The 115,343-nt window shown below is 71.3% G+C and carries 101 protein-coding genes, 2 rRNA genes, 2 pseudogenes, 1 CRISPR repeat array and 1 riboswitch (2 of these 107 only partly in view); of the genes and pseudogenes, 27 read left to right on the plus strand and 78 right to left on the minus strand.

The annotated features are described in order from the left end of the window. From O7629_RS18315 to O7629_RS18390, 16 genes and pseudogenes are all read right to left on the minus strand, one after another. Positions 1-672, minus strand: the 5' portion of a protein-coding gene (locus O7629_RS18315; protein ID WP_278170596.1) for an EboA domain-containing protein. Its footprint begins 15 nt before the window's first position; 672 of the gene's 687 nt are visible here — the first part of the coding sequence; its start codon is at positions 670-672; its stop codon lies beyond the left edge, outside the window. Continuing rightward, positions 669-1,640 carry a sugar phosphate isomerase/epimerase family protein gene (locus tag O7629_RS18320; RefSeq protein ID WP_278170597.1) on the minus strand — a complete coding sequence of 324 codons (972 nt, stop codon included), beginning with the start codon at positions 1,638-1,640 and terminating at the stop codon, positions 669-671. The genes O7629_RS18315 and O7629_RS18320 overlap by 4 nt, the downstream gene beginning before the upstream one ends. After that, entirely contained in the window at positions 1,637-2,608 is a 972-nt protein-coding gene (locus tag O7629_RS18325; RefSeq protein WP_278170598.1) for an SCO3242 family prenyltransferase, read from the minus strand. Before O7629_RS18325 ends, O7629_RS18320 begins: the two co-directional genes overlap by 4 nt. Then, complete coding sequence (locus tag O7629_RS18330; protein WP_278170599.1) at positions 2,605-3,777, minus strand: inositol-3-phosphate synthase; 1,173 nt, start codon at positions 3,775-3,777, stop codon at positions 2,605-2,607. Before O7629_RS18330 ends, O7629_RS18325 begins: the two co-directional genes overlap by 4 nt. Before the next feature lie 356 nt (positions 3,778-4,133). After that, positions 4,134-7,388: a ThuA domain-containing protein gene (locus tag O7629_RS18335; RefSeq protein WP_278170600.1), complete on the minus strand. Its 3,255-nt coding sequence runs from the start codon at positions 7,386-7,388 to the stop codon at positions 4,134-4,136. A 294-nt stretch (positions 7,389-7,682) separates the two neighbouring features. Continuing rightward, on the minus strand, positions 7,683-8,903 hold the full coding sequence (locus O7629_RS18340) for a Gfo/Idh/MocA family oxidoreductase (protein WP_278170601.1): 1,221 nt from the start codon (positions 8,901-8,903) through the stop codon (positions 7,683-7,685). Between the two features lie 20 nt (positions 8,904-8,923). Then, positions 8,924-10,015 (minus strand): substrate-binding domain-containing protein, encoded by a 1,092-nt coding sequence (locus O7629_RS18345; RefSeq protein ID WP_278170602.1) that lies wholly within the window; start codon positions 10,013-10,015, stop codon positions 8,924-8,926. 106 nt (positions 10,016-10,121) lie between these two features. Next, entirely contained in the window at positions 10,122-11,201 is a 1,080-nt protein-coding gene (locus O7629_RS18350) for an ABC transporter permease (protein WP_278170603.1), read from the minus strand. A 55-nt stretch (positions 11,202-11,256) separates the two neighbouring features. Further along, the gene (locus O7629_RS18355) at positions 11,257-12,765 is read right to left on the minus strand and encodes a sugar ABC transporter ATP-binding protein (protein ID WP_278174579.1); all 1,509 of its coding nucleotides are present in this window, start codon (positions 12,763-12,765) and stop codon (positions 11,257-11,259) included. 74 nt (positions 12,766-12,839) lie between these two features. After that, positions 12,840-14,018, minus strand: coding sequence for an ROK family protein (locus O7629_RS18360; protein WP_278170604.1), 1,179 nt, complete (start codon positions 14,016-14,018; stop codon positions 12,840-12,842). 343 nt (positions 14,019-14,361) lie between these two features. Continuing rightward, positions 14,362-15,477, minus strand: a complete 1,116-nt coding sequence (locus O7629_RS18365; protein WP_278170605.1) for a sugar phosphate isomerase/epimerase — start codon at positions 15,475-15,477, stop codon at positions 14,362-14,364. A 420-nt stretch (positions 15,478-15,897) separates the two neighbouring features. Then, positions 15,898-16,709 (minus strand): annotated as a pseudogene (locus tag O7629_RS18370) (ABC transporter permease). A 30-nt stretch (positions 16,710-16,739) separates the two neighbouring features. Beyond that, entirely contained in the window at positions 16,740-17,576 is an 837-nt protein-coding gene (locus tag O7629_RS18375; protein WP_278170606.1) for an ABC transporter permease, read from the minus strand. A gap of 114 nt (positions 17,577-17,690) precedes the next feature. Next, complete coding sequence (locus O7629_RS18380; RefSeq protein WP_278170607.1) at positions 17,691-18,830, minus strand: nitroreductase family protein; 1,140 nt, start codon at positions 18,828-18,830, stop codon at positions 17,691-17,693. Between the two features lie 120 nt (positions 18,831-18,950). Further along, complete coding sequence (locus O7629_RS18385) at positions 18,951-19,631, minus strand: GNAT family N-acetyltransferase (protein ID WP_278170608.1); 681 nt, start codon at positions 19,629-19,631, stop codon at positions 18,951-18,953. A 12-nt stretch (positions 19,632-19,643) separates the two neighbouring features. Then, positions 19,644-20,582 carry an ABC transporter ATP-binding protein gene (locus tag O7629_RS18390; RefSeq protein ID WP_278170609.1) on the minus strand — a complete coding sequence of 313 codons (939 nt, stop codon included), beginning with the start codon at positions 20,580-20,582 and terminating at the stop codon, positions 19,644-19,646. Between the two features lie 268 nt (positions 20,583-20,850). Between O7629_RS18390 and O7629_RS18395 the strand changes: the two genes are divergently transcribed. After that, positions 20,851-22,041: an ROK family transcriptional regulator gene (locus O7629_RS18395; RefSeq protein ID WP_278170610.1), complete on the plus strand. Its 1,191-nt coding sequence runs from the start codon at positions 20,851-20,853 to the stop codon at positions 22,039-22,041. A gap of 73 nt (positions 22,042-22,114) precedes the next feature. Here O7629_RS18395 and O7629_RS18400 read toward each other — a convergent pair whose 3' ends face one another. Continuing rightward, positions 22,115-22,642 carry a hypothetical protein gene (locus O7629_RS18400; RefSeq protein WP_278170611.1) on the minus strand — a complete coding sequence of 176 codons (528 nt, stop codon included), beginning with the start codon at positions 22,640-22,642 and terminating at the stop codon, positions 22,115-22,117. Then, entirely contained in the window at positions 22,642-24,543 is a 1,902-nt protein-coding gene (dnaG, locus tag O7629_RS18405; protein ID WP_278170612.1) for a DNA primase, read from the minus strand. The genes O7629_RS18400 and dnaG overlap by 1 nt, the downstream gene beginning before the upstream one ends. A 286-nt stretch (positions 24,544-24,829) precedes the next feature. Here dnaG and O7629_RS18410 point away from each other — a divergent pair, with 286 nt between their 5' ends. Continuing rightward, positions 24,830-25,126 (plus strand): hypothetical protein, encoded by a 297-nt coding sequence (locus O7629_RS18410; protein ID WP_278170613.1) that lies wholly within the window; start codon positions 24,830-24,832, stop codon positions 25,124-25,126. Between the two features lie 24 nt (positions 25,127-25,150). On the opposite strand, the gene O7629_RS18415 is transcribed toward O7629_RS18410, so the two are convergent. Next, positions 25,151-26,446 carry a deoxyguanosinetriphosphate triphosphohydrolase gene (locus O7629_RS18415; RefSeq protein WP_278170614.1) on the minus strand — a complete coding sequence of 432 codons (1,296 nt, stop codon included), beginning with the start codon at positions 26,444-26,446 and terminating at the stop codon, positions 25,151-25,153. A gap of 620 nt (positions 26,447-27,066) precedes the next feature. After that, positions 27,067-27,417, minus strand: coding sequence for a VOC family protein (locus O7629_RS18420; RefSeq protein WP_278170616.1), 351 nt, complete (start codon positions 27,415-27,417; stop codon positions 27,067-27,069). 462 nt (positions 27,418-27,879) lie between these two features. Here O7629_RS18420 and O7629_RS18425 point away from each other — a divergent pair, with 462 nt between their 5' ends. Next, positions 27,880-28,368 (plus strand): roadblock/LC7 domain-containing protein, encoded by a 489-nt coding sequence (locus O7629_RS18425; protein WP_278170617.1) that lies wholly within the window; start codon positions 27,880-27,882, stop codon positions 28,366-28,368. A 140-nt stretch (positions 28,369-28,508) separates the two neighbouring features. Here O7629_RS18425 and ppdK read toward each other — a convergent pair whose 3' ends face one another. From ppdK to O7629_RS18450, 5 genes are all read right to left on the minus strand, one after another. Then, positions 28,509-31,244 carry a pyruvate, phosphate dikinase gene (gene ppdK, locus O7629_RS18430; RefSeq protein WP_278170618.1) on the minus strand — a complete coding sequence of 912 codons (2,736 nt, stop codon included), beginning with the start codon at positions 31,242-31,244 and terminating at the stop codon, positions 28,509-28,511. 241 nt (positions 31,245-31,485) lie between these two features. Beyond that, positions 31,486-32,634 (minus strand): tRNA dihydrouridine synthase DusB, encoded by a 1,149-nt coding sequence (gene dusB / locus O7629_RS18435; protein WP_278174580.1) that lies wholly within the window; start codon positions 32,632-32,634, stop codon positions 31,486-31,488. 131 nt (positions 32,635-32,765) lie between these two features. Beyond that, on the minus strand, positions 32,766-34,145 hold the full coding sequence (locus O7629_RS18440) for a glycine--tRNA ligase (RefSeq protein WP_278170619.1): 1,380 nt from the start codon (positions 34,143-34,145) through the stop codon (positions 32,766-32,768). 71 nt (positions 34,146-34,216) lie between these two features. Then, complete coding sequence (locus O7629_RS18445; RefSeq protein ID WP_278174581.1) at positions 34,217-34,687, minus strand: hypothetical protein; 471 nt, start codon at positions 34,685-34,687, stop codon at positions 34,217-34,219. A 286-nt stretch (positions 34,688-34,973) separates the two neighbouring features. Then, positions 34,974-35,315, minus strand: a complete 342-nt coding sequence (locus O7629_RS18450) for an antibiotic biosynthesis monooxygenase (RefSeq protein WP_278170620.1) — start codon at positions 35,313-35,315, stop codon at positions 34,974-34,976. A 31-nt stretch (positions 35,316-35,346) separates the two neighbouring features. On the opposite strand from O7629_RS18450, the gene O7629_RS18455 reads away from it, so the two are divergent. The 7 genes from O7629_RS18455 (at position 35,347) to O7629_RS18485 (ending at position 40,031) form a co-directional block, all read left to right on the plus strand. Beyond that, positions 35,347-35,604: a DUF6703 family protein gene (locus O7629_RS18455; RefSeq protein WP_278170621.1), complete on the plus strand. Its 258-nt coding sequence runs from the start codon at positions 35,347-35,349 to the stop codon at positions 35,602-35,604. A 90-nt stretch (positions 35,605-35,694) separates the two neighbouring features. Further along, positions 35,695-36,774 (plus strand): metal ABC transporter substrate-binding protein, encoded by a 1,080-nt coding sequence (locus O7629_RS18460; RefSeq protein ID WP_278170622.1) that lies wholly within the window; start codon positions 35,695-35,697, stop codon positions 36,772-36,774. Then, positions 36,771-37,532, plus strand: coding sequence for a metal ABC transporter ATP-binding protein (locus O7629_RS18465; RefSeq protein WP_278170624.1), 762 nt, complete (start codon positions 36,771-36,773; stop codon positions 37,530-37,532). Before O7629_RS18460 ends, O7629_RS18465 begins: the two co-directional genes overlap by 4 nt. Further along, entirely contained in the window at positions 37,529-38,446 is a 918-nt protein-coding gene (locus O7629_RS18470; RefSeq protein WP_278170626.1) for a metal ABC transporter permease, read from the plus strand. The genes O7629_RS18465 and O7629_RS18470 overlap by 4 nt, the downstream gene beginning before the upstream one ends. Positions 38,447-38,547: 101 nt before the next feature. Continuing rightward, entirely contained in the window at positions 38,548-38,847 is a 300-nt protein-coding gene (locus O7629_RS18475; RefSeq protein WP_123602948.1) for a metalloregulator ArsR/SmtB family transcription factor, read from the plus strand. Between the two features lie 46 nt (positions 38,848-38,893). Continuing rightward, on the plus strand, positions 38,894-39,334 hold the full coding sequence (locus O7629_RS18480; protein ID WP_278170627.1) for a Fur family transcriptional regulator: 441 nt from the start codon (positions 38,894-38,896) through the stop codon (positions 39,332-39,334). A 91-nt stretch (positions 39,335-39,425) separates the two neighbouring features. Continuing rightward, the gene (locus tag O7629_RS18485) at positions 39,426-40,031 is read left to right on the plus strand and encodes a hypothetical protein (RefSeq protein WP_278170628.1); all 606 of its coding nucleotides are present in this window, start codon (positions 39,426-39,428) and stop codon (positions 40,029-40,031) included. Here O7629_RS18485 and O7629_RS18490 read toward each other — a convergent pair. The 3 genes from O7629_RS18490 to O7629_RS18500 all read right to left on the minus strand — a co-directional run bounded on the left by O7629_RS18490 (position 40,014) and on the right by O7629_RS18500 (position 42,368). After that, entirely contained in the window at positions 40,014-40,556 is a 543-nt protein-coding gene (locus tag O7629_RS18490) for a DUF6328 family protein (RefSeq protein WP_278170630.1), read from the minus strand. The genes O7629_RS18485 and O7629_RS18490 overlap by 18 nt on opposite strands. A gap of 79 nt (positions 40,557-40,635) precedes the next feature. After that, positions 40,636-41,415, minus strand: a complete 780-nt coding sequence (locus O7629_RS18495; protein ID WP_278170632.1) for a TIGR03943 family protein — start codon at positions 41,413-41,415, stop codon at positions 40,636-40,638. Beyond that, the gene (locus O7629_RS18500) at positions 41,412-42,368 is read right to left on the minus strand and encodes a permease (protein WP_278174582.1); all 957 of its coding nucleotides are present in this window, start codon (positions 42,366-42,368) and stop codon (positions 41,412-41,414) included. Before O7629_RS18500 ends, O7629_RS18495 begins: the two co-directional genes overlap by 4 nt. Before the next feature lie 272 nt (positions 42,369-42,640). Then, positions 42,641-42,746: riboswitch (TPP riboswitch) on the plus strand. Here O7629_RS18500 and O7629_RS18505 point away from each other — a divergent pair. The 5 genes from O7629_RS18505 to O7629_RS18525 all read left to right on the plus strand — a co-directional run bounded on the left by O7629_RS18505 (position 42,743) and on the right by O7629_RS18525 (position 48,049). Then, the gene (locus O7629_RS18505) at positions 42,743-43,342 is read left to right on the plus strand and encodes an ECF transporter S component (protein ID WP_278170634.1); all 600 of its coding nucleotides are present in this window, start codon (positions 42,743-42,745) and stop codon (positions 43,340-43,342) included. It overlaps the preceding riboswitch by 4 nt. A 79-nt stretch (positions 43,343-43,421) precedes the next feature. Then, the gene (locus O7629_RS18510) at positions 43,422-44,846 is read left to right on the plus strand and encodes an ABC transporter ATP-binding protein (protein WP_278170636.1); all 1,425 of its coding nucleotides are present in this window, start codon (positions 43,422-43,424) and stop codon (positions 44,844-44,846) included. Between the two features lie 20 nt (positions 44,847-44,866). Next, complete coding sequence (locus O7629_RS18515) at positions 44,867-45,643, plus strand: energy-coupling factor transporter transmembrane component T (protein ID WP_278170638.1); 777 nt, start codon at positions 44,867-44,869, stop codon at positions 45,641-45,643. Between the two features lie 163 nt (positions 45,644-45,806). Then, entirely contained in the window at positions 45,807-47,522 is a 1,716-nt protein-coding gene (locus O7629_RS18520) for a PHP domain-containing protein (protein WP_278170639.1), read from the plus strand. A 17-nt stretch (positions 47,523-47,539) separates the two neighbouring features. Continuing rightward, a complete protein-coding gene (locus O7629_RS18525; protein WP_278170640.1) occupies positions 47,540-48,049 on the plus strand; it encodes a hypothetical protein in 510 nt (169 codons plus the stop codon). A gap of 304 nt (positions 48,050-48,353) precedes the next feature. Here O7629_RS18525 and O7629_RS18530 read toward each other — a convergent pair whose 3' ends face one another. Then, a complete protein-coding gene (locus tag O7629_RS18530) occupies positions 48,354-48,629 on the minus strand; it encodes a hypothetical protein (RefSeq protein WP_278170642.1) in 276 nt (91 codons plus the stop codon). Then, entirely contained in the window at positions 48,629-49,102 is a 474-nt protein-coding gene (locus O7629_RS18535; protein ID WP_278170644.1) for a hypothetical protein, read from the minus strand. Before O7629_RS18535 ends, O7629_RS18530 begins: the two co-directional genes overlap by 1 nt. A gap of 246 nt (positions 49,103-49,348) precedes the next feature. Between O7629_RS18535 and O7629_RS18540 the strand changes: the two genes are divergently transcribed. Continuing rightward, positions 49,349-50,986 (plus strand): helix-turn-helix transcriptional regulator, encoded by a 1,638-nt coding sequence (locus tag O7629_RS18540; protein WP_278170645.1) that lies wholly within the window; start codon positions 49,349-49,351, stop codon positions 50,984-50,986. On the opposite strand, the gene O7629_RS18545 is transcribed toward O7629_RS18540, so the two are convergent. From O7629_RS18545 to recO, 8 genes are all read right to left on the minus strand, one after another. Continuing rightward, complete coding sequence (locus O7629_RS18545) at positions 50,969-51,535, minus strand: GNAT family N-acetyltransferase (RefSeq protein WP_278170646.1); 567 nt, start codon at positions 51,533-51,535, stop codon at positions 50,969-50,971. The genes O7629_RS18540 and O7629_RS18545 overlap by 18 nt on opposite strands. Positions 51,536-51,960: 425 nt before the next feature. Continuing rightward, positions 51,961-52,655: direct repeats of the CRISPR family, unit length 36 nt; unit sequence GTCCCCGAGCACACGAAAACCGCGCCGGATTGAAAC. 325 nt (positions 52,656-52,980) lie between these two features. After that, positions 52,981-53,679 carry a methyltransferase domain-containing protein gene (locus tag O7629_RS18550; protein WP_278170648.1) on the minus strand — a complete coding sequence of 233 codons (699 nt, stop codon included), beginning with the start codon at positions 53,677-53,679 and terminating at the stop codon, positions 52,981-52,983. Further along, entirely contained in the window at positions 53,676-54,500 is an 825-nt protein-coding gene (locus tag O7629_RS18555; RefSeq protein WP_278170650.1) for an ABC transporter ATP-binding protein, read from the minus strand. Before O7629_RS18555 ends, O7629_RS18550 begins: the two co-directional genes overlap by 4 nt. Next, a complete protein-coding gene (locus O7629_RS18560) occupies positions 54,497-55,486 on the minus strand; it encodes an ABC transporter substrate-binding protein (protein WP_278170651.1) in 990 nt (329 codons plus the stop codon). Before O7629_RS18560 ends, O7629_RS18555 begins: the two co-directional genes overlap by 4 nt. Before the next feature lie 67 nt (positions 55,487-55,553). After that, on the minus strand, positions 55,554-56,642 hold the full coding sequence (locus O7629_RS18565; protein ID WP_278170653.1) for an iron ABC transporter permease: 1,089 nt from the start codon (positions 56,640-56,642) through the stop codon (positions 55,554-55,556). Between the two features lie 109 nt (positions 56,643-56,751). Then, the gene (locus O7629_RS18570; RefSeq protein WP_278170654.1) at positions 56,752-57,012 is read right to left on the minus strand and encodes a hypothetical protein; all 261 of its coding nucleotides are present in this window, start codon (positions 57,010-57,012) and stop codon (positions 56,752-56,754) included. 313 nt (positions 57,013-57,325) lie between these two features. After that, the gene (locus tag O7629_RS18575; protein ID WP_278170656.1) at positions 57,326-58,132 is read right to left on the minus strand and encodes an isoprenyl transferase; all 807 of its coding nucleotides are present in this window, start codon (positions 58,130-58,132) and stop codon (positions 57,326-57,328) included. Positions 58,133-58,134: 2 nt separating this feature from the next. Beyond that, positions 58,135-58,905, minus strand: coding sequence for a DNA repair protein RecO (gene recO, locus O7629_RS18580; RefSeq protein WP_278170657.1), 771 nt, complete (start codon positions 58,903-58,905; stop codon positions 58,135-58,137). 129 nt (positions 58,906-59,034) lie between these two features. Here recO and O7629_RS18585 point away from each other — a divergent pair, with 129 nt between their 5' ends. Beyond that, positions 59,035-59,844 carry a DUF4097 family beta strand repeat-containing protein gene (locus O7629_RS18585; protein WP_278170658.1) on the plus strand — a complete coding sequence of 270 codons (810 nt, stop codon included), beginning with the start codon at positions 59,035-59,037 and terminating at the stop codon, positions 59,842-59,844. 18 nt (positions 59,845-59,862) lie between these two features. On the opposite strand, the gene era is transcribed toward O7629_RS18585, so the two are convergent. The 9 genes from era to hrcA form a co-directional block, all read right to left on the minus strand. Continuing rightward, a complete protein-coding gene (gene era, locus O7629_RS18590; protein ID WP_278170660.1) occupies positions 59,863-60,768 on the minus strand; it encodes a GTPase Era in 906 nt (301 codons plus the stop codon). Positions 60,769-60,785: 17 nt separating this feature from the next. Beyond that, positions 60,786-61,166, minus strand: a complete 381-nt coding sequence (locus tag O7629_RS18595) for a cytidine deaminase (RefSeq protein ID WP_278170662.1) — start codon at positions 61,164-61,166, stop codon at positions 60,786-60,788. After that, positions 61,159-62,565: a hemolysin family protein gene (locus O7629_RS18600; RefSeq protein ID WP_347403679.1), complete on the minus strand. Its 1,407-nt coding sequence runs from the start codon at positions 62,563-62,565 to the stop codon at positions 61,159-61,161. The genes O7629_RS18595 and O7629_RS18600 overlap by 8 nt, the downstream gene beginning before the upstream one ends. Then, entirely contained in the window at positions 62,562-63,029 is a 468-nt protein-coding gene (gene ybeY / locus O7629_RS18605; RefSeq protein ID WP_278170664.1) for an rRNA maturation RNase YbeY, read from the minus strand. The genes O7629_RS18600 and ybeY overlap by 4 nt, the downstream gene beginning before the upstream one ends. A 17-nt stretch (positions 63,030-63,046) precedes the next feature. After that, positions 63,047-64,105 carry a PhoH family protein gene (locus O7629_RS18610; RefSeq protein ID WP_278170666.1) on the minus strand — a complete coding sequence of 353 codons (1,059 nt, stop codon included), beginning with the start codon at positions 64,103-64,105 and terminating at the stop codon, positions 63,047-63,049. 128 nt (positions 64,106-64,233) lie between these two features. Beyond that, positions 64,234-64,584, minus strand: a complete 351-nt coding sequence (locus O7629_RS18615; RefSeq protein ID WP_278170668.1) for a histidine triad nucleotide-binding protein — start codon at positions 64,582-64,584, stop codon at positions 64,234-64,236. Between the two features lie 93 nt (positions 64,585-64,677). Next, entirely contained in the window at positions 64,678-65,421 is a 744-nt protein-coding gene (locus O7629_RS18620) for a 16S rRNA (uracil(1498)-N(3))-methyltransferase (protein ID WP_278170670.1), read from the minus strand. Between the two features lie 48 nt (positions 65,422-65,469). Further along, entirely contained in the window at positions 65,470-66,603 is a 1,134-nt protein-coding gene (dnaJ, locus tag O7629_RS18625; RefSeq protein ID WP_278174583.1) for a molecular chaperone DnaJ, read from the minus strand. Positions 66,604-66,671: 68 nt separating this feature from the next. Beyond that, complete coding sequence (gene hrcA, locus O7629_RS18630) at positions 66,672-67,694, minus strand: heat-inducible transcriptional repressor HrcA (protein WP_123604906.1); 1,023 nt, start codon at positions 67,692-67,694, stop codon at positions 66,672-66,674. Positions 67,695-68,074: 380 nt separating this feature from the next. Here hrcA and O7629_RS18635 point away from each other — a divergent pair, with 380 nt between their 5' ends. Next, complete coding sequence (locus tag O7629_RS18635) at positions 68,075-68,632, plus strand: DUF4870 domain-containing protein (RefSeq protein ID WP_278170671.1); 558 nt, start codon at positions 68,075-68,077, stop codon at positions 68,630-68,632. Positions 68,633-68,725: 93 nt separating this feature from the next. Here the strand turns inward: O7629_RS18635 and hemW are convergent, their stop codons facing one another. Continuing rightward, the gene (hemW, locus tag O7629_RS18640) at positions 68,726-69,949 is read right to left on the minus strand and encodes a radical SAM family heme chaperone HemW (protein ID WP_278170672.1); all 1,224 of its coding nucleotides are present in this window, start codon (positions 69,947-69,949) and stop codon (positions 68,726-68,728) included. 17 nt (positions 69,950-69,966) lie between these two features. Here hemW and O7629_RS18645 point away from each other — a divergent pair, with 17 nt between their 5' ends. From O7629_RS18645 to O7629_RS18655, 3 genes are all read left to right on the plus strand, one after another. Next, positions 69,967-70,767 carry an enoyl-CoA hydratase-related protein gene (locus tag O7629_RS18645; protein ID WP_278170673.1) on the plus strand — a complete coding sequence of 267 codons (801 nt, stop codon included), beginning with the start codon at positions 69,967-69,969 and terminating at the stop codon, positions 70,765-70,767. A gap of 253 nt (positions 70,768-71,020) precedes the next feature. Beyond that, on the plus strand, positions 71,021-71,809 hold the full coding sequence (locus O7629_RS18650; protein WP_278174584.1) for a hypothetical protein: 789 nt from the start codon (positions 71,021-71,023) through the stop codon (positions 71,807-71,809). A 257-nt stretch (positions 71,810-72,066) separates the two neighbouring features. After that, complete coding sequence (locus O7629_RS18655; protein WP_278170674.1) at positions 72,067-72,969, plus strand: phytanoyl-CoA dioxygenase family protein; 903 nt, start codon at positions 72,067-72,069, stop codon at positions 72,967-72,969. A 134-nt stretch (positions 72,970-73,103) separates the two neighbouring features. On the opposite strand, the gene O7629_RS18660 is transcribed toward O7629_RS18655, so the two are convergent. From O7629_RS18660 to lepA, 3 genes are all read right to left on the minus strand, one after another. Continuing rightward, complete coding sequence (locus O7629_RS18660; RefSeq protein ID WP_278170675.1) at positions 73,104-73,382, minus strand: GlsB/YeaQ/YmgE family stress response membrane protein; 279 nt, start codon at positions 73,380-73,382, stop codon at positions 73,104-73,106. Positions 73,383-73,487: 105 nt separating this feature from the next. After that, on the minus strand, positions 73,488-74,009 hold the full coding sequence (locus O7629_RS18665; RefSeq protein WP_278170676.1) for an NUDIX hydrolase: 522 nt from the start codon (positions 74,007-74,009) through the stop codon (positions 73,488-73,490). Further along, positions 74,006-75,892 carry a translation elongation factor 4 gene (gene lepA / locus O7629_RS18670; protein WP_278170677.1) on the minus strand — a complete coding sequence of 629 codons (1,887 nt, stop codon included), beginning with the start codon at positions 75,890-75,892 and terminating at the stop codon, positions 74,006-74,008. The genes O7629_RS18665 and lepA overlap by 4 nt, the downstream gene beginning before the upstream one ends. A 191-nt stretch (positions 75,893-76,083) precedes the next feature. Between lepA and O7629_RS18675 the strand changes: the two genes are divergently transcribed. Both O7629_RS18675 and rpsT read left to right on the plus strand, forming a co-directional pair. Next, complete coding sequence (locus O7629_RS18675; RefSeq protein ID WP_278170678.1) at positions 76,084-77,109, plus strand: phosphotransferase; 1,026 nt, start codon at positions 76,084-76,086, stop codon at positions 77,107-77,109. 211 nt (positions 77,110-77,320) lie between these two features. Beyond that, entirely contained in the window at positions 77,321-77,587 is a 267-nt protein-coding gene (gene rpsT / locus O7629_RS18680; RefSeq protein WP_278170679.1) for a 30S ribosomal protein S20, read from the plus strand. A 137-nt stretch (positions 77,588-77,724) separates the two neighbouring features. Here the strand turns inward: rpsT and O7629_RS33645 are convergent, their stop codons facing one another. The 9 genes from O7629_RS33645 to pepN form a co-directional block, all read right to left on the minus strand. Continuing rightward, positions 77,725-78,420, minus strand: coding sequence for a hypothetical protein (locus O7629_RS33645; RefSeq protein WP_347403680.1), 696 nt, complete (start codon positions 78,418-78,420; stop codon positions 77,725-77,727). Beyond that, the gene (holA, locus tag O7629_RS18690) at positions 78,417-79,403 is read right to left on the minus strand and encodes a DNA polymerase III subunit delta (RefSeq protein WP_278170680.1); all 987 of its coding nucleotides are present in this window, start codon (positions 79,401-79,403) and stop codon (positions 78,417-78,419) included. The genes O7629_RS33645 and holA overlap by 4 nt, the downstream gene beginning before the upstream one ends. A 150-nt stretch (positions 79,404-79,553) precedes the next feature. Continuing rightward, the gene (locus O7629_RS18695) at positions 79,554-82,013 is read right to left on the minus strand and encodes a ComEC/Rec2 family competence protein (protein WP_278170681.1); all 2,460 of its coding nucleotides are present in this window, start codon (positions 82,011-82,013) and stop codon (positions 79,554-79,556) included. After that, positions 82,010-82,915, minus strand: coding sequence for a helix-hairpin-helix domain-containing protein (locus tag O7629_RS18700; protein WP_347403681.1), 906 nt, complete (start codon positions 82,913-82,915; stop codon positions 82,010-82,012). The genes O7629_RS18695 and O7629_RS18700 overlap by 4 nt, the downstream gene beginning before the upstream one ends. Positions 82,916-83,033: 118 nt before the next feature. Further along, the gene (locus O7629_RS18705; RefSeq protein ID WP_278170682.1) at positions 83,034-83,894 is read right to left on the minus strand and encodes a DegV family protein; all 861 of its coding nucleotides are present in this window, start codon (positions 83,892-83,894) and stop codon (positions 83,034-83,036) included. Between the two features lie 71 nt (positions 83,895-83,965). After that, complete coding sequence (locus tag O7629_RS18710) at positions 83,966-84,595, minus strand: histidine phosphatase family protein (protein ID WP_278170683.1); 630 nt, start codon at positions 84,593-84,595, stop codon at positions 83,966-83,968. Then, positions 84,592-84,990 (minus strand): ribosome silencing factor, encoded by a 399-nt coding sequence (gene rsfS / locus O7629_RS18715; protein ID WP_123602988.1) that lies wholly within the window; start codon positions 84,988-84,990, stop codon positions 84,592-84,594. The genes O7629_RS18710 and rsfS overlap by 4 nt, the downstream gene beginning before the upstream one ends. A gap of 110 nt (positions 84,991-85,100) precedes the next feature. Next, complete coding sequence (gene nadD, locus O7629_RS18720; protein WP_278170684.1) at positions 85,101-85,712, minus strand: nicotinate-nucleotide adenylyltransferase; 612 nt, start codon at positions 85,710-85,712, stop codon at positions 85,101-85,103. Between the two features lie 117 nt (positions 85,713-85,829). Next, positions 85,830-88,382, minus strand: coding sequence for an aminopeptidase N (gene pepN, locus O7629_RS18725; RefSeq protein WP_278170685.1), 2,553 nt, complete (start codon positions 88,380-88,382; stop codon positions 85,830-85,832). 125 nt (positions 88,383-88,507) lie between these two features. Here pepN and O7629_RS18730 point away from each other — a divergent pair, with 125 nt between their 5' ends. Next, positions 88,508-88,726, plus strand: coding sequence for a DUF397 domain-containing protein (locus tag O7629_RS18730; RefSeq protein ID WP_278170686.1), 219 nt, complete (start codon positions 88,508-88,510; stop codon positions 88,724-88,726). An 869-nt stretch (positions 88,727-89,595) separates the two neighbouring features. On the opposite strand, the gene O7629_RS18735 is transcribed toward O7629_RS18730, so the two are convergent. From O7629_RS18735 to O7629_RS18775, 9 genes and pseudogenes are all read right to left on the minus strand, one after another. Further along, entirely contained in the window at positions 89,596-89,850 is a 255-nt protein-coding gene (locus O7629_RS18735) for a hypothetical protein (protein WP_278170688.1), read from the minus strand. Between the two features lie 76 nt (positions 89,851-89,926). Beyond that, positions 89,927-90,331, minus strand: coding sequence for a hypothetical protein (locus O7629_RS18740; protein ID WP_278170690.1), 405 nt, complete (start codon positions 90,329-90,331; stop codon positions 89,927-89,929). A 74-nt stretch (positions 90,332-90,405) separates the two neighbouring features. Then, the gene (locus O7629_RS18745; RefSeq protein WP_278170691.1) at positions 90,406-90,867 is read right to left on the minus strand and encodes a GNAT family N-acetyltransferase; all 462 of its coding nucleotides are present in this window, start codon (positions 90,865-90,867) and stop codon (positions 90,406-90,408) included. A 114-nt stretch (positions 90,868-90,981) separates the two neighbouring features. Next, positions 90,982-92,415 carry a GTPase ObgE gene (gene obgE, locus O7629_RS18750; RefSeq protein WP_278170693.1) on the minus strand — a complete coding sequence of 478 codons (1,434 nt, stop codon included), beginning with the start codon at positions 92,413-92,415 and terminating at the stop codon, positions 90,982-90,984. 151 nt (positions 92,416-92,566) lie between these two features. After that, complete coding sequence (rpmA, locus tag O7629_RS18755; protein WP_278114042.1) at positions 92,567-92,824, minus strand: 50S ribosomal protein L27; 258 nt, start codon at positions 92,822-92,824, stop codon at positions 92,567-92,569. A 9-nt stretch (positions 92,825-92,833) separates the two neighbouring features. After that, the gene (gene rplU, locus O7629_RS18760) at positions 92,834-93,148 is read right to left on the minus strand and encodes a 50S ribosomal protein L21 (protein ID WP_278170695.1); all 315 of its coding nucleotides are present in this window, start codon (positions 93,146-93,148) and stop codon (positions 92,834-92,836) included. Between the two features lie 696 nt (positions 93,149-93,844). Continuing rightward, positions 93,845-96,634, minus strand: a pseudogene (locus tag O7629_RS18765) (Rne/Rng family ribonuclease); the annotation flags it as partial. Positions 96,635-96,777: 143 nt separating this feature from the next. After that, positions 96,778-97,572, minus strand: coding sequence for a TIGR03936 family radical SAM-associated protein (locus O7629_RS18770; RefSeq protein ID WP_278170698.1), 795 nt, complete (start codon positions 97,570-97,572; stop codon positions 96,778-96,780). A gap of 108 nt (positions 97,573-97,680) precedes the next feature. Continuing rightward, positions 97,681-99,678, minus strand: a complete 1,998-nt coding sequence (locus O7629_RS18775; protein ID WP_278170699.1) for a TIGR03960 family B12-binding radical SAM protein — start codon at positions 99,676-99,678, stop codon at positions 97,681-97,683. Positions 99,679-99,796: 118 nt separating this feature from the next. Between O7629_RS18775 and O7629_RS18780 the strand changes: the two genes are divergently transcribed. After that, positions 99,797-100,894 carry a hypothetical protein gene (locus tag O7629_RS18780; protein WP_278170701.1) on the plus strand — a complete coding sequence of 366 codons (1,098 nt, stop codon included), beginning with the start codon at positions 99,797-99,799 and terminating at the stop codon, positions 100,892-100,894. Between the two features lie 12 nt (positions 100,895-100,906). Here the strand turns inward: O7629_RS18780 and O7629_RS18785 are convergent, their stop codons facing one another. From O7629_RS18785 to ndk, 4 genes are all read right to left on the minus strand, one after another. Further along, a complete protein-coding gene (locus O7629_RS18785) occupies positions 100,907-101,638 on the minus strand; it encodes a lysophospholipid acyltransferase family protein (RefSeq protein ID WP_278170703.1) in 732 nt (243 codons plus the stop codon). A 74-nt stretch (positions 101,639-101,712) separates the two neighbouring features. Beyond that, positions 101,713-104,871 carry an isoleucine--tRNA ligase gene (ileS, locus tag O7629_RS18790; RefSeq protein ID WP_278170704.1) on the minus strand — a complete coding sequence of 1,053 codons (3,159 nt, stop codon included), beginning with the start codon at positions 104,869-104,871 and terminating at the stop codon, positions 101,713-101,715. A 328-nt stretch (positions 104,872-105,199) separates the two neighbouring features. Further along, on the minus strand, positions 105,200-106,837 hold the full coding sequence (locus tag O7629_RS18795) for an alkaline phosphatase D family protein (RefSeq protein ID WP_278170705.1): 1,638 nt from the start codon (positions 106,835-106,837) through the stop codon (positions 105,200-105,202). Positions 106,838-106,962: 125 nt separating this feature from the next. Continuing rightward, complete coding sequence (ndk, locus tag O7629_RS18800) at positions 106,963-107,388, minus strand: nucleoside-diphosphate kinase (protein ID WP_278170707.1); 426 nt, start codon at positions 107,386-107,388, stop codon at positions 106,963-106,965. A 212-nt stretch (positions 107,389-107,600) separates the two neighbouring features. Between ndk and O7629_RS18805 the strand changes: the two genes are divergently transcribed. Continuing rightward, positions 107,601-109,142, plus strand: a complete 1,542-nt coding sequence (locus O7629_RS18805) for a VOC family protein (protein WP_278170708.1) — start codon at positions 107,601-107,603, stop codon at positions 109,140-109,142. 3 nt (positions 109,143-109,145) lie between these two features. Here the strand turns inward: O7629_RS18805 and O7629_RS18810 are convergent, their stop codons facing one another. From O7629_RS18810 to O7629_RS18820, 3 genes are all read right to left on the minus strand, one after another. Further along, positions 109,146-109,544 (minus strand): DUF4233 domain-containing protein, encoded by a 399-nt coding sequence (locus O7629_RS18810; RefSeq protein WP_278170709.1) that lies wholly within the window; start codon positions 109,542-109,544, stop codon positions 109,146-109,148. Continuing rightward, positions 109,541-110,812, minus strand: coding sequence for a folylpolyglutamate synthase/dihydrofolate synthase family protein (locus O7629_RS18815; RefSeq protein WP_278174586.1), 1,272 nt, complete (start codon positions 110,810-110,812; stop codon positions 109,541-109,543). Before O7629_RS18815 ends, O7629_RS18810 begins: the two co-directional genes overlap by 4 nt. 98 nt (positions 110,813-110,910) lie before the next feature. Next, complete coding sequence (locus tag O7629_RS18820) at positions 110,911-113,532, minus strand: valine--tRNA ligase (protein WP_278174587.1); 2,622 nt, start codon at positions 113,530-113,532, stop codon at positions 110,911-110,913. A 187-nt stretch (positions 113,533-113,719) separates the two neighbouring features. Here O7629_RS18820 and O7629_RS18825 point away from each other — a divergent pair, with 187 nt between their 5' ends. Next, a complete protein-coding gene (locus tag O7629_RS18825; protein ID WP_278170710.1) occupies positions 113,720-114,415 on the plus strand; it encodes a hypothetical protein in 696 nt (231 codons plus the stop codon). Between the two features lie 121 nt (positions 114,416-114,536). Here O7629_RS18825 and rrf read toward each other — a convergent pair. Continuing rightward, a 5S ribosomal RNA gene (rrf, locus tag O7629_RS18830) occupies positions 114,537-114,653 on the minus strand. Between the two features lie 70 nt (positions 114,654-114,723). Next, positions 114,724-115,343: ribosomal RNA gene (locus tag O7629_RS18835) — 23S ribosomal RNA — on the minus strand; it runs 2,486 nt beyond the window's last position.

Here is a 115,343-nt window from a genome sequence, read left to right on the forward strand (position 1 = left end):
GGTGGTGGTGTCCGCTGCGGCGGAGCGCAGCCGCTGCAGCAGGGCGAGCGCGTCGTCCGGCAGGGTCCGGCCGGCGGCGACCCGCTCGTCGTGCAGCCCAGCGAGCATGATCAGCAGTTCGGCGTCGGCGCGGGCGTCGAGGTCGTGCACGGCGGCCAGCGGTACGCCGGTGAAGACGCACTTGAGCACCGCCTGACGCCACGCCGGCTGGTCGAGGTGGCGGGCGTACCGGCCGAGCGCGGCGGCCAGCAGCCGGGTGTCGTTGGTCCGGATCGCGTCGTCGAGCAGCGGCACCGCCCGGTCGCCGACCGGCAGCAGCGGCAGCGCCTTGAGCACCGCCCGACGCTCCGCGGCGTCGCCGTGGTGGTAGCAGTCGGCGACCGCGGCGGCCAACTCCGCTTCGGTGGTGACGGTGGCCAGGTCGACGAGGAGCAGCACCCGGGCGGCCTCGTCGGCCGACCATCCCGGTACGGCAGCCAGCTCGGCCCGGCCGCAGCGGCGGCCCGCGCTGGCGAACAGCATCGGCAGGCTGGCCGGGTCGGTGACGATCCGGCTCCGCGCCTGCGCGAGCCAGTCCGGATCGGGTACGCCGGACAGCGCGGCGGCGAGTCGGCCGGCGACGTCGGCGGGGTCCTCGTGGGGGTCGTCGGCGGGCTGGGCGGGTCGGTTCACGGCTGGCCTCCTTCAGCGACGGTGCGGGCCGAATCCGTACCGGCTGATGCCGTACCGGCCGGTCCCGTGCGGGCCTGGAGTTCGGCGGACCGAAGGAACTCGATGGACCGGGCGGCGACCGCCGGGGCGGCATGCGAATGCCGGGGCAGCTCGACGGCGACCAGGCCCCGGTAACCGGCGGCGTCGAGGGCGGCCAGCACCGGCGGGAAGTCGATCTCCCCGGTGCCGAACTCGAGGTGCTCGTGCACGCCCCGGCGCATGTCGTCGATCTGGACGTTGACCAGGTGCGCGGCCACGTCGGTCACGCACTGCGGCACCGGCACCGGCTCCAGGCAGCGGCAGTGTCCGATGTCGAGAGTGATGCCGAACCGGTCCGGTCGGCCCAGCGCGTCGCGCAGCCGCCACCAGCCGGCGATGTCGGCCACCAGCATCCCGGGCTCGGGTTCGAAGCCGAGGGTGACGCCGGCGGCGTCGGCCGCCTCGACGACCGTCGCGCAGCCGGCGACCAGCCGGTCCCAGGCGATGGCGTCGTCGACGTCGGCCGGGCGCACCCCGGACCAGAAGGAGACCGCCTCCGCGCCCAGGTCGGCGCCGATCGCCACCGCCCGGCGCAGGAAGTCGACCCGACGGGACGCGGTGTCGTGCAGCAGGGTCGGGGCGTGTTTGTGCCACGGGTCGAGCAGGTACCGGGCGCCGGTCTCGACCACGACCGCGAGGTCGAGGTCCCGCAACTGGTCGGCGACCCGGGCCACCTTGCCGGGCAGACCGGCGGCGTACGGGTCGAGGTGATCGTGGTCGAGGGTGAGCGCGACACCCTGGTAGCCGAGGTCGGCGAGCAGCGCCAGCGCGTCACCGAGCCGATGGTTGGCGAAGCCGTTGGTGCCGTACCCGAACCGCAGCCCGGCTGCTGCGGCCGGGCCGGACCCGCCGGTTGCCGGTTCCCGCTCGCCGGCCGGGTCGGCGTTCATGTCGGGGACACCTTGCGGGCCAGCCGCCGACCGATCGGCGCGGCGGCGGAGACGGCGAGCCCGACGGCGGTGGCCAGGCCGGTGCCGGTCGCCGCCGCCCGGGCGGTGAGCGCGCCCTGCAGGGCGGGCAGACCGACGATGCCGGCGCCGACCGCCGCGCGTACCTGCTCGGGCCGGGGGTCGCGGGCGACCGCGGTCTGCGCGGCACCGTATCGGGCGGCGTACCAGCCGGCGAGTCCGGCGGTGACCCCGGCCCGCCACCAGCGGGCGGAGGTGGCCTGGCGGGTCGTCGTGGCACGGACCGCCGTAGCCCGGCCGGTCGGCGTCGCCGCGCGGACCGACATGGCCCGGCCGGCCGCCGGCGCGACGCTGGCCAGTGCGATGGCGGCGGTCCCGGCCAAGGTGGCCGCCGGCAGCCGGGGATCGGCGCCGCTGACCTCGCTGCGGGACAGTTCGGTCACGGTGTAGGTGTGCGCGGCGACGGCCAGCGCGGCAGGCAGCGCGGCCCGGGTCCGGCCGGTGCCGGCCGAGCCGAGCAGGACGTCGAGCCCTCGGCAGGCGGCCATCACCGCCGGGCCGGCCGGGGTGTTCTTGGCCCACAGGTCGTACGCCCAGATGGCGGCGGTCAGCGGCACGCCGACGGCGAGCGCCCGGCGGCCGCCGGTCACGGCGGTGAGCGCCAGGCCGGCGGTGGTCAGCCCGGCGGCGACAGCGAGCGCGGCACCGGGGGTGACCCGGCCGGACGGGATGGGTCGCTGTGGCCGCTCGACCGCGTCGAGCTCCCGGTCGGCCCAGTCGTTGGCGGCCATCCCGGCCCAGTAGAGGCAGACCGACGCGCCGGCCAGTCCGGCGGTACGCGGGCCGAGCCCGCCGGCGGCAGCCGCCCCGGCGACCACGTCACCTGGTACGGACAGCGCTGCCGGTGCCCGGACCAGCTCGGCCAGGTCCGACAGCCGTGGCGGTGTCATGCGGCACCGCCCGGCTCGGCCGTCTGACCGTGCAGGTACCCGGCGAACTCGACCAGGGCGCGCCACTGGTCGCCGAGGGCGTGCGGGCCCGACCCGATCGGGTCCTTGAAGAAGAACGCCAGTTCCGGCAGCGGCCCGGAGCGACCGGCGCGGGCGGCGGCGGCGGTCAGTCGGGCCAGGTCCAGCACCAACGGGGCGGCCAGTGCCGAGTCGCACCCGTGCCAGGTGAACTCCATCCGCATCCCGGTGCCGAGGAAGCCGGAGAAGGTGATCAGATCCCAGGCGGTCTTGAAGTCGCCGATGTCGTCGACGTACTCGATCCGGGTGTGTCCCTGCGGCTGGTAACCGAGGATCTCACCGAGCACCCGCTGTTTGCTGGCCGCCTTGGCCGCGTTGGCCGCCGGCTCGGCCAGGTTGGCCCCGTCGCCGCCACCCAGCAGGTTGCTGCCGGACCAGCTGCGGACCCGCAGGTTACGCAGCGCGAACATGGGGGCCAGCACCGCTTTCACCAGCGTCTCGCCGGTCTTGCCGTCGTGCCCCGCGTACGGTGCCCCCCGCTGCCGGGCGAGCTCGTCGAGGGCCGGCAACCGGGCCCCCACCGACGGGGTGAAATCGACGTAGCCGCAGCCGGCGCCGAGCGCGGCGTACGCCACCAACGCGCTCGGCGGCAGCACCGGCGCGCCGCTGGGCGCCTCGGTGAGCGCGGCTGCGAGCGCGGCGAGGTCGTCGTGTGCCGGATGCGGCGGCGGCGCCGGTTCAGTGGTCGAGACGTTGACCACCACCACCTGGTCGAGGTCGTGCCGGCGGCGGAAAGCGACCAGGTCCGCCGCGATCGCCGCCGCGGTCTCGGCCTGGGTGGCCCCGGCCGGCAGCGGACGCAACTGCGGTTCCAGGCCGGCCAGCTCGGTGTGCAGCGCGGCGACCAGCCGCCCCGGGACCACACCGGCGCTGGCCAACGCGTCGGCCTTCTTCACCAGGGGCGTCGCGGCGATGTCGTGTCCGCCGAAAACGAGATCGGCGAAGCTGGGCAGGGCCGGGCCGCGCAGCGGCGGTAGTTCGGTGACGCAGCCGGTGGTGTCGGCCAGGCCGGCGCGCACGGCCAGCGCGCCGACGATGCTGGTGACCGCGACCGAGCCACGCGCCCCGATCAGCCAGACTCCGGTACGCATTCGTGCCTCCAAACGCCCGCCGCTGGCGGTGGTCGTACTGCTGCCGGTTGTCGCCTTGCCGGTCTGGCAAGGCCCCGTCCGTCCGGGCGCGCCAGGGTGGCACCACCGTCGACGGCGCCGAGGTCGGCGTCAACGACGCCGTCGTTGGGCCCGGTCGACCGGACGGACGGGGCTGTGGCAGGCAGGGACGTTCGGCGTTCGGCCCTGCCTCCCCCGATTCGGTTGTCCCCGGCCGGGTCACCCCGGCCGTGGTCCTGCTGGTCGGTCCCGCCGGGGCGGACGGTACGCCCGCCCCGGCGGTCACCGGTTGTCGTCCGTGGGCCGGTGGCCGGCCGGCCACCGGCCCACGGACCGGGTCAGCTCGCCGGAACGAACTGCACCCAGTTGAGGTTGAACAGGTTGAACGTTGCTCCGCCTTCGACGGTTCGGAAGACCAGGTACAGCTGGTGGGTGCCGGCCGGGTGGTCGACCGCCACGTCGGTGCTGGCCCAGTCGTTGGAGCCGGTGGTGGCGGTCAGCGTGGTGCTGGCCACCAGCGGTCCGTCCGGCGCGTCGACCCGCAGCTCCACGGCGGCCCGCGGGGTGCCCGCGGTCGACGAGGAGCCACCGGCGTGGCGCAGTGTCACCGTGTCGATCCCGCCGAGGTTGATCGGGTCGAACGCGATGTAGTCGCCCTCGTTGATGCCGGAGACGTGCTGGCCGCCGCCGGTGTCCGAGGTGTTGGAGATCGACACGCCCTGCTGGATCGGGGCGAACTCGGCCTGCTGCTGGTAGAGCTGGATGGTGGCCTGGCCGATCGTGGTCAGCGCCGGCTGGCCGCCGCCGCCCAGGTCGGTGTAGCTGGCGCTGATCCCGCCGAACAGGTAGCTGCCGGCGTGGTCGGCCCCGTCGGCCGGGGTCGGCAGGTTACCGGTGCACCCGGTGGTGGTGGTCTGCGGATGGCCGTGCTCGTCGTGGCCGAGCACGAAGCTGACCTCTACCCGCTCACAGTCGATGGCGCCGTCCTCGGGGTCGGTGACGGTGACGGTGTACGGCACCGAGTCGCCCCAGTTGAAGAAGGAACCGGACAGCGGGGCGGTGACCTCCACCGTCGGTGCGGTGTTGCCGACCGTGATGGTCCGACTCAACGTCGCCTGCTTGCCGTTGGAGTCGGTCACCGTCAGCTGGGCGTAGTAGACGCCGTTGCTGGTGTAGGTGTACGACGGGTTGGCCTCGGTGGAGTCGGTTGTGCCGTCCCCGTCGAAGTCCCAGGCGATGTCGATGCTGGCGCCCGGCTCCGGGGTGTTGGTGCCCTCGCTGGAGAACTGCACGGTCAGCGGGGCCTGGCCGGAGGTGGGCGACGCGTCGAGTTCGGCGACCGGTCCACGGGTGCCCTTGACGTACCGGATCTGGTAAAGCGACGCGTCCGGGTTTGGCCGGAAGAAGCCGTCACCGTAGTCCAGCACGTAGAGGGTGCCGTCCGGGCCGATCTCCATGTCCATCGGGTTGTCGAAGGTGAAGGTGGACAGGAACCGCTCGACGCCGAACAGCTTGCCGCTGCCGTTGGTCCGCATGGTGAACATCCGGTCCCGGCTGAACTCACCGAAGAAGACGGCGTCGTGGAAGTACTGCGGCAGCTTGTAGTCCGACTCCAGCGACTCGTCGAACTTGTAGATCGGCCCGCCCATCGGGCCGACGCCACCGGTGCCGACGACCGGCCACTGGAAGTCGCAGGTGCCGGCCGGGTCGACCAGGTAGCTGTCCCGGCAGGTGGTGGTGGCGTTGAACGTGTACCAGAACTGCGGCTGCTCGACCGGCGGCAACAGGCTGCGACCGGTGTTGCGGGGCGAGTCGTTGATCGGCGCCGCGCAGTTGAACGGCTCACCCGAGGTCTGCGTCTCGAAGTCGTAGTCGATGTACGGCAGGGTCGGCGAGTAGCAGTACGGCCAGCCGTAGTTGCCGGCCCGCTTGGCGGCGAACCACCGTCCGGTGCCCTCCGGCCCGCGGGTCGCGCTCGGGTTGCGCGAGTCCGGCGAGTAGTCGCCGATGTAGACCCAGCCGCGCTCGTCGACGTCGAACCGGAAGGGGTTACGCAGACCCATCAGGAAGATCTCCGGGCGGGTCTGGTCGTCGAGGTCCTGCGACTCGGGGAACAGGTTGCCGGCCGGGATGGCGTAGCTGCCGTCCGGCTTGACCCGGATGCGCAGCACCTTGCCGCGCAGGTCGTTGGTGTTGGCCGAGGAACGGGCGGCGTCGTAGGCCGGGCCACGGGTCAGCGAGCGGTTGATCGGCGTGTAACCGTCCGAGCCGCTGGCGTTGGTGTCGTCGCCGGTGACCAGGTAGAGCAGGCCCTTGCCGTCGAACTTGACTTCACCGGCGACGTGGCAGCAGGCACCCCGGTCGGTGCCGACCTTGAGGATCTCCTGCTCGGTCGACAGGTCCAGGTGCGGGGTCGGCTCCTCGACGAACTTGACCCGGGACAGCAGGTTATAGCCCTTGAACGCCTCCCAGACGCTGGGGTCCTCGCTGTTGGCCGGCGCGTCGCCCTCGTTGACGCCCGGGGTGGCCGGGTCGTCGACCGGGGTGTCCAGCGGCGGCGCGTAGTAGAGGTAGACCCACTTGTTCTCGGCGAAGTTAGGGTCGAGGGTGACCGACTGCAGGCCGTCCTCGTCGTGCTGGTAGACGTCGATGTTGCTGATGACCGGGCTGGCGCCGCTGGCCGGGTCGTAGAGCCGGACCTCTCCGCTGCGGGTGTTGTGCAGCACCCGGCCGTCGGGCAGCACGGCGAGGCTCATCGGTTCACCGGGCTGGTCGTTGAGGACCACCCGCTCGTAGTTGGACTCGACGGTCGCGCCGCAGTCGCCCTCGGCGACGCCGGCGGCCCACTGGATGCCGCCGAGCAGGTGCTTGCGGAACGCGCCGATGGTGAACGTCTCCGGGGCGGAGCCGAGACCGGTGTACCAGGAGCGGCCGCCCTGGTAGTCCTGGCACCAGGAGACCGGGTGGTCGTAGCCCATGCTGCTGTCGCTGACCGTGTCGGTGTCGACGGTGGCCAGCACGTGCTGGATGCCGCGGACGTTCTCCGCGAAGTTGAGGTAGTTCTCGTCGATGGTCAGCTGGCGGGGGACGGTGCTGGTCGACGGGTGGTAGCGGTCCGCGACGTCGATCACGCCCGCGCCGCTGGCGGTGGTGCCGGTCGAGGTGGTGCCGACCAGGTCACGGTAGAACGCCCAGTCCGGTTCGGCGTCGACGGCGGCGTGCACGCCGATGTACCCGTTGCCGGCCTTGACGTAGTTCTCGAACGCCTCCTGCTGCGCGTCGTCGAGCACGTCGCCGTTGTTGTTCAGGAAGACCACGGCGGCGTAGTTCGCCAGGTTCTCCTCGGTGAACACGGTTCCGTTGCGGGACACGTCGACGGTGAACCCGTTGTTCCTGCCGAGGCTGCGGACCGCGTTGACACCCTTGGCGGTCGAGGGGTGGGCTACTCCCTCGGTGCTGGTGAAGACCAGCACCTGGTAGTTCTCGTCGTGTTCGTGGCCATCGTGGGCGACCGCTGGCGCGGTGGTGATCATGGGTGCGGCGAGTGCCGCGCCCGCGGCGACGGCAAGCCATCGCCGGGCGGATCTGCTCATCAGTCGTTCCTCCGGGGGTTGGGGAGGCTAGCGCCTCACCGTGGGCACTGATTCCGTTGTGTACGGCCAGTTACGGTTGGTGCCTCACCCCTGGCGCGGTGCCACGTCCGCCAGAGTCTCTTCTGGTACGCCCTGCTGGCCGTCCGGCGTGACCGGGGAATCCCGATCCGGTCACGCCGGACGAGCCGTCCTCGTACCCGCGGATCACCCGGCGCGGGGCGCAACCGCGCCGGGCGACCCTCGCCCACGGGACGAGGAGTCTCGGTTCCAGGCGTCTCGACGAGGTCGAGCCGCTCAGGCCGGTGCCGTGGGCTTCGCCGAGTCCACGGTGACCCATTCGCCGAGCTCGGCCGACTGCTCCACCGCGGCCAGCGCCTGCTGGACCTGGAGGGCGTCGTCGAAGGACGGTGTCGGGTCGTCTCCGGCCGCCAGCGCCGCGACGAAGTCACGTGCCTGGTGGGTGAAGGAGTGCTCGTACCCGATGCCGTGGCCGGGCGGCCACCAGGCGGACAGGTACGGGTGCTCCGGTTCGGTCACGATGATGCGGGTGAAGCCCTGCTCGGCCGCGGGCCGGGTGGCGTCGAAGAACTCCAGCTCGTTCATCCGCTCGAAGTCGAACGCGACCGACCCGAGCGAGCCGTTGATCTCGATCCGCAACCCGTTCTTGCGTCCGGTGGCGAAGCGGGTCGCCTCGTAGTTGGCCACCGCCCCGCCGTCGAGCCGGGCCATGAACAGCGCGGCGTCGTCGACGGTGACCTCGCCGGTGGCTGGTTCGGCGCCGTCTGCGGACCCGCCGCCGGCCGCAGCGGTCAACCCGCTGGAACCGGCCGGCAGCGGCCGCCGCTTGACGAACGTCTCGGTCAGCCCGCTCACCTGGGCGATCCGTTGGCCCGTGACGAACTGGGTGGCGTCGATGATGTGCGCACCGATGTCACCCAGCGCCCCGGAACCCGCCTTGTCCTTTTGCAACCGCCAGACCAGTGGAAAGTCCGGATCGAGGATCCAGTCCTGCAGGTACACCGCCCGCACGTGCCGGATCGTTCCGATCCGGCCGTCGGCGACGAGTTGACGCATCAACGTCACCGCCGGCACCCGCCGGTAGTTGAACCCGCACATCGACCGGACGCCGCTGGCCCGGGCGGCCCGGGCCGCGTCGGCCATCTGCTGCGCCTCGGCCACGGTGTTGGCCAGTGGCTTTTCGCACAGCACGTGCTTGCCGGCTGCGAGTGCCGCGATGGCGATCTCGGCGTGGCTGTCACCCGGCGTACAGATGTCGACCACGTCGATGTCATCCCGAGCGATCAGCGCCCGCCAGTCGGTGGTGTGCGACTCCCAGCCGAGTCGGTCGGCGGCCTCGGCCACCTTGGACTCGTCCCGGCCGCACACTGCGGTCATCCGGACCCGCGCCGGCAGATCGTAGACCCGGTTCACGGTTCGCCAGGCCTGCGAGTGCGCGGCGCCCATGAACGCGTAGCCGACCATGCCGACCCGCAGTTCGTTGTGTTCAGCGGACAAGGTAAGCCTCCCCGAAAAGGTCAGAACCCGAGCGGCAGGTACTCGCTCGCGTTCTCCTTGGTGATGGTCTCCGAGGCCAGGATGATCTCCTTGGGCACCTGCAGCTCGACCAGATCGGACATGCCCCGGCCCTGCGCGATCAGGCGGGCGAGCGAGATCGCCGAGGAGGCCATCGACGGGCTGTAGGTGACGGTCGCCTTCAGCACGCTGTCGTCGGCCTGGATCGCCTCCATCGCCGCCCGCGAACCGGCGCCACCGACCATGATGAACTCCGACCGGTTGGCCTGGCTGATCGCGGCCAGTACCCCGATGCCCTGGTCGTCATCGTGGTTCCAGATGGCGTCGATCTTCGGCAGGGCCTGCAGCAGGTTGGCCGCCTCGCGCTGGCCGGAGTCCGCGGTGAACTCGGCCGCCCGCCGGTTGGCGATGGTGAAGCCGTGCACCTCGAGGGCGTCCTTGAAACCGGCGGACCGCTCCTGGGTCAGCTCCAACGCGTCGATCCCGGCGATCTCGGCGATCACCGGGTTGGCGATGCCCTTCTCCTGCATCTGGGCGGCGATGAAGTTGCCCGCCGACACGCCCATGCCGTAGTTGTCGCCCTTGATCTGGGTACGGTAGGCGAGCGCCTGGGTGAACGCCCGGTCCAGGTTGACCACCGGGATGCCGGCCTCCATGGCCTGCAGGCCGCTGGCGGTCAGCTCGGCTCCGTCGTGCGGCAGCATCACGATGACGTCCGGGCTCTGCGAGATCAGGGTGTCCAGCGCGGCCCGTTGAGCGGCGGCGTCGGCGCCCGCCTCGACGGTGAGGAACTCCACGTCCGAGTACGCCTCGGCCTGGGCCCGGGCGTTGTTGGTGATCGCCGCGAGCCAGCCGTGGTCGGCCGCCGGGGCGGAGAAGCCGATGGTGACGGTCTCACCGGGCTCGGAGTTGGGGTTGCCCTGGTTGGCGGCCTGCGTCTGGGTGTTGGTCGGGGCGGCTTCGTTGCTGGTGCACGCGCTCAGCAGTACACCGGCACCGACTGCGGCACCACCGGCGAGCAGCCGACGGCGGGACATGTCACCGGCGGCGGCGCCGCGCGCGCCGAACAGTGTCCGACGGGAGAAAGCGGTCATGACGACCTCCTGGATCGCAATGGCGAGGGGTTATCGGGGTGTGCGGGGCCTGGCGACCGTCGGAGTCGACGGCCACCGGGCGGTGGATGGGTGTGTCAGGTGGGACTCAGGCGGTTCTTCGGTTGAAGAGCTGGCTGAGGGAGTTGAACCGGAACTGCTGGATGAGAACGGCCACCACGATGATCCCGCCCTTGATCATGTTCTGGGATTCGGTGGAGAGTCCGTTGATGGCGAACAGGTTGGTGATGGTGGAGAAGACCAGCACCCCGAACAGGGCGCCGATGATGGTGCCGCGACCGCCGGTGAGCAGCGTGCCGCCGATGATCGCCGCGGCGATCGCGTCAAGCTCGTACAGGTTTGCCATGGCTGCCTGGGCCGAGTTGGCCTGCGCGGTCAGCATGATCGCGCCGATGCCGCAGCACAGCCCGGACAGGCCGTAGATGAGCAGCGTGTGCCACCGGACGTTGATCCCGGCGAGTCGGGCCGCTTCGGCGTTGCCGCCGATGGCGACGGTGCGTCGGCCGAAGGTGGTGCGGTTGAGCAGCACCCAGCCGGCGGCGACCACCGCGGCGAGGATGACGACCAGCAACGGGATTCCGAGGATCCGCTGGGTGGCCATTCCGTTGATCACCGACGAGGTGGAGACCTGGGTCTGCTTGCCGGAGATGAGCGCGGCCAACCCTCGCGCGGCCACCATCATCGCCAGGGTGGCGATGAACGGCACCAGCCGGCCGTACGAGATCAGCACTCCGTTGACCAGCCCGACGCACATCCCGACCACGACGGCGGTGAAGATCATGCCGCCGGGGCCGAAACTCTGGGTCGCCACCGTGGTGGCCCATACCCCGGCCAGCGCCATGATCGCGCCGACCGACAGGTCGATGCCGCCGGCGATGATCACGAATGTCATGCCGACGGTGACCACGCCGATCGCGGAGGCCTGCTGCAAGATGGTGAAGATGTTGTTGCGGACCCAGGTCGGGTCGCTGTATAGGTCGGGCCGGGTGGCGGCACCGATGATGACCAGAATGACGAGGACGCCGACCAGCCACAGGTTGCGTCGGGCATACTCGCTGGCGTCGGAACGCCACCAGCTCTGCCGGGGTGGTTCGTCCGCGCCGTGCGCCGGCGGCGCTGCCGGCTTCTCCTTACCGGGTACGGTCGCCGTGGCCTCTTCCGCGGTCACAGTCCTACTCCTTCGTTTACCGGCTGGCCGCTGGCCAACCGGTCGGGTCGCCCGGTCACGCCGCGGCACTTTCCTTCGCCGACCCCGACATGACGAGGTCGAGCACGGTCTCCTCATCGATCTCACCGGCCGGGGCCTGGTGGACGACGCGTCCTTCCCGCATCACCAGCACCCGGTCGGCCAGCCCCAGTACCTCGGGCACCTCGCTGGAGACCAGCAGGACGCCCACGCCCTGCGCGGCGAGGTCGTGGATCACCTGGTACAGCTCGGCCCGGGCACCGACGTCGACGCCCCGGGTCGGCTCGTCGAGCAGCAGCAGCCGGGTGTCACCGAGCAGCCACCGGCCGACCACCACCTTCTGCTGGTTGCCGCCGGAGAGCTGGCGCACCGGACGGTGCACACCCCGGGGACGCAGCTCCAGCGAGCCGGCCACCCGTTCGGCGGCGCTGACCTCTCGGCCGGCGTCGGTGAACCCGGCCCGGGCGAGGCGACCGAAGGTGGCCAGCGTGATGTTCCGGAAGATCGGTTCACCCAGCAGCAGCGCCTGGCTCTTGCGTTCCTCCGGCGCCATGCCCATGCCGGCCCGCACTGCGGCACCGACGCTGCCGGCCCGTACCGGTTTGCCGGCCATCGTGACCCTGCCGGTGTCGGCGGTCCGGGCTCCGAAGATCGTCTCCAGCAGTTCCGAACGACCGGCACCGACCAGACCGGCGATGCCGACGATCTCCCCCCGCGCGACGGTAAGTGAGACGTCGCTGAACTCCCCCGCGCGGCTGAGCCGGGACACCTCCAGTAGCTGCTCCCCGTGCGGGTTGGGCTCCCGCTGTGGGAACACGTACTCGATCGACCGGCCGGTCATCCGGCTGACCAGTTCCTTGGTCGGGGTGGTCTGCGCCGACAGGTTCTGCGCGGTGGTCCGGCCGTCCTTGAGTACGGTGACCCGGTCACCGATCTCGCGGATCTCCTCCAACCGGTGCGAAATGTAGATGACCGCGATGCCCTGAGCGGTCAGTTCGCGAATGATCCGGAACAGGTTCTCGACCTCGTCGTGGGCGAGCACCGCGCTCGGCTCGTCCATGATGATCAGCTTGGCCTGGTGGGACAGTGCCCGGGCCATGCTGACCACCTGCTTGCCGGCCGCCGGCAGCGACCGGACCAGCCCGCGGGGTCGGATCTCGGCGTGGCCGAGTCGGCCCAGGATGTCGCGGGTGCGCCGGGCCATCGCCGCCCGACGGACGAAGCCCGCGGTCCGCGGCTCGTGGCCGAGGAAGGCGTTCTCCGCCACGGAGAGGTCGTCGACCAGGTCGAGTTCCTGGTAGATGGTGGCGATGCCGGCCCTCATCGCGGCCTGCGGATTGGCGAACCGGACCGGTCGGCCCTGCCATTCGACCCGCCCGGAGTCGGGGCGGTGCACGCCGGCCAGCACCTTGATCAGGGTCGACTTGCCGGCCCCGTTCTGGCCGAGCAGGCAGTGCACCTCCCCGGCGCGCACCTCGAGCTGCACCCCGTCCAGCGCGCGTACCCCGGGGAAGGTCTTCACGACGTCGGTCAGCCGCAGCACCACGTCGCCGCCGGCAGCCACGGCCGGGGTGCCGCCGGGCTCGTCGACCGGCGCGGCGCCGGTGGCCTCGGGGGCGCTCACGACGCCTGCTCGAAGGCGACGTCGCTGGCCAGCACGGAGGCACCGGTCACGCCGGCCCGCGAGCCCAGCTCGGAGAGCACGACCGGCAGGTTGCCGGTGGCCAGCGGCAGCGACCGCCGGTAGACCACGCTGCGGATCTCGGCCAGCAGGATGTGCCCGAGGTGGGCCAGACCACCGCCGATCACGATCATCGACGGGTTGGCGAAGCTGACCAGACCGGCGAGGACGCCGCCGAGCCGTCGGCCGCCGTCGCGGATCAGCCGGATGCAGGTGACGTCGCCTTCCATGGCGCACTCGGCGACGTCGCGCGCGGTGAGCTCGGCCCGCTGGGTGAGCCGCTCGGCCAGCGCCGGAGAGGTGCCGGCCCGGGCGGTGGCGGCCGCCTCCTTGGCCAGCGCCGCACCGCTGAACAGCGCCTCCAGGCATCCCGCGTTGCCGCAGGAGCACATCGGACCGTGCGAGTCGACCTGGATGTGGCCGATGTCGCCGGCGCAGCCGTCGATCCCCCGGTAGACCTGGCCCGCGAGGTAGATGCCGCAGCCGACGCCGGTGCCGAGCTTGACGAACAGGAAGTCGTCGACCGAGTGGGCCACGCCGCCGTGCCGTTCCCCGATGGCCATGATGTTCACGTCGTTGTCCACCACCGCCGGGCAGCCGTGCTCCCGGGCGAGCAGCTCACGGACCGGGAACCGGTCCCAGCCCGGCATGATCGGCGGGGAGACCGGCACTCCGTCGCGGTAGCTGACCGGCCCGGGCACCCCGATACCGATACCGTCGAGGCGCTCGTGCACCCCTTCGACCCGGGCCTTGGCGAGCAGCTCGTTGATCCGGTGCAGGATGACCTTCGGCCCCTGCCGGATGTCGGCGGGCTCGGTGTACGCGGCCACCGGCTCCAGCCGGCCGTTGGTGATCTCCACGTCGACCGAGCTGGCACCCAGGTCGATCGCGGCGAACCGCAGGTCCGGGTTGAGCTCAACCAGGGTCGAGCGGCGGCCGCCCCGTGAGGCGGCCATTCCTGCTTCGGTCACGAAGCCGGAGGCGACCAGCCGCTCCAACTCGGACAGCAGGCGAGGGCGGGGAATCTCCAGCTGGTCGGCGAGCTCGGCCCGGGAGACCGGTCCGTTGTCCCGCAGCAGTCGCAGCAGCTGGAGGTGCAGAGGATCCGCCGTACGCATGGGTCCACCTCCGACCGTGAGTTAACACCGAGGCGACCTCGGCGTGTCGTGACCGAAACACTAAGAGTCTTCTCAGCCTCGTGTCCAGAGTTTCGGTCTGCTGAAGCAAAACTTTTTCTGTTCGTGACAGAAGTTGGGGAAGCATGCTCGAACAGGGGTTGACCTGGCCCGATGAATCTGGTTCAGGGCACGAGGGATCGACAGACCGGCCCGCTACGACGAGGGCGGAACGGGCACGCGGAACCGGGGTGTCGACCGCCGCCGTGACGGCGGTCGGCACCCCGGACGGGCACCCGCGGTTGGATCAGTGGCCGCCGCGCCGGGTGGCTCGGCGGCCAGTGGATCACTCGCTCTGGCTGTAGACGGTCAGCTCCGACATGTGCTGGTAGCTGCGCTCGGCGAACTCCAGCGACTGGCCCGGGTTCGCCGAGCCACCGGGAGCGGTGTCCTGCTCCCAGTTGGCGTGGTGGAAGTCGTAGTGCCCGATGGTCTGGAAGAACTGCTGGAAGTTGATGTCGCCGTCGCCCATCGGCGTCATCTCGTAGCCGTTGCTCAGCTCGGGGTTCTTGTCGCCGTCCTTGGCATGGAACAGCGGGAACCGCCGGGGCCGACGGGCCACGGTCAGCAGCGGGTCGAACACCCGGGTCCGCTCCTGACCGGCCGAGTTGACGAAGGTGTGGTGCTTGTGCCGGGCGACGTAGCCCCAGTAGATGTCCATCTCGAAGTAGACGTACTTCGCGTCGGTCTTGGCCATGAAGTACTCGAGCTTGCGGACGCCGGACGACCGGGTCGGCCGTCCCTGGTCGTCCAGCGGACCGGCGTCAAGCAGGAAGTTGTACGCCGCGTCGTGGTTGTGCGTGTAGAGCCGCATCTTGCGGTCCCGGGCCTGACGGCCGAGCTCGTTCCACAGGTCAGCAGCCGCGTCCCAGTCCGACTGATAGTCGCTGCGGGTCGGGTCGCTGCCGGTGCCGATGTTCTTCATGCCGAGTTCTTCGGCGATGTCCAGTTGCTCCTGGAAGGTGTCCGGCCGGATCGACACGTGGCAGCCGTTGGCGACCAGCCCGTTGTCGTCCAGGATCTTGCGGATCTCGGTCGGCGTGATCTGCCGGCCGAGGATGTCGGGGTGCTGGTTGTAGCCGGCGAACTCGATCTCCTTGTAGCCCATCTCGGCGAGGCGGGCCAGGACCCGCTCGAAGCCGTACGGCACGCCGCTGTCGTCCGGGGCCGCACCGATCCGGTCGCGGACCGAGTAGAGGATGATGCCCCGGTTCTGCTCGGGGATCAGCGGGTCCACGGACCAGCCGCCGCCGGCCCGGGCCGGCCGGCTGGTCTGCAGCACCGGCAGCCCGGCCGCGCCGAGTACGGCGGCGGCGCCGGCCGACGCGGCGAGGATGTTGCGGCGGGTGAGCGCGGGGTTGGGCGGAGTGAGCTGACCGTTGCGGCGTAGCACCTCGTCCATTCTTGTCCACCTTTCTGCAGCGGCTCGCAGAGCCGCCGATGACGAGTGAGGAGGGTCGGGGTGTACGGAGTCGCACGCCGCCGAAACGCACGACCCCGGGGGCGGAGGGGGTTCGGATGGGTGGGGGTTCGGGTCGGTGCCGCGGTGGCGGCACCGACCCGAACCGCGGCTGTCTCCGCCACGCCCCTGGCGGGAGACAGCTCGGGCCTGGTGGCCCTGGTCGCGACCGGCGTTTACGACGCTGTGTCGCTGGTGTTACGTCTGGGGCAGACATTAACCCCAGAGACCAGGGGAAAGAAAGACCCCGACGAACCAAACTTTCAGGTGAACTACCGATGGCTTTGTCTTCTACCAGCCAGAAGTCTCTACCACAAGACCCAGATAGATCGATGGCTGTCGCAGAAGGGTGCTCCTAGGACGTCAGTTGCAGAGCAGCCGACCGACCCGACGCCCGGCGACGGTCAGCCCGAGCACCGTCACCGCGACGAGATAGCCGACGTCGACCAACTGCATCCACCCGACAGTGTCCACGGCGATCGCCCGGATCAGATGGACCGACCGGTACAGCGGGGTCAGCTCAACCAGCCAGCGCAGCACCGACGGGTACGCCTCGGCCGGCACGAACGTCCCGGAGAACAGGAAGACCGCGAACTGGGCCGAGCCCATCAGGTCGAAGTCCTGCCAGCTGCGCATGTAGGTGGACAGCGCCATGCCGAGCCCGCCGAAGGCGAACCCGACCAGGATCGCGGCCGGGAACGCCAGCAGCGCCCGGGGACCGTCGTCAGCCCCATCACGACCATCACCAGCAGGAAGGTCGCCGAATAGATACTGCCCCGCGCCATCGCCCAGCCGAGTTCACCGAAGGCCAGCTCGGTCGGGCGGACCGGGGTGGCCAGGATCCCGTCGTAGAGCTTGACGAACTTCATCTTGGCGAAGAAGTTGAACGTCGTCTCCGACAACGCGCCGGTCATCGCCGAGGCGGCGAGCATCGCCGGCGCGACGAACGCGGCGTACCCGATGACGGCCCCACTGCCCGGCAGGGTGATGTCCCCGATCAGCCGGCCCACGCCGACACCGATCGAGAACAGGTAGAGCAACGGCTCGACCACCCCGGAGATCATCACCACCCAGTACGCGGACTTCAGGGCGGCCGCGTTGCGCTCCATCACCGACCCGGCCCGCCGCACTGCCGCGCCGACCCCGAGCATCTGCGGCAGGACGAGGGTCACCACTGTTGCCTCCTCTAGTGGATCAGACGCTCTCTAGTGGATCAGACGCTTGCGGAACCGGGTAACGGCCAGCCACCACCCGGCCGCCACCCAGAGGCTCAGGTAGCCGAGATGCCCGGGGACGGACCAGGCGGGCGTGGTGCCGAGCGAGGCCGCCCGACACAGGTCGACCCCGTGCCAGAGCGGCGACAGGTACGCCAGCCAGCGCACTGTCACCGGCAGCGACTCCACCGGAAAGAACACTCCGGCGAACAGGGTCATCGGGATGACCGCGAACCGGAACACGATGACCATGTAGCTGTCGCTACGGATGGTGGCCGCGAAGGCGGCCACCGGCAGGGCGACGGCCGCTGCCAGCAGCACGGCCACCGGCAGGGTCAGCACCGCCCAACCCGAATGCAGCGCACCGAACGCGGCGGCCACCGCGAGGAAGGCCACGGCGCTGGCCAGCACCCGCAGCAGGACGAAGGCGAGCAGCCCACCGACGATGTCGGCGATCCGTAACGGAGCGGCTATCTGTGAGTAGTAGATCCGTTGCCAGGTGAACCCGCCCAGCACTGGCCAGGAGGACTCCCCGATGGCCACCTGCAACGCGGTGGAAGCGATCAGACCGGGGACGATCCAGTCGAGATAGCTGAACCCACCGACCCCCTGGTCGACGTAGGCTCCCACCCCCACACCGAAGCTGAGCACCGTCAACAGCGGCAGCAGGAACGACGAGAAGACCGACGACCGCCAGGTCCGCCGGTAGGCGGTCAGGTTGGCTTCCAGGACGCTCGACGCCGGCCCGAACCAGCTCCGGGCCCGCGCCCCGGTCGATCGCGCGGTTGTCGTGGCCGTCGGCGTCGCGCCAGTGTCTGTCCCGGACATCCGTCGTCGCCCTCCCCCGTACCCGGTCCCCGGCCGATGTTGTACCGCCCGGGTACGACATCGTGGAAACGACGCCCCGGAACGATCGCCCGGGATCCGCCGGCCCGGCGTACTCTACGGCGACGACGGGACATCCTCACCGGGATTTCCGTCTCCCGGGTCCGCCGACCGGGCTACGGTGCAGAGCACCTCGGCCAGCGGGCGTCGCGGCGTGGCCGGGGCGGGCTGACCGTAGCCGACCCGGACGACCATCTGCGCCACGGTCCCCCGCCGCTGGCTGGCCAGCAGTTGCCGGATCCCGGGTATCTCCAACGGCTGACTGATCGGGGTGGTCGCCAGGTTCTCGACGGTGGCCAGCAACAGCACCCGTTGCAGCGCCTGCCCGGCGGCCAACCACTGCCGCTCGGTGTCGCCCGTGGTGGACAGCACGAGGATGGTGGGGTACGGCTCGAAGCGTTCGGTGGACCGGGTCAGACGCGGCGCCACCAGGCCGAAGTCACGGATCGGCAGGGTTTCCAGGGCGTCCCACGGACCGATCGCCGAGCGGGGAATCCCCTCCCGCCGCCCGTGCCTGGGCATCGTCCATCGGGACAGTTCCGCGCGGTAGGCGCCGTCGGCCCGCTGCCGCTGTTCGGCGCTGCGGGCGAGGGTGAGAATCGCCCCTCGGGCGACGGCACCGGCGACGGCGAGCTCTGCTCCCTCTCGACGTGCCGCGACGACCAGACCCTCGATCACGTCGGCCGGAACGACCGCCGGAGTGAACGGCCAGCGGTTGGTGTGTCGCCGGGGGATGGCATCGGCCAGCGCCGCGAGCTGTGGGTACGGTGCGGCGGTGCGCCCGGGGACGACCCGGGCCACCAGGTCCGGTTCGGCCGGGTCGGGAAACGGATGGACCTCGGGCAGCCAGCCCTGCTGCCGCAGGGCCACCCGCAGGTTGAACAGGGCCGCCCCGACACTGATCAGCAGTTCCCGGCCCGCAGGATCGATGACGTCCAGCTGACGGTGCCGATCGGCGAGGACCTCGATGGCCGGCGCGGGCACGCCGTCGGGTCCGTCCGTCGCCGGGTGGGTGCCGCCCTCGCCAGGGCCGGCCCGGCCACCGGGCCGGATCCGGAACCGCCACGGCTGGCTGTTGTGCAGTGACGGCGCGGCGACGGCAGCCCGTACGCAGGCGACGGGATCGTACGAGGAGCCAGCCCCGCCGGGCACGGCGGCGGTGTCGGGCGCGGGTGCTGGTACGCGTTCCTCGGTCACAACCCCAGCCTGATCCGCCGATGCCCGGCCGGCCCAGAGGCTTCCGCCCGTCCGGGCAGGGTCCAACGGGCCTGGTCGAAGACCGCCGGGCGAGGGCCCGCCCGGATGGCGACCCAGCTGTCAGTGCGGACGGTTGCCCTCGATCGCCGGCGGCATCCGGGCTACCGACATCGTCCGGGTGCCGCTGGCCGCCGCAGCGTGCGCCGCCCAGTCGACCCGGCGCACCTCGTATTCGACCTCGCCGTGCTCGACGCCCTCGATCGGATCGTCCCACTGCAGGTGGAAGCAGCGGGCCAGGCGTAATCCGGCCGCCTCCATCACCCGCCGCGAGGCGACGTTGACCGCCATCGTCTCGGCGAAGACCCGGTCGACGGTCGGGTGGTCGAACGCCATCCGCAGCAGCGCTCGGGCACCCTCCGAGGCGTACCCCCGGCCCCAGGAGGCGCGCCGCAGTCGGTACCCGAGCTCCACCTCGGTGATCGCCAGCCGACCACCCCGGCCGTTGACCACACCGCTGGCGGGACCGACACCGGCCGGCCCGGCGGCGGCCGGCTTCAGCGCGAACCAGCCGATGAAGGCACCGCTGGAGCGCTCGATGGCGGCCCACTTGCCGAAGCCCGGAAAGCGCAGATAGTCACGCAGGATCGCGGGCAGGACCTCGCGGCGTACGGTTTCGGCCGGGGTCGGTCTGCCCCCGGTGAGGTACCGCATCACCTCGGGGTCACTGTCCAGCTCGACGAGCAGTGGCAGGTCGTCGATGGTGAAGCGGCGTAGTGACAGCCGGTCGGTCTGCGCGATCATGCCCGGCCGATTCTAGTCGATCAGGGTCCGGCCGGTGAGATGCAGGAAGACGTCCTCCAGACCGCTGCGCCGGATCAACGCGCTGGTCGGCGCCAGCCCACGGCGGTGCACCTCGTTGAGCGCCCCGTCGCCGTCGCCGGTGTAGAGCAGGATCCGGTCCGGCAGCACCTCGGTCCGTTCGGCGATTCCGTCCAGTTTGCCGGCGAAGCTGTACTGGTCGTCGGTCGGGAACCGGAGTTCGACCACCTCCCGGGTGGAGTAGCGGGTGATCAGGTCCCGTGGCGAGCCCTCGGCCACGATCCGACCGCCGTCCATCACCACCAGTCGGTCGCAGAGCTGCTCGGCCTCGTCCATGTAGTGCGTGGTCAGCACCAGGGTGACACCCCGTTGCTTGAGCCGGAACAGCCGCTCCCACACCAGGTGCCGGGCCTGCGGGTCCAGCCCGGTGGTCGGCTCGTCGAGCAGCACGATGTCCGGCTCGTTGACCAGGGCACGGGCGATGGTGAGCCGGCGTTTCATGCCGCCGGACAGCGGCTCCACCTTGCTGCCCGCCCGGTCGCGCAACTGCACGAAATCGAGCAGTTCGTCGGCGCGTCGCCGGGCGACCGGTCGCGAGATCTGAAAGTAGCGGGCGTAACTGACCAGGTTCTCCCGTACCGTCAGTTCCTGGTCGAGGTTGTCCAGCTGCGGGCAGACGCCGAGCCGGGCCCGGATCGCCGGGCCGTCCCGCTGCGGATCCATCCCGAGGATGCGCAGGGTGCCGCCGCTGGGCGGGGAGACGCAGCCCACCATCCGCATGGTGGAGCTCTTGCCGGCGCCGTTCGGCCCCAGGAAGCCGAACGCCTCACCGGGCGCGACATCGACGTCGATGCCGGCGACCGCGGTGAACGCCCCGAACCGCTTGACCAGACCGCGTGCGTGGATGAGTGGCCCGCTACCCCGTTCAGTCACGGCCACGACGCTACCGCGCGGCCCCGACAGGGACGCCAGCGAGTTTCGCGAGCAGGCGTCTTTCGTCAGATCGAGGACAAAGTACGGTACGAACATCTTGAAGTTTTAGCTTCAATGCACTAAGTTTGCCATCCTGACTCGCTACTCCCGGGTCGGCGGGCGAGTTCGTCACCTCGCCCGGTCCCTGCCCACGCCGGTCCGCTTCGCCCGCGTGTCCACCGGCCCTCCACGTCGGACGACGCCACGTGCCGGACCCAGGTAAAGGACAATGACCAACGTGTTGGGAGTGTGGCCGGAGAACACGCATCAGGCGCAGATTCTGCGCCTGCTCCGCGACGGCCCGTGCTCGCGCGCCGAACTCGGCGACGCGGTCGGCCTCTCCAGGTCGAAGGTGGCCACCGAGCTCGACCGGATGATCGACCGGGGTCTGGTGGAGACCGCCGGTCCGGCCGCGTCCCGGGGCGGTCGTCCGTCGTCGATCGTCCGGATCGCCGCCGCCACCCGCTTCCTCAGCATCGACATCGGCGCGAGCACCCTGGACGTGGCGCTCACCGACGGCGAGCTGCAGGTCGTGGCCCGGCTGACCGAGCGCACCGAGCTACGTCAGGGTCCGACAGCGGTGATCGCGCAGGCCCTCGAACTGGTCACCAAACTGGCCGCCGACTCGGGAACCACGCGGTTCACCGGCGCCGGCATCGGGGTGCCCGGTCCGGTCAGTTTCCACGAAGGCGTGCCGGTCTCGCCGCCGTTCATGCCGGGTTGGCACCGCTTTCCGGTACGGGAGATGTTCAGCACCGAACTCGGCTGCCCGGTGCTGGTCGACAACGACGTCAACATCATGGCGCTCGGTGAGAAACACGCCGGCATCGCCCGTTCGTTCGACGATTTCCTGTTCGTCAAGATCGGCGCCGGGATCGGCGCCGGGATAGTGGTCGGCGGGGACGTCTACCGGGGAGCCAACGGTTGCGCCGGCGACATCGGCCACACCGCTGTCGACGAGAACGGGCCGCAGTGCCTCTGCGGCAACGTCGGCTGCCTGGAGGCGTACTTCGGCGGTGCGGCGCTGACCCGCGACGCGGTCGCCGCCGCCCGAGCCGGGCGTTCCGACCAGCTCGCCGAACAACTCGCCCGGATCGGCACGCTCACCGCGCTGGACGTCACCCGGGCGGCCGCCGCCGGCGACCCGGTCGCGGTCGGCATGGTTCGCGACGGCGGACGACGCGTCGGCCAGGTGCTGGCCCGGCTGGTGAGCTTCTTCAACCCGGGGATGGTGGTGATCGGCGGCGGGCTCGCCGGGATGGGGCACGCGTTACTGGCCGAGATCCGAGGCGTCGTCTACCGCAGCTCACTGCCGCTGGCCACCGGCGACATGCCGATCGTCCTGTCCGAGCTGGGTGACCAGACCGGTCTGATCGGCGCTACCCGGATGATCAGCGACCACGTCTTCACCGCCAGCTGAGCCGACCTGCCCGGCCCGGGCGCATCCGCTACCGGGCGCATCCGCTACCGGACGGCTCCACCACGGCGGCTGGTCACGGCTGTTGCTCGACCGACGCCCGGGCCGCGGCCACCAGTTCGGCGGTACGCTCGGGCAGCCAGGCCGCGTCGGTGTCGACGCCGGCGTCGTAGCGCACCGTCCAGCTCAGGCCGTCGATGCCGGACACCCTCCGGCCCACCACCCGAGCCCCGCCACCGTCCAGCTGGTGGTGCATGCTGTAGCCGACCGACCGGGTCACCCTGGTCCGGACCTGGTCCGGGACGTCTCCCGGGTCCGAGAGGTCGAACGAGATTGCCGGTCCGTCGGCGACCACGGTGTAGCCGTCGTGCTCCGACACCGTCTCGGCCGGCGTGACGACCAGCGTCTCGCCCGACCAGACCGCCTTGTGCACCTGGTGCCAGCCGAGCCGGGTGTCCCGGCCCGGCAACCACAGGCCCCGGTTGGTGACGACCAGCGCGCCGGTCGCGGTCCCACTCCAGGCCAGCACCCGCTCGTCACGGTCCAGCGGCGGCCGCTGGGCGGCCGGCAGCCGGGCGCTGGGCCGAAACAATCTCCACACCATCACAACCCTCCCACGGCTTGTTCGCGCAACGCACGCGCATGCTGTTCCAGGGAGAACAGCTCTCCGGCCAGGGTCAGATACTCGTCCTGGTTGGTCACCGGATTGATCCGCTGCACCTTCGACTTCAGCTCCCGGATCCGGGTGGTGACCGCTCCCCACTGCAGGCGGGCCAGGGTCACCGAGACGTAGTACGGGTCCGCGTCCCGGTCGACGTGCAGCGGTTCGACCGCCAGCTCGGCGACCAACGCCCGGGCCGCGAGGTCGGCGCAGTTGTCCCGGACCCGCTCGATCCACACCGCTCCGGTGGTGGCGGCCGCGGCCCCACCGGCCTGCGCCATCGCGTCCCGCAGCACGGCGTGTACCGGATGCTGGTAGACCTCCGCGCCGAGGTTGTCGAACATCGGACCGGCGAGCACCGGCACCTGGAGTCCGAGCTTCAACGCCTCCCGTTCGACCAGCGCCTGAGGATCGTCCGGCTCGTTGCGCGGCTTCGGCGCCGCCGGCTCGGGCACCGCCGCCCGGCCGCCAGCGGTCCGCTGCGGCCCGGCCGCCGCCGCGAGCACCGCCCGCTGCACCGGTTCGATCTCCATTCCGAGATCACCGGCGAGCTTGCGCACGTACTCCGGGCGTTTGTCCCGGTCCTTGAGCTTCGCCACCAGCGGTGCGGCCCGCCGCATCGCCTCCACCCGGCCGTCGACGGTGTCCAGGTCGAACCGGCTCAGGACCTGCCGCAGCGCGAAGTCGACCAGCGGTTCCCGGCGCGCGACCAGGTCGCGCACCGCGAGGTCGCCCTTTGCCAGCCGCAGATCGCACGGATCCATGTTGTCCGGGCTGACCGCGATGAAGGTACGCCCGACGAAACGCTGATCCTCCTCGAACGCGCGCAGCGCCGCCTTCTGCCCGGCCGCGTCCCCGTCGAAGGTGAAGATGATCTCCCCAGCGACCGCCTCGGTGTCCATCAGCAGCCGGCGCAGTACGCCGATGTGGTCCGCGCCGAACGCGGTGCCGCAGGTGGCGACGGCGGTCGGCACCCCGGCCAGGTGGCAGGCCATCACGTCGGTGTAGCCCTCCACGATCACCGCCCGGCCCTGCCGGGCGATCTCCCGCTTCGCCTGGTCGATCCCGTACAGCACGTGGGACTTCTTGTAGATCGGGGTCTCCGGGGTGTTCAGGTACTTGGGTCCGTCGTCGTCGTCGAAGAGCTTGCGCGCGCCGAAGCCGATGACGTCGCCGCCGAGCTCCCGGATCGGCCACAACAGGCGGCGCCGGAAGCGGTCGATCAACGAGCCGGACCGGGCCTGGCGGGCCAGCCCCGCGGTGATCAACTCCTGGGCGGTGTAGCCCCGCTGGCGCAGGTGCCGGGTCAGTTCGTCCCACGCGTCCGGGGCGAAGCCGCACGCGTACCGCTCGGCGGTCGCCCGGTCGAACCCCCGGCGGGCGAGGAACTCGCGGGCCGGCCGGGCCGCCGGGTCGGTCAGCCGGTCGACGTAGAACTCGACTGCGGCGGCGTGTGCCGCGGTCAGCCGTTGCCGCTGACCGGTCTGCTGGCGGACCGGCGCGGGACCGGCCTCGATGTAGCGCAGCTGGATCCCGGCGCGGGCGGCGAGCCGCTCCACCGACTCGACGAAGGTGAGGTGCTCGGCCTCCATCAGGAAGGTGATCGCGTCCCCGCCCTTGCCACAACCGTGACAGAAGTACACGTTCCGGCCGGGTGCCACGGTGAACGACGGCGTCTTCTCGTCGTGGAAGGGGCAGAGCCCTTTGAGGTTGCCACCACCGGCCGACTTGAGCGTGACGCTCTCCGAGATGATGTCGGCGATCGACGTACGCTCCCGCACCAGCGAGATGTCCTCGTCCCGGATCCGACCAGCCATGCTCTGCCGCCCCCCTTCGAGGTACATCCTGCCCTGCCGCCACCATCACCGACGGTGCGGGTGCCGGGAGCCGGGTCCCGGCACCTCACCGGCTGCGGCGAACCTCCCGAACCCCGCCCTGACCAGGCAGGCTCCTGTCAATACGCACTTTCCACGCCTCGCCGAAGAACAGACCTTGTCCTTCCCTGTGACCACGGCAATACTGTCTGTGTCGTACCTAGTGAACCGTTCGCTGGCTTGTTTCTCTTTCTTCACGATTCACTGTGTCTTGTCTACATTGCCGGATCCCCAGCCCGAAGGAGGAGGCACCCCCATGCCCCAGCTGCTGCCCGAGACCAGCGCCACCGACCACCTGGACGTGATCGCCCTCGACGAAGCGCCCCGACTGTGTGCCCTCTACCGCAGCCAGGACGCCGAGCTGGCACCGGAGGACGAGCTACCGCACATCGCCGGCTGGGTGCTGGCCTGGCCGGACGGCTCGGCCCTGACCCTGCTCACCGAGGGCGACCAGCCACGGATCATCTCCGGATCGCTGTCGAACGTCGAGACCTGGTGGTCGGCGCTGCTCGCCGCAGACCTGGTCGCGGTCCGCCCGCCGGCCGAGAGCTGAGTGAGCCACCGGCCGTGAACCGGATCAGACGCGGGTCGGACCCGGCCGCCCCGCCGGCCGGGTCAGCCGCCGGTGCCAGGAGATCGCCGCCAGATCGGTGAGTGACGCGACCTGGTCGATGATCACCCGGGCCCGGTCCCGGTCATCCGACGCGTCCGACCACAATGGGAGGAAGACCGGGTCCAGACCGGCCGGGGCGTACGCGGTCAACGCCTCGACGAGTTCGGCGAGGATCTCCCGCTGCCGCAGGTAGCCGGCGGCGGCACCCGGCCGACGCATCACGTAGCGCAACGTCAGCCCCTTCAACAGCGCGCAGCGGGCGCGCACCACCCGGGGCACCACCAGATCGGCCGCGTACCGCCGCACCGGCAGCCCGCCGGAGCGCTCCCGGGTAGCGGACACCGCGGCGGCGACGAACGCCCCGGTGAGCATGCTGGTCGTGCCCTTCAGCGCCGCCTGCGCCGGGTGGCTGCCGTCGTAGCCGACCAGCAGCCGCAACTCCGGTCGGGCCAGCAGTTCGGCCAGGATGCCGGCCAGGTCGTCGGCGGACTCGGTGGAGTACACCGCAGCGACGTCGGCCGCCAGCGCGGCCTGTTCGTCGGGGTCCGCGATCAGCCGACCGAGGTCGATGTAGCCGCCATGGATACCGTCCTCCAGGTCGTGCACCGAGTACGCGACGTCGTCGGCCCAGTCCATCACCTGCGCTTCCAGGCAGCGCCGCCGGCCGTCAGGAGCGCCGTCGCGCAGCCAGGCGAACACCGGCTGGTCGTCGGCGTACACCCCGAACTTGCGCTCGCCGGGCCCGCGTGGCCAGGGGTACTTGCAGGTAGCGTCGAGCGAGGCCCGGGTGAGGTTGAGCCCGACGGAGTCGCCGGACGGACCGATCACCTTGGCTTCCAGGCGGGTGAGCACCCGCAGCGTCTGCGCGTTGCCTTCGAAGCCGCCGTAGCCGGCGGCGACCTCGTCCAGTGCCCGCTCACCGTTGTGTCCGAAGGGCGGGTGTCCGAGGTCGTGGGCCAGGCCCGCGACGTCCACCACGTCCGGGTCACAGCCGAGCCGGGCACCCATCTCACGGGCGATCTGCGCGACCTCCAGCGAATGGGTCAGCCGGGTCCGGGGTACGCCGTCCGCACCGCTCGGATCCGCCAGATGCACCTGGGTCTTGGCCGCCAGCCGCCGAAACCCGGCCGAGTGCAGCACCCGGGCCCGGTCCCGCTCGTACGGGCTGCGCCCGTAGCCGGTGTCCTTGGCCGGCTCCGGCACCAGACGGTGGGCGTCGGCGGCGCGACCAACCGCCGGGCCGTCCGGAGAGGCACTCACCTTCAGCAGCCTAACCGCCCTGGCGGGGCGGCGAACCGGCAGCCCGACCAGGCCGGCGGGGCGGCGAACCGGACCCCTCGTGCGGCGGTGCCGTCACCCGATCGGGGTAACGATTTCGGGGTGGTTTCCAGTTTGTGTCGTGATGTTGACGTCGACCCTGCGGGACCGCACCGACCAGCCCACAATCGGGGCGTGGCTGACCAGGGGTGGACCCGTACCAGCCGGCTCGTACACATCTGCGATGTCGCCGAACCGATGCGGTACGCCGTCGAGGAGCACTGCGCCGGCCAGCTCATGGGAGAGCTGGCCGGCGCCAGCGCCTGCTGTCTGACCAGTTCGACCGGGCCGACCGGATCGGCGCGACCACCGCGCCGTCATCATCGGGTCGACATCCTGCTCGGGCGGCACCTGGTCACGGCCGGGGACGATCCGCCGCACCGCTACGCCCGGTCGGCCCGACTGGCCACGCTGGCGCTGGCCCTGCCGGCCACGGACGGCATCCTGGTCACCGCCCGCTGGCAGACCCACGGCCGGCCCGAGTCCTGCTGGCTGGGATTCGGCGACGGGCCGGACGGCCGGACGTTCCTACTGCTGCTGCAGGCCGCGGTCGAGCGGGCCACTCAGCCACGTCCGCTGAGCACGCAGAACTCGTTGCCCTCCGGATCCGCCAGCACCATCCAGGTGACGTCGCCCTGGTCGATGTCGACCCGGCGGGCGCCCATGTCGACCAGCCGTTCGACCTCCGCTGCCTGATCCGTCGGACGCAGGTCGATGTGCAGCCGGTTCTTCAACTGCTTGCTCTCCGGCACCGGGACGAAGATCAGACCGGGCAGTTGGTCCGGCGAACGCCGGATCTCCACCTCGTCCGGCGCCTCGTGCACGATCTGGTAGCCGAGCGCCTGCGCCCACCATCTGGCCAGCCGGGCCGGGTCGTGGGCGTCGACCACCAGGTTTTCCCACTGACTTGCCACCGGCCACCTCCTGAGGTCGTACGGAACCCGGTTCCAGGCCTACCGTACGGCGACCATCACCGACCCGGCAGGGTGACGGGCCAAACACCCGAAGTCAGTTTGATGATCGTTCGCAATAGCCGATCAGTTATCAGTTGCTGTCCGATTGCCGATGGTTACGGGTCCACAAAGAAACATCGCCTGCGGTAACGTGCCAGGAGCACATCGTCACTGCCGCCTCGACCGGACGATTGGACAATCCGCTGGTGTCGATCATCGACCGACCGAGGCCCGCCGGCACCCCACCCGGCCCGGTGGCGGAACCCTGCGCCCCACCGTCGCGCGACGCGCAACGTCGCCGACGCCGCGCCGACCGCAGTCGCCCTCCCCACCCGGCCACCACCCGCCCGTACGCCTGCGGCGGGTCGGTCGGGACGAGGTCGGCGACCAGCCAACCGGACGATCGAGTGAAGGAGACCGCCGGTGGACACTGACACCGCTATCGTTGCCGAGCTGAACGGGCTGCGCCACCGGGTGCCCGACGTGACCGGCTCCGTACTGACCGGGGTGGACGGCCTGCTGATCACCCACGACCTCGCCAACGCCGAGGCGGAGAGCATCGCCGCACTGGCCGCCGCCAGCGTCGGCCTGGGGCGGCGGTTCGCGATGACCGCCGGCCACGGTGACCTGCGGGAGACCGTCATCCACGGCAACCGTGGCCAGGTCGCCCTCTACCCGGTGGGCGACCGGGCGCTGCTCGCCGTGCTCGCCGGACCGGGCACCGATCCCGGCCTGCTGCACGCGCATGGCCGTCGGGCCGCCCGGTCGATCGGCGAACTGCTGCGGAGCAGGCCGGCCGGCAACGTCGCGGCACCGGTGCCGGGCCTGCTGGACAACCACGCGCCGCTGGCGGTCCGCACCCCGATGGCGACCCTGCCGTACAACCCGGCGCTACCTCGCCGCCGGTTCTGACCGACGCCGGCCGGCGGGAACCGAAGCGGCGGCCGGGCACCCTCCCGCCCCCCAGGGTGCCCGGCCGCTCTTCGCCAGCGGCCACTCTTCGCCAGCGGTCGGTCAGCGACTGTCCGAGCCCGGTCAGCGCCAGCGGTCGGTCAGCGACTGTCCGAGCCGGTCGACTCGACCGTCGCCCGGCCGGCCTCCAGCCGGGCCACCGGCACCCGGAACGGCGAGCAGGACACGTAGTCCAGACCCGCCTCGTGGAAGAAGTGCACCGAGTCGGGGTCGCCGCCGTGCTCGCCGCAGACCCCGATCTTCAGGCCGGGCCGGGCGGCGCGGCCCTCCTCGACGGCGATCCGCACCAGCCGGCCCACGCCGTCCCGGTCGATCGACTCGAACGGCGAGATGCCGAAGATGCCAAGCTCCAGGTAACGCCAGAAGAACGCACCCTCCACGTCGTCACGGGAGAATCCCCAGCCCATCTGGGTCAGGTCGTTGGTGCCGAAGGAGAAGAACTGCGCCGATCCGGCGAGCTGACCGGCGGTCAACGCGGCCCGGGGCACCTCGATCATGGTGCCGATCAGGATCTCGACTGACCGGTCGCCGAGCACCTCGGCGATGATCCGGTCGGCTTCCGCGCGTACCGTCTCCAGTTCCTGGACCGCACCGACCAGCGGGACCATGATCTCCGGGCGCGGATCGCGCCCGGCGGCGGCCAACTCGACGGCAGCCTCGGTGATCGCCCGCACCTGCATCGCGAACAACCCCGGGATGACCAGGCCGAGCCGCACGCCGCGCAGGCCGAGCATCGGATTCTGCTCGTGCATCCGGCGCACCGCGGCGAGCAGCGCCGTGTCGCGGCCGGCGTCCTGACCCCGGGCCTGCGCCAGGGCGACCGAGACGGCCAGCTCCTCAAGCGACGGCAGGAACTCGTGCAGCGGCGGGTCGATCAGCCGTACGGTGACCGGCAGGCCGTCCATCTCCTGGAAGATCTCCCGGAAGTCGGCCCGCTGCAGGGGCAGCAGTTCGGCCAGCGCAGCCGCACGCTCCGCCTCGTCACGGGCCAGGATCAACCGCTCCACCAGTTCCCGGCGGTCGCCGAGGAACATGTGCTCGGTTCGGCACAGCCCGATCCCCTCAGCGCCGAACCGCCGGGCCCGCGCGGCGTCTGCGCCGGTGTCGGCGTTCGTGCGCACCGCCAGCCGTCGCCGGTCGTCGGCGTGGGACAGAATCCGGTGTACGGCGAGCACCAGCGGGTCGGTGGTGCTCGCCGGGTCGACGGTGCCTTCGAAGTACTGCACCACCTCGGACGGGCGCACCGGCACCGCACCGAGGTACAGGCAGCCGCTGGTGCCGTCGATCGACACCACGTCACCTTCGGAGACGGTGAGATCGCCGACGATGAACCGCCCGGCCCCGGCGTCGATGTCGAGGGCGTCGGCCCCGCACAGGCAGGTCTTGCCCATCCCCCGGGCCACCACGGCGGCGTGGCTGGTCTTGCCGCCCCGGCTGGTCAGGATGCCCTGCGCGGCGATCATGCCGGGCAGGTCGTCGGGGTTGGTCTCCCGCCGGACCAGGATCACCTGCTCTCCCTGCCTGGCCAGCTCGACCGCCCGCGCCGAGTCGAAGACGACCCTGCCGACCGCGGCACCCGGCGAGGCACCCACCCCGGTGGCGATCGTCGGCGGCGCGCCGGACAGGTCGAAGCAGGGGAACATCAGCTGCGCCAGCTGTGCCCCGCTGACCCGGTGCAGCGCCTCGTCCAGATCGATGATCCCCTCGTCGACCAGCTGGCTGGCGATGATGAACGCGGCGGCGGCGGTCCGCTTGCCGACCCGGGTCTGCAGCATCCACAGCTTGCCGCGTTCGATGGTGAACTCGATGTCGCACAGGTCCCGGTAGTGGTTCTCCAGCCGGGCCATGATGGCCAGCAACTCGTCGTACGAGCGGGGGTCGAGCCGGGCCAGCTCCTGCAGCGGCAGCGTGTTGCGGATCCCGGCGACCACGTCCTCGCCCTGCGCGTTGGCCAGGTAGTCGCCGTAAACCCCCTGGTCACCGCTGGCCGGGTCGCGGGTGAAGGCGACGCCGGTGCCGGAGTCCGGCCCCAGGTTGCCGAAGACCATCGCGACCACGTTGACCGCGGTGCCGAGTTCGGCGGGGATCCGCTCCTGACGCCGGTAGATCACCGCCCGTTCGGCGTTCCACGAGTCGAAGACCGCCCGGATCGCCAGGTCGAGCTGCTCGCGGGGGTCCTGCGGGAAGTCCCGGCCGGTGTGCGCGAAAAAGATCTTCTGGTACGCCCGGACCAGTCCACGCAGCGCGGCGGCGTCCAGCGCGAGATCGTCGTCGGAGCCGGTGGCCCGCTTGGCCGCCTCCAGCGCCTGGTCGAACTCCTCCCCCGGCACCCCGCAGACCGTTCGGCCGAACATCTGGACCAGCCGACGGTAGGAGTCCCAGGCGAACCGTTCGTCACCGCCGGCCTGGGCGGCGAGCCCCGCCACGCACTCGTCGTTGAGGCCCACGTTGAGCACCGTCTCCATCATTCCCGGCATGGAGAACCTGGCCCCGGAGCGGACCGAGACCAGCAGCGGGTCGGCGGGGTCACCGAGCCGTTTGCCGCGCTGGCGTTCCAGCCGGGCCAGGGCGGCGGCGATCTGGTCGGGCAGATCCGGCGGTACCGCGCCGGTCGTCAGGTAGGCCCGGCACGCCTCGGTGGTGATGGTGAAGCCGGGTGGGACCGGCAGGCCGAGATTGGTCATCTCGGCCAGGTTCGCCCCCTTGCCGCCGAGCAGATCCCGCTGGGAGCGGTTCCCTTCGGTGAAGTCGTAGACGTACCTGTGGTGATCGGTTGTCTGCCGGGACGGGTCGCCCGGTCCGCCGGATTCCGCCATTGTTGGCCTCCCATGTGCCGTTCGGCGCTGAACGATGGTTCACCAATGGCCATTGGTTGGCGCAGGTTAAGCGACCAGGGAGGCCAGCCGACAGTAGTGGGTGACCAGCCGCACAGGAAACGACACGGGTGGCGATCGGATACCGTTCTGGGAGCGCTTCCGTGCGCAGTTCTGCGCATTCACCGGTGTGCTGGATCACGCCGGCCGAGCGGTGTGAAGTACGGGATCCGCCAGCGCGGATTCAGCCGCCGGAATCGGCGATCTCCGCCCCCGCCGGGACGGAATCGTCGTCCCGGCTGGCCAGCCATCCGTACGGAAGGAAGACCTTGCCCGGCGAGTTCGTCCGGCCCCGCGGCTGGCCCAACGTGTGCCGGGGGAACGGCTCGGCCGGGTCGAGCCTGGACAGCAGCGCGTCGAGCTCCGCCAGGCTGGACACCATGGCGAGGGCCCGGCGCAGCTCACCGCCGACCGGGAAGCCCTTCAGATACCAGGCCACGTGCTTGCGGAAGTCGGTGCAGCCGTCCCGCTCGGCGTCGGCTCGCCCGTCCCGTCCGGTGCCGAACCAGTCGACCAGCAGCTCGGCGTGCCGGCGCATGGTGGCGGCGACCGCGCCCAGGGTCGGCAACGTCCGCCCGGACCCGCCCTCGAACGCCGCCGACAGGTCGGCGAACAGCCACGGCCGGCCCAGACAGCCCCGGCCGACGACGACCCCGTCGGCGGCGGTGTGCGCCACCATCCGCACCGCGTCGTCGGCCTCCCAGATGTCACCGTTGCCGAGCACCGGCACGCTCAGGGCCTGCTTGAGCCGGCCGATCGCGTCCCAGTCGGCGGTGCCCGAGTACCGCTGGGCGGCGGTACGGGCGTGCAGCGCCACCGCCGCGACCCCCGCCTCCTGGGCGGCCAGCCCGGCGTCCAGATACGTCAGGTGATCGTCGTCGATACCCTTGCGCATCTTCACCGTCACCGGCACCCCGGCGGGCGCGGCCGCCCGGACCGCGCCGGCGACGATCCGGCTGAACAGCCGGTGCCGCCACGGCAACGCCGCACCACCGCCCTTGCGGGTGACCTTGGGCACCGGGCAGCCGAAGTTCAGGTCGATGTGATCGGCCAGGTCACGTTCCACCACGATCCGCACGGCGGCTGCGGTGACCTGCGGATCGACTCCGTACAGCTGCAGGCTCCGGGGCCGTTCGGACGGCGCGAACGCGATCATCCGCAGCGTCTTCGGGTTGCGCTCGACCAACGCCTGCGTGGTGATCATCTCGCAGACGTACAGCCCGCCGCCCTGCTCGCGGCACAACCGGCGGAAGGCGACATTGGTGATCCCGGCCATCGGCGCCAGGACCACCGGGGGCCACACCTGGTGACGGCCGAGCGGCAACGGCGGCAGGACCGGCGCGGACCCACCGGCCGGCCGGGACACGGTGACAGACACGCCGTCCAGGATTCCACGGGCCCACCCGGCCCCGGCCCCGGCCCCGGGTTGGGGTCAGCCGGCCGGCCCCGGGTCGGGTCCGGTGGTCAGCCGGTCGGCAACCGCTCCAGCAGGTACCGCTCGACCTGGTCCAGCGACACCCGCTGCTGCGCCATGGTGTCCCGGTCCCGCACGGTCACCGCGTCGTCGGTCAGCGTCTCGAAGTCGACCGTGACGCAGTACGGGGTACCGATCTCGTCCTGCCGCCGGTAGCGGCGACCGATGGCCTGCGAATCGTCGAATTCGACCATCCACCGGCGGCGCAGCGCGGCACCAAGGTCACGGGCCTTCGGCGAGAGGTCGGCGTTGCGCGACAGCGGCAGCACCGCGACCTTGACCGGCGCGATCCGCGGGTCGAGACGCAGCACGGTCCGCTTGTCGACGCCGCCCTTGGTGTTCGGTGCCTCGTCCTCGTCGTACGCCGCCAGCAGCAGAGCGAAGACCGTCGCGGTGAGGTCCGCCGCCGGCTCGATCGCGTACGGCACCCACCGCTCGCCCCGGTCCTGGTCGAAATAGGAAAGGTCGGCACCGGAATGCTTGGCGTGCGCGGTCAGATCGTAGTCGGCGCGGTTCGTGATCCCTTCCAGCACCACGAATTCCTGATAGGCGCCACCGAGCCGGAATTCGATCTCGACGATCCGCTTGGCGTGCTGCGGCAGGCCGGCGAGGGGCACCTCGGTACGGCGCAACTGCTGTGGCGCGAGACCCAGGTCGACGTACCAGTCCCACCGCTGCTGCGCCCAGTACTCCAGCCAGTCGTCGTCGGTTCCGGGCTCGACGAAGTACTCCAGCTCCATCCGCTCCCGCTCGTGACTGCGCAGCAGGAACTCGCCGGGGCCGACGACGTTGCGGAAGACCCGGCCGACCTGGGCGATGCCGAACGGCGGCTTCTTGCGGGCGGCGATCATCACGTTGGCGAAGTTCACGAAGGTGCCCGGTGCCGCCTCCGGCCGCAGGTAGTACCGATCCGGTGGTGGCCCCGGACGGTCCGGCGAGACCTCGAGCAGCCCGCTGACCTGCTGCGGGTCGGTGAGGCTGCCCCGGCTGCCGCAGCTCGGACAGGCGAGCTCGGCGAGTGCGGCAGCCGGCTGTTCCCGGCGTACGGTGAACGCCTCGACGATCCGGTCCAGCGGCTGGGTGAGGTCGCAGGCCCGGCACCGGACCCGGGTCTGGGTGTAGGTGTCGAGCAGGCCGGACGCGGTGAACACCGGCCTCGCCTGGATGACCGCCGCGTCGAGGCCGACGACGTCGTCGCGGTGCTGCACCACCGTGCGCCACCACTGCCGGCGGACATGCTCCTTGAGCTCCACGCCGAGTGGCCCGTAGTCCCAGGCGACCGGCTGGCCACCGTAGACCTCACCAGACGGGAACGCGAAACCACGCCGGTGGGCGAGACTGGCCACGGCGTCGATGCGGTCGGCTGGCATGCGCTGCTCCTACACCGGCTGGCGGCCGGCGGGGATGTGCGGACGGGCTGATCCTGACGGATGTTCGGAGGCTACCCTTCGACGCCGCAGACCTCTAGCTCACCGGTGCCGGTGTCCTGGTTGAGCGACACCCGCAGGGTGTCCCCGCCGCCTTGGGCGTAGTCGACCTCCACCGGTACGACGATCCGGCTGGTGACCGAGACCTGACCGACCTCGTAGGCGGTGATCTCCGGCTCCGTGGCGAGGCGCCGGGCGAACTCGCTGGCCGATTCACGGCTCTGCGCCTCGGCGCAGAGCATGTCGTACGCAGCGCCGAAGTCCTGCTGGCTCACCGCTTCGAAGTAGTCGCCGACCGCGATCCGGGCCTGTTCGTCGATCGCTTCGGCGCCAGTGACGATGAGTCCGACCAGGGCGACGGTGCCACCACCGCAGCACAGCAGTAGCGCGAGCGCCGCGACCCCGAGCCCGATCCAGACCCGCGCGGTACGGCCCTCGGCCGGCGGAGCGGCGAACGGCGGCGCGACTCCTGGACCAGCCGGCACCGGGTAGGTCGGGCCGGGCACCGGAGTCACCGGGCCGGCAGCCGAGGTCACCGGGCCGGGCACCGGAGTCACCGAGCCGGGCACCGGGATCACCGGGCCGGCAGCCGGCGTGGTGTCCGGTGCGGCCTCAGGCTGTCCGGTCGCAGCAGGCTGCGGCGGCTGGCGGTCCGGCGGAGCCCACGGCGAGGGTGCCTGCCACGGGGACGCCTCGTCGGGCACGGCGGACGGCGGGCGCGGTTGCGCCGGTCCGGGATCGGTCATGGGGCAAAGGGTAGTGCCCGCCGGCTCACCGTCCCGGCTCCGCCGCCCGGTCACTGCTGTGGGCTGCGGGTTCTTCTCCGGGCCCGGCGGTGACCAGTTCCTCGTACGCGGACGGCTCGTCGAGCGATTCGGCGAGCAGCGGCGTCGCGTCCACCTTCACCTCGAAGGAGCCGAGCGCCCGCCGGTAGGTGCCCACCGACTCCCATTCGGTGACCAGGCACCAGCGGTGCGGGTCCTCCAGCGCCCGGGTCAGTGCGCCGCGCCGGTACCCCGGGCGGCCGGCCAGGGCCCGCAACGCGGCCCGGGCGCGATCGACGAAGCCGGGCGTGTCCGCCTCCGGCACGGCGAACCGGTTGACCACCAGCACGTCGAGTCCCCTCCTGACTAGAGTCGGTCGGATGCAGCCTACGCAACCGTCGCCGCCGGTCCGCCCCGGGCCGATCAGCCCGACCGGGGCGTTCCTCGCCGCCCTGGTGCTCGTCCTGGTCGGGCTCTTCGCGCCGGGCGTCGTCGGCGCGACGGCGCTGCTGGTGCTGGCCGCCGGGCTGGTCTGGTTGCTGCGTCGCAGCTGGCCGGCGGTGCCGGCCGCCGGGCGCATGTTTCGCCTGGTGGCGCTCACCCTGCTGGTGGCGGTCGCCCTCGCCAAGATCTTCTAGCCCGCTTCCGGGCCACTCGTCGCGGCCGGTACCGAATCATGCAACCATGCGTTTTTGACAATCATTATCGTCGCCACGGACAGTTGCCCGATGCACAGCCACCTCTTCCGCCGTACCGTCGCCACCACCGCAGGTGCCCTGCTGGTCCTGGGCGGCACCGCCGCCTGCGCCCAGGACGGCGGCGACGGGTCCGCCGACGACGCAACGGTCGGCGTGGTAGCCGCCTTCTACCCCTTGCAGTTCCTGGCCGAACGGATCGGCGGCGACGCCGTCACGGTGACCGGTCTCGCGCCCCCCGGAGCGGAGCCGCACGACCTGGAGCTCAGCCCTCGGCAGGTCGGTGAGGTCAGCGACGCCGACCTGGTCGTCTATCTGAGTGGCTTCCAGCCCGCCGTCGATGCCGCGGTGGAGCAGGAGGCCGGTGACCACTCCTTCGACGTGGTGGAGGTCGAGCCGCTGCTGGACGCCACCGACGGTGGGCACAGCCACGACCACGACGGCACCGACGAGCACCCCGAAGAGGACGGGCACGGCTCCGAGGAGGAACCGGGCCACGAAGACGAGGCCGACCACGCCAACGAGGCGGAGCACACCGAGGAACCCGCCGACGACCACACCGACGAGGCGGACGACCACGCCGACGAGACCGGCGCGAAGGACCCGCACCTGTGGCTGGACCCCACCCGGTTCGCCACCGTCGGTGACGCGCTGGCCGAGCGACTCGCCGCCGTCGCCCCCGACCACGCCGCCGATTTCACCGCCCGCGCCGCCGCGCTGCGCACCGAGTTGGAGGCCCTGGACACCGAGTTCGCCGAGCGGCTGGCCGACTGCGAGCGCCGGGAGATCATCACCAGTCACGCCGCCTTCGGCTACCTGGCCGTCCGCTACCAACTCGACCAGATCGCGATCACCGGGTTGAGCCCGGAGGACGAGCCGACGCCGCAGCGCCTCGCCGAGGTGATCGAGGAGGCCCGGGAGCACCAGGCGACGACGATCTTCTTCGAGACCCTGGTCAGCCCGAGCGTCGCCGAGACCATCGCCGACGAGACCGGCACCGAGACCGCGGTGCTCGATCCGATCGAGGGACTGCAGCCGGACGCCGATGACGACTATTTTTCGGTGATGCGCAACAATCTGAACAATCTGACCGCCGCCCTGGGATGTTCGTGACCGCCAGCGTCGTCCAGGTATCGCGCGGAGCGGTCGGCTACGACAACCGCTCCGTACTGCGCTCCGTCGACCTCACCGTGACCAGCGGTGAGGTCGTCGCGCTGCTGGGTGCCAACGGTTCCGGCAAGTCGACCCTGATCCGCGCCGCGCTCGGGCTGGTGCCGCTGCGCGGCGGCTCGGTGCACCTGTTCGGGGTGCCGGCCGGGCGGTTCCGGCAGTGGCACCGGATCGGCTACGTCCCGCAACGGCTCGGTGCCGGCAGCGGCGTACCGGCCACCGTCGGCGAGGTGGTCGCCTCCGGCCGACTGGCCCGTCGCGGCGTACTGCGGCCGCCCGGCGCCGCCGACCGCACCGCTGTCGCTGCGGCGCTGACCGCCGTCGGCCTCGCCGACCGGGCCCGGGACCCGGTGGCCACGCTCTCCGGCGGCCAGCAGCAGCGGACGCTGATCGCCCGCGCGCTGGCCGGCGAACCGGAGCTGCTGGTGCTCGACGAACCCACCGCCGGGGTCGACGCGGCCAGCCAGGAGGCGTTCGCCCGGGCGCTCGGCGCGTTCGTGGCCGGCAACGGTACGGTGCTCCTCGTCGCCCACGAGCTCGGTCCGCTGCAACCGCTGATCGACCGGGCCGTGGTGCTGCACCACGGCGAGGTGGTGCACGACGGCCCGGTGCCCGCGCCGGCCGGCCACCACGCGGACCCGGGACACGACCACGTCCATCCGCATGCTTCGGTGGAGCCGTCCCGGATGTGGAGCGCATGAGCATCTTCCAGTACGAGTTCATGATCCGGGCCCTGATCGGGGCCCTGGTCATCGGTCTGGCCGCCCCGGCCCTCGGCATCTATCTGGTGCAGCGTCGGATGTCGTTGATCGGCGACGGCGTCGGCCACGTGGCGCTGACCGGCGTCGGCGTCGGTCTGCTGCTGGACCGCTCCCCGGTGCTCACCGCCGTGATCGCCGCCGCGGTCGGGGCGGTCGCCATCGAGCTGCTGCGCGAACGCGGGCGTACCTCCGGTGACATGGCGCTGGCCCTGCTCTTCTACGGCGGCATCGCCGGTGGGGTGATGCTGGTCGGGCTGGCCGGCGACCGCAGCAACGCCAACCTGATGGCGTACCTGTTCGGCTCGCTCACCACCGCCTCCGTCGAGGACCTGTGGGTGATCGTGGTGCTGGCCGCAGTCGTGCTGACCGCGATGCTGCTGCTGCGGCCGGCGCTGTTCGCCATCTGCCACGACGAGGAGTACGCCCGGGTCTCCGGCCTGCCGGTGCGCACCCTCAACCTGCTGATCGCGGTGACCACCGCGGTGACCGTCACCATCGCCATGCGGGCGGTCGGTCTGCTGCTGGTCAGTGCGCTGATGGTGGTCCCGGTGGCGACCGCCCAGCAGATCACCCGGGGCTTCCGCAGCACCATGGCGATGGCGATGATCATCGGTACGGCCTCCGCCGGCGGCGGGGTGTGGCTGGCCGGTACCGCCGACACCGCGATGGGCGCGACCATCGTGATCCTGGCCATCGCCGCCTTCGCGGCCACCGCCGTCGGTGCCGGGACGTGGCGGCTGCTGCGCCGCCGGGCCGGCACGCTGGCCGTTCACCGCCGGCAGCCCCGGGAGGTCGAGCCACCCGAGGTGGTCCTGGACAGTCCCGCCGAGATGGTCCCGGAACGTCCTGCCTAGGTGTCCCGGATCGTCCCGTCTGGCGTGGTCCTGAACCGTCGGCGAGCACCGCTGAGCCGCCTGCCTGCCGATCCGGCTCCGGTATTGGTTACCGTTGCGGGGTGACGATGGCCAACGGCTACGACGGGTACGAGAGCGCCAGCGAGTTGCTGCGCGCGCTCTCGGCCCCGCTGCGGGTGGCGATCGTGACCGAGCTCGCCCAGGGCGAGCGGTGTGTCCACGAACTCGTGCAGAAGCTCGGCGCGCCGCAGCCACTGGTGTCCCAGCATCTGCGGGTGCTGCGGGGCGCGGGGGTGGTGCACGGCTCCCGACGTGGCCGGGAGATCGCGTACGCGCTGGTCGACGAACACGTCGCGCACATCGTCGCGGACGCTGTCAGCCATGCCCGGGAGGTCCGGTGAGCAGCCGCCGGCCCCGTCCCGGGCAGAACACGTCCCGGAGGCCCTGATGAGGACTGGAGACACCACGCCCGGCACCGCGGAGCCCTCGACGGTGCGCAACACCCGGCAACGCAGCGCGGTCAGCGCCATCCTCGACGAGCTCGCCGGCTTCCACAGCGCCCAGGAGCTGCACGCCATGCTGCGCCAGCGGGGCGACCGGGTCGGTCTGACCACGGTCTACCGGACGTTGCAGGGGCTGGCCGACTCCGGCGAGGTCGACGTGATGCGTCCGCCCGGCGGCGAGCACCTGTACCGGCGGTGCAGTCAGGGCCACCACCACCATCTGGTCTGCCGCTCGTGCGGCAGCGCGGTCGAGGTGGCCGGGCCGGCGGTGGAGAGTTGGGCGGAACGGATCGCGGCCCAGCACGGCTATGTCGGGGTCAGCCACACGATGGAGATCTTCGGGACCTGCCCGAAATGCGCCGCCCGGCGTACCCCGACGACGTGACCGGGCAGGCCGCCGGCTGCCGGCACTCCACGGGCCCGGCTGGCGGGACTGCGCACGCGCGATTCCGGTCCTCGTACGGCACGCTGTGCGCATGCAGATCTACGCCGACCGCTTTCCGCGCGCCGCCCGGCAACTCGCCACCGACCTGATCGTCGTCGTCTGGGTCTACCTGTGGATCCGTGCCGCCAGCTGGCTACATGACCGGGTCAGTGGGCTGGCCGACGCTGGTCGGACACTGGAGAACGCCGGCACCGGGCTGGCCGACAACCTCGCCGACGTCGGCGGCCGGGTCGGCCGGGTGCCACTGGTCGGCGACGAGCTGACCGGGCCGTTCGAGCAGGCCGCCGGGGCGGCCCGTTCGGTCGCCGCCGCCGGGCAGGAGCAGCAGGACCTGGTCGGTGAGCTGGCCCTGGTGCTGGCCGCTACGGTGCTGGTCTTCCCGCTGGGTCTGGTGCTGTTCGGCTGGTTGCCGTTGCGGGTGCGCTGGATCCGGCGGGCGAGCGCGGCGGCCCGACTGCGCGACGTACCAGCCGGGTCGGATCTGCTGGCGTTGCGGGCGCTGGCCACCCGCCCGATCGGCACCATCGCCGCGCTGGGCCCGGACGTCGCCGCCGGGTGGCGGCGGGGCGACCCGGCGGTCACCGACGCGTTGGCGGAGCTGGAGCTGCGGGCGTTGGGCCTACGTGGCCGGCGCTGACCGGCCGCCGCGCCCGGCACCACCGTCGGCACCACCGTCGCCACCCTCGTCCTCGTCGTCCTCCTCGTCGCCGTCCAGCCAGCCACGGTGCACGAACGGCAGGGCGGCCCAGAAGATCAGGAACCACACCCCGGTGAGGCCGCTGAGCACGAACGCGACCGGTCGGGGCAGGATGAAGTCGGTGACCAGCAGCACCGAGCTGACCATGGCGACCAGCATCAGGCTGAGGCCGCCGCTGGCCATCCGGTGGGCGAACCGGACCAGCTCCGGCTTACGGCCACGCCGGAAGAGCACCCGGTGGAACGCCACCGGGGAGATGATCAACGCTGCGGCGGCCGCCGCCGCCAGCAGCGCCACCACGTACACGTCCCGTTGAAACCCGTTCGTGTCGGGGAACCCGCTGCTGAACGGCAAGGTCAGCAGGAACGCGAAGAGGATCTGCACCCCGGTCTGGGCGACCCTGAGCTCCTGCAGCAGATCGGAGAAGTTGCGCTGCCAGCGTTCCTTCTCGGTCTCCCGGTCCACGTCCGCTCGTCCTCCTGCCGGACCGCCCACGCTCAACTGGCGGTCAGCAATGTGCCCCGGACGCCACGGCGGAAAACCTCTACTCGTACTGCTGCCGGGGTGCGTCGATCTGCTGCCACGACTCGACCGCCAGGTAGGGGATGCTGGCCCCGTTCACCGGGTCGGTGCCGATCCGGTCGCTGTACCGGCCGACCACCTCGATCCAGGTGTCCGCCGGCAGCCCGGTCGGAGCGCTGCCGTCCATCCCGACCTTGATCGGCCGGCCGTCGGCGGCGCAGCAGGACAACACGATCCGGGCCAGCATCGGCTCACCGTCCGGGCCGTCGGTGACAAAGCCGGTGAGCCGTACGTTGCGCCCGTCCAGCGACCGGCCCTCGTCGAAGATCGCCCGGGAGGCATAGTCGAGCACGCTGATCTCGGCCGGATCGCCGTCCGGCAGCGGCGGATAGTCCGACGATGCCTGCTCGCTGCTCAACGCGGTGCCGGCCTGCGCGACGGCGTACGAACCCAGCGCCGGCGGGGCGACCAGCAGCAGCCCGAGCACCGGCAGGATCAGCAGCCAGCCCACCCTCGGCTCGTGATGGGCGTGGCCGTGGCCGTCGTCGGCGGTGCCACCGTGCCCGTCGTCGGCGGCGTGGCCGTGCCCGGCGGGTACGCCGACGGCCGGGGCCGGTGTCGACCGCCGCCGCAGGTCGTGCCAGAGCGTCATGACCGCTGCGGCGATCAGCAGCAGGCCGGCGACGATCAGGAATGGCTGCAGCGCTTCCTTGACGTACCGCAGGTACATGTCGGTGACACTGGCCCGGACCACCGCGCCGCCGAGGAGCAGCAGTACCACGCCTTGAGCCTGCTTGTTCACAACAGCACCGTCCCCACCGCGACCGCCACCACGACGGCGATCAGGAATGTCGCCGGAGCGAACCGGTACGCGAATCTGCGCCCGAACGTGCCGGCCTGCATCGAGACAAGTTTCAGGTCGACCATCGGGCCGACGACCAGGAAGACCAGCCGTGAGGTGAGCGAGAACTGCGACAGCGAGGCCGCGACGAAGGCGTCCGCCTCGGAGCAGATCGACAACAGCACGGCGAGTACGGCGAGCGCCAGGATGGACAGCACCGGGTTGTCGGCGAGGGTCTGCAGCCAGCGCTCCGGCACCAGCACGTTGATGCTGGCGGCGGCCATCGCCCCGATCACCAGGAACCCGCCGGCGTGCATGATGTCGTGCCGGACCGCCGCCCAGAACGCCCGCGCCCGGGACAGGTCGTCCAGGTCGGGCCGGTGCGGCAGGCGGATCCAGTCGGTGCGCCCCAGCCGCAGCCACAGCCAGCCCATCACGACCGCGACGAGCAGACTGGCGACGCCCCGGCCGACGACCATCTCGGGGTTGTTCGGGAAGGCGACCGCCGTGGCCACCAGCACGATCGGGTTGATCGCCGGGGCGGCGAGCAGGAATGCCAGCGCGGCGGCCGGTGTCACGCCCCGACGGATCAGCGACCCGGCGATCGGCACCGAGCCGCACTCGCAGCCGGGCAGCACCACCCCTGCGGCGCTGGCCACCGGCACCGCCAGCGCCGGGTGTTTCGGCAGCGCCTTCGCCCAGAACGACCGGGGTACGAAGACCGCGATCACCGCGGAGAGCACCACCCCGAAGACGAGGAACGGCATCGCCTGGACCATCACCGAGACGAAGACCGTGGTCCAGGTCTGCAGCCGGGGGTCGGAGATCAGGTTGGCCAACGGCTCGCGGAAGATCACCAGCCCGATCAGCAGGAAGGCGAGCACCTCCACCGAGCCGACCCGGTCACCGAACAGCCGGCGTCGGGGTGGTCGTGGGCCACCGGGCGGCCCGGCGCCGCCGCCGGGCCCGGGCAGGTCGTCGTCGGCCGGTGCGGCCCAGTCGATCTCGTCGCCTGGGCGCGTCCGACGCGTCACGGTGCGATCGGCAGCGGTCACGGCGGGCTGGTCCCCTCGCTGGTGTGAAGGCGGGCAGTTCACGATAACCCGCGCAGGGGTGCCGGCCACCACACCGAGACGCGCCCACTGTCCCTGAGGTGCCACCGGTGCTAGCGTCGGTGGCACAACCTGATGTCCCACAGGGGAGCGCACGTAGCGCTGAGAGTGCGGGGAGTCCCGCAGACCCTCGAACCTGATCTGGGTAATGCCAGCGCAGGGAGTTGGAGCGAGCTATGCCGCAGCAATCTTTGCCCGCCGACCGTAGCTGGCGGACCGTCGACATCGTGGTCGCCTCGGTGATCGCCGTCGCGTTCGGGGTGGTCTTCTGGCTGTGGGGGTTGATCTGGACCGCCACCGAGGCCGCGTTCACCTTCTTCCCGCCCGCTCAGGCGGTGCTGTACGGGGTGTGGCTGGTGCCGGCCGTGCTCGGCGCACTGGTGATCCGCAAACCGGGGGCCGCGCTGTTCTGCGAGCTGGTCGCCGCGATCGTCTCGGCCGCGTTGGGCAGCCAGTGGGGCGCCGTGGTGATCGTGCAGGGGCTGGCCCAGGGGGTCGGTGCCGAACTGGTCTTCCTGGCGGTGGCGTACCGCTCGTTCCGGCTGCCGGTGGCGCTGGCCGCCGGTGCGGCCGCCGGGCTCGGCGCGGCGATCTTCGACCAGATCCGCTACTACGCGCCGTACGACCTGGTCAGTTTCCGGATTCCGATCTTCATCGTCACCGTGGTCAGCGCGATCGTGCTGGCCGGTGCCGGCAGCGTGGCGCTGACCCGGGCGCTGGCGCGCACCGGGGTGCTCGACCGGTTCCCCGCCGGCCGCGACCGCGCCACGGTGTGAGCCGGCCGGGGCCGCACCACCGGATGAGCCGGCCGGGGCCGGCCGGGGCCGTGGCGATCGAGCTGGGGTTGACCAGGTCGTGAGCCGGCTGGAGCTGCGCGGGTTCGGCTGGCGGCACGCCGGCCGTCGGGCCTGGGCGGTCCGCGACGTCGACCTGAGCGTCGATGCCGGCGAGCGGGTCCTGCTGCTCGGGCCGTCGGGGGCCGGCAAGAGCACGCTGCTGGCGGCGATCGCCGGGCTGCTGCCCGCCGACTCGGGCGAGCAGGCCGGCACGGTCACCGTCGACGGGCTCGACCCGCGCAAGGCCCGCGAGCGGGTCGGCATCGTCTTCCAGGACCCGCAGAGCCAGCTGGTGATGGCGCGCAGCGGCGACGACGTCGCCTTCGGGCTGGAAAACCGGGGAGTGCCGGCCGAGCAGATCTGGCCACGGGTGGACGCCGCGCTGGCCCGGGTCGGTTTCCGGTACGGCCGGGACCGGCCGACGGCCGCGCTGTCCGGCGGCGAGCAGCAGCGACTGGCCCTGGCCGGGGCGCTCGCCCTGCGGCCGGGTCTGCTGCTGCTGGACGAGCCGACCGCGAACCTGGACCCGGCCGGTGCCGACCTGGTCCGCGACGCCGTCGCCGGGGCGCTCGACGGGGACCGGGACACCACGCTGGTGATCGTCGAACACCGGGTGGCGCAGGCGCTGCCGCTGGTCGACCGGGTGGTGGTGCTGTCCGCCGGTGGCGGCGTGCGGGCCGACGGCAAGCCGGACGAGATCTTCGACCGGTACGGCGGGCAACTGGCCGCCGACGGTGTCTGGGTGCCCGATCAGCCGTTGCCGCAGCGCGGTGGTTCCGCCGCCCCGGCCGGTGAGCCGTTGCTGATCGCCGACCGGGTCGGGCTGGTGCCCCGGCTCGCCCCGCTCTCCGACGACGTGCCGGTACGCGCTGGCGAGGCGCTGGCCGTGCTGGGGCCCAACGGTGCCGGCAAGACCACGCTGGCCCTGCTGCTCGGCGGGCTGGTCGCGGCCACCGACGGAGCGGTCCGGGCCACCGCCGCGTTGACCGGCGACGGCCGGGTCGGTCCGGCCCCGCACCGGTGGCGGGCGCCGGAGCTGGTCCGCCGGATCGGCAACGTGTTCCAGAACCCGGAGCACCAGTTCGTCGCCACCACGGTGGCCGACGAGCTGGCTCTCGGCCCGCGCCGCTGCGGGCTGCCGGAGTCGGCCGTCGCGCCGGTGGTCGACGAGCTGCTGCACCGGCTGCGACTGGACCGGCTGGCGGCGGCCAACCCGTACACCCTCTCCGGTGGTGAGGCGCGGCGGCTGAGTGTGGCGACCGCCCTGGCCACCGCGCCCCGCCTGCTGGTGCTCGACGAGCCGACGTTCGGCCAGGACCGGCGCACCTGGCTCGAATTGGTCGCGCTGCTCGGTGAGCTGCGCGACGCCGGGCACGGGATCGTGACGGTGACCCACGACGTCGACCTCGTCGCCGCGCTCGCCGACCGGCGGCTGACCCTGTGAGCCGACCGACGGCTGACCCTGTGACCGGCGGCGCGTTGGCCCGCCGTAACCCGGTGGCGAAGCTCGCCGCCGCGCTGGTCTTCTCGGTGCTGCTGCTGGCCACCCTGGACCCGCTGGCGCCGGCCGTCGCGATCGCCGTCGAGCTGGCCGTGGTCCCACTGTTCGGGTTGGGCTACCGTGCCCTGCTGCGCCGGATGGCGCCGCTGCTGCTGAGCGCCGCCGGCGTGCTGGTCACCCTGACGCTGTTCGCCGCCGAACGGACCGGCCCGGTGCTGCTCGCCGCCGGGCCGGTGCTGGTGACCAGCGGCGTGCTGGTCACCGCGCTCGGACTGGCGTTGCGGCTGCTGGCCGTGGCGCTGCCCGGGGTGCTGGTCTTCGCCACCACCGACCCGACCGACCTGGCCGACGCCCTGGTGCAGAACGTCAAGGCCCCGCCCCGGTTCGCGATCGGGGCGCTCGCCGCGTTCCGCCTGGTGCCGATGCTGACCGCCGAGTGGCAGTTGCTGGCGATGGCCCGCCGGGCCCGGGGCATCGACGCGGGCCGCAACCCGGTGCGCCGGCTCCGGTTGTTCGCGGCGACCGCCTTCGGGTTGCTGGTGCTGGCGATCCGTCGGGGCACCCGGCTGGCCACCGCGATGGATGCCCGGGGGTTCGACGCGGGTATCCCCCGGACCAGCGCCCGGCGGCAACGGTTCGGGGCGGCCGACGCGGCTCTGGTCGTCGGTGCCGCGATCGCCGCCGGCGGGTCGCTGGCGGTCAGTTTCGCCGCCGGGGTCTTCCGCCCGGTGATCGGCTGAGCCTGCCGGCAGACCGCGCCGCAGGTCAACAGTGGTGTGACTGATGCATACATGGCTACACCTTCACGGCACGTGCGCCGCGACGACGGCGGTACGTCGCCTGTTGTTTCCCCTCCTCCACGAGATTGACCGCGACAAAGTTGATCTGGGAGGCGAAGCAGGGATGGGAAACCACCACCACCATCACCACCACGACCACGCGGCGACCGGTGCCGACGTACCGGCACCACTCGACCTGTCGGTGCCGGACGCCGAACTGTCGCCGACCGAGGCGTCCCGGCGTACCTTCCTGCGTAACGCCGGGCTGCTCGGAGCCGGCGCGGCCGCGTCGTCGGTGCTGGCCGGCGGGCACGCCGCGCACGCCGCACCGGCCAACGACCACGCCGGCGGCGGCACCGGCGGTGGCCAGGCCAACGACGGCGAGTTTGTCTGGCTGGCCGGCGACCACCACATCCACACCCAGTACAGCTCGGACGCCATGTACCGGGTGGTCGACCAGGCCAAGCACGCCCGCGCGTACGGTCTGGACTGGATCGTCATCACCGACCACGGCAACGCCACCCACTCCCGCATCGGGGTGGAGAAGGTCAACCCGGACATCGTCGAGACCCGCAAGGAAATCAAGGACCTGCTGATCTACCAGGGCCTGGAGTGGAACATCCCGTCCGCCGAGCACGGCACGGTCTTCGTCCAGCCGGGGCCGAACGAGGTCGCCGTACTCAAGCAGTTCGAGACCGATTACGACGGCTCGGTGAACGGCACCAGCAGCCCGAGCCCGGAGAACGAGGCGCTCGCCATCGCCGGCATCAAGTTCCTCGGTGACGAGGTCCGCCGGCGCCGGATCGGCGGTGCGCTGTTCCTGGCCAACCACCCGTCCCGGCGGGGCGTCGACTCGCCGCACGAGGTGCGGGCCTGGCGCGACGCCGACCCGACCGTGGCGGTCGGCATGGAGGGCGCGCCCGGTCACCAGGCGTCCAGCCTGCCGGCACCGAACGGCCCGGGTCGCGGTCGCGGCTACTACGAGGGCAGCCCGTCGGCGGCGTCGTTCCCCGGCTACCCGCTGGAGAGCTACCGCACCTGGGGCGGGTTCGACTGGATGACCTCCACCGTGGGCGGGCTGTGGGACAGCCTGCTCGCCGAGGGCAAGCCGTGGTGGATCAGCGCCAACTCCGACTCGCACATCAACTACCTGGGTACGTCGATGCGCGGGCCGGACAGCGACTTCAACGCCAACGGCAAGTACAACGACCCGGTGTACGGGCCGCTGATCACCACCGCCGGTGACTTCTGGCCGGGCCAGTACAGCCGTACCCACGTCGGCGCGCAGGCGTTCGGTTACCGCGCGGTGATGGACGCCATCCGGGCCGGCCGGGTCTGGGTGGACCACGGCGGCCTGATCGGTGGCCTGGACATGCGGGTCCGCCGGCTCAACGACCAGCGTCCCGGTGCCGGTGCCACGCTCGGCGGGACGCTGAAGATCAAGAGTGGTACGTCGGTCGTGGTGACCCTGGACATCGATCTGGCGACCGTGCCGAACTGGGCGCAGTTCGTGCCGAAGCTGGCCCGGGTGGACCTGATCGTCGGCGACGTCACCGGACCGGTCACCGACCAGGACACCTTCACCGCCCCGACCACCCGGGTCGCCGCCTCGTTCGAGGTGCAGCCGGGCCGCAAGCGGGTGTCGTTCAGCTACCCGCTGGGCCGGGTGGACCGACCGATGTACGTCCGGGTCCGGGGCACCGACGGCAACCGCAGCGCGCCCGGTCTGATGGGTGCCTCGGTCGACCCGCACGGTCCGGCGATGGACGTCCTCGGCGACGCCGACCCGTGGCTGGACCTGTGGTTCTACGGCAACCCGATCTGGGTCCTGCCATCCTGACCGCCACCGCCACCGCCATGATCATTACTGGAGTGAGCCTCGGGCACGCCGACGACGCCGCCGCCGAACACTGGCTGCACGACGTCGTCGGCGTGGCCGACCTGCCCGACCTCGTCGCCTGCACCCATCTGGTGCGGACGCCGAGGCCACACGTGGCGATCAGTCTGGCCGCCCCCGACGGGCTGCCCGACCTGCCTGCCACCCCGGCCGATCTGGTCCCGGCGGCGGAGCTCGCCGCCGCCGAGCACCGGGCCGGCCGGTCCGGGCGGGCGGTCCGCTACCCCGGGGTCGACCGTCTGGTCGGCACACTCACCGTCGCGGAGCTGCTCGAGTTCAGTGCGATCGAGCAGGTCATCATGCTCGGTGGCGCGCAGCCGGATGAGGACACTCCGCTGGTGACCCGGGACTTCGTCCGGCCGCAGTGGATCAACGGGGTGCTGACGTTGATCACCACTCCGGTCGGGCCGGGGCGGATCGGGCCGTTCGAGCTGCCCGACCCGACCCCGTGCTGCGCCGACAAACACTGACCGTACGCCTCACCTGTTTAGCCTCGCCTATTTAGCCTCCGGCGCTGGTCACATCCTGTGGCCAGCGCCGGAGGCGTTCAACGCTCAACGGCCTTCCCTTGCCGGAGCCGCGAGGTGAGGCTGGCGCACGTCATTTCGCGTTTTGAGGTGCGTCAGCCTCACCTCGTAGACGGTGGGGTGGTGGTCAGCTCGCCGCACCGAGGGCACCAGCGACTCTTGACTCGGAATGAGAATAACCCGGCGAGGAAACCGAGTAACGCGGCGCTCGTCAACGCGCAGATGTCCATGATCCTCTTTGACTTCTCTACGAGTGTGGATGGTCGACGCCGTTGAGTGGCTGCCGGCGTTGCACCACGCCGGAGCGGGTCAGGGCACTCTTGTAGACGCCGATCGCGGCCATCCGCCCGTCCCGCCCGGCCAAGGTGATCGTGGCGAGGATGCCCACCACGGGGGAATCGGCGTCGTCGAGGCCGTACCGGATGTCGGATACCCGAACCGTCATCGACCGGTCACCGAACACCCAGTCCGCCTTGCCGAGATGCAGCGTGTCACCCACCCGCAGGAGATCACCCTCGGCCATCAGTCGTCCCGGCCGTCGTGGACGTACCCGTCCGGCCAGAGTCCGGCGTACTGCAACACCGCCCGCACCCGACGCGCCCGACTGTGGTCCCAGCGGTCCAGCACCGCCAACGCGTTGGCGAACGGCGGGCAGAACGCCGCCACGTCACACACCCGGCATTCGGCCAACCGACTCGGCATGTGCTCAGCCACCGTCTCCCGCGCACGGTCCAACACGTCCACGCCCGGCCGGTTCCTCATCGCCGCCGCCACCTCGCCCAGCACCGCCCGCTCGGCGTCGACAGCCGGCCGCCCGGCATCCGGCGCAGGCGATACGCCGCGCGCGGCCAGCAGCCGGAACCGTGGGTCCCGCCCGATGTCCGTCTGCCCCGGCGTTCGGCGCGCCAACGGCGGCCGGTCCGGCGTCGGACCTTCATTACCGCTGAAGTACGGCGACGAGCAGTACCCGCTGCTCGGCGGGTTGTTTCCGGCCATGCGCTTTCCTCCGTGGAGACATGTCAAGGGATTCAGTAGATGAACGTCAACGCCGTTTATTGCCACTCATAGAACTCCGCTACATCCACGTTCGCCTACGTCACACGCACGCCACTACCCGCCTGCGTCCGGAGATTCGGAGAGACCCATTCCCCGTACCACGGGGAAGTTCACAAGATTGGAGCAGTCGCGTAAGGTCTATCCAAATAGGTCTGCGGATCTTTTTGATCATGAGCGGGTGACGGCATGGGCGAATCAAGATCGGAAAGTCTTCGGCGGCAGCAGGCTCGCCTCGCGGCCGAGTTGCGGTCGGAGGGAAAGACGTGGGTCGAGGTGGCCGAGGTCTTCCGGCAGCGGTTTCGGCTCAACCCCCGGGTCGCGCTGCGCGCCGTCCGGGGCTGGAGTCAGGCTCAGGCGGCCGAGGAGTGGAACCGGCGCTGGCCCGACGAACCCAAGACCCACAAGAGCTTCTCGTACTGGGAGATCTGGCCCGGCAAGGGCGGCTACACGCCCTCGCAGGACAACCTGGTCCGCCTGGCCGAAATCTACGAGTGCGCCGTCGCCGACCTGCTGGCCGACCTGCCCAGCTTCCGCCACCTCGACACCGCGACCCGAACAACTTTCACCGTCGCACGGGGTACTTCCGTCGCCCTCACCGGTGAGACCATGGTGCCGAGAGAAGCAGAGATCCTGCTTCGCGACCTGCTCGGCCGGCGGCCCGGTGCCGAGGCGGGTGCCCCGCCACGAGCGGACCTCACCGGCCCGCACCGCCTGCCCGAGGAGGTCGACTTCGGAGAGTTGGCGCAGGTCATCGTCATGTGGATGCAACGGATACCGGACCCGCAGACCCGCCGGGCCATGCTCGGCAAACTGACCGCCGCGCTCGCGGTCGCCACCACCGCGCCGCTGACCGAGCTGGCCGGCGCGGCCGAGCCGGCCACCGCGGCACCACCGTCCGCCGCACCGGGCACCTTCGACCCGGCAACCCTGGCCCACTGCGAAGAGATGATGCCCCACCTGCGGAAGCAGGGCGACGTCCTCGGCGCGGGTGCCACCCTACCCAGCGCATTGGCTTACCGACGTACCGCCGAGCAGCAGGCCAAGGCCGCCCCCGCCGGGCCACACCGGGACCGGGCGATCGCCGCATACGCCGAGCTGACCCAGCTGGCCGGCTGGTTGTGCTTCAACATGGGCGACTACGGTTCCGCGCAGCGACTCTACGACGATGCCCGCTCCGCCGCCCACGAAGCACGCGCCGTGGAGCTGGTCACCTACATCCTGTGCACCATGAGCCACCTGGCGACCTGGCAGGGCAAGCCCCGGATCGGCATCGACCACGCCGCCGCCGCTGCCGCCTGGGCCGAGCAGAGCGGCAGCCCGTACGCCCGAGCCTATGCCGCCGATGTCGCGGTGCGTGCGCTCACCGCCGACGGCCAGGCCGACCGGTCGCAGGCGAATCTCGACCGCGAGTACGCCGCCCTGCAAGAGGCGCAGGCCGACGACGGCCCCCGGCAGTCGTGGTGGTACTTCTACGACGAGTCGTTCTACTGGAGCACCACCGCGCAGCAGGCACTGGGCTTCCACGACGCCGACCGGGTGCTCGCCGCCACCGACAAGACGTTGAGCCTGATCGACCCGGGCAACCTGCACAACCGCGCGTTCGGCCTGCTGTACCGTGCCGAAGCGTTCGCCCAGCAACGCAACATCGACCAGGCCTGCCGGACCGCCACCGAGGCGGTGGAGCTGACCTCGGTCAACTCCAGCAAGCGGATCACCCAGCAGGTGCAGAAGCTACGCCGTGGGCTCGACCCGTGGAAACGCACCCGCCCCGTCAAAGAGCTCGACCAGGCGGTACGCAGCTACCGGTCAACGCCCTTCGGCTGACCGTAACGGCCGCACGAAGACGGCGTACTCGCGGTAGTAGGCACCCGGCGGTCCGGGCTTCGTGCCGACCCGCACCCACCCCCACCGCTCGTAGAGCGCGTGGGTGGCGGTCGCGACCGGGTTGGCCGACAGCGTCGCCCGCTCCTCGCGTCGACCACCGAGGAACGTGTCGTGCAGGCCACGGCCGATGCCCTTGCCCTGCCACGCCTTGCGTACCTCGATCTCGGCCAGGACCACGGTGCGCTCGCCACCACGCTCGTCGGTGAAACCCGGCTCCGGCGCCGGATCGAGCCCGCCGAACCAGTCCCGCTCCTGCCGCAGGCTGTACCCGAAGACGAAACCCACCAGCTCGCCGCCGACCCGGGCCGTCACCAGCTCGTAGTTACGGGCACCCAACGCGGCCGTCGCCCGATCACGGAAGGCATCCGACTTGACGCCGGTGTCCTCGCCGGGGACCTGGCCGTAGGCGTCGGCGTACGCGTCGGCCAGCTGGTCCAGCATCGCTGCGGCAGCGGCGGCGTCGAGACGAGCGAACGAAACCTCAGTCACACCAACCACCGTACGGACGAGCAGACCACCAACCTTCCCCGCGCCACGGGGAAAATGGGCCCCAGCAGTCACTGCTTCCCTTGCCGAAGCCGACCGAAGTAGGCGACGATATCCACATCGGCCTGTCGGTTACCACGGACGGAGGTGAGACGGCCACGCCATATCGCGATCCATCCATCGAGGACGGACGACGCATCGATGCATGCAAGATTAGGTGCCAGAGTTGTGGCGAAATGTCGATTGCGACAACCTCCGACACGCCCGGGATCCGGGGGAGGTTGGCGGAAAGATCCCAAACCGCACCCGAGCTGCGTAAACCAGCCCCACAGAGATCATCTAAGCCGCCACCAAGATCATGATCAACAGGAGGTTGCCCTCCGGACCCCCTGTTTGCCCAGGTCAGACCGCCCGACATTTCGGACACGGTCCCCGAGCACACGAAAACCGCGCCGGATTGAAACCTGCCGCTGTTCCCATCCAATCTCCACTGAGGGTCCCCGAGCACACGAAAACCGCGCCGGATTGAAACCGGGAGAGGGCAAGCCCCTTCCCGAAGGAGACACTCGCTGGTCCCCGAGCACACGAAAACCGCGCCGGATTGAAACTGGGGGCGCTTCCTCAACCTTGTTGTTCTGAGATTCTTGTCCCCGAGCACACGAAAACCGCGCCGGATTGAAACCTGTCGCCAGCACATCTGTTCCAAGCATCTGACCCGGAAGTCCCCGAGCACACGAAAACCGCGCCGGATTGAAACCGAACCAGAGCACGTCAAACAAGACTTTGTCCTCGGTCCCCGAGCACACGAAAACCGCGCCGGATTGAAACTGTCGGCCGCGCCCTCTCGGCTCAGCGTCGAGCTGTGTCCCCGAGCACACGAAAACCGCGCCGGATTGAAACAGGAGCGTCTTCCACTCCCGGATCGCCTCCGGGTTCGCGGGTCCCCGAGCACACGAAACCCGCGCCGGATTGAAACCACGGGAGTTGGCCTTCGGCGCGGCGGAAGTTCCGGTCCCCGAGCACACGAAACCCGCGCCGGATTGAAACCGGTTGTAGTCAGCTGCAACTGCCCGACCAGTCGTTCTCAGTCCCCGAGCACACGAAACCCGCGCCGGATTGAAACGGCGAGAGCTTGAGAGCCCTCGACCGCCACAGTGGTAAATCATCGAGCACATAAAAAACATCGGCGCAGGTCGGCCGTAGGCTGAGTTTGGTCTGTGACGGCGCTGCCGCTATGCGGAGCGAAGGCGAGGCTTCCCGGGGCAGCCGACGAGATCGACCGAATCATGGCCGCGTTCGCATCAGGCGCAACGGCCGCGAGTGGTGGTGCTGATCCCGGCTGAGGATCCTGAGTCGCTGGAGGCGACCCTCGAGCTGCTTCCTTTTGGAACGGGCCGGATGAGGGGACGGACTCCGCTGGCCCGTCACCCCACCGCGAGCCGCGACCGTCAGCGACGGCCGGTGACGATGTACTGCAGCTTGAGCTCGTGGTCCGGTGCCACGCCGAACCGTTGATCGAGTTCGTAGATCGAGGTCAGCGGTACGGCCGCGACATCACGCAGTCCAGCCCGCTCCAGCACCGCCACGGTCTGGTCGATCGACTTCGCGGTGGCCAGCGGCAGCGCCGACCGGACCGCGCTGTCGTAGTGGTCGGCGAAGTTCTCCGAGGCGTTGTCCAGCCCGTCCGGAAACCAGGTGCTGTCGACCACGGCGACCGTGCCACCGGGGCGCAGCAGCCGGACCCAGTTGGCCACCGCGACCTGCGGCTCCCGCAGCGTCCACATCAGGTAGCGGCTGGTCACCGCGTCGAAGCTGCAGGCCGGGAAATCCGGAGACACGGCGTCGCCGTACGCGATGACCGGGCCGTCGGGCATCGCGGCGGCGTGGTGGCGGGCCCGCTCCAGCGTCCCCTCGGACAGGTCGATGCCGGTGACCCGGTGGCCGAGGCCGGCCAGCACGATGGCCGCCTGCCCGGTGCCGGTGCCGACGTCGAGCACGTCCAGCGGGGCCGGCGGCAGCGCCGCCGCCCAGACCTGCGACCAGGCCTGCTGGTCGGCGGCGAACCGCTCAGGGCGCTGCACGTACTCGTCGTACCCGGGTGCCCGGCCGGTCCAGTACGCGTTGATCCGATCTTGTACGGCCGTCATGCCGCAGTCCTTTCCTGGGTGACCTCGTGTGGGCGGAACAGCAGGTGGATGGCACCGTCGAGGTCCAGCCGCCGGATGCCGATCCCGTAGACCGGTTCGAGCACCGCCGGGTCGAGCACCTCGTCCGTGCTGCCGGCTGCCGCCACCTGGCCATCGCCGAGCAGCACCAGGTCGTCGCAGTAGCGGGCGGCCAGGTTCAGGTCGTGCAGCACGACGATGGAGCAGGTGCCGAGGTCCCGCACCAGCTGCAGGACCTCGTGCTGGTAACGGATGTCCAGATGGTTGGTCGGCTCGTCGAGCAGCAGGTGGGTGGCCTGCTGGGCAAGAGCGCGGGCGATCAGCACCCGTTGGCGTTCGCCGCCGGACAGCCCGGCGAACGCGCGGGCACCCAGGTGGGCGGCACCGACCCGGGCCAGGCACCGGGCCACGATCTCGTGGTCGGCCCGGCTGGTCCGCTGGAACGTCGACAGGTGCGGACCCCGGCCCAGCAGCACCAGCTCGGCTACGGTCAGCGCGGTGTCCGCGCCGCCGGTCTCCTGCACCACCACGGCCAGCCGGCGGGCGACCTCCCGCGACGGCAGGCCGGCCAGCTCGTCGCCATCCACCACGACCCGCCCGGCCTCACCGCTCCGACCAGGACCGCTACTGCGCCCGGCGCCGCCGCTGCGCAGGGCACCGTGGAGCAGCCGGAGCAGGGTGGTCTTGCCGCTGCCGTTCGGGCCGATCAAACCGAGGACCCGGCCCGGTCGGGCGGTCACGCTGACCCCGTCGATCACCGGGTTGGCGCCGTAGCGCCACGAGACCTCGGTCGCGGTGATCACGACTCGGCCTGGAAGTGCTGCACGATCCGCTCAAGTCCGTCGATGGACAGCGGCGTCGGCGGCTCGGTGAAGTTGAACAACTGGGTCAGCACGTCGCCGTTGCGTACGGCGGCCAGGTTCTCCGCCCCGGGCAGCCCGGTCAGGCCCTGTTCGACGGCGGCCGGGTCGCCGTCGCTGTACAGCAGGACCAGCACGTCCGGGTCGCGGCCCAGCAGCTCCTCCACCGTGACTTCGAAGACCCGTTCCGGTACGTCGTCGAAGACGTTGCGCAAGCCGGCCGCCTCCAACTGAGGGTGCGCCATGCTGGCGGTGCCGTACGCGTAGGTGACACCGCCGCCGACGGTCGGGTACAGCACCGCCGCCGTACGACCGGAGCTCGCCCCGGCCTGGGCCTGCACCTGCGCCATCCGCTCTTCCAGCGCGGTGACCGCCGCTGCCGCCTCGTCGGCCCGGTCGAACACCTCGCCGTAGGTCCGCATCTGGGCGTAGATGTCGTCGAAGGTCGGCACCGTCGTGCTTCCCGGGCACATCGCCGGCTCCTCCAGCAGCGGGATGTCCACCGCCGACAGCGTGTCCCGGGAGAGGTTGTCCACCTCGCCGAGCACTAGGTCCGGCTGTTGGCTGATCACCACTTCCTTGGAGATCTGCAGGTGGCCGCTGGTGTCGGTCTTGTCGGTCAGCAGCGGGATCCGGTCCAGTTCGGCGAGGGTCGCCTCGTCGTAGTACTCCGCCGGGTACTGCCCGGCCCGGGCGGTGACCCGGTCCAGCACGCCGAGCGCATGCAGGTACGGCACGGCAGCGCTCTTGAGCAGCACGACCCGCTGCGGCGCAGCATCGAAGGTGACGTCGACGCCGCAGTTGGTGACGGTGACCGGGTAGCCATCGGCGGCGTCCGGCGCGGGGTCGGCACCGGCTTCACCGCATCCGGCGGCGAGCAGCACGGCGGTGGAGACCGCCGCGACGGCGGCGGTACGGCTTGTCCTCATGGTGCTCCTCGACTGTTCGGAAAGCTCGGGGGCCCAGTTGGACCCGGTGCTCGGGCAGGCCCGGTGGTCACCCGGTCGTGGCGTGCAGGCGGCGGATCAGAACCAGCAGGAAAGGTGCGCCCAGCAGCGCGGTGATGATCCCGATCGGGATCTCCTGGGGAGCAAGCAGGACCCGGGCGAGCACGTCGGCCCAGACCAGCAGGATCGCGCCGAGTAGGGCGGCCACCGGCACCACCCGTACGTGTGGTGCGCCGACCAGCCGCCGGGCCAGGTGGGGCACGACGAGGCCGACGAAGCCGATGCTGCCGGCGGCGGAGACCAGCACGCCGACGCTGAGCGAGACCAGTACCAGCAGGCGCAGCCGGAACCGGTCCGGTGACACTCCAAGGGTCTGCGCGGTCTCGTCGCCGATGGCGAGCACGTCCAGTCGCCGGCCGACGATGGTCAGGTACCCGGTCATCCCGACCAGCACGACGGCGGCCACCGCCAGCAGGGCGTCCCAGCGGGCCAGGCTCAGCGACCCGAGCAGCCAGAACATCACCGACCGGGCGCCTTCGGCCGACCCGGAGGCGAAGATCAGGAAACTGGTGGTGGCGTACAGGGCGTAGCCGACGGCGACGCCGGACAGCAGCAGCCGGATCGAGGTGACCCGGCCGCCGCTGCGGGCGATCAGGAAGACCAGCAGCGAGGCGGCGAGGGCGCCGAGGAAGGCGCTGGTGGAGAGGGCGTGCTGGCCGAAGCCGGCGCCGGCCCCGAACAGGATGGCCGCCGCCGCGCCGCTGGACGCTCCGGAGTTGATGCCCAGCAGGTACGGGTCGGCGAGAACGTTACGGACCATCGCCTGCAACGCCACTCCGCACACGGCCAGCCCGGCACCGACGAGCATGCCGAGCAGCACCCGGGGCAGCCGGACCTGCCAGACGATGGCCTGCTCCGGCAGGCTCCAGGTCGCCTCACCGGGCAGTCCGACCAACTGGTGGCCGATGATGGCGGCGACGGTCGTCGGGGCGATTCCGATGGCACCGGAGCCGACCGCCACCACGGCGGTGGCCACCAGCCCGACGGTCAGCGCGACCAGCCAGATCCCGGTCCGGCGGCGCTGTGCGGCGACGCCGAGCAGGTCGCTGCGGACTGCCGACAGGGTGGCCGCCGCCATCGCCCCACCCCCATACGCCGATCATTTGCTCTTGCAAAGCTATGGCAAAAAACTAGCAGCAAGATCAAGGGATCGGAAGGTGGTGTCTCACTGTTCACCTCGGCGGCGGTCAGCTACGCCGGAACTGGTAGTTGCGGCCCTTGCCGGCGCGCTGACCGCGACCGGCGAGCCGGTCCGGGCGGGCGCCCCTGGCCTGCGGGCCGGAGCCCGGCGCGACGGCGCGGGCACGGCGCCGGCCCTCGGCGGGCAGCGCGACCTCGGGCAGGTCGATCTCGGACAGAGCGACCTCGGGCAGCGCGAGTTCACTCGGGGCGACGTCGGGCACGGTGAACCCGGGCGTCGTCGTGTCTTGTTCTGGTCGTTGCGCCATGCGAGAAGACCTCCTGGCTACGAACCGCCACGCGAACCCGCGGCGGTGACGGGTGAGATGCGGGAGGCGGGCGCCGCAGACACCGACGACGGTCCACGATGACGGGACCAGACAGCCGGAAACGCCGTGACGCCTGCAGTGCCGACCGGCGGCGGGAACCCGCACGGCACGGATCGACGGCGACCGCCGAGCGGTCGCGACACTGCGAAAAGAGGGGCGTCAGAAGCGCATGTCCACACGGTAACCGGGTGCGGTCCCCCGGCGCACCCGGTTTTCCAGACAGCCCGGCGGCGGCGCCGGGCCGGTACGCAGCTCAGCCCTGCGGGGCGACCGGGTTGGGCAGAGCACCGCCGAACCGGCGGTCCCGCTGCGCGTACAGCTCGCAGGCGTACCACAGGTGCCGCCGGTCGAAGTCGGGCCAGAGGGTGTCCAAAAAGACCAGCTCGGCGTAAGCCGACTGCCAGAGCATGAAGTTCGACGTCCGCTGCTCGCCGGACGGCCGCAGGAACAGGTCCACCTCGGGCACTTCCGGGTGGTAGAGGTAGCGGGCCAGCATCTTCTCGTTGACCCGGGCCGGGTCGACCTTGCCGGCCGCGACGTCGCGGGCGATCGCCGCCGCCGCGTCGGCGATCTCCGCCTGGCCGCCGTAGTTGACGCAGAACTGCAGGGTGAGTGTGCTGTTGTGGCGGGACATCTGCTCGGCGGTCTGCAGCTCGGAGATCACGCTCTTCCACAGCCGGCCGGCCCGACCGGACCACACCACCCGTACCCCCAGGTCGACCAGCTGGTCGCGGCGGCGGCGGATGACGTCGCGGTTGAAGCCCATCAGGAAGCGGACCTCGTCCGGCGAGCGCCGCCAGTTCTCCGTCGAGAAGGCGTACGCCGACAGGTACGGGATGCCCAGCTCGATCGCGCCTTCGACGGTGTCGAACAGCGAGAACTCGCCCTGCTCGTGCCCCTTGGTCCGGGGCAGACCGCGATCCTTGGCCCACCGGCCGTTGCCGTCCATCACGATCGCCACGTGGTCGGGCAGCGCCTGCTTCGGCAGCGCCGGTGGCCGGGCACCGGACGGGTGCGGAGTGGGTGCCACCGGCGGGCGCAGGCCCCTGCCCTTGGTCATGATCAGTCTCCTGGGGAACGGTCGACCAGCGGCAGCGAGCGTAACCCGCGCTCAAGATGCCACTGCAGGTGCGCCGCCACCAGTCCGCTGCACTCCCGGCGGGTGGCCGGCTCCGAGGTGTCCGCCACCTGCCAGTCGCCGGTGGCCAGGGCGGCCATCAGGTCGATGGTGGCCGGCGCCGGATGGGCCGCGCCGGGCGGTCGGCAGTCCGGGCAGACACACCCCCCTGCCGGTACGGAGAACGCCCGGTGCCGGCCCTGGGTGCCGCACACCGCGCAGTCGCGCAGCGCCGGCGCCCAGCCGGCGAGGGCCATCCCACGCAGCAGGTACGCGTCGAGCACCAGGGTGCCGGCGTGGTCGCCCTCGGCCAGTGCCCGCAGCGCGCCGAGGGTGAGCTGGAACAGCCGCAGCGACGGCTCCCGCTCCACCGGAGTGAGCCGCTCGGCGGTTTCGACGATCGCGCTGGCGGCCGTGTAGCGCGGGTAGTCGGCCAGGAACCGTTTGCCGTACAGGTGCAGCCCTTCGACCTGGCTGACCGTGTGCAGTGAGCTGCCGGGCCCGTCGGGGTTCCCGGCGATCTGCAGGTCGACGTGGCCGAACGGCTCCAGCCGGGCACCGAACCGGGAGGTGGTCCGGCGTACCCCCCGGGCCACCGCCCGCAGCCGGCCGTGCCGGCGGGTCAGCAGGGTGATGATCCGGTCGGATTCGCCCAGCTTCTGTACGCGCAGCACCACCGCGTCGTCGCGGTAGAGCTGGCGGCGGTATCCGGGCACCTGGTCATTGTCCCGTGCCGACCGGGCGTGCCGGCGGCCGGCCCTGATACGGACTCAGGGTCGCGATCCGGGACAGATCGGTGGCCGTGCCGGATGTGCCCCGCCGGTGGCGCTCGTAGCGTCACCGGTATGACTTCCACCCGTACCACGAGCACCGCATTCGCCGCCGCGTCGACCGTCGCGCTGCTGGCCGTCGCCTCGGCCGCGTGCGCCCCGCTTGACTGGCACCAGCTGGACTTCCGGGACACCGAGACGGTCCCGATCACCACAGTACGGATCGTGGAATCCGGCGACGGCGACGTGCTGGTGCGGACCCGGCCCGGTGACACGGTCGAGATTCAGCGGGTTGTCCGCTACCAGCGCTCCGAGCCGGGTCGGACCTACCGGATCGACGGGACGGTGCTCGAGCTGGACACGTCGTGCGGCTGGCGGTGCGACGTGTCGTACGACATCGTCGCGCCCCCGGGCGTCTCGGTCGAGGGTGAGAACGGCTCCGGCCAGCTGATGCTGTTCGACGTGTCGGACGTGTCGGTGCGGGTCGGATCGGGCAGTATCACCATCGACCGAGCTACTGGTCGGGTGGACGCGCGGACCGGTTCCGGCGGCATCACCGCGTACCGGCTGTCCGGTCCGGCGGAGCTGCACACCGGTTCCGGCTCGATCGATGGCCGCGGTCTCAGCGGCGATGGCGTGGTCGCGACCACCGGCTCCGGGAAGGTGGAACTCACCCTTGACGACCCTGGTCCGGTGCGTGCCGAGACGTCCAGTGGGTCGGTGCACGTCACCGTGCCCGCGGGTAGCTACCGGATCCGTACCGAGACCGGATCCGGATCGGCCGACGTACGGGTGCCGGACGATCCGGACGGCGAGCATCTGATCGACGCGCGGACCGGCAGCGGGAGCATCGTCATCGATCGCAACCGGCCCGAACCAGTGTGACGTCCCGCAGATGCCGGGTCAGAAGCCCAGCTTGCGCAGCTGCCGGGGGTCGCGCTGCCAGTCCTTGGCGACCCGCACGTGCAGATCGAGGTAGACCCGGCTGCCGAGCAGTTCCTCGATCTCCTTGCGGGAGCGGGTGCCGACGTCGCGCAGCCGGCTGCCGCCGGCGCCGATGACGATCGCCTTCTGACTCGGCCGCTCAACGTAGATGTCGGCATATATCCGGATCAGCGAATCCTCCGGGAGCATCTCCTCGACGATCACCGCGATCGAGTGCGGCAGCTCGTCCCGTACGCCTTCCAGCGCGGCCTCCCGGATCAGCTCGCCGATCAGCACCTGCTCGGGCTCGTCGGTGAGCATGTCGTCCGGGTAGAGCCGGGGAGATTCGGGCAGGTGGCCGGTCATCACCTCGACCAGGGTCTGCACCTGGTGGCCGGTGGCGGCGCTGACCGGCACCACGTCGGCGAAGTCGCCCAGCTCGCTGACCGCGAGCAGCTGCTCGGCGAGTCGGCCCCGGTCGACCAGGTCGGTCTTGGTGACCACCGCCAGCACCGTCGCTTTGAGCTCGGCGATCTCCCCGGTGATGAACCGGTCGCCCCGGCCGATCGGCTCGTTGGCCGGTATGCACAGCCCGATCACGTCGACCTCACTCCAGGTCTGGCGGACCAGGTCGTTGAGGCGTTCGCCGAGCAGCGTCCGCGGCCGGTGCAGCCCCGGGGTGTCGACCAGGACAAGTTGCGACTGCGGCTGGTGCAGTACGCCCCGGATCACGTGCCGGGTGGTCTGCGGCTTACTGGAGGTGATCGCGATTTTCTGCCCGACGATCGCGTTGGTCAGGGTCGACTTTCCGGCGTTCGGGCGGCCGACGAAACAGGCGAAGCCCGCCCGGAAGGTCTCCGGCGGAGCCGACCCGCGCCGGCTCACTGGCGTACCGTGCCGCCTCACTGGCGTACCGTGCCGAGCAGTTTGCCGTCCGGGGCCGCGACGTGGACCGGCGCGTCGGTGGCCAGGTCACGCACCACCGCGTGGCCAGCACCGTCCAAGGTGGAGGCTTCGGTGACCACCGCGGCAGCCTCCAGCCGGGTGGCCCCGGACGCGACGGCCGACGCGACCGCCAGCTGCAACGCGGTCAGCGTCAACGACGGCAACGCGACGTTCGCCCCGGCGTAGGTGCGACCGTCCTGGTCCCGCACGGCGGCGCCCTCGGCCGCCCCGATCCGGGCCCGGGCGCTGCGGGCCAGCACGACCAGCTTGCTGTCCTCGGCGCTGATCTGCGGCTCCGGCTCCGACCCGGCCGGCGTGGCCGACGGCGACTCAGGCATCTGCGTGCTGCCTTTCCTCTGCTCTGGCATGACGGTGGTCCTTGCCGGCGGCGGTGCGCTCGGCCGACGGCTCGGCCGGCCGGTCCACGGTCCGGGTGACCAGGACGGTGTCCACCCGGTTACGCCGGCCGGTGGTGCCCTCGGCGACCAGCCGGAGACCGGCGACGGTGACCTCCGCACCGGGGATCGGCACCCGGCCGAGCAGGTGGGCCATCAACCCGCCGACCGTCTCGACCTCGTCGTCGGAGATCTCCACGTCGAACAGCTCGCCGAGGTCCTCGACCGGCAGCCGGGCGGTCACCCGTACCCGATCGTCGTCGAGTCGTTCGACCGGTGGCCGCTCGACATCGTACTCGTCGGTGATCTCGCCGACGATCTCCTCCAGGATGTCCTCGATGGTGACCAGTCCCCCGGTGCCACCGTACTCGTCGACCACGATCACCAGGTGGGTGCGGGCGGCCTGCATCTCGGAGAGCAGGTCGTCCACCGGCTTGGACTCCGGCACGAACGTCGCCGGACGCATCAGCTCGACCACCGGGACCTCGTCGCTGCCCGGCCCGACCGCGTGGGCCCGACGGACCACGTCCTTGAGGTAGATGATGCCCACCACGTCGTCGACGTTCCCGCCGATCACCGGAATCCGGGAGAAGCCGGACCGCAGGAACAGCGCCAGCGCCTGGCGCAGCGTCTTGTGCCGTTCGATCCACACCATCTCGGTCCGCGGCACCATCACCTCACGGGCGATGGTGTCGCCGAGCGCGAACACCGAATGGATCATCTGGCGCTCGCCGTGCTCCACGACGCCGCGCTGCTCGGCCAGGTCGACCAGCTCCCGCAGCTCGATCTGAGTGGCGAAGGGGCCTTCCCGGAAGCCCTTGCCCGGGGTCACCGCGTTACCGATCAGGATCAGCAGCGAGGCCAGCGGGTTCAGGGCGCGGCCCAGACCGCGCACCAGCGGCGCGGTCGCCCGCGCCACGACGAAGGCGTGCTGGCGGCCGATCGTGCGCGGGCCGACCCCGACCACCACGAAGCTGACCACGGTCATCGCCCCGGCGGTGACCAGCGCCGCCGTCCAGCCGGCACCGAAGGTGTCCACGGCGACCAGCGCGACCAGGGTGGTGGCGGTCAGCTCGCAGAGCAGGCGGAGCAGCAGCAGCAGATTGACGTGCCGGACCGCGTCCGCGGCGACGATCTGCAAAGCCCGGGCGGAACGGCTGCCGTCGCGGGCCAGCTCGGCGGCCCGGGCCGGGGAGACGACGACCAGCGCCGCCTCGGTCATCGCGATGATTCCGGCCAGCACCACCAGACCGGCGGCGATGACCAACAGTTGCAGGTCCGGCAGCCCGGTGGCTGCCGCAGCGGCGGCCAGCGGGGTGCCGGTGGTATGGCCAGAGTTCACGTGGCCCGGGCTTCCTTCCAGCTGTAGAGCAGGCGAGCCTGCAACTCGAACATCTCACGTTCCTCGTCCGGCTCGGCGTGGTCGTAGCCGAGCAGGTGCAGCACCCCGTGCACGGTGAGCAGGTGCAGCTCGTCGGCGGCGGCGTGCCCGGCGGTGGCCGCCTGCTTGGCGGCCACCTCCGGGCAGAGCACGATGTCGCCGAGCAGCCCCGGCTCGTCCGGGCTCGACTCCCCCGGGCCGTGGTCGACGCTGCCCTCGTCCATCGGGAAGGCGAGTACGTCGGTCGGTCCGTCGCTGCCCATCCAGCGGTGGTTGAGCTCGGCCATGTAGTCCTGGTCGACAAGCAGCACCGACAGCTCCGCGAGCGGGTTGACGCCCATCTCGTCCAGCGCGTGACGGGCGACGGCGAGCACCGCGTCGGTGTCGACGTCGATTCCGGACTCGTTGGCGATCTCGATGGACACGTGTCTCTCCCGAAGCTCTATCGGCGCCGGTTCGCCCGGCCACCGTGGGCGGTCCGGCCCTGGACCGCGTGGACGCCCTGATTCTGCTGTGCCTCGCGGTCGGCGTCCCACCGGGCGTACGCGTCGACGATGTCACTGACCAGCCGGTGGCGCACCACGTCGGTGCTGGACAGCTGCGCGAAGTGCACATCGTCCAGGCCGGTGAGGATGTCCCGAACGGTACGCAGCCCGCTGGAGGTGCCACCGGGCAGGTCGACCTGGGTGATGTCGCCGGTGACCACGATCCGGGAGCCGAAGCCGAGCCGGGTCAGGAACATCTTCATCTGCTCGGCCGTGGTGTTCTGCGCCTCGTCGAGGATGATGAAGGCGTCGTTGAGGGTGCGACCCCGCATGTAGGCCAGCGGCGCGACCTCGATGGTGCCGGCCGCCATCAGCTTCGGGATGGAGTCGGGGTCGAGCATGTCGTGCAGCGCGTCGTAGAGCGGACGCAGGTAGGGGTCGATCTTCTCGTAGAGCGTCCCGGGCAGGAAGCCGAGCCGCTCACCGGCCTCGACCGCCGGCCGGGTGAGGATGATCCGGTTGACCTGCTTGGCCTGCAGGGCCTGCACCGCCTTGGCCATCGCGAGGTAGGTCTTGCCGGTACCGGCGGGGCCGATGCCGAAGACGATGGTGTGCGCGTCGATCGCGTCCACGTACCGCTTCTGGCCCAGGGTCTTGGGCCGGATGGTCCGCCCGCGCCGGGAGAGGATGTTGAGGGTGAGCACGTCGGCGGGGCGCTCGCTGCCGCCCTGCGCCAGCATGCCGACGGTACGCCGGACCGCGTCGGTGGTCAGCGTCTCGCCCTTGGCGATGAGCTCGAGCAGCTCGCTGAACAGCCGCTCGGCCACCGCGTTGTCCGACGGCACACCGGTGATGGTGATCTCGTTGCCGCGTACGTGGACATCGCTGGCGAGGGACTGCTCGACCAGCCGCAGGATCTCGTCGCCTGCGCCGAGCAGGTTGACCATGATCTGCGGGTCCGGGACGGTGATCCTGGTCTGCACCCGGGCCTGCCCGGGAGGTGGAGTGCCGGTCATGGGTCGGCCTGACGGCCTTTCGCACCTGCTTCCATTTCAGCGCCCCGACCCGGTCGGCCGTGGCGGGCGGACTTGCTGCCATCGTATCCGCTCAACGCCCGGCGCAGCGGCTCCATTTCCGCCGGTTGTCAACGGGACAGCAGCGGACCGAGTGGTGCCCCACCCAGCACGTGAGCGTGCACGTGGAACACCTCCTGACCGGCGTACCGGCCGGTGTTGAAGATCAACCGGAACCCGTCGGCGGCCAGCCCTTCGGCCTGCGCCACCGCGGCCGCCGTGGTCAACAGCTCGCCCGCGACGGCGGGGTCGGCCGCGGCAAGCGCGGCGACGTCGGGGTGGTGCTGCTTCGGTATCACCAGCACGTGGGTGGGTGCCTGCGGGTGGAGGTCCCGGAACGCGACCGTGTTGGCCCCGTCGTACAGCAGGGTGGTCGGCAGTTCCCCGGCGGCGATCCGGCAGAAGACACAGTTGTCGCTCACCCGACGGATGGTAGCGGTGACCGGGGTCCGGCCGGTCCACCGCCGCGCCACCGGCGCCCCAACCACGGCGCCACCAGCGCCCCAACCACGGCGTTACCAGCGCCCCAGCCGACCGGAGAGCAGGGCGAGTGCCGCGACACCGGCGGTCGACGTCCGCAGCACCGCCGGGCCGAGCCGCACCGGCCGGGCCCCGGCGTCGACGAAGGTGGCCAGCTCGGCGTCGTCGATCCCGCCTTCCGGCCCCACTACCAGCAGCACCGACCCGGTGGTCGGCAGATCGGCGACGGCCAGCCGCTGCTGCGCCGACTCGTGCAGGACGAAGCTGGCGGCCGACGCCGCGCACCGGGCGGCGACCGCGTCGGTCGGCTCGGCCGGCTGCTGGTCGGAGCCGCCGATCGTCGGCAGCCACGGCCGGCGGGCCTGTTTGGTGGCCTCCCGCGCGGTGCCGACCCATCGTTGCCGGGCCCGGGCACCACGGTCGTCGCGCCAGCGGGTCACCGAGCGGGCGGCCGCCCACGGAACGATCTCGTCCACCCCGACCTCGGTCATCGCCTGCACCGCCAGCTCGCCCCGGTCGCCCTTGGCGACGCCCTGCGCCACCACCAGCCGGGGGTCGGTGGCGCTGACGTACCCGGTGTCGAGGACCCGCAGGTCGAGCTGGTGCCGGCCGACGGCCTCGACCACCGCGTCGGCGACGCCGCCGCGCCCGTCGGCGAGCCGCAACTGCTCACCCGGGCGCAGCCGGACCACGGTCGCGGCGTGGTGGCCCTCCGGCCCGTCGAGGGTGTGGGTCGGCCCGGTCGGCAGGCGCTCGACGAGAAACAGTGGGGCGCTCACGTCGGATCGGTTCTCCGCTGCTGCTCGCTGGCCGGACCGGGCGGCGGGTCAGCCGTGGCCGTTGAACGCGTCGCGCATCCGGGAGAAGAACCCGCCCTGCTTGGTCAGCTCGGCGACCTCCTCGCCCCGGGCCTTGGCGAACTCCCGCAGCGTCCGCTCCTGCTCGGCGTCGAGCTTGGTCGGGGTACGCACGTCGAGGTGCACGTAGAGGTCACCGCGGCCGGTGCCGCGCAGGTGCGGCACGCCGCGCCCGCGCAACCGCAGGGTGGCACCCGGCTGGGTGCCCGGCTTGACGTCCACCGGCTCGTCGCTGTCCAGGGTCCGGATGGTCAGCCGGGTGCCGAGCGCCGCGGCGGTCATCGGCACGGTGACCCGGCAGTGCAGGTCGTCGCCCTTGCGGGAGTAGACGTCGTGCGGCCGCTCGTGGATCTCGACGTACAGGTCACCGGCGGTGCCCCCGCCCGGCCCGACCTCGCCCTGCTGGGCCAGCCGGATCCGCATCCCGTCCTCCACCCCGGCGGGGATCTTGACGGTCAGCGAACGTCGGGTCCGCACCCGGCCGTCGCCGGAACAGGTGGCGCAGGGGTGCGGGATGACGGTGCCGTAGCCCTGGCAGGCGACGCAGGGCCGGGACGAGACCACCTGGCCGAGGAAGGTCCGTTGCACGGACTGGACCTCGCCGCGCCCGCCGCACGCCTCGCAGGTCGCCAGGTGGGTGCCGGCCGCAGTGCCCGCGCCGGAGCATGTGGTGCAGATCACCGCGGTGTCGACGGTGATCGGCGCTTCCACGCCGAACGCGGTGTCGGTCAGATCGAGCTCCAGGCGCAGGATCGCGTCGGCGCCGGGGCGGGTCCGCGACCTCGGCCCACGGGAGCCGGCCGCCGCCCCGAAGAAGGCGTCCATGATGTCCTGGAAGCCGACGAAGGGCCCGGCCCCGCCGGGGCCGCCGCCGGGCGCGCCGCCGGGCGCCAACGGGTCGCCACCAAGATCGACGATCTGCCGCTTCTGGTCGTCGGAGAGCACCTCGTACGCGGCGTTGATGTCCTTGAACTTGTCAGCCGCCACCGGATCCGGATTGACGTCCGGATGGTACTGCCGGGCCAACTTGCGGTAGGCCCGCTTGATGTCGTCAGCGGAGGCGTCCCGGCTCACGCCGAGAATCCCGTAGTAGTCCTTGGCCACTGCGTCTGGTGTCCTCATGTGTCAGTCTCGCATGTGCAGTTCGCCGGGTCGGTTATCCTGCCCGCCGGTCAGTTCTGCGCCAGCAGATCGCCGACGTAGCGTGCCACGGCGCGAACCGTGGCGATGGTGCCGGGGTAGTCCATCCGGGTGGGCCCCAGCACGCCGAGGCCACCGACGATGACGGTGCCCGGACCGTAACCGGTGCTGACCACGGATGCGGCCCGCAGGTTGTCGATCTCGTTCTCGTCGCCGATGCGGACCCGCAGGGTGCTCGGCTCCACCTCGCCGATCAGTTTGAGCAGGACGACCTCCTCCTCCAGTGCCTCCAGTATCGGACGCAGGGAGCCCTGGAAGTCGAGTAGTCCCCCTCTGGTCAGGTTAGCGGTCCCGGCCAGCGCGATGCGTTCCTCGTGCCGCTCGACCAGCGTCTCCAGCAGGACCGTCGAAAGCGTGGTCATCGCCGGTCGCAGGTCCGATGGCGCCTCGTCGACCAACGCCTGGACCAACGGCGGGGTGTCGGAGAGCCGACAGCCGTCGAGCTTCTCGTTGGCCAGCCGACGCAGGTCGGTCACGTCGTCGGCACTGATCGGGGCCGGCAGCTCCACCAGTCGCTGCTCGACCCGGCCGGTGTCGACGATCAGAACCAGCATCAGCCGGGTGGTCGAGATCGGCACCAGCTCAAGGTGCCGCACCGACGACCGGGACAGGCTCGGGTACTGCACCACCGCGACCTGGCGGGTGAGCTGGGCGAGCAGCCGGACGGTGCGGTGCACGACGTCGTCGAGGTCGACGGCGCCGGCGAGGAAGCGTTCGATCGCCCTGCGCTCCGCCGGGCTGAGCGGTTTCACCCGGGACAGCCGGTCGACGAACAACCGGTAGCCACGGTCGGTCGGGACCCGCCCGGCGCTGGTGTGCGGCTGCCGGATGTAGCCCTCCTCCTCCAGCACCGCCATGTCGTTACGGACGGTCGCCGGTGACACCCCGAGCTGGTGCCGCTCGACCAGCGCCTTGCTGCCGACCGGCTCCTGAGTGGCGACGTAGTCCTCGACGATCGCCCGAAGCACGTCGAGTTTGCGGTCGTCGAGACCCATCTGCACCTCCTCCGCTGGCACCGGTCGGACCGGTCCGAGGCTACGGCCCCGGCCGTCGCGGCGGCCGGTGGGTGGCCGGACCGACGACGGACGCCCCTGCTGGCACTCGCCGGTTGTGAGTGCCAGCATACGTCGATCGGGCCGGGCCGGCGATGATCAGTTCGCCGGGCGGGGGCGTACCGGGCGATATGTCACCAAGCGCACTCACCCGGGTCGGATCGGTCGGCCGGCGGGGCTCCGCAAGCCGGCCGGCGGGCCAGAGAAGCCGGCCGGCGGGCCCCACGCAAGCCGACCGACCAGCGGAGACGGCCTGCCCGGACGGGAAAATCGTCGGCGGGGCTAACTGGCGCGGCTTGATCCGTCCCCCTACCGTGTCGGGCATGACTGAACCACCTCGCCCACCAGGGGAGAACGGTCCCGGCGGCATGCCGCAGGACCCCAACTCCCCGCCGCCACCTCCAGCGTCCTACTCGATGCCGGGCGAGGCCTCCTCTCCCGGATACCCGCCGCCGCCCGGCGGCGCCGGCGGATATCCCCCGCCCGGCGGTTACCCGCCCGGCGGTCCGGCGTACGGAGGTCAACCCCCGTCCGGCTACGCCACCAACGACGACAAGACCTGGGCCCTGATCGCCCACTTCGGTGGCGCCCTGGGCGCGTTCATCAGCTTCGGACCGCTCGGCTTCGTCGGCCCGCTGATCGCCTACCTGGTCAAGGGTCAGCAGTCACCGGCCGTACGGGCGCACGCGCTGGCCGCGCTCAACTTCCAGATCCTCTGGTCGGCGATCGCCTTCGTGCTGCTCTTCGTCAGCTGGTGCCTGTTGTTCATCCCCAGCCTGGTGGTGTTCGCGATCCAGATCATCTTCGGCATCATCGCGGGCGTTAAGGCCAACGAGGGGACGCTGTACAAGTACCCGATGTCCGCCAACTTCATCAAGTGACACCGCTCGCCCCCGGATCCGTACCGGCTCCGGGGGCGTCACCGGTGGCGGGCAATGCGGGCCACGCCACGCAAGGCAGCCCGGCAGCGGGTCTCACGGGAGCAGGTCCCGGACGACCGCGTCGGCCAGCAGCCGGCCGCGCAGGGTCAGCACCGCCTGCCCGGCGGCGAGCGCGCCGGGGTCGAGCAGCCCGTCGTCGCCGGCTTGGCGGGCCGCGAGCCGGCCGGCCGGGGCCAGTCGCGCCAGCGGCAGCCCACTGGCCAGCCGCAGCCCCAGCATCACCTCTTCGACCTGCTGCTCGGTGCCGGTGAGTAGTTCCCGGCCGTGGCCGGGCGACCGTCCGGCGGCCAGCCGCTCGGCGTACGACCGGGGATGCCGCACGTTCCACCAGCGGACCCCGCCGACGTGGCTGTGCGCCCCCGGCCCGAGCCCCCACCAGTCACCGCCGGTCCAGTACAACAGGTTGTGCCGGCACCGGCCGGCGGCCGACCGGGCCCAGTTCGACACCTCGTACCAGTCGAATCCGGCGTCGCTCAGCGCCGATTCGGCGGCGAGGTAGCGGTCGGCGGCGACGTCGTCGTCGGGATACGGCAGTTCGCCGCGCCGCATCCGGGCCGCCAACCGGGTGCCGTCCTCGACGATCAGCGCGTACGCGCTGACGTGGTCCACCCCGGCCGCCACCACCGCCGCCAGCGACTCGTCGAAGTCCGCTGCGCTCTCCCCCGGCGTACCGTAGATCAGATCGAGATTGACGTGCTCGAATCCGGCCTCCCGGGCCTCCCGGGCGGCGGTGACCGCGCGGCCCGGCGCGTGCCGGCGGTCCAGCACGGCGAGCACCGTCGCTGCGGTCGACTGCATGCCGAGCGACACCCTGGTGTAGCCGGCGGCCCGCAGCGCCCGCAGCGACGCCGGGGTCACCGACTCCGGGTTGGCCTCGGTGGTGACCTCCGCGTCGACGGCCAGCCCCCAGGTGGCGTCGATCGCGTCGAGCAGCCGGGCCAACGCGTCGGCGGGCAGCAGGCTCGGCGTGCCGCCGCCGACGAAGACCGTGTCCACCTGCCGTGGCGGGCGGTCGGCCAGGACCTTCGCGGCCAGTTCCAGCTCGGCCAGTACGGCGTCCAGGTACTCCCCGACCGGTGCGCTGCCGCCAAGTTCGGCGGGCGTGTACGTGTTGAAGTCGCAGTAGCCGCAGCGGGTGGCGCAGAACGGCACGTGCAGATAGACCCCGAAGCCGCGCTGGCCGCTGCGGGCGAGCGCGGACGGCGGCAGCGCCCCGTCGGCGGGCACCGGCGTACCGGCGGGTGGTGCTCCTGGCATGGGACTAGTGTGCCGGCATGGATGAGCCCCGACCCACCAGGTCCGCGCAGCCACTGATCCGTACGGCCACCGCCGCCGGGATCACCACCCTGACCCTGGACAGCCCGGGCAACCGCAACGCGCTGTCCACCCCGCTGATGACCGAACTGCTCGCCGGCCTGGCCGAGGCGGTCGCCGACCCGCAGGTCCGGGTGGTGGTGTTGAGCCACACCGGGCCGGTCTTCTGCTCCGGCGCCGACCTGAAGGAGACCGCCGAGGCGTACGCGACCCGACAGGTGCCGGTCGGGATGCTCGGCGACGTACTGGCGGCGCTCTGGGAGTGCCCCAAGCCGGTGGTGGCCCGGGTCGGCGGCCCGGCCCGGGCCGGCGGGCTGGGGCTGATCGCCGCGGCGGACATCGCGATCTGCGACGCGGCGGCCACCTTCGCCTTCACCGAGGTACGACTCGGAGTGGTCCCGGCGGTGATCTCCGCCACTGTGCTGCGCCGGCTGCAGCCGCGGGCAGCGGCGCAGCTGTACCTCACCGGTGAGCTGTTCGACGGTGCCCGGGCGGCGCAGATCGGTCTGGTCAGCGCCGCCGTACCGGCCGGGGAGCTGGACGCCGCGGTGACGGCGAGCTGCGCCGCGCTGGTCCGGGGCGCCCCGGGCGCCCTGGCCGGCACCAAGCAGCTGCTCCGCCGCACCCCGGCGGCGGACGTCCGGGCCGAGACGGCCGAGCTGCGTGAGCTCTCCACCGGATACTTCCTCTCCGACGAGGGCCGCGAGGGCGTACGGGCGTTCCGCGACAAACGCGACCCGAGCTGGCTGCCGGGGCGGTGACCACGGATAGTCGCCCCGAAACGGGGTATCTCCGACGTAAGGGGTCGAGGCGTACGGCGTAAGGGCCGGCGTACGACAAGCGCGGGACCCGCTCCCGCTGGACGACACAACCGTCCCTGGTGTACCAAAGGTCCCAGCAACACGCGTGGGGGTGACGGTGCGGGCTCGGACGGTGCTGGTGCTGGTCGCCGTGCTGGCGGCAATCGCCCTGTTGGGCGGGGTCGGCCTGGGCCGGTGGATCGGCGATTTCGCGTTGCCCGGTGGCTGGCGGGGCTGCACGGTCGAACTGCCCGACTCCATGCCCGGGGCTGGCGACGGCCAACTGCGTCGGGTGTCGCTCGATCCGGAGCAGATGGCGAACGCCGCCACGATCGCGGCGATCGGGGTGCAGCGTGGGCTGCCGCCCCGTGCCGTGGTGGTGGCACTGGCGACCGGGTTCCAGGAGTCCAAGCTGCGCAACCTGACCGGCGGCGACCGGGATTCGGTCGGGTTGTTCCAGCAGCGGCCCAGCCAGGGGTGGGGCACGGTCGAGCAGATCAGCGACACCAGGTACGCGACGAACGCGTTCTACGCCGGCCTGGAACGGGTCCGGGGTTGGCAGGACATGCGGGTCACCGATGCCGCCCAGGCGGTCCAGCGGTCGGCCTTCCCCGAGGCGTACGAAAAGTGGACCGACGAGTCGCAGGTGCTCACCGCGGCGCTGCTCGGCGAGGCCACCGGCGCGGTCGCCTGCACGGTGACCCGGGATCCGGTGATGCGCGGTGCCGAGGCGACGGCGGCGCTCACCGACAATCTGCGGTTGGACTGGGGCGGCCTGGAGTCGCTGCTGCCGGTGCCCACCACGCCGTCACTGAGCGTCCCAGTGGAGAACACGCAGGCCGGGTGGCGATATGCGCACTGGCTCGTTTCCCATGCCACTGATCATGGCGTCAAAAGGGTCACGTTCGGCGATCAGGAATGGACTGCGGAAGGCGGCAGTTGGTCGTCGATTTCCGGCGGGGACATCGAGACCGGGCGGGTGATGGCGGAGGTCTTCGCCTGACGTCGACAACCGGCACCCCGGTTGCATATCTTAACCGACAGTTAGCGCAACATACGGCAAACTATGCAATCCAGACATTTTGCACGATGGACCTGTACCGAAAGTGCGTGCCCCGACACCTCACGTGCAATCAGCTGTGGCCAACCACACGGCCCGCGAATTGCTGACAATCGGCCCGGGCGGGCCGGCCGAGAGGCGGGCTAGGATCGGCATCCGCCAGGCCCGAAAGGGCGCACCACCGACAGGACGGGAAAGCTGTGTTCGATTACGGCGGGCGGACCGGTTACGAAGCGATCAGCGACATCGACCGCAAGGAGTTCCACGAGCAGGGCTTCCTCCTGCTGCGCAACGTGCTGACCGAGGACCACCGGGCAGCGCTCGAGGCCGCGGTCGACCGGGTGTACGCCGAGGAGAAGGCCGCCGGCAAGACCACCGCCGACGGCACCCTGCACCTGCTGGGCTTCCTGGACCGCGACGAACTCTTCGGCGACCTGCTCACCCATCCGATCGCGTTCCCCTACATGTGGGGGCTGGCCGGTTGGAACATCTACACCCACCACAACCACCTCGACGTCACCCCACCGGCGCTGGAGCCGGAGAAGCCGTACTGGGGGTGGCACCAGGACGGCTACCGGCAGAACTCCGACCCGGAGACGATGGACCCGAACCTGCCCCGGCCGATGTTCTCGCTGAAGGTGGCCTACGTCCTGTCCGACCTGTCGGAGACCGGCCGCGGCGCCACCAAGGTGATCCCCGGCAGCCACCTGCGCAACTCGCTGCCCCGCCCGGCCGACCTCACCGTGCAGAACCCGGATCCCGAAGGCACGGTCGAGATCACCGCGAACCCGGGCGACGCGTTCATCTTCGACCGCCGGCAATGGCACTCCCGGTCGACAAACCTGTCGACGATCACCCGCAAGATGCTGTTCATCGGGTACACCTACCGCTGGATCCGCCCGTTGGACGAGCTGCATGTCGACAAGGACGGCCAGTGGTGGGCGAACCGGACGCCGGTGCAGCGACAGCTGCTCGGCGAAGGCACCCATACCGCCAACTACTGGGGCATCAACTGGGACGGCTACATCGACGACGAGATCCCGCTGCGTAAGGAACTCAAGGAGCGTGGGCTGCTCGACCGCAGCATCCCCTGGCTGCGCTGACCTGCGGCAACCGGGTCCGTCGTCGGCGTCCACCCGGCCTGTGCCGGGGATGGGCGCCGACGACGGACCCGGTGCCGTCAGCTGTCGAGTGGTCAGTCCGTCGGCCCGACCGCTCGGTCAGTCGACCCGGCCAGTCAGTACCGGCTCATGCTGCGCCGGCCACCGACCCCGACGACCAGCGCCACACCGACCGCGGCCAGGATCACCTGCACGAAGAACTCCCGCCAGTCGAAGCCGGCGGTGCTGGCGAAGCCGCCGGCACGGGCGATGACGGTGCCCAGCAGGGCGGCGCCGACGCCGATCAGCATGGTCAACCAGATCGGGATGTTCTGCTTGCCCGGCACGACCAGACGGCCGAGCGCACCGATGATGAGGCCGACGATGAGAGCGGTGATGATGCCCATGACGGTCATTGTTCATCCTCCTTGTCGGAGATGTCGTGTTGTCCTTGGTGACCGCTAAGTTCCCGGCCATCGCGACAACCAAACCGATTCATCTCCGCCGGACGAGCAACCGCGTCAACGTCCGAAGGATGCCGCCACGTCCCGTACCGCCGCGTCCATGGTCGCGAAGGCCAACGGCGGCGGCTCGGCGAGGGCGAACCAACCGCACTCGGTGGCCTCGGCCGAGTCGAGTCGGACCCGGTCGCCGGCCAGGGTGGCCAGGAAGAAGCACTCCAGCACGCTCAACGTCTCGTCCTGGAACTCGTACTCACCCAGGTAGAGGCCGACCAGCGCACCGAGCTCGACCTCGACGCCCAACTCCTCCCGGCACTCGCGCAGCGCCGCCGACCGGGGGTGTTCCGCCCCGTCGCAGAACCCGCCAGGAGTTTCCCACTGACCGGCCCGGGGCGGCTTGGCCCGCCGGATGGCCAGGAACCGGGTCCGGGCCGGGTCGGTCACCACCACGTTGACGGTCGGCCGGGAATTCTGGAACAGCTGGTAGTCGCAGCCACCGCAGCGCACCGGCGGCGGACCGGGAAGCCCGGCCCCGCACCGCGGGCAGTACGCCGCGCTCGGTCCGTACCCACGGGGGATCACCGCTTGCCACCGGACTTCCCGTCCGAACCACCGCCGTCCGAGGTGGACAAGGCCGCGATGAACGCCTCCTGCGGCACCTCCACCCGGCCGACCATCTTCATCCGCTTCTTGCCCTCTTTCTGCTTCTCCAGCAGCTTGCGCTTACGGCTGATGTCGCCGCCATAGCACTTGGCCAGCACGTCCTTGCGGATCGCCCGGATCGTCTCCCGGGCGATCACCCGGCTGCCGATCGCCGCCTGGATCGGCACCTCGAACTGCTGGCGCGGGATGAGGTTGCGCAGCTTGGCGGCGATCGTCGTGCCGTAGCTGTACGCCTTGTCCTTGTGCACGATCGCGCTGAACGCGTCCACCGGCTCACCGTGCAGCAGGATATCCACCTTGACCAGGTCCGACGGCTGCTCGCCGGAGGGCTCGTAATCGAGCGAGGCGTAGCCCTTGGTGCGGCTCTTCAGCTGGTCGAAGAAGTCGAAGATGATCTCGGCGAGCGGCAGCGTGTAGCGCAGCTCGACCCGGTCGGCGGAGAGGTAGTCCATGCCCTGCAACGAGCCGCGCCGCCCCTGGCACAGCTCCATCACCGCGCCGACGTAGTCGTTCGGGGTCAGTACGGTGGCCCGGACCACCGGCTCGTGCACCTCGGCGATCTTGCCGGTCGGGTACTCGCTCGGGTTGGTGACGGTGGCCGTCTCGCCGTCCTCCATCACCACCCGGTAGACCACGTTCGGGGCGGTCGAGATCAGGTCGAGGTTGAACTCCCGCTCCAGCCGCTCCCGGATGATCTCCAGGTGCAGCAGGCCGAGGAAGCCGCAGCGGAACCCGAAGCCGAGCGCGCCGGAGGTCTCCGGCTCGTAGGTCAACGCCGCGTCGTTGAGTTTCAGTTTGTCCAGCGCCTCGCGCAGCGCCGGGTAGTCGGAACCGTCGATCGGATACAGCCCGGAGTACACCATCGGCCGCGGGTCCTTGTAGCCGCCGAGCGGCTCGGTCGCCGGCCGGCCGTTGATGGTGACGGTGTCCCCCACCCGGGACTGCCGGACGTCCTTCACCCCGGTGATCAGGTAACCGACCTCGCCGACACCGAGCCCGGTCGCCTTGATCATCTCGGGTGAGATCACCCCGATCTCCAACAGCTCGTGGGTCGCGCCGGTGGACATCATCTTGATCCGGTCGCGGGCCTCGATCCGCCCGTCGATCACCCGGACGTAGGTCACCACCCCCCGGTAGACGTCGTACACCGAGTCGAAGATCATGGCCCGCGCCGGTGCCGCCGCGTCACCGACCGGCGGGGTGAACTGGCGGACGATCTCATCGAGCAGGTACGGAACGCCTTCGCCGGTCTTGCCGGAGACCCGGATGCAGTCGGCCGGATCGCCGCCGATCAGATGCGCCAACTCCTCGGCGTACTTCTCCGGCTGCGCCGCCGGCAGGTCGATCTTGTTGAGCACCGGGATGATGTGCAGATCGTTCTCCAGCGCCAGGTAGAGATTGGCCAGCGTCTGGGCTTCGATCCCCTGCGCCGCGTCGACCAGCAGCACCGCGCCCTCGCACGCGGCGAGTGAGCGGGACACCTCGTAGGTGAAGTCGACGTGCCCCGGGGTATCGATCATGTTGAGCACGGCCGACTCGCCCTGGCGTTCACCGGCGCGGATCGTCCAGGGCATCCGTACCGCCTGGCTCTTGATCGTGATGCCGCGTTCCCGTTCGATGTCCATCCGGTCCAGGTACTGGGCCCGCATCTGGCGCGGGTCGACCACCTCGGTGAGCTGGAGCATCCGGTCGGCGAGGGTCGACTTGCCGTGGTCGATGTGCGCGATGATGCAGAAGTTCCGGATGCTGCCGGGTTCGGTGGCACCGGGGGCGTTCACGCCGGAATCGGGCGTCGGAGGCACGGTGGTCCGTTCTGCTGGGCTGGAGTCCGTCGTCTCAGCCGGCGTCGCCGGCCGCAACCTATGTTCCCACGCCCCGATCGTCGGGGTGCCCATGCCCACCACTGGGCCACCACCTAGCGCGGCGACCGACGCCGGATGCCGGCCGGGTGCCGCTGCCGGGGTTCGTGGCGGCGGCGCGGCAGGATGGAGGGGTGGCTACAGTGCGGTTGCCCGCTATCCGGTACGACGCGACATCGGTTCGACCTGCCTGGGCGGACCTTCCACCCGATCTGCGCGCGGCGATCTGCGGTCGGCTCGGCAGCCCGGTGACCTGGGCGACCAGCGCCGGCGGCGGCTTCACCCGGGGCTTCGCCGCGACCCTGACCACCTCCGCTGGCGAGCGGGTGTTCGTCAAGGCCGCGTCGTTGGTCGAGCAGCGGCACCTCAGCGACTGGTACGCCCGCGAGGCGGCGCTGACGGCGGAACTGCCGGCCCAGGTGGCGGCGGCCAGGCCGCGGTGGACACTCACCACCGCCGGCTACTTCGTACTCTGTCTCGACGCGGTCGACGGCCGGATGCCGGCGCTGCCCTGGGCTCCGGCCGAGCTCGACGCGGCCCTGGCCAGTTGGGCTGGCGCGGCCCGCGCCCTGCGCCGGCCGCCGGCCGGACTGGTCAACATCGGTCTGCCCCGGCTGGCCGACCTGGCCAGCGCCGACCTGGCCTGGTGGCAGGAGATAGCTGCCGGCCGGGAAGCCATGCCGGTGTTCGACACCGACACCGACGGCGACGGGCTGCTCCGGCGGCACCTGCCAGAGCTGGCGTCGCTGGAGGCGGACCTGCCCCGCCTGGTGTCCGACGACGCGGTCATCCACGGCGACCTGCGCCTCGACAACCTGCTGATCGACCGGACCGGGATGGCGTGGATCTGCGACTGGACCTGGGTGTGTCACGGTCCCGCCTGGTTCGACACGACGAGCCTGCTGGTCACCGCGTACGCCAGTGGTCTCGACGCGGACACGCTGTTCGCCCGGCACCCGACCGCGGTCGACGCGCCACCCGGTGGGCTGGACGCGGCGCTGGCGGCGCTCTCCGGCTACTGGTTGACCCGGGCGTCCGCCGGACCCACCGGCGCCTCCCCGCACGTCCGCGCCCACCAGCGGTTCAGCGGGGAGACGGCGCTGGCCTGGCTGGCCGCCCGGCGCGGTTGGCCCGGCCCGTTTTGGCCGGCGCACCGGTGAACTGGTAACCTTGCCCTTCGCGCGTGGCGACACGCGCCGCCAGCATGCATCCCGGTTGTCGGGCCCGGCCATCCGTCGGACTCCCGATATCTGTCCGGACCGGCCACTGCGCCGGACCCGGTCACCGGGATGACTCGGGCGGCCGCGTACGCCGCAGGCGGATTGTCATTTTGGTCGTTTCGATTTCGGATGAGCAGGGCGAGGCTGTCGCGTGGCGAACATCAAGTCCCAGATCAAGCGCAACCGGCAGAACGAGAAGCGTCGGCTGCGGAACAAGTCGGTCAAGTCGGCGCTGAAGACCGCCGTCCGCAAGTTCAACGAGGCCAACGCGAACGGCGACACCGAGCAGGCCGCCGCGCTGATGCGGGAGGCCAGCCGCAAGCTCGACAAGGCCGTCAGCAAGGGCGTGATCCACAAGAACCAGGCGGCGAACCGCAAGTCCGCGATCGCCAAGCGCCTGCAGTCGATCGGCTCCTGACGAGCCCGTTCCCACCGACCAGCCGACCTCGCGGATCAGCCGACCCGCGAGGTCGGCTGATCCGCGTCGGGTGACCGATGCCACCAGCTGGCTCCGATCCAGCTGAGCTGCGTCAGTCCCGACCCAACTGGTTTACGTCACTCGGGTACCGGTGGTTGGTGCTCGCTGAGCTGACCGGCGTGGAGCACGTCCAGTAGCACTGTCGGCGCGGCAAGCGCAGCAGCGGTCGCGGTCGCAGGGCTGGGCGGGACGGTCTGCAGGAGTACCGTCGGCGCCGCGAGGGCCGCACAGGTCGCCGCTGACGCAGTAGCCGTCGCCGCGGTCGCCTCGACGTGGGCACCACCGATCCGCCTGATCCGGATACCGGGACCAATCTGGACACCGGAGCCGGTCTGGACACCGGAGCCGGTCTGGATGCCGGGGGCGGCGCCGCCGGCCGGAAACGCCGGTCCGGTCCGAGTCCCGATCACCGGCCATACATGCTGCCCGGCCGCTGGGACCACCTCGCGACGGAACATCTCCTGTTCCCGCTCGGGGACCAGCTCCGCCGACCGCTCGACCGCACCGGCGACCAGATCGTTGATCTTCACCATGACAGCCACCGCGACTGGCAGGACCAGCATGCCCCACCAGGGGATCAGTTCTGCCAGGGCGAGCAGCCCACCCAGTACGAAGCTGCCCTCGAAGAAGGCCAGACAGGTCAACCCGCTGGGCTGCACGTACCGGAGCCGCAGCGCCCGGGCGTAGAGCGGTGGCAACTCGTCCTCGACGGCGTCCTGCTCGTCGGCCGGGTCCTGATGGTCACGCGGCTCCCGATGGTCGCGGCCGCTCACCGCTGATCACCACCGCTGCGGCGGGCCTGCGCGACCGCCACGACGGCCCGCTCCAGTGCGTAGTCCCGGTCGTCCGAGCCGCCCTTGACATCGGCGTTGCACCGCGCCGCCGCGTGCATGGCATCGACCAGGCCTTCCGCGCTCCAGCCCCGGCTCTGCCGTTGCGCACGCTCGATCTTCCACGCGGGCATGCCGAGACTGCTCGCCAGCTGGTACGGGCTCCCCCGGCCGGCGGACGCGACCCGGGCCACGGTACGGATGCCGTCGGCGAGCGCGTCGGCGATCGGCACCGGATCTACTCCGACGTGCAGGGCCCACCGCAGTGCTTCCAGGGCTCCCGGCACGTCGCCGATGATCGCCGCGTCGGCCACGGTGAATCCGCTCACCTCGGCACGACCTCGGTAGTACCGGGCCACGGTCGCCGCGTCGACCCGGCCGCCCGTGTCGGCCAACAGTTGGGCGCAGGCCGCGGACAGCTCCCGCAGGTCGTTGCCGACGGCGGCGAGTAGCGCCTCGGCGGCGTCGTCGGTGCACCTGCCGCCGGCGCGCCGGAACTCGTCGCGGACGAAGGCGACCCGTTCCCGGTGCCCCTTGAGCTTGGCCGCCGGCACCACGGTCGCCCCGGCCGACCGCAGCCCGTCGGCGAAGGCCTTCCCTTTGGCACCGCCCGCGTGGGTGACCAGCAGTGTCACGTCCGGATCGGGTTGCTTCGCATATCCGAGCAACGCGGCGGTCAGGTCCTTGCGGGCGTCCTGGCCACTGCGCAGGACGAGCAGTCGCCGACCGCCGAACAGGGACGGGCTGAGCATCTCGGCGACCTCGCCGGCGCTGACCGCGCCCGCCTCGTACTCCCGGACGTCGGCGTCGGGATCGGTGGCCCGGGCAGCCTGGACGGCTTCCGTCACAGCCCGAGTGACCAGAAGTTCCTCGTCACCGAGCACGAGTACCACGGCGGGCGGGGCGGCAATTTTCACGCCCGCCATAGTCGCACGGGTCGTAGCACCGAGATCAACCCCCAATTTCTCGCTGAGTAGCTGTTCGATCACGCTCCGATAATAGGGACATTTGTCGGCGAGCTGTCACGAACGACACCGGAACACCGCAGTTGACTGCGGTGTTCCGTCCCACCCGGATCAGCCGCTACGGGCGTTCGCGTCAGCTCTCTGGTGGGAGACCGCGAGCCCGCCGTCACGCCGTACCACCGCGAGATCACCGTCGACATCGGTCCGCAGCACCCGCGCTCCCCGCGCCGACAACCGGGCGAGCACTCCCGGATCCGGATGTCCGTACCGGTTGTCGGCACCGACCGGCACCACCGCTACCCTGGGTGCCACTGCGTCCAGGAAGCCGACGTCCTGGAAGGCCGACCCGTGGTGGGCGACTTTGAGCACGTCCGCCCGCAGCCCCGCCGCCCCGAACCGGTCCAGTAGCGCTTCCTGCGAGTCGTGCTCGGCGTCACCGGTCAGCAAAATCCGTACACCGTCCACGACGGCCAGCAGCATCAGGGAGTTGTTGTTCGGATCGGACCTGGTCCCGATGAACGGCTCGGTCGGACCGAGCACCGTCAACTCGACCGGGCCACGACGGTAGCTCCAGCCAGGCGGAACCGGTCCGACCGCGACGCCCCGGGCTGCCGCCGCCAACTGCACCGCGGCCCGGCCGGCAGCCGGCTCCGGCCACCCGGTGGTCGCCACCGCCGAGACCAGACGGTGCCGCAGGACACCGTCGACGCCAGCTACATGGTCGGCGTGGAAATGACTGATCACCAACAGCGGCACCCGGCTGATGCCGAGACGACGCAGGCACCGGTCGGCCGCAGCCGGGTCCGGGCCGGCGTCGACGACCACAGCGGACCGGGCACCGGCGGGTAGCACCACCACGTCCCCCTGACCCACCGCGCAGACCGCGACCACCCAGCCATCCGGTGGCCAGCCCGACGCGGCGAGCCGCACCGGCAGCGCCCCGACCACGGCTCCGACCGCCACCACCGCCAGCACTCGACGGGTGAACCCGTGGCGGGCCAGGACCAGCACGACGACCGTCAACGCGGCGAGGGACAGCGCACCGAACGCCCCGTCCGGCCACGGCAGCGACCCCGCCGGAACCCGCGCCCCGTATCGGGCCACCGTCACCAGCCACCAGGCCGGCCAGTGACCGAGCCAGGCGAGCAGTTCGGCACCGCCCGGCCAGACCGGTGAGACGACGGCTGTCGCCACCCCGAGCACCGTCGCCGGGGCGATCGCTGGCACCACGAGTAGGTTGGCGGGGACCGCGACCAGGCTGATCAGCCCGGACAGGCCGGCGACGACCGGGGTGCAGGCCAGCTGCGCCGCCGCCGGGATCGCCAAAGCGTCCGCCAGCGGAGCGGGAACGCCACGATCCACCATCGCGTCCCGCCAGCCGGGTGCGAACAGCAGCAGACCACCGGTCGCCAGTACAGACAGGGCGAACCCCGCGTCCGAAGCCAGCTCCGGATCGACCACGACCAGGACGGCCACGGTCGCGCCGAGCGCCGGCAACGCCGCCCGCCGACGTCCGGTCGCCAGCGCGAGCAGCCCGACCGCACCCATCACCCCGGCCCGTACCACACTGGGCGAGGGACGGGCCAGGACCACGAAGCCGACCAGCGCCACGGCGCACGCGACCGCTGTCAGGCCGGGACCGGCCCGGCACCAGCGCATCCCGAGCAGGACGAACCCGACGACGACCGCGACGTTGGAACCACTCACCGCGACGAGATGGGTCAGCCCGGTCGCCCGGAAGTCCTCCTCCACCGCAGGATCCAGCCGGCTGGTGTCGCCGACGACGAGACCGGGCAGCAGGCCACCGGGCTGGTCTGGCAACGGCTCGCAGGCGCGCTGCAGGCCCGACCGCAGAACACCGGCCGCCCGCTGCGCCCAGCTCGAGGACCCGACCGGCGTCGGATCTTCCCCGGTGGACAGCACGGCTGCAGTCAGATCACCACCGCGCGGTGGCGCCAACCGGCCGGCGACCCGCACCCGCTGCCCGGGCAGCAGCCCGTCCCAGCCGTTGCTGGTGCCGAGAACGAGCAACCGCACCGGACCGACCAGTCGACCCGCGACGCCGTGGTCGGGCCGGACGGCCGGCGAGCCGGACAGGCCAGCCAGCCGGACCGGCACCAGCCACAGCGGCGGTCCCGCCACCGCCGACCTGACCCGTCGAGGATCGTCGCGGATCACCAGCTCCGCGGTGACCGCCGCACGGTCGTCGACCAGTGCCGCGAGCGGCCCGGCGTCACGCGCCGCCACCCGTGCGCCGGCAGCGGCGGCACCGCAGACGACCCCGAGTACCACCGCCATGGCCAGCCAGCCGTACGCGTGCATCCACCTGGTCAGCCGGGGCAGGTCGGAGTCGTTGCCGGGCGGCCCGGCAGGCCGGCTGCGGCCGGTGCCCGTACCCCTGGTCAGGTAGACGCCGAGCAGGCCGACCAGCGTCACGCCACCGATGACCAGTGCCACCGCCAGCACGGCCGTGCCGCACACCACGGCGAAGGCGGCCAGCCAGCAGGCCACCGCGAATCCGGCCAGCCGCAGGTCCGGCGGCCCGGCCCGGTTGTCATCGGATGTCTTCACACCGTCACCAGCTCGCGTAGCTGGTCGAATCGCGCGTCGCCGATACCGCTGACCTTGCGCAGGTCGTTGACGGACGCGAACCCGCCCACCCGCTCACGATGATCGATGATCCGCTGGGCGAGCACCGGGCCGACCCCCGGCAGCGTCTCCAACTGCTGCTGGCTGGCGGCGTTCAGGTCGACCTTGCCGGTCCCGCCCGGCTGGCCGGCGGCAGGGGCAGGCCCGGTCACGGCTCCCGGCGGCGGGGTGACCCCGACCACGACGAGCTCGCCGTCCTGGACCGGGCGGGCCAGATTGAGCCAGGCAATGTCGGTGTCGGGCAGTGCACCACCGGCTGCTTCCAGGGCGTCGGCCACCCGGGAACCTGCCGGCAGGGTCACCAGACCTGGCCGGTGGACCCGACCGGTCACCGCGACGATCAGCTGTGTCGGTCCACCGGTGCCGGTCGTCCCGGGTCCAGCCGCAGCGGGCCGGCCCTCAGGACTCGGGCCACCGGCCGCAGTCGGCACCGGGGCGGTCTGGGCCGGGACGCCGTCGGCGGACGGCACCGGCTCGACCCGGGGTCGCGCCCGCCAGGCGAGCAGCGCGGCGACGGCGACCACCACGACAGCCACGGCGGCGAGCGCCCGTACCCCCCGCCGGCCAGGGTCGAAGGCGGGCAGCCGGGCGGTCGCCCCGGAGAAGGCCGGGTCGTCGAGGTCGAGCGGGTCGCCTGATCCGGCCGGATCTGCCCGCTCGCGGTCGGTCGGACCGCTGCGGCCGGTCGGGTCCCCGCGGTCGCGGCCGGTCGGGCGGTCGGGGTCTACCGGCGCCCGTAGGCCGCCACCGGCGTGGGTCAGTAGGCCGCCACCGGCGTGGGCCAGCAGGGCCAGCCGCCGCTGGACGGTGTCGTCGTCGGTCACGTGCAGAAGCTAGGCCGCCGGCCAGGACGGCGGACCGGGCTGCCGGCCGGGCTGTGGACGACCGGCGCGTTGTGGACAATGCCCCGTACCGGACCCGGATCTTGCTATGGGCCGGCGGTCAGGAGCCCGCCCGCCGGTGCACCACGACCGAGAGCAGACCGGGGCCGGCGTGTGCCGTCACCACCGCCCCGATCTGCGCCACGTGCACGTCCTGCAGCCGGTCACCCAGCCGGGAGGTCAGTTCCGCACACAGGGCGGCGGCCCGGTCTGGATCGTCGAGGTGGTGCACGGCGACATCGACCCGCGACGCGTCGCCGGCCGCGAGACAGGCGAGGTCGACCAGCTTGGCCAGGGCCCGGGCGGCGGTACGTACCTTGTCGCGCAGCACGATGTGACCGTCCTGCACGTGCAGGATCGGCTTGACCGCCAGCGCCGTACCGAGCAGCGCGGACGCTGCCGTGATCCGACCACCGCGCCGCAGATGCTCCAACGTGTCGACGTAGAAGAAGGTCCGGGTACGGGCCGCTGCGGCGGTCGCGGCGGCGCTGACCTCGGCCAGGTCACCCCCGGTAGCCGCCACCGTCGCCGCAGCGAGCGCCGGGAAGCCCAGCCCCATGCCGGTCGAGCCGCTGTCCACCACCGCGACCCGGTCCGGGCCGGTCTGCCGGGCGGCCAGTTCGGCGGCCGCGACCGTGCCGGACAGCCCGGCCGACAGGTGCACCGACACGACCCCGGAGCTACCGGCGCCCAGCAGTCGCCGGTACGTCTCGGCGAACTGCTCGGGCGCGGGTCGCGAGGTGCTGACCGTCGACCGCCGCACGGTCAACGCGTGGGCAACCTCGGTCGGGGTCAGATCGAGGCCTTCCCGGCGTTCGACGCCGTCGACCAGCACGGTCAGCGGCACCACCGTGAGGTGGTGCCGCTGCGCCAGATCGGCCGGCAGGTAGGCGGTGGAGTCGGTCACGACCGCGACGGACATGCCGGCACGCTAGCTGATCATCGGCAATCGTGCCGGGCCAGGCCACCGGTGGGGTCAGACCGGCTGTCGGGTCAGACCGGGGCGGGGATGTCCCGGGTGCTGCTCACCCCGACGTTGTGTGCCCGCAGTTGCCAGCCACGCGACTCGTCGTACCGCAGCTCGGTCCAGTGGCAGTTCTGCAGCGGCGCGACGGTACGCAGCACCGCGACCCCCCAGCCGAGCAGATGGCCACAGCCCTGCCGGGCCGCCCCGCCGTGGGTGGCGACCACCACGGTCCCGCCCGGCGCCGCGTCAGCCGCGTCCTGCAACGCCTCCCCGACCCGTTTGCCAAGGTCGTCAAGGCTCTCCACGGCACAGCCGGGCGACGGATCGCCGGCCCGCCAGCGGGCGTGCTCGGCGGGGAACCGTTCCGCGATGGTCGGCATGGTGAGCCCTTGCCAGAGCCCGTACTGCCGCTCCCGCAACCGGGGATCGGAACGGACCGGAAGGCCGGTGAGCGCCGCCAGGGCCGCCGCGGTGTCGGCGGCCCGCTGCAGGTCGCTGGCGACGATCGCGTCCGGTCGTAGCGCCGCGATCAGCGGCGCGGCGGCGGTGGCCTGGGCCCGGCCGAGGTCGTTGAGCGCGGTGTCGGTCTGGCCCTGCACCCGGTCGCCGGCGTTCCAGTCGGTGTTGCCGTGCCGCCAGACGATCAATCGGGTCACTCGGTGGCCCCGGCTTCGGCCTCGACCAGGTCGCGGTCGACGAACGGGATGACCGGGCAGTCCTTCCAGAGCCGGTCGAGGGCGTAGAACTCGCGTTCCTCGGTGTGCTGGACATGCACCACGATGTCGTTGAAGTCGAGCAGCACCCACCGGCCGGCACGGTCGCCTTCACGCCGGATCGGCTTGGCCTTGTCCGGCAGCCGGACCAGGCTCTCCTCGATGGCATCGACGACGGCCAGCACCTGGCGCTCGTTGGGCGCCGAGGCGAGCACGAAGGCGTCGGTAATCGCCATCCGGTCGGCCACGTCGATGACGACGATGTCCTGCGCCTTCTTGTCGGCGGCGGCCTGGGCGGCCGTCAGGGCCAGCTCCCGCGCGCGCTCTGAGGCGCTCATCGGATCACCTCGACAACACTCCTTCAGCTAGACAGCTTCGCTGCTCTAGCCTCTCACACTCGACCAGCCAGGAAATGCGGATATAACACCCAAAATATGACACTGAGGAGTCATTCCCCCGAAGATTCCGTCTCATACAGCCGACGTTTGGCGATGTACTGCACCACCCCGTCCGGCACGAGGTACCACAGCGGTTTGCCGGCAGCCACCCGCGCCCGGCACTCGGTCGACGAGATCGCCATCGCCGGCACCTCGACCAGGGAAACCGTGTCGGCCGGCAGGTGTGCGGCGGACAACTCGAACCCCGGCCGGGTCACCCCGATGAAGTGGGCCAGCTCGAACATCGTATCCGTGTCCTTCCAGGACAGGATCTTCTCCAGGGCGTCCGCGCCGGTGATGAAGAACAGCTGCGCCTTCGGCCCGTACACCGAGTGCAGGTCGCGCAACGTGTCGACGGTGTACGTCGGGCCGGGCCGGTCGATGTCCGCCCGGCTCACCTGGAACGTCGGGTTCGACGCGGTCGCGATCACGGTCATCAGATACCGGTCCTCGGCCGGGGTGACAGTCAGCCCGGCCTTCTCCCACGGATCCCCGGTCGGCACGAAGACCACCTCGTCGAGCGCGAAACGCTCGGCCACCTCGCTCGCCGCGACCAGGTGACCCTGGTGGATCGGATCGAAGGTGCCGCCCATGATGCCGACCCGACGGATGCCATCGTCCATCGACGAATCGTATGCCGATGATCTACCCAGCCGGGCTGTCGCGTGGCGTAGGCAACACTATCGGGTGCCAGCTCCCGCTCTGTACCTGCGATCAATTCTGCCTACAGCGATCCCCGCCTACGCCGGTCCGGCTCCGGCCGCAGCTGGGTACCGACGCCGAGCGGTCAACGCCCGGTCCAGTTCGTCGGTGGCGTCGGTGACCACCCGGCGCAGCCCGGCGGTGAGATCGTCGCGGGCCAGCATCGCGGTCGCCGCCGCCCGGGTCCGCTCGCTCACCGCGAACTGTGGAAAGGCCGATTCCGCCACCCGGTCGGCGAGCCACGCCGTGCGGCGCCGGGTCGCCGCCGGCAGATCGACGAAGTACCGGTCGACGTACGACGCCGTCAGCTCGATCTGTTCCGGCTGCCAGAACCCTTCCGCGTATGCCTCGACGAGACGGTTGGACAGCCTGGTGTCGGTCACGATCGTCTGCCAGGCACGCTCCTTGGCGGCCGGGTCCGGCACCGCCGCACGGCACTTCGCGGCCCACTGCTCACCGGCCGCGCTACGGTCCCGGCCGGCCTCGTCGTCGATCTCGGTCGCGCCGACACCGCCGCACGCTGCCAGCCGGTAGAGCAGCAGCCAGCGCAGGTCGGCGTCGACCGTCAACCCGGCCGGCACCACCCGCCCCGTCAACCACCCGCGCAACCAGTCCGCGTCCCCGCTGGCGGTGATCGCCCCCCGGGCGGCGGCCAACTGGACCGACGTGCCGGGCCCGGCCACGGCCAGCAGCCGGGTGCAGGCAGCGCCGAGCCGGGACCGCAGCACCGGACGGTCCACCGGGTGGGCGTACCGGTCGATCACCGACCGACTCAGCCGCAGCACGTCCTCGACGACCACCACCACGGTCTCGGCCGGCAGGGCAAGCTCGATCAGCGCCGCCAGGTCGGCCACCGGCTGCTGCGCGTCACGTACCGCGTCCAGGGTCGCCGTCCACGACACCGCCCGGGCCAGCGGATCGGTCATTCCGGGCAGCATCGCCGGCAGCGCGGCCGCCGACGCCGGGTCGAACCGCACCTTGGCGTACGTAAGGTCACCGTCGTTGACCAGCAGCAGGTCGGCCGCCGGCTCGCCGACCAGCGCCGGCACCAGGGTCCGCCCGCCGTCGACGTCCGGGGCCAGGTCCACCGCCAGCCAGCGCCGCCGCACCGACATCCGCCGGTCCCCGGTCGCCTCGGCGTCGAACAACCCCAGCCCGATCCGGTGCGGACGCAGCACCGGATGGCGCTGCGGCGCGGTCTGCACCAGGACGACCTCCCGGTATCGACCGGCCTCGTCGACGACCGTCTCGGCCCGGATCGTGTTCACCTGCGCCTGCCGCAGCCACCGCTCCGCCCAGCCGGACAGGTCCCGGCCGCTCGCCGCGGTCAACGCGTCGAGCAGGTCGGCCAGCGTGGCGTTGCCGAACCGGTGGGCGGCGAAATGCGCCCGTAGCCCGGCCAGAAACGGCTCGTCGCCCAGCCAGGCCACCAACTGGCGCAGCACCGACGCGCCCTTGGCGTACGAGATGCCGTCGAAGTTGAGCAACGCCCGCTCTGCGTCGGCGACCTCCTCCGGCGCCACCGGATGGGTCGACGGGCGCTGGTCCGCGGCGTACCCCCAGGATTTGTAGAGGATGCCGAAAGTCGTCCAGGCGTCGGTGAACCGGGTTGCCTCGGCGGTCACCCGCACCCCGAGGTACTCGGCGAACGACTCGTTGAGCCACAGGTCGTCCCACCACCGCATGGTGACCAGGTCGCCGAACCACATGTGGGCCATCTCGTGAGCGATGGTGGTGGCCCGCCGCTCGCGTTCGCTGTCGGTGACCGCCGACCGGAAGATGTGGTCGTCGCGGAAGGTCACCAGGCCCGGGTTCTCCATCGCGCCGGCGTTGAACTCGGGCACGAACGCCTGACCGTAGCCGCCGAACGGGTACCGGACGTCGAACAGCTCGTGGAACCGGTCCAGGCACTGCCGGGTGATCGTGAAGATCTCCTCGGCATCGGCGTCCAGGTACGCGGCGAGCGAACGCCGGCAGTACAGCGACAGCGGGACGCCGTCGTGCTCGGCGTGGCGGGCGTGGTACGGCCCGGCGATCAGGGTCACGAGGTACGTCGCCAGCGGCACCGTCGGCGCGAACTCCCAGCGCCCGTCCACCGGCGCGCCGACCGGCTGGCCGTTGCCGGCCACCGTCCACTGCGGCGGCGCGGTGACCCGTAGCCGTACCGGTGCCTTCAGGTCTGGCTGGTCGAAGCAGGCGAAGACGCGCGGCGCGTCGTCCAGAAACGACATGGCATACAGGTACGTCTCACCGTCGGCCGGGTCGACGAAGCGGTGCAGCCCTTGCCCGGAGTTGGAGTACGCCATCCGCGCCTCGACGGTCAGCGTGTTACGCCCGGCGAGCCCGGTCAGCGGCACCCGGTTGTCGTCGAGGCTCGCCGGGTCGAGGTCGACGTCGTTGAGCCGTACCCGGGTCAGTTTCGCCGGGGCGACCTCGACGAACGTCGCGGCTCCCGGCGCGGCCCGGAACTCGATCACGCTGGTCGAACCGAACTCGGTGTCGCCGATGGTCAGGTCGAGGTCGATCGTGTACGACTCGACGGTGATCGTCTCGGCGCGCTCGGCCGCCTCGACGCGGGTCAGGCTCGGCATCCGACCATCCTGCCGCACCCGCCCGGGGCGGCGGGCGTTAGCCTGTGCCGGTAACCGGGCGTGTACCGCCCGACATGTCCCGCGCGTGTTACCAGTATCTGTTTCCAGTATCGAAGGAGTCGACGATGGCGCAGCACCCCAAGGGCGATTTCGACCTGTCGCGGGCGGTGTGGCAGCGGGCCGAGGGCGACGCGTCCGAGGGCGCGGTCGAGATCGCGTTCGTCGACGATCTGATCGGGATGCGCAACTCGGCCGAGCCGGACGGTCCGATCCTGGTCTTCACCCAGGCCGAGTGGGACGCGTTCGTCGCCGGCGCCCAGGACGGCGAGTTCGACCTGGACTGACTCGGCGGTCGCGGCGGCCCGGGCCAGCGCGACCTGACCACTCGGCTGGCCGGAGGTGCGTGACAGTGGACCGCACAGGGCTGGTCAAGGCCCAAGCGTGGTCGGCGTTGCTCGACGCACTCCCCGCACACCAACGCTGAACAGCAGTGTCGGCCAACCCGTGGAAGTGGGACGAAACCCTGTACGCCGATAGCGACCCGCACCACCGCACCTGTTCGCCGATCGGCTGCCGGCGTGTCGTCCGGTTCTACATCAACTGATCTTGGCTGCCGAACGGGTCCCGGCCACCGAAGTCGATGCCGTACGAATGCCTGAGCTCGCCCGCCCTTGGCCTTGAGCTCGGCGTAGGTCTTGCGGGCGTCGTCGGTGGTGGAGCCGACGGTGAATGCACTCGTCCCCTTGGCGATCAGTTCGCGCACCTGCTCGGCGGTGCCGGCGTCCATCGCCGGTGGGCTGGGCTTCTCCAGGGAATGATCCGGTCCGGATCGTCGCCGGGCACCCGGACGGTCAGCCAGCGCATGACGACACGTGCGGGGCGGCCCGACGACGGTACGCCGTCGGCGACTCGCCGACGACATCGTGGACGTGCGACTGAAGGTGCCAAGGCTGGTGAACCCGACCCGGCCGACGGTTGGACTCCTCGACCGCCATGGCTCACGGCGCCGTTACATCAGCCGCCCGGACAGGATTCGCGTTCGCCGGAGAGCCACCGCTGTGCAGGTACGCGCACAACCCGAAGAATGTGCACGTACGTGCACAGCAGACATGCTGAGCGCGAACGCGCACAACAGCTCGGCCTGGGTCATCTCACCGTTGGCGAACCGTAGGGCCCGGATCGAATTGGTCACCCTGGTCGGTCTGCCCACCTGTCACCACCCCCGGCGGTACGCGACGATCTTGACGATCGCGCCGACCGACATCGACACCACGAACACCGCGTAGATGGCGTTGACGATCCAGAAATGGTCGAGCTCGGCCAGGGTCAGCCCGAGCGGCAGTACCATCCCGACCGACAGGATCAGCCCGGCGACGTAGTCGCCCCGGCGGTTGATGTCCTTGTCGCGGACGTCGATCTGGTACGTCTCGCTGGGTGCCGCCATCTCCACCACGATCCGTACCACCATCGCCGCGACGATGGCGACAATCTTTGACACTCCTGGACCGAGAGACACCGGTTACAGCAGGCGGGTCGGACCAGGACTACAGCGCGTCGTCGAGCAGGATGCGCCGCTGGTCGGTCGGTGTCACCAGGTGTACGCCGAGCAGCCGCACGCCGGCCTGCCCGCACACGTGGTACGCGGTGTGGAACCAGAGCCGGTCCGGGTCGCTGACCGCGCTCGAACCGGACCGGGTGAGCACCACCAGCATCGAGCCGTCACCCGCCCGTTCCGCGAGCGCGTTGGCGAAGATCCCGACCGCCTGGGCGCAGTCGTCCGGGTCGAGCCGCGCCGGCAGGTCGTCGACCGGACAGTGGACCTGCACGCGGTCCTCCGCGTCACAGAGAACGAACCGCACCCCGCGCCGACCCCGCTCCCACCGCTCTATCGCCGCAGCGAGATGAGCATCGATAGCCTCGGGGCTGTCCAGAACCGGCGAATCGCTCATGACCCGACATCGTCCACCATTCGCCCGGGATCGGCCACCCCGTCCGCCTCGCCGGGCACCATGAGCCAGGACGGTCAGGCCGCGGCGACCGGAACCCGCTTTTCAAAGCAGACGCTGTACGGATTGCCGACGTACTCGCCGTAGACCGGGATCCGGGCGTAGCCCGCCGACGCGTACAGGTGCAGCGCCACCGGCAGGTAGCTGCCGGTCTCCAGTCGGAAGACGGTGTGCCCGGCCGCGTACGCCGACTCCTCCAGCGCGGTCAGCAGGTGCCGTGCGATCCCCCGGCCCCGGTAGGCCGGTCGTACGTACATTTGTCTGATCTCGGCGGTCTGCGCGTCCAGCGCCTGGACGGCGCCACAGGCGACCGCCCGCCCGTCCAGCACGCACACCAGGTACCGGGCGTCGTCGTGCACCGGGTACCCGACCGGGTCGACCGGTCGGCCGGCACGCTCCGCCTCAGCCAGCTCGCGCTGCTGGGTCATGATCAGGGCGGCGACCTCCGGGTCGGTAGGCAGACGGCGCTCGATCAACACTCAGTCACGATAGACAAAGCGCGTTTCCCGAAGGTTTCGTCCAGTTGGCCGGGATCAGGCCTGATTCCGACAACCCGACGTTCAACTGCCACCAACCCGCTTGGTAACAGCCAGTTACCTCGATCCGTCCGGGTCGTCCTCGGTTGGCCGCTGCCGGCGGGCCTTGCGGTCCGCCAGCCGCTGCGCGGCGCTGGCCCGGCTCGACTGCTCCTCCAGCCGGACATCGGTGCCACGGGAGCTCGGCACATACTCGACGTCAGCGAAGTGGCTCGGCTGCCAGTCGAACTCCCACGAGCCGATCCGCACCAACGCACCCGGCTCGGCGCCCGCCTTGGCCAGCGCGTCCTCCACGCCCAGCCGGGCCAGCCGATCGGCGAGGAAGCCGACCGCCTCGTCGTTGTCGAAGTTGGTCTGCCGTACCCAGCGTTCCGGGCGGGATCCCCGGACCCGGTACCCGCCGTCGGCGACCGGCTCGACGGTGAATCCGGCGTCGTCGACGGCCGCCGGCCGCAGCACGATCCGAGTCGGCTCCAGCTCCGGGGCGGCCGCACGGGCGGCGGCGACCAGTTCCGCCAGGGCGTAGGTCAGCTCCCGCAGCCCTTCCCGGGTCGCCGTACTGACCTCGAACGCCCGCAGCCCGCGCGCCGCCAGGTCGTCCCGGACCAGCTCGGCCATTGCCCTGCCGTCCGGTACGTCGATCTTGTTCAGCACCACCAGCCGTGGACGGTCCGCCAGACCGCCGTACGCGGCCAGCTCCGCCTCGATCGCGTCGATGTCGGCCAGCGGGTCCCGCCCCGGTTCCAGGGTCGCCGTGTCCACCACATGGGCCAGCACGGCACACCGCTCGATGTGCCGCAGGAACTCCAGACCGAGGCCCTTGCCGGTGGCCGCACCGGGAATGAGCCCGGGTACGTCGGCGACGGTGAAGGTGTGCTCGTCGGCCCGGACCACCCCGAGATTGGGCACCAGTGTGGTGAACGGGTAGTCAGCGATCCTCGGCCGCGCCGCCGAGATCACCGAGATCAGCGACGACTTGCCGGCCGAGGGGAAACCGACCAGACCCACGTCGGCGACGCTCTTGAGCTCCAGTACGACATCGAGCTGCTCGCCCGGCTCGCCCAACTCGGCAAAGCCAGGGGCCTTGCGCCGGGCGCTGGCCAACGCGGCGTTGCCCCGGCCGCCCCGGCCACCCCGGGCGATCTCCAGGCTGGTGCCGGCGCCGACCAGATCGGCCAGCACCTCGCCGTCGAGACTCTGCACACTCGTCCCGTTCGGGACCTTGAGCACCAGGTCGGCGCCTTTGGCACCGTCCCGGTTGCCGCCCGCCCCGCCCTTGCCGTTCTCCGCCTTGGCGTGCGGCCGGAAGTGGAAGTCGAGCAGGGTGTGCACCTGCGGGTCGACGACCAGGGTGACGCTGCCGCCGTGCCCGCCGTTGCCCCCGTCCGGTCCACCGAACGGCTTGAACTTCTCGCGGTGGATCGAGACGCAGCCGTGCCCACCGTTCCCCGCCAGCACATGCAGTACAACCCGGTCGACGAAGGTCGTCACGGCCCTATCCTCTCCACTGCCGCCGGAGGGACCGGCGGACACGACAAAGCGGGCTGGGACCTCTGGTCCGCAGCCCGCTCGTCAGGTTGCTCGACAAGCGTCAGCCAGCAACGCCAGGGCGCCTGCCTGCGGCGGCGCTGTACGGCAGATGCTACTGCGCCGCCGGCACGATGTTGACCGTCTTGCGACCGCGCTTGGTGCCGAACTGCACCGAGCCGGCGGCCAGCGCGAACAGCGTGTCGTCGCCGCCCCGGCCAACCAGGTCACCCGGGTGGAACTTGGTGCCACGCTGACGGATCAGGATCTCGCCGGCGCTGACGACCTGACCACCGAACCGCTTCACGCCGAGACGCTTGGCCTCGGAGTCACGGCCGTTCCGCGAGCTGGACGCGCCCTTTTTGTGAGCCATGGCTGGTGCCTACTTCCCGTTCGAGATGCCGGTCACCTTGACCTGGGTCAGCGGCTGACGGTGACCCTGGCGCTTGTGGTAGCCGGTCTTGTTCTTGAACTTGTGGATCCGGATCTTCGGACCCTTGGTCTGCGCGGCGATCTCGCCGGTCACAGCGACCTGGGCAAGCTTGGTCGCGTCGGTCACCAGGTCGTCGCCATCGACGAGGAGCACCGCGGGAAGCGTCACCGCGTCACCGGGGACACCGGTGATCTTCTCGACCTCGATCACGTCGCCCTCGGCGACCTTGTACTGCTTGCCGCCGGTCTTGACGATCGCGTACATCGGACGCGGACTCCTGTCGTTTGTCGCTGGCGGATGGTGTTCGTGGCAGCTCGGTGGACCGTCGGCTACGCCGTGGGGAACGGACGCGGCGGTCTCGGACTGAGCAGTCACGGGCACGCGGGAACCTGGCGCACCGGGTGCGCCACCGGCAAGGGTACGCCATGCCGGTGGCAACCCTCAAATCGACCCCGGTCAGGGACGGGTCCGGCGGCGGGTGCCCCCGCTGCGACGGACCCGCCGCCGACCGCCGGCGGCGTGATCGGCCGCGGACGTGTCCTGGTCATCGTCGTCATCGGCGAGGTCGGGATCGTCCGCCCCGGCCAGGCGGACCGGTGCCGCGCCGTTGCCGTTCTCGACCACCGGATCCACCTCGTAGCGGGACAGGTCGTAGCCCATCGTCTCGTCCTCGTCCTCCGCGGTCGGATCGACCAGCGGTTGCGCTGCCGCGACGGGAACTTTGATCACGCCGGTGGTGGTCGGGGCAGCCTCGGCCGGACCGGTCGTCGGCTCCGTCACCGCCGGCTCCCGTACCGCAGGCTGCGCCACCGCCGCGTCGGCTTCGGCGACGCCGGCGACCACCACCACGTCGGCCGGCTCATCTGGCTGGTCCGCCCCGGTCACAGCCGTGACGTCAGGTGGATCGGTGACGTCGGGCGCAGAGGTGACATCAGGCTCAGAGGTGACATCAGGCGCCGGGGAGGTATCGTCCGCCGGTTGGTTGGCCTTGCGGCCCCGGCGGCGACCGCCGCCGGCCGTCGCACCACCCGTACCGCCCGTACCGCCACCGCTGGCCGGAGCTGCGGCGACCGCCTTCGCCCGGTCCCCGGCCCCAGTACCGCCCGACGAGCGCGGCTTCTCCGGCACCGGCTCGGTGTGGATGATCAGCCCGCGGCCCTTGCAGCAGTCACAGGTCTCGCTGAACGCCTCCAGCAGCCCGGCACCGATCCGCTTACGGGTCATCTGCACCAGACCCAGCGACGTGATCTCGGTGACCTGGTGCTTGGTGCGGTCCCGGCCCAGGCACTCGGTCAGCCGGCGCAGCACCAGCTCCCGGTTCGACTCCAGCACCATGTCGATGAAGTCGATCACCACGATGCCGCCGATGTCGCGCAGCCGTAGCTGGCGGACGATTTCCTCGGCGGCCTCCAGGTTGTTACGGGTGACCGTCTCCTCCAGGTTTCCGCCGGCGCCGGTGTACTTGCCGGTGTTCACGTCGATGACGGTCATCGCCTCGGTCCGGTCGATCACCAGGTGACCACCGGACGGCAGGAACACCTTGCGGTCCAGGCCCTTGAGGATCTGCTCGTCGATGCGCCGCTCGGCGAACACGTCCGCCACCGCGGCGTGCCGGCGCAGCCGGGCCAGCAGGTCCGGCGAGACGTGCGCGAGGTAGGACTCCACCATCTCGTACGCGGTGTCGCCCTGCACGACCAGTTCGCGGAAGTCTTCGTTGAACAGGTCCCGGACCACCCTGATGACCAGGTCCGGCTCCTCGTAGAGCAGCGTCGGCGCGCCGCCGGAACCCGCCTTGGCCTGGATGTCCTCCCACTGTGCCTGCAGTCGCTTGACGTCGCGGGACAGCTCGTCCTCGCTGGCGCCTTCGGCCGCGGTCCGCACGATGACCCCGGCACCGTCGGGCACCAACTTCTTGAGGATGTCCCGGAGCCGCTTGCGTTCGGTGTCCGGCAGTTTGCGGCTGATCCCGGAGGCGTTGCCGTTCGGCACGTACACCAGATGCCGGCCGGAGAGCGCGACGTGACTGGTGAGCCGAGCGCCCTTGTGCCCGATCGGGTCCTTGGTGACCTGCACCAGCACCGAGTCACCGGAACGCAGCGCCTGCTCGATGGACCGGGACCGACCTTCCAGGCCGGTGGCGTCCCAGTTGACCTCACCGGCGTACAGCACCGCGTTGCGGCCACGCCCCACGTCGACGAAGGCGGCTTCCATGCTCGGCAGCACGTTCTGCACCTTGCCGAGGTAGACGTTGCCGGCCATGGTGCCCGACGAGGCCCGGGTGACGTAGTGCTCGACCAGGACGCCGTCCTCCAGCACGGCGATCTGGGTCCGGTCACCGCGCTGGCGCACCACCATGTCCCGGTCGACGGCCTCCCGCCGGGCCAGGAACTCCGACTCGCTGAGGATCGGCGGACGGGTCCGCCGCTGCTCACGGCCGTCCCGACGGCGCTGCCGCTTCGCTTCCAACCGGGTCGACCCGGTGACGCCCTGCACCTCGTCGACGGTCTTGCGCGGTTCACGGATCTTGACGACGGTCGGCACGCCGTCCTCGGCGCCGGACTCGGCGTCGCCGGAGCCACGGCGGCGCCGCCGACGCCGCCGGCGGGTCGTGGAGTCGCCATCACCGTCGGCGTCGGCGTCGTCGGCCGACCCACTGTCAGCGGACGCCTCGGTCTCGTCGCCGGTGTCGGCGTCGTCCTCCTCCGCGCCGCCCTTGCCGCGGCCCCGGCCCCGGCGACCACGCCGCCGACGGCGCCGGCCGGCCGGCGTGTCGTCGTCATCGTCGTCCGTGTCGGTGTCGGTGGTCGCCGCAGCGGGCTGCTCCTGCGGCGCCTCGGCTGCTTCGGTGACGGCCTCGGCCGTCGGCTCGCTGTCGGCGCTACGCCGGCCCCGCCGACGCCGCCGCACCGGCTCGTCCTCGCCGGCCGCCTCGGCACCGTCGACGGCCCGGACAGCGGCCTCCGCTGGCGCCGGTTGACCGGCGTCGGTGGCGACCGGCGGGCTTTTCGGATCGGGCGCCATGAACAGTACGACCGGTGGGCCGGCTGCCGCTCTGCGGCGGCGGGACGGCGGCGCGGCGTCCGGCGTCGCAGCGGCGTCGTCGGTCGCCGGGCCGGGCTGGTCCACGGCGGCTCCCGGTTCCGCGTCGGAGGCGGCGGTGGCCGAGCCGGATTTCGCCGCCGAGCCGGACTTCGCCGACCGCCTGGTTGCCCGGGTCGGCGCCGGTTCGGTGGCCAGCGGCTCGGCGGCCGGGGATGGCTCGGCGGCCGGCGTCGCGGGACCGGCCGGCGGCGATGTGGCCAGTTGGGCAGCGGCTGCTCCCGGGGCGGGTTCGCTCTCCTCGACCGGCACCACGACGGCCGGCTCGGCCGCCTTCTTCCGCCGGGTCCGAGTGGTCTTCTTGACGGCCGGCTCGGCCGGCTCCGCTGCGGAGTCGGCCGGCGGGCCGGCGTTGTCGGCCGGGCCACCCGTACCGGTGGTATCCGCGCCGGTGGTGTCCGCTGCCGTCGAACGGCGACGGCGGGTCCGCGACACCGCAGCCGGTTCACCGGTGGCTGGTGCCGGATCGGCCGAACCACCGGTCGCGGCCGCATCGCCGCCGGTGGCCTCCGCCGGCTCGGCGGCCGCCGCCGCAGCCTTGCTGGTCCGCCGCCGCGTCGTACGGGCGGTTGTGGATCGGGTCACATCAGCGGTAGCGCCGGCCGGTTCGGTACCGGTCCGGTCCCCGCCCTCGGGCTCGTTTTCGAGCATTGGACGTTCTCCAGTTCTGGCCGCCCCGGGCGCGGGTGAGCGCTGCCACGCAGGGTTGCCGCAAAAAGTGATCCGGCGGACGCGCCGCTGAGCTTCCGGCCCGGTGGGGCGAAAGACCCGGAGGCAGACCGCCGAAGTCTGGCTTACTGAGCGCCGGCCGGAACACGGCTGGCGTTCACCGATGGCTGCCCAGCTCGATCCGCCTCCAACGGATCGACGATCTCCCCCTGCGCGGTCAGTGTTCCCTGCGCTAGCCGGGTCACTCGGGGCGGCACCGGCGGCTCCAGGTCGGCCATGACGCGCAGGCCGGAGAGGACGTCATCGGGTCGTACCGACGGGGTGACCTGCCGGACGACTAGGTCGAGTATCGCACACGGCACCGAGCTGACCTCGGAAGGTAGGCCGCTGCCCGGACCGGCACCCGGTCCGTCGGTGTTGTCGGGCCGGTCGGCGACCACGATCCGCACCACTGCGGCACGGGCGTCGAAGGTCCGTCGGCCCTGCTTGGTCAACCGCTCCACCAGCACCTCCTCGGCGGCGGCGAACGTCGCCACCGCCCGGCCGGCCGACTCCGGATCGACCTCGGGCAGCTCGATCCGCCACCGCGACGCGTCGATCCGGTCGGCCAGGCTGCCGCCGGTCGCCTCGACCGCCTCCAGAACGTCGAGACCGGGCGACAGCGCGGCGTCGAGCGCCACCCGCAGCCGGTCGGGATCGACCTGCTGCTGCAGACCGATCTCCAAGTACTCGGCCTCGCTGGCGACACCGGTCGGGGCCGCGCTCGCGTAGGAGATCTTGGGGTGCGGGGTGAATCCCTGAGAGAAGGCGACCGGGACACCGCCCCGACGCAGTGCCCGTTCGAACGCCCGGGCGAAGTCGCGGTGCGAGGTGAACCGCAGCGGGCCGCGCTTGGCGTACCGGATCCGGATCCGTTGCACGACCGGTGCCTGGCCGCCTGCCGGTTGTGGCTTCCTGCTGATCGTGATGCTCCTCGGAAGGGGTAGGGAACGTCGTTCATCCTCACCCGGATGGGTGCGGCGCGCCAGTCAGCCCGCCGCCGGGGTCCGCAGGCCGGTGTTGACCGGCGTCAGCGGCAGCAGCTTCTGCCCGGTCGGACCGATCTGGATCTCAGTATCCATTGACGGACAGACACCGCAGTCGAAACAGGGCGTCCACCGGCAGTCATCCTGCTCGTACTCGCCCAACGCGTCCTGCCAGTCCTGCCAGAGCCAGTCCTTGTCCAGCCCCGAGTCCAGGTGATCCCAGGGCAGCACCTCGGTGGCGTCCCGGTCGCGGACCGTGAACCAGTCCAGGTCGATCCCGTACGCCGGCAGCGTGTCAGCGGCCGCGTCGACCCACCGCTGGTACGAGAAGTGCTCGCTCCAGCCGTCGAACCGGCCGCCGGACTCCCAGACCCGGCGGATCACCGCGCCGACCCGCCGGTCACCGCGCGACAGCAGCCCTTCGATCAGTGACGGCTCACCGTCGTGGTAGCGGTAGCCGATCGCCCGGCCGAGCGACCGGTCGGCGTTGATCGCCTGTTTGAGCAGCCGCAACCGGTTGTCGATCACCTCCGGGCGCTGCATTGACGCCCACTGGAACGGGGTGTGCGGTTTGGGCACGAACCCGCCGATCGACACCGTGCAGCGGATGTCCTTGGAGCCGGTCGCCGCCCGGCCCGCCTTGATCACCTCGTGGGCGAGTCGGGCGATCTGCAGCACGTCCTCGTCGGTCTCGGTGGGCAGCCCGCACATGAAGTAGAGCTTCACCTGACGCCAGCCGTTGGTGTACGCGGTCACCACCGTGCGGATCAGGTCCTCCTCCGAGACCATCTTGTTGATCACCCGGCGGATCCGCTCCGAGCCGCCCTCCGGGGCGAAGGTCAGCCCGGTACGCCGACCGTTGCGGGACAGCTCCTGCGCGAGCTCGATGTTGAACGCGTCGACCCGCGTCGACGGCAGCGACAGCGACACGTTCGTGCCCGCGTACTGCTCGGCCAGGCCGGAGCACATGTCGCCGATCTCCGAGTGGTCGGCCGAGGACAGCGACAACAGACCGACCTCGTGGAAACCGGAGTACTCCAGGCCGTCGGCGACCATCTGGCCGACCGTGGTGATGGACCGCTCCCGCACCGGACGGGTGATCATGCCAGCCTGGCAGAACCGGCAGCCGCGCGTACAGCCGCGGAAGATCTCCACCGCGTAGCGTTCGTGGACCGTCTCGGCCAGCGGCACGATCGGCTTCTTCGGGTACGGCCAGGCGTCCAGGTCCATGGTGGTGCGCTTGTGCACCCGGAACGGCACGTCCGCCCGGTTCGGCACCACCCGCTGGATCCGGCCGTCCGGCAGGTAGTCCACGTCGTAGAAGCGCGGCACGTAGATGCTCTCCGTACGAGCCAGCCGCAGCAGCAGCTCGTCGCGCCCGCCCGGCGACCCTTCGGCCTTCCACTGCCGGACGATGCCGGTGATCTCCAGGACGGCTTCCTCGCCGTCGCCGAGCACCGCCGCGTCGATGAAGTCGGCGATCGGCTCCGGGTTGAACGCGGCGTGCCCACCGGCCAGCACCACCGGGTGTGAGTCGTCCCGGTCGGCGGCGGACAGCGGGATCCCGGCCAGGTCGATCGCGGTCAGCAGGTTCGTGTAACCCAGCTCGGTGGCGAACGAGACACCGAAAACGTCGAAGTCGCCGACCGGCCGGTGTGCGTCGACGGTGAACTGCGGCACCCCGTGCGCCCGCATCAGCCGTTCCAGGTCCGGCCAGACCGCGTAGGTCCGTTCGGCCAGCACGTCGGGCTGCTCGTTGAGCACCTCGTACAGGATCTGCACGCCCTGGTTCGGCAGGCCGACCTCGTAGGCGTCCGGGTACATCAGGGCCCAACGCACCGTCGCGGCGTCCCAGTCCTTGGCCACCGCGCCGAGCTCGCCGCCGACGTACTGGATCGGCTTGCTGACCTGAGGCAGCAGCGGCTCCAACCGGGGCCAGACCGACCTGGCCGTCGGGCCACCCACGGTCGCCGTCGGGGCAGTGCCTGCCGGGACACCCATCAAACCTCCTCCAAACCGCACCGGACACCGGATCAACCACCCAGAGTACGCGGGCGGAGCGGGCGGGCTGGCCGCACGGTACTAACCTCGAACGGGTCCGAGAGGAGATGCATCTGCGATGCGGCAGCCGCAACCGGATGAAGGTCCGACCACGGACCAGCCGGCCGGGGCGGGCGGGTCCGACCCGGCCACGTCACCGGCAACGTCACCGGCCCCGTGGCGGGGCTCGGCAGCGGTGCCGCCACCGCGGCCGCGCCAGCGCTGGTGGCAGCGGGACGCCCCCCGGACGGAGCAGCCGCCACCCCGTGACCCCACCCTGCAGCTACCACCCGACGGGTTCACCGAGGACGATCCGGCGACCCGCACCCCGGTCGACCCGTGGGCCGCCGCCGACCCCTGGCCGGCCGGTCAATCGACCGACCCACCCGACGAATGGCCCGGTGCCGGCCCGCCGACGCCGGAACCGATGGCCTTCCCCCCGCCGGTGTCCCCACCCGCGCCCACCTCGCCCCCGGACCCGCCACCACCGGTCGCCGGCCCGCACCCGCCGAACCCGAGCCGGCTCCCGGTGACCCGACCGCCGGTCACCGGGCCACCGGTCACCGGGCCACCGGCGCCGACCGGAAAGGCGGCCCGTCGGCAGCGCCGACAACAACGCCGACGACGGCGCTGGCCCTGGAAGACGACGCTGTTCACCCTGCTCACCGTCGCCTGCTGCTGTGGCTGCCCGGCCTACTACGGCAAGCCGCTGTGGGACCAGTACCCGGCGAACGCCGCACTCCCCGGGCAGGTCGCCGACCTGCGGCTCAGCGACGACGGTTCCAGCCAGGAGACGGTCGCCCGGTTGGAAGGTGAGATGCGCACCGCCCATCTGCTGGCCGAGGACACCTTCGCCGGGGTGTACCGGGACGGCAACGGCAAGCTCGTGGTGCTGTACGGCATCACCGGCTTCCGGATGACGCCGGGCAGCGACCTGGACAGCGAGGTCGGCCGGATCAGCGACGCGTACCAGATGGATGCCGTCGAGACGTTCGAGACCGGCGCCCGGGGCACCCACCTGAGCTGCGGAACCGGCGTCTCCGACGGCGACGACGTGGTGGTCTGCGCCTGGGCCGACCACGGCAGCCTCGGCACCGCGCTGTTCACCCGCCGGTCGGTCGAGGAGAGCGCGACGTTGACCGGGCAACTACGCGCCCAGGTGATCAGCCGGGAGTGACCCGGGAGCGGCTCAGCCGGCGGCGTCGCCGTTGCCGTTGCCGTTGCCCGGCTGGCCGTCGCCGGTCCTGGCCCCACCAGCGGTACGCGGTGGCGCGTACCGGGGCACGTACTCCTGGCCGGTGAGCTGCTGGATCTCGCTCATCACCTCGTCGGTGATCCGGCGCATCTCGGAGCGGTCGTCGCCGCGCCCGGTGAAGTCGAGCGGCTTGCCGAACCGGACCGTGACCGTGCCCCGGCTCAGCTTCGGCCAGAGCGACCCGATCGGCTGGATCTGCGCGGTGCCGACGAATCCGACCGGGACGACCGGCACCCCGGCGGCCAGCGCCAGCCGGGCCACCCCGGTCCGGCCCCGGTACAGCCGCCCGTCCGGCGAGCGGGTGCCCTCCGGGAAGACGGCCACCTGCCGGCCGGCCCGCAGCAGCGGGATCGCGCCGTCGAAGGCGCTCAGCGCCGCCCGCCCGCCGCCGCGTTCCACCCGGATCGCGCCGAGCCCGGTCACCAGGCCCTTGGTCAGCAGCCCACGGAATCCGGTGCCGTCGAAGTACTCGGCCTTGGCCCAGAACGCCACGTGCCGGGGCAGCACCGCGCCGAGGAAGTACTCGTCGGCGACGGACAGGTGGTTCGCGGCCAGGATCACCCCGCCGGTGGTGGGGACGTTCTCCCGCCCTTCCACCTTGGGTCGCCAGCCCAGCAGCAACGCTGGTCCGACAGTGACTTTGCCGATCGAATACAGCGGCGGCACGGATCCTCCGGCGACGGGACAGGCATGGGTGGGTCGGACAGACACCGTAGCGGACGGGATCCCGCCCGGACCGGTCAGACCCGCTGCACCCGCACCGACACCGGCTCACCGTCGCCCACCTCACCGGCGAATCCCCCCGCCGGACCGGCGGCCGACGCCCCGGACGGGTCGAACGTCACCTCGTCGGCGAGCACCTCACCGGCGACGAAGTCCTGGTACGCCCGTACCGCCGCCGCCACCTCGGCACCAGCCGCCACCGTGACCCGGACCCGGTCGGTGATCCGCAGATCCGCCTCCCGCCGGGCCTGCTGGATCACCCGGACCAGGTCCCGGGCCAGCCCTTCGGCGGCCAGCTCCGGCGTGACGGTGGTGTCCAGCACCACCACCCCCTGCCCGGCCGGCAACGGTGCGGAATGCTCCGGGTCGGCGGCGACCAGCTTCAACTCGTACTCCCCGTCGGCCAGCCGGACCCCGGCGGCGACCGGCGCACCGTCGTCGCCCAGCGCCCAGTCGCCGGACTTCACCGCCCGGATCACCGCCTGCACCTGGCCACCGACCCGGGGGCCGAGCACCCGGGGCACCACGGTCAGCACCTGCTGGCAGTGGTCGGCGACCGCGTCGGTGAACTCCACCGACTTGACGTTGACCTCGTCGGCGACCAGGTCGGCGAACGGCCGCAGCCGCGGCGCGGCGGCGCTGGCCACGGTCAGCGCCGGCAGCGGCAGCCGGACCCGCAGATTGCGGGCCTTGCGCAGCGACAGCCCGGCCGAGCAGACCTCCCGGACCGCGTCCATCGACGCGACCAGGTCGTGGTCGGCGGGGAACTCGCCAGCGGCCGGCCAGTCGGTCAGGTGCACCGACCGGTCACCGGTCAGCCCGCGCCAGATCTCCTCGCTGGTCAACGGCGCCAACGGCGCCACCACCCGGGTGAGCGTCTCCAGCACCGTGTACAGCGTGTCGAACGCGTCGGTGTCACCGGACCAGAACCGGTCCCGGGACCGGCGGACGTACCAGTTGGTCAACGCGTCGAGATAGGTGCGCACACTGGCGCAGGCACCGGAGACGTCGTAGCCGTCCATCTGCCGGGTGGCCTCGTCGACCAGTTCACCGGTCTTGGCCAGCACGTACCGGTCGAGCAGGTGGGTGCTGTCGGTACGCCGGGTCGCGGTGTAGCCCTCCGCGTTGGCGTACAACGCGAAGAAGTACCAGACGTTCCACAGCGGCAGCAGCACCTGCCGGACGGCGTCGCGGACGCCGCTCTCCACCACCGCCATGTCGCCGCCGCGCAGCACCGGCGAGGCCATCAGCATCCAGCGCATCGCGTCCGAGCCGTAGGTGTCGAACACCTCGTACACGTCCGGGTAGTTGCGCAGGCTCTTGCTCATCTTGCGCCCGTCGGCGCCGAGCAGGATGCCGTGGCTGACGCAGTTGCGGAACGCCGGCCGGTCGAACAGCGCGGTGGCCAGCACGTGCATGGTGTAGAACCAGCCCCGGGTCTGCCCGATGTACTCGACGATGAAGTCGCCCGGGTAGTGGTGCTCGAACCACTCCCGGTTCTCGAACGGGTAGTGCACCTGGGCGAACGGCATCGACCCGGACTCGAACCAGCAGTCCAGCACCTCCGGCACCCGGCGCATCGTGGACCGTCCGGTCGGGTCGTCCGGGTTGGGCCGGGTCAGCTCGTCGATGCCGGGCCGGTGCAGGTCGGCCGGGCGTACGCCGAAGTCGCGTTCCAGCTCGTCGAGCGAGCCGTACACGTCGACCCGCGGGTAGGCCGGGTCGTCCGAGCGCCAGACCGGGATCGGCGAGCCCCAGAACCGGTTCCGGCTGATCGACCAGTCCCGCGCTCCAGCCAGCCACTTGCCGAACGAGCCGTCCTTGACGTGCGCCGGCGTCCAGGAGATCTGCTGGTTCAGCTCCACCATCCGGTCCCGGAAGGTCGACACGGCCACGAACCACGACGACACCGCCTTGTAGACCAGCGGCGTGTCACAGCGCCAGCAGTGCGGGTACGAGTGGGTGTAGGTGTCGTGGCGCAGCAGCAGACCCCGGTCGCGCAGCTCACGGATGATCGGCTTGTTGGTGTCGAACACCTGCTCCCCCGCGTACGGCGGGACCAGGGCGGTGAACCGGGTGTGGTCGTCGACGGTGACGATCGTCGGGATGCCGGCGGCGTTGCAGGTGTTCTGGTCGTCCTCACCGAACGCCGGGGCCATGTGCACCACCCCGGTGCCGTCCTCGGTGGTGACGAAGTCGGCGCCGAGGACCTGGTACGCGTTCGGGCCGGCCCGGTCGACCAGGTAGTCGAACAGCGGGGTGTAGCGGCGTCCGACCAGGTCGGCGCCGCAGACCGTGCCGACCCGCTCGAACCCGTCCAGTTCCTTGGCGTACGCCTCGAGGCGGGCCGCCCCCAGCAGGTACCGCTGCCCGTCGCGCCGCAGTACCGCGTACTCGATGTCCGGGCCGACGGCGAGGGCCAGGTTCGACGGCAGCGTCCACGGCGTGGTGGTCCACACCCCGATCCGTTCCGTCTCGCCACCGGGCTGCGCCGGCGCCAGCTCGAACCAGACGGTGACGGTCGGGTCCTGCCGGTCCCGGTATACGTCGTCCATCCGGGTCTCGGTGTTGCTCAGCGGCGTCTCGCAGCGCCAGCAGTAGGCCAGCACCCGGAAGCCCTCGTAGACCAGCCCCTTGTCGTACAGGGCCTTGAAGGCCCACATGACGCTCTCCATGTAGTCCAGGTCGAGCGTCTTGTAGTCGTTGACGAAGTCGACCCAGCGGGCCTGCCGGGTGACGTAGCGCTCCCAGTCCTGGGTGTAGGTCAGCACCGAGCTGCGGCAGACGTCGTTGAAGCGCTCCATGCCCAACTCGACGATCTCCGCCTTGGTGGAGATGCCGAGCTGACGTTCGGCTTCGACCTCGGCGGGCAGGCCGTGGCAGTCCCAGCCGAAGCGGCGCTCGACCCGCCGGCCGCGCATCGTCTGGTAGCGCGGCACCACGTCCTTGACGTAGCCGGTGAACAGGTGGCCGTAGTGCGGCAGGCCGTTGGCGAACGGCGGGCCGTCGTAGAAGACGTACTCGTTGGCGCCGTCCGGACCCGGGTCGCGCTGGTCGACGCTGGCTTCGAAGGTCTTGTCCGCCGTCCAGTAGTCCAGGACGCGGCGCTCCACCTCGGGCAGGTCCGGACTGGCCGGCACGCCGGTCGCGGCGGGGTCGGTCATCGGGTACGCCATGGTGGTGCCCTCTCCTCGCGCAGCTCACTGTCTCGTGGTCTGCGAGGACGAACCCGCCGGGCGGTCGCCGGCTGCTGCCGGACGTCGCCACGGTGGGCCGCGGTACCACCTCGCTTGGCGGTCGCCGAGGTGCGCGACCGCCCGCTCATCGGCCGGCTGTGACGGGCCGGACCCGTCCGGTTCTACTGGGGCCGCCGCTGTCGGGCAGTGGTGGCCGGTTCTTCCGGAGGCTCACCGGTGATGGCCGGGTCGTCGCCTTTGGGTTGCCTTCGGATTCGAGCGTATCCCACCCGTCGAGCCGGTTTCCGTCCGCCCGCCACTTCCGAACTCAGCCGGCGGGTGGGGCCGGCAGGGTGGTCGACCAGAGCGAACGGCCGTCCCGGTCGCGCAGATGCACGGTGAACGCCCGGGACCCGCCGTCGACGAACACCTCGCCATAGTGCTGGAAACCTTCGGCCGGCGACGTGTTGGCCCGCGGCGGGGCGTTGACGAACACCGCCTCCGGGCCGAACGTACCGTCGAGGGTGTTCGGGCCGAACGCCCCGGCGTGCGCCGGGCCGGAGACGAACTCCCAGAACGGGGTGAAGTCGGCCACCGAGGCCCGCGCCGGGTCGTAGTGATGGGCGGCGGTGTAGTGCACGTCGGCGGTGAGGAAGACGATGCCGGTGACGCCGGCCCGGTGCGCCGCGCCGAGGATCTCGGCGAACTCCAGCTCCCGCCCGGCCGGTGCGCCGCCGTCGCCCTGGGCGATCCCTTCCTGGGCCCCGCCACCGTCCGGCACGATCAGCCCGAGCGGCAGGTCGTTGGCGATCACCTTCCAGGTGGCCGTCGACCGGGTGAGCTCGCGGATCAGCCACTGCCGTTGCTGGGTGCCGAGCAGGCCACGATGCGGGTCGGCGTACGTGTTGCCGTCGTTGGGGTCCTTGTAGGTGCGCATGTCGAGGACGAACACGTCCAGCAGCGGCCCGTAGCGGACCACCCGGTACAGCGGCCCGTCGTCCGGGGTCGGCAGCCACTCGTGGAACGCCTGCCGGGACCGTGCCGCCAGCACGTCGACCCGGGTCTCGGTGTAACGCGGGTCGGTGAGGATCTCGCCCGGATACCAGTTGTTGGTCACCTCGTGGTCGTCCCACTGGTTGAGTTGCGGCACCTCGGCGGCGAACGCCCGCAGCTGCGCGTCGAGCAGGTTGTAGGCGAACTGGCCACGGAACTCGGTGAGCGTCTCGGCGACCTTGGACTTCTCCGGGGTCACCAGGTTGCGCCACACCCGCCCGTCCGGCAGCGTCACCGTCTCGGCGAGCGGGTTGTCGGCGTACACGGTGTCGCCGCTGCACAAAAAGAAGTCCGGCCGGCCACGCCGCATCGCCTCGAAGATCCGCATCCCGCCGAAGTCGTCGCTGATCCCCCAGCCCTGACCGGCGATGTCCCCGGTCCAGACGAACCGCACGTCGTCGACCCGCCCGCCGGGACCGCCGCCCGGCCGGCCCCGGTGGTGTCCGTGGTAGCCACCGGCGCGGGGTGCGGTGCGCAGCGAACCGGTCAGCGGTTCGCTGACCAGGCCGGGACGGTGCAGGCTCTCCACCCGCACCCGGTAGTGCAGCCGCTCGCCGGCGGGCAGGCCCCGCAGCTGCACCTTGCCGGTGAAGTCGCCCCGGCCGTCGAGCACCGGGCCGCGTACCCGTCGGGCGTCGCGCAGGTCGGGCCGGCGGCCGACCTCGACAATCAGCCGGCCGACCCGGTCGGCGCGGGTCCAGACGACGGCCTCGCCGGGGCCGACCACGCCGCTCTGCACGCCGTGGGTGAGCACCGGCCGGCCGGTGGGGTGCCAGGCCGGTGTGATGGGCCGGCCGGACGCGACGTCCGCGCCGGCGGCCGCACCGGCTCCGCCGAGCAGCGCGCCGCCGGCGAGCCCGGCACCGCCGGCCAGTCCGGCCCGCAGCAGGGTACGGCGGTCGAATGGGTTCATCGAAATCCTCCCGGGAAGGCACGTCAGGCGTTCCCAAGAGGTCTATCGATGGAATGTGGCGAGATCCACCGGATCAGGTGACCAGCACACGAACCGGCCGATAACCCGCGGCTGATCGACCGGGATCAGCCCAGGTCGGGGAACCAGAGCTTGATCTCGCGGGCCGCGCTCTCCGGGGAGTCCGAGGCGTGCACCAGGTTCTCCCGGTTGGACAGCGCCAGGTCGCCGCGAATGGTGCCGGCTGCCGCCTTGCGTCCGTCGGTGGTGCCGATCAGCGCACGCACCACCTCGATCGCCTGGTCACCGGCGAGCACCAGGGCGACCAGCGGCCCGCTGGTCATGAACTCCTTCAGCGGCGGGTAGAACGGCTTGTCCACATGGTCGGCGTAGTGCGCGCCGGCCAGCTCCTCGTCCATCCGGCGCGACTGCAGGGTGACCAGGTGCAGTCCCTTACGCTCGAACCGGCCGAGGATCTCGCCGACCAAGCCGCGCCGGACCGCGTCCGGCTTGATCAACACGAGGGTACGTTCGACATCGGTGGGGCTGGACACACTGGCTCCTTATCGACGGACCGGCACCGCTCCCCTGCGGAGCGATCCGGTACGGACTGGCGCTGCCAGCCTAGTGGGTCCACGCCGCCCCGCGCGTCATGATGGAGGGCCAGGGGACGGACGAGGACCGGCGGCTACCGACGCCACCGGTCGCGGCTCTTCCATCCTCGCCGGGCCCGGCCTAGCCTGGCCTTGACGCAGGGAGGTCTACTGTGGCGAACGGCCATCGATCGGTTTCCACCGCCCGCAAGCTCATCGCGACGGTGCTGGGCACTTTCGCCACGTTCATCATCCTCTTCGGCGCCGGCATGACCAGCTGGGCCATCGCCGCGCTGGGCGTGGCACTGCTGGTGCTCGCGGTCAGCCTGGTGCTGATCACCGCGTTCCCCGGTACCGAGCGCGCCTGGGTGGCCGGTATCGCCCACGTCCGCAGCGTTTCCGAGCCACCGGCCTCCTCCACCTACGGCCGCTGCGAACTGCAGATTCTGGTTGACGCGCCGGGCGTACCGCCCCGGTCGGTCAAGGTCCGCGACCCCCGGGTGCCGGTGGCGAAGTGGCCCGACCCTGGCGCCACGCTGCCGATCATGGTCGCCATCGACGACCAACGCCACGTACGGATCATCTGGGACGACGTGCTGACCCACGCTGAAGCCGCTGCGGAGCGGGCCGACCTGCCGCCGGAGTTCGACGAGCCCGACTTCAGCACCCTCGACGACGACCTGCTCGACGTGGATGAGGAGCCGCCGTGGGCGCGGCGACGCTCCGACGACCTGTTCCTCGACCCGGACACCGCCCAGACCGCCGATCTCGGCGCGGGGCTGCGCGACGACGATCTGGCCGAGCCCGCCGGTCCGGCCGACGATCCGCGTCAGCGCCGACGCGACCCGGCGGAAAATCCCCGGCCGGACTTCGCCACCCCGGGATTCGACCCCGACATCGAACAGTCCGAGCCGGCGGATCCGGGCCGGGTCGACGCCCCCGGCAAGGTCGACGACCCCGTCGTGGTGAGCCAGTCACCGGGAGGCCACAAGGTGGTGGACGGCACCGTGGTGGACCCGCAGCCGGTGCCGCTGCCGCGCCGTGCCCGGCCACGGCCGTACTCCCCACCCGCCGAGCCGGAGGCCGGCACGGTCACCGCCGGAGCGGACCGGGGCCGGGCCGCCGCCGAGGCCCGCGCCGAGTCGCCGACCGCCACCGGGACGGCGCTGGCCGACCAGCCCGACCAGGACGCAGACGACCCCGACGGCGGGTCGGTGACCGACCCGGACGGCCCGCTCGCCGACCTGGCCGCCGCCGGCCCGGTGACCGGCCCCGACACCCTGGCCGACGAACCGGGCGACGACCACGGGCCGATCCACGGCGTCGGGCTGACCCTGCTCGTCGCGGACCTCGACCGGTCGGTCGGGTTCTACCGCGACATGCTCGGCTTCTTCGAGATCGACGGCGGGGACGGCAACGCGGTGCTCGCCTCCGGGCAGACCCGTCTGGTGCTGCGGTCGGTGCCCGAGGTCGCCCCGGTCAACCGTCGGCTCATGCACCTCAACCTCGAAGTCGACGGCCTGCAACGGATGCACGACGAACTCAAGGCCAAAGGGGTGCGGTTCACCTACGCGCCCCGGGCGGTCAACCGTGGTGCCCGGCTGGAGCTGTGGGCGGCTGCTTTCCGCGACCCGGACGGCCACGGTATCGCCATCATCGAGTGGCGTGATCGTGACCAGCCGACGTCCGACGCCGACACCGACGCAGCACAGTGATCGTCAGCTGAGAATGACCCGCCGGACGTGCCACACGTACGCCCAGACGACGCCGAACAGCACCCCCACCACCAGCAGTGACCAGTGCAGCAGGCCGGCGAGCAGGACCAGCCCTTGCAGCACCGTGCCGGCGTACCAGGCCCAGCCGCGCCGCAGCAGGCCGGCGAGCAGCACCGCGCCGACGGCGAGGACTGCGCTGGCCACCATCGCCGCCGGGCCGGAGCCGTCGCCCAGCATCCGGATCGGCTGGATCGCGAGCACCAGTACCAACGCTTCCAGGCCGAGGGTCGCCGCGCCGAGCCCGCGCGCGGCGGCCGGCGGGTTGCGCAACCCGGACCGACGCGGCGGCGGTCCGGCCGGGTCGTCGGTTGTTGGGTCGTCGGTCACCGGGTCGGCGCTCACCGGGTCAGCAGCCGGCGTGCGTCGGCCACCGTCACCACCGATCCGGTGATCAGAACCCCCACCCCGCTGAGCTCCCCGTCGAGGTCAGCCTCGGCCAGCTCAACCGCCGCCTCGATCGCGTCCGGCATCTGCTGGGTCACCCGTACCCGGTCCACGCCGAACGCCTCGACCGCGAGACCGGCCAACTGACCGACCGGCATCGCCCGCGGCGACGTGTTGCCGGTCACCACCAGTGCGTCCGCCACCGGCTCCAGCAGATCCAGCAGCGCCTCGGCGTCCTTGTCGGCCAGCACGGCGAGTACCACCACGAGCCGCCGGAACGCGAACTCCTCCTGCACGGCGGTGACCGTGGCCGCCATCCCGTGCGGATTGTGGGCACCGTCGAGCAGGATCGTCGGCGCGCTGCGTACCCGCTCCAGCCGGCCCGGTGACGACACCCCGGCGAAGCCCTGCCGGACCGGCTCGGCGTCCAACGTCCGACCCGGGCCGGCACCGAGGAACGCCTCCACCGCCGCCAGCGCCAACGCCGCGTTCTGCGCCTGATGCGCCCCGTGCAGCGGCAGAAACACCTCGTCGTAGCGGCCGCCGAGCCCCTGCAACGTGAGCATCTGCCCGCCGACCGCGACCGCGCGGTGGACCACGCCGAACTCGCCGCCCTCCCGGGCGATGGTGGCCCCCACCTCGGCGCACCGGTCCAGGATCGGCCCGGCCGCCTCCTCCGGCTGCACCGCGGTGACCACCGTCGACCCGGCGTGCACGATGCCGGCCTTGGCCCAGGCGATGTCGGTGAGGGTGTCGCCCAGCCACTCGGTGTGATCCAGACCGATCGGCGTGATCACGCAGACACCGGCGGACAACACGTTGGTGGCGTCCTCGGCACCACCCAGCCCGACCTCCACCACCGCCACGTCGACCGGGGCGTCGGCGAACGTCGCGAACGCCAACGCGGTCGTCATGTCGAAGTACGTCAACGGCTCCGCGGCCTGCTTGTCGACCAGCTCGGCCAACGGCGCGACCTCCCGGTACACGGCGGCGAACCGCTCCTCGCTGACCGGCTCACCGTCCAGGCTGATCCGCTCCCGCACCGTCTCCAGATGCGGGCTGGTGTAGCGGCCGGTGTGCAGCCCGAAGGCCCGCAGCAGCGAGTCGATCATCCGGGCGGTCGAGGTTTTGCCGTTGGTCCCGGTCAGATGGATCGACGGGTACGCCCGCTGCGGACTACCCAGCAGGTCCAGCAGCTGGCCGATCCGGTCCAGGTCGAACACCATCCGGGTGAAGCCCCGGTCGGCGAGCTCCTGCTCGACCCGCGCGAACTCGCCACCCGGCCGCTGCTTGGCACCGCCGGTGGCCCCCGGGCGACGTACCGTCACGACTGCTCACCGTCAGCGGCCGGCAGCGCGGCGAGCGCTCCGGCGATGCGGGCCAGCTCCGCCTCGGCCACTGCCAACCGGGTACGGATCTTGTCCACCACCGGGGCCGGTGCCTTGTCGACGAACGCGCTGTTGCCCAACTTGGCCCGGCACTGCTCGGCTTCCCGCTCGGCCGCCGCCCGGTCCTTGGTCAACCGGGCGCGTTCAGCCGCCACGTCGATCGAACCGCGGGTGTCGAACTCGACACCGACCTGTGCGGTCACCGCGAGCTTTGCGGTAGCCGAGAAATCGGCGGCCGGCTCGTCCAGCCGGGTCAGCGACCGGATCAGCGGCTCGTGCCCGCCGACGCCCGCGTCGACCAGACCGGTCAGCCGGGCGCTGACCCGTTGGGTCGGCCGCAGCCCCTGATCCGACCGGAACCGGCGGATCTCGGTGACCACCCGCTGCACCACGGCCAGCTCCGCCTCCGCCGCCGGGTCCTGCCACGACGGGTCGGCGACCGGCCAGGAAGCCACCATCAGGCTGCCGGCCGCCGGCTGACCCGACCCGGCCAGCGCCGACCACAACTCGTCGGTGACGAACGGAGTAACCGGGTGGAGCAGCCGCAGCAGTTGGTCGAGCACGTGGCCGAGCACCCGGCGGGTCCGGTCGGCGGCCTCCCCGCCAGCGCCCAGCACCGGCTTGCTCAGCTCCAGATACCAGTCGCAGACGTCGTCCCAGGCGAAGTGGTAGAGCGTGTCACACGCCTTGGCCAGCTCGAACGCCTCGAACTGCTGGTCGACCTGGGCCGTCACCTCCTGCAGCCGGGACATGATCCACCGGTCGGTCATGCCCAGATCCGCCCGGTCGGGCAGGTCGCCGGTCAGGTGCGCGCCGTTGAGCAGCGCGAACCTGGTGGCGTTCCACAGCTTGTTGCAGAAGTTGCGGGAACCCTGGCACCACTCCTCGCTGACCGGCACGTCGGCGCCCGGGTTGGCGCCCCGGACCAGAGTGAACCGGGTGGCGTCGGCGCCGAACCGGTCGATCCAGTCGAGCGGGTCGACGACGTTGCCGTACGACTTGGACATCTTCTTGCCGAACTGGTCCCGGACCATGCCGTGCAGGGCCACCACGTCGAACGGCTGCCGGCCCTCCATCGCGTACAGCCCGAACATCATCATCCGGGCCACCCAGAAGAACAGGATGTCGTAGCCGGTGACCAGCACGCTGGTCGGGTAGAAGGTCCGCAGGTCGTCGGTCTGGTCCGGCCAGCCGAGCGTGGAGAACGGCCACAGCGCGCTGGAGAACCAGGTGTCGAGGACGTCCTCGTCCTGCCGCCAGCCGGCACCGGCCGGCGGCTGCTCGTCGGGTCCGACGCAGACGACCTCGCCGTCCGGGCCGTACCAGACCGGGATCCGGTGCCCCCACCACAGCTGCCGGGAGATGCACCAGTCGTGCATGTTGTCGACCCAGGCGAAGTAGCGTGCGGCCAGCTCCGGCGGCTCCACCCGGGTCCGACCGTCACGCACCGCGTCCCCGGCGGCCTTCGCCAGCGGGCCGGTCCGGACGAACCACTGCAACGACAGCCGCGGCTCGACCGTGGTCCGGCACCGCGAACAGTGACCGACCGCGTGCACGTACGGCCGCTTCTCGGCCACCACCCGCCCTTCGGCCCGCAACGCCGCGACGATCGCCGGCCGCGCCTCGAACCGGTCCAGTCCTTCGAACGGTCCGGCCGCCGTGACCACCGCCCGCTCGTCAAGGATGGTCAGGCTCGGCAGCCCGTGCCGTTGGCCGATCTCGAAGTCGTTGGGGTCGTGCGCCGGGGTCACCTTCACCGCGCCCGTGCCGAACGTCGGATCGACGTGCGCGTCCGCGACGATCGGGATCCGCCGACCGGTCAACGGCAACTCGACCTCGGTGCCGACGAGATGCCGGTAGCGGTCGTCGTCCGGGTGCACCGCCACCGCAGTGTCGCCCAGCATCGTCTCGACCCGGGTGGTGGCCACCACGATCGACGCGTCGCCCTCGCCGTACCGGATGGAGACCAACTCGCCGTCGTCGTCGCTGTGTTCCACCTCGATGTCGGACAGGGCGGTTCGGCACCGCGGGCACCAGTTGATGATGCGCTCGGCGCGATAGATCAGCTCGTCGTCGTAGAGACGCTTGAAGATGGTCTGCACCGCCCGGGACAGGCCCTCGTCCATCGTGAAACGTTCCCGGTCCCAGTCGACCGAGTCACCGAGACGGCGCATCTGCCCGAGGATGGTGCCGCCCGACTCCGCTTTCCACTGCCAGACCCGGTCGATGAACTGTTCCCGGCCGAGGTCGTGCCGGGACAGGCCTTCGGCGGCGAGCTGTCGCTCCACGACGTTCTGGGTGGCGATCCCGGCGTGGTCCATGCCGGGCAACCAGAGCGCTTCGAAGCCTTGCATCCGCTTGCGTCGGATCAGCGTGTCCTGGATCGAGTGGTCGAGGGCGTGCCCGACGTGCAGCGACCCCGTGACGTTCGGCGGCGGCACCACGATCGTGAACGACGGCTTCCCGCTGCCCGCGTCGGCGCGGAAGTAACCCTCGGCTACCCACCGCTCGTACCGCCGCTGTTCGACCTCACCCGGAGCGTACTGGGCCGGCAACATGGGGGCTGCGTCGTGTTGGGGCTGCGGAGTCTCGGTCACCCATCGAGTTTACGGAGCCCCCGCACCCGGATTCACGCAGGCCCGACCGCGGCAGACCGACTGCGGCTGGCCAGCTGTCTCGGGCCGCTTGACGGGCCGACGGGCGGCACCCACCGCTCGGCGGACTCGGTGACGTACGGTGTCGGGCATGGTCGACGACATATTCGGCGGACGACGGTCGGCTCACCAGGGACCGGTCGACCGTCAGGAGCCGGTCGACGTGACCCCGGACGCCCAGCCGACGCCGGACGACGGAGAGAGCCGCGGCCGAGGTGTCCGGGCCGGGCGCGGCCGGCGCGTCGCCGTCATCGGCTCGCTCGCCGCGATCGGTGTGCTGGGCGTCGGTCTGCTCGGTTCGACCGGCTTGCGCATCGTCGCGCAGAAGGATGCCAGCCTGAGCGCCCCGGACGAGGCGGCCGGGCTGGTCCGCGACGACGGGGAACAGGCCAGGAGTACGGCCGACTACCTGCACAGCGCCTTCGCCGCCGGAATCGACCTGGACCACAGCACGGCTGCGGTCTACCGGGACCCGGCGGCGGCGGACCGCAGCGTTCTGGTCTTCGGTGGCACCGCTCTGCTCTGGTCACCCGAGCACGACCTGGACGCGCTGCTGAAGATCGTCGGCGACGAGGAGGGTTCGGTGACCGGCGTCCACCAGGTGCCGGCCGGGACGTACGGCGGAGTGATGAAGTGCGGCAGCACGCCTACCGGTGACCAGGAGATGCCGGTCTGCGGTTGGGCGGACCACGGGAGCATCGCGGTCGCGCTGTTCCCGGGGCGTACCGTCGGCGAGTCGGCCGCGCTGCTCGCGGACCTGCGGATGGACCTTCAGCAGCGGGACTGACGTCCGTACGACGGTCTTCTGCACGGTCGGCACGGGGTCGTTGTACAGGGCGGTCTTCCCGAGGGATTTTCCCTGGAAAACACTTGTGGGCCACCCGTACGGGTGGCCCACAAGTAAAGATGTCCGGCGGTGACCTACTCTCCCACACCCTCACGAGTGCAGTACCATCGGCGCTGGAGAGCTTAGCTACCGGGTTCGGAATGTAACCGGGCGTTTCCCCTCCGCCATAACCGCCGTAACCCTAACAACAAACCAAACACACACGGTGCCCGTTTGCCCAGAATCACACAGTGGACGCGTACATCTTCGAAGTCAAGTCCTCGGCCTATTAGTACCGGTCAACTGAACCAGTTACCTGGCTTACATCTCCGGCCTATCAACCCAGTCATCTACTGGGAGCCTTACCCCACAAAGTGGGTGGGACACCTCATCTTGAAGCGAGCTTCCCGCTTAGATGCTTTCAGCGGTTATCCCTTCCGAACGTAGCCAACCAGCCGTGCCCCTGGCGGGACAACTGGCACACCAGAGGTTCGTCCGTCCCGGTCCTCTCGTACTAGGGACAGCCCTTCTCAAGTATCCTACGCGCGCGGCGGATAGGGACCGAACTGTCTCACGACGTTCTAAACCCAGCTCGCGTACCGCTTTAATGGGCGAACAGCCCAACCCTTGGGACCTGCTACAGCCCCAGGATGCGACGAGCCGACATCGAGGTGCCAAACCATCCCGTCGATATGGACTCTTGGGGAAGATCAGCCTGTTATCCCCGGGGTACCTTTTATCCGTTGAGCGACACCGCTTCCACACGCAAGTGCCGGATCACTAGTCCCGACTTTCGTCCCTGCTCGACCTGTCAGTCTCACAGTCAAGCTCCCTTGTGCACTTACACTCAACACCTGATTGCCAACCAGGATGAGGGAACCTTTGGGCG

The sequence above is a fragment of the Solwaraspora sp. WMMD792 genome, assembly GCF_029626105.1.
Classification (GTDB): domain Bacteria; phylum Actinomycetota; class Actinomycetes; order Mycobacteriales; family Micromonosporaceae; genus Micromonospora_E.

What these genes read in the sequence shown, in the direction of transcription:
- O7629_RS18320 (WP_278170597.1), bottom strand. Translation starts at nt 1,640, where the DNA reads ATGAACGCCGACCCGGCCGGCGAGCGGGAACCGGCAACCGGCGGGTCC.
- O7629_RS18325 (WP_278170598.1), bottom strand. Translation starts at nt 2,608, where the DNA reads ATGACACCGCCACGGCTGTCGGACCTGGCCGAGCTGGTCCGGGCACCG.
- O7629_RS18330 (WP_278170599.1), bottom strand. Translation starts at nt 3,777, where the DNA reads ATGCGTACCGGAGTCTGGCTGATCGGGGCGCGTGGCTCGGTCGCGGTC.
- O7629_RS18335 (WP_278170600.1), bottom strand. Translation starts at nt 7,388, where the DNA reads ATGAGCAGATCCGCCCGGCGATGGCTTGCCGTCGCCGCGGGCGCGGCA.
- O7629_RS18345 (WP_278170602.1), bottom strand. Translation starts at nt 10,015, where the DNA reads ATGACCGCTTTCTCCCGTCGGACACTGTTCGGCGCGCGCGGCGCCGCC.
- O7629_RS18360 (WP_278170604.1), bottom strand. Translation starts at nt 14,018, where the DNA reads ATGCGTACGGCGGATCCTCTGCACCTCCAGCTGCTGCGACTGCTGCGG.
- O7629_RS18365 (WP_278170605.1), bottom strand. Translation starts at nt 15,477, where the DNA reads ATGGACGAGGTGCTACGCCGCAACGGTCAGCTCACTCCGCCCAACCCC.
- O7629_RS18375 (WP_278170606.1), bottom strand. Translation starts at nt 17,576, where the DNA reads ATGTCCGGGACAGACACTGGCGCGACGCCGACGGCCACGACAACCGCG.
- O7629_RS18385 (WP_278170608.1), bottom strand. Translation starts at nt 19,631, where the DNA reads ATGATCGCGCAGACCGACCGGCTGTCACTACGCCGCTTCACCATCGAC.
- O7629_RS18395 (WP_278170610.1), top strand. Translation starts at nt 20,851, where the DNA reads ATGACCAACGTGTTGGGAGTGTGGCCGGAGAACACGCATCAGGCGCAG.
- O7629_RS18400 (WP_278170611.1), bottom strand. Translation starts at nt 22,642, where the DNA reads ATGGTGTGGAGATTGTTTCGGCCCAGCGCCCGGCTGCCGGCCGCCCAG.
- dnaG (WP_278170612.1), bottom strand. Translation starts at nt 24,543, where the DNA reads ATGTACCTCGAAGGGGGGCGGCAGAGCATGGCTGGTCGGATCCGGGAC.
- O7629_RS18410 (WP_278170613.1), top strand. Translation starts at nt 24,830, where the DNA reads ATGCCCCAGCTGCTGCCCGAGACCAGCGCCACCGACCACCTGGACGTG.
- ppdK (WP_278170618.1), bottom strand. Translation starts at nt 31,244, where the DNA reads ATGGCGGAATCCGGCGGACCGGGCGACCCGTCCCGGCAGACAACCGAT.
- O7629_RS18440 (WP_278170619.1), bottom strand. Translation starts at nt 34,145, where the DNA reads ATGCCAGCCGACCGCATCGACGCCGTGGCCAGTCTCGCCCACCGGCGT.
- O7629_RS18455 (WP_278170621.1), top strand. Translation starts at nt 35,347, where the DNA reads ATGCAGCCTACGCAACCGTCGCCGCCGGTCCGCCCCGGGCCGATCAGC.
- O7629_RS18460 (WP_278170622.1), top strand. Translation starts at nt 35,695, where the DNA reads ATGCACAGCCACCTCTTCCGCCGTACCGTCGCCACCACCGCAGGTGCC.
- O7629_RS18470 (WP_278170626.1), top strand. Translation starts at nt 37,529, where the DNA reads ATGAGCATCTTCCAGTACGAGTTCATGATCCGGGCCCTGATCGGGGCC.
- O7629_RS18480 (WP_278170627.1), top strand. Translation starts at nt 38,894, where the DNA reads ATGAGGACTGGAGACACCACGCCCGGCACCGCGGAGCCCTCGACGGTG.
- O7629_RS18485 (WP_278170628.1), top strand. Translation starts at nt 39,426, where the DNA reads ATGCAGATCTACGCCGACCGCTTTCCGCGCGCCGCCCGGCAACTCGCC.
- O7629_RS18505 (WP_278170634.1), top strand. Translation starts at nt 42,743, where the DNA reads ATGCCGCAGCAATCTTTGCCCGCCGACCGTAGCTGGCGGACCGTCGAC.
- O7629_RS18520 (WP_278170639.1), top strand. Translation starts at nt 45,807, where the DNA reads ATGGGAAACCACCACCACCATCACCACCACGACCACGCGGCGACCGGT.
- O7629_RS18525 (WP_278170640.1), top strand. Translation starts at nt 47,540, where the DNA reads ATGATCATTACTGGAGTGAGCCTCGGGCACGCCGACGACGCCGCCGCC.
- O7629_RS18530 (WP_278170642.1), bottom strand. Translation starts at nt 48,629, where the DNA reads ATGGCCGAGGGTGATCTCCTGCGGGTGGGTGACACGCTGCATCTCGGC.
- O7629_RS18535 (WP_278170644.1), bottom strand. Translation starts at nt 49,102, where the DNA reads ATGGCCGGAAACAACCCGCCGAGCAGCGGGTACTGCTCGTCGCCGTAC.
- O7629_RS18540 (WP_278170645.1), top strand. Translation starts at nt 49,349, where the DNA reads ATGGGCGAATCAAGATCGGAAAGTCTTCGGCGGCAGCAGGCTCGCCTC.
- O7629_RS18550 (WP_278170648.1), bottom strand. Translation starts at nt 53,679, where the DNA reads ATGACGGCCGTACAAGATCGGATCAACGCGTACTGGACCGGCCGGGCA.
- O7629_RS18560 (WP_278170651.1), bottom strand. Translation starts at nt 55,486, where the DNA reads ATGAGGACAAGCCGTACCGCCGCCGTCGCGGCGGTCTCCACCGCCGTG.
- O7629_RS18565 (WP_278170653.1), bottom strand. Translation starts at nt 56,642, where the DNA reads ATGGCGGCGGCCACCCTGTCGGCAGTCCGCAGCGACCTGCTCGGCGTC.
- O7629_RS18570 (WP_278170654.1), bottom strand. Translation starts at nt 57,012, where the DNA reads ATGGCGCAACGACCAGAACAAGACACGACGACGCCCGGGTTCACCGTG.
- O7629_RS18575 (WP_278170656.1), bottom strand. Translation starts at nt 58,132, where the DNA reads ATGACCAAGGGCAGGGGCCTGCGCCCGCCGGTGGCACCCACTCCGCAC.
- O7629_RS18585 (WP_278170658.1), top strand. Translation starts at nt 59,035, where the DNA reads ATGACTTCCACCCGTACCACGAGCACCGCATTCGCCGCCGCGTCGACC.
- O7629_RS18595 (WP_278170662.1), bottom strand. Translation starts at nt 61,166, where the DNA reads ATGCCTGAGTCGCCGTCGGCCACGCCGGCCGGGTCGGAGCCGGAGCCG.
- O7629_RS18610 (WP_278170666.1), bottom strand. Translation starts at nt 64,105, where the DNA reads ATGACCGGCACTCCACCTCCCGGGCAGGCCCGGGTGCAGACCAGGATC.
- hrcA (WP_123604906.1), bottom strand. Translation starts at nt 67,694, where the DNA reads ATGGGTCTCGACGACCGCAAACTCGACGTGCTTCGGGCGATCGTCGAG.
- O7629_RS18635 (WP_278170671.1), top strand. Translation starts at nt 68,075, where the DNA reads ATGACTGAACCACCTCGCCCACCAGGGGAGAACGGTCCCGGCGGCATG.
- hemW (WP_278170672.1), bottom strand. Translation starts at nt 69,949, where the DNA reads ATGCCAGGAGCACCACCCGCCGGTACGCCGGTGCCCGCCGACGGGGCG.
- O7629_RS18645 (WP_278170673.1), top strand. Translation starts at nt 69,967, where the DNA reads ATGGATGAGCCCCGACCCACCAGGTCCGCGCAGCCACTGATCCGTACG.
- O7629_RS18660 (WP_278170675.1), bottom strand. Translation starts at nt 73,382, where the DNA reads ATGACCGTCATGGGCATCATCACCGCTCTCATCGTCGGCCTCATCATC.
- holA (WP_278170680.1), bottom strand. Translation starts at nt 79,403, where the DNA reads ATGGCGGGCGTGAAAATTGCCGCCCCGCCCGCCGTGGTACTCGTGCTC.
- O7629_RS18705 (WP_278170682.1), bottom strand. Translation starts at nt 83,894, where the DNA reads ATGTCCGTCGCGGTCGTGACCGACTCCACCGCCTACCTGCCGGCCGAT.
- rsfS (WP_123602988.1), bottom strand. Translation starts at nt 84,990, where the DNA reads ATGAGCGCCTCAGAGCGCGCGCGGGAGCTGGCCCTGACGGCCGCCCAG.
- nadD (WP_278170684.1), bottom strand. Translation starts at nt 85,712, where the DNA reads ATGGACGATGGCATCCGTCGGGTCGGCATCATGGGCGGCACCTTCGAT.
- pepN (WP_278170685.1), bottom strand. Translation starts at nt 88,382, where the DNA reads ATGCCGAGCCTGACCCGCGTCGAGGCGGCCGAGCGCGCCGAGACGATC.
- O7629_RS18730 (WP_278170686.1), top strand. Translation starts at nt 88,508, where the DNA reads ATGGCGCAGCACCCCAAGGGCGATTTCGACCTGTCGCGGGCGGTGTGG.
- O7629_RS18735 (WP_278170688.1), bottom strand. Translation starts at nt 89,850, where the DNA reads ATGGTGGTACGGATCGTGGTGGAGATGGCGGCACCCAGCGAGACGTAC.
- O7629_RS18740 (WP_278170690.1), bottom strand. Translation starts at nt 90,331, where the DNA reads ATGAGCGATTCGCCGGTTCTGGACAGCCCCGAGGCTATCGATGCTCAT.
- rpmA (WP_278114042.1), bottom strand. Translation starts at nt 92,824, where the DNA reads ATGGCTCACAAAAAGGGCGCGTCCAGCTCGCGGAACGGCCGTGACTCC.
- rplU (WP_278170695.1), bottom strand. Translation starts at nt 93,148, where the DNA reads ATGTACGCGATCGTCAAGACCGGCGGCAAGCAGTACAAGGTCGCCGAG.
- O7629_RS18775 (WP_278170699.1), bottom strand. Translation starts at nt 99,678, where the DNA reads ATGGGTGTCCCGGCAGGCACTGCCCCGACGGCGACCGTGGGTGGCCCG.
- O7629_RS18780 (WP_278170701.1), top strand. Translation starts at nt 99,797, where the DNA reads ATGCGGCAGCCGCAACCGGATGAAGGTCCGACCACGGACCAGCCGGCC.
- ileS (WP_278170704.1), bottom strand. Translation starts at nt 104,871, where the DNA reads ATGGCGTACCCGATGACCGACCCCGCCGCGACCGGCGTGCCGGCCAGT.
- O7629_RS18795 (WP_278170705.1), bottom strand. Translation starts at nt 106,837, where the DNA reads ATGAACCCATTCGACCGCCGTACCCTGCTGCGGGCCGGACTGGCCGGC.
- O7629_RS18815 (WP_278174586.1), bottom strand. Translation starts at nt 110,812, where the DNA reads ATGGTGTTCGACCTGGACCGGATCGGCCAGCTGCTGGACCTGCTGGGT.
- O7629_RS18820 (WP_278174587.1), bottom strand. Translation starts at nt 113,532, where the DNA reads ATGTTGCCGGCCCAGTACGCTCCGGGTGAGGTCGAACAGCGGCGGTAC.
- O7629_RS18825 (WP_278170710.1), top strand. Translation starts at nt 113,720, where the DNA reads ATGGTCGACGACATATTCGGCGGACGACGGTCGGCTCACCAGGGACCG.